The sequence below is a fragment of the Trichocoleus sp. FACHB-46 genome, assembly GCF_014695385.1.
In the GTDB taxonomy this organism is placed as follows: domain Bacteria; phylum Cyanobacteriota; class Cyanobacteriia; order FACHB-46; family FACHB-46; genus Trichocoleus.
Genome location: NZ_JACJOD010000030.1, coordinates 57,672 through 173,014, shown reverse-complemented (window position 1 = coordinate 173,014; position 115,343 = coordinate 57,672). Strand labels below are relative to the sequence as shown.

Below are 115,343 nucleotides of genomic sequence, written 5' to 3'. Positions count from 1 at the left end.
TGGACCCGCTTTCAGTCGATACCAGCATAATCATTAGGTTTTTCCGGCGATCGCTACCCCTAAATAGAATCTTTTGAATATGTAATATTCATCACAACCCATCGACTGTAGGCCCTTTATTGTTGAACTCATAGGTGGACGTCAAACTCCTAAACTTAGGGTTTGCTCCTAATTCCTTAAGCCGGGTATGACTGGGACATGGCTTTGCTGTGTCCTTCAATTATTGTTTTTAGTTTTCGCTTCGGTAGCAACTCGCAGGCGATCGCTCTCTAGGAACCTCGCCTCTTCTAAGGCAGGCTCTGATTTTAGAAGGTCAACGCACAGCCACCTGTTCTACTGCGGTGCTCAGCATTTAGAGCTAACAATTTCCTCTAAAATACCTCTCGTGTTTCGCTCCACTCAAGCGCTGGGTCTTGCTCGTGTCCAGCTACCTTTATGGCTCGTTGGTAGGCAGCACGCTGACTGATTCTCGCAAGCCACGCTTGAATGTTGGGGCGATTGTCAAGGCCTACGTTATAAAAGGCTTTCATGGTGCCGAAGGGGAAGTGCATCATGATGTCGGCGGCGGTAAATTCGTCACCCGCAAAGTAGGGTACTTGTGATAGGCGAGTTTCAACCCATTGTAGGTGGCGATCGCGCCGTTCCTGGAGCATGCGTAACAGTGGAGAGCCACTATCTGCACCCGCAGCCATTGTCGCGATCCAGTGCAGGCTCATCTGATTCATGAGACTGGCGTTGGCATAGTGGAACCAGTACAGATAATCGGGGTATTGAGGTGCTGTGACAGGTACTATGAGCCGTCCGTCTCCGTAGCGAGCCAATACATACTCAAGGATGGCTCCAGACTCAGCCAGCACGACTTCACCATCACAAAGCACAGGCGCACTACCGATCGGATGAATCGATCGCAGTTCTTCTGGCGCAAATTGAGTAGATGGATCGCGTTGGTATACTTTTAGCTCGTACGGTAACTCTAGTTCTTCGAGCAGCCAGACAACCCGCTCAGACTGAGAGACGTTGAGATGGTGAACGGTGAGCATGTAGCATCGATATGGCGGTACTTCGCTTTGAGTATAGCAACGTCGATATTCATTCACGCTCTGTTTAAGCCCTTGGGATACTTGGCAGAACGGTTATAGATTAAAAATTTCTAAGGAATCTGACTCCAGCCTGAATCAGGGATTGCTTCTGCCCCAGTGCTAGGTGTAAGGGGATTTGGCTTACGAGGAGAGTGGGCTTCAGAATTTGGCGGTTTATCTTCATGAGGCGGTTGCAATATGCCTGTATAGTACCGGGCACTCACGCCAGCACCAAAAACAATCTCATCCTGATTTTGCAAGTCATGAGCTTGAAGCGATCGCCCATTAATAAGGAGTCCGTTCGCACTAGGTTTGCCCTTGAGGTTGCCGTCTACGATGCGATAGTAAACTGTGCCGTGTTTGTGAGGTAACTGCACGAGGGTGGCACGGCAGCGTGCAGCAAACTGGGTATGCAAGTGAATATCACACTTCACATTCGTACCAATTGAGTAGATTGGGCTATCAAGTATCACCTCACGTTGCCCTTGATTGTCTTCAACAATCAGCAAATGATAAGACTGTGCTTCCATACGTACACTCATCATCTTAAAAATCAATTACCTGATTCGGATTAAAGGTAAGTGTGGGGCAGGTATCTTTTTGACGTGCGGAAAAACGTTTGCACCATACTCTCTTTAAGCCCTAAGCGAGTGCTATAAGACAAATGGTATGAAATTTTTAGGAATTGATCTGGGTTGGCGATCGCCTTCCGCAAGCCGTGCCTCTTCTGTGGCTACATGATTGTATTGGGGCAGGTGAGCACTTATTTAGCTATTGCCATGAAGTTAGAGAAAAACTTTTGAAACAACTGAAATTCCTGAAGCAGTCCCAACCCAATCAGAAACAGGAAGCGGCCTCAACTACAAGCGCTACGAGTGCTTAACTTAGTTCCTAAACCGATTTAGCGCATTACAGTTTAGACCCTTCTCAAGTGTTATGACAGAAAGAGGTCTAACGATCGCTGGTTTAGAGAGGGCTGAGTGCCATGAAACTTCCTGATGGTCCTAAAGGTCCGAAGCTATTTCTGACGCTGCAAGGTGTGTTGTGGCCATTGGAGTTTTTAGAAGATTGTGCACGGCGCTATGGTGATCCGTTCACTTCCCGCTTCGCTAGCTTTCCGCCGTTTGTAGTTTTCAGCAACCCCCAAGCCATCCAAGAGATCTTTACCGCCGACCCCAAGCTATTTGACTCTGGTCGCTCTAATACCGTATTTCGTCCCTCACTAGGGGACAACTCGCTTATTTTGCTAGACGGCGATCGCCACGCTCGACAACGGCGCTTACTCACGCCTCCGTTTCATGGCGATCGCATGCGGGCTTACGGTCAGTTGATCTGTGATGCGGCAGAAAAAGTGATCAGTGACTACTCCATTGGTGAAACAGTGGTAGCTCGGACGGCAATGCAAGAAATTTCCTTACGGGTGATTTTACGAGCGGTGTTTGGTTTGGATGAAGGGCCAAGACTGGAGCAACTGCGGCAACTTTTGAGTGCTTTACTCGAAGGCTTTAACTCTCCGCTCAAATCTCTCATTGTGTTTGTGCCAGCCCTACAGCAAGACTTAGGGGCTTGGAGTCCTTGGGGTCAATTTCTTCGCCGTCGGCAAAAGATTGATCAACTCATCTATGCCGAAATTGAGCAACGCCGAGCTGAACCAGATGCAGCCAGAGAAGACATCCTCAGTTTGATGATGGCTGCACGAGATGAAGCAGGCCAACCGATGACAGATGTGGAACTGCGAGATGAGTTGATGACTTTGCTGATTGCGGGGCATGAAACTACCGCTTCGTCACTGTCTTGGGCACTTTACTGGGTGCATGCTATGCCTGAAGTGCACGATCGCCTCTTACAAGAACTAGAAACGGTAGGGCCAGAAGCAGATCCCAGCGCGATCGCTCGTCTACCTTACCTAAATGCAGTTTGCCAAGAAACGCTACGACTTTACCCGGTGGTGCTGTTCACGTTTCTCCGCATAGCCAAGGCTCCAGTCAAAATTATGGGGCACGAGTTTGAGCCAGGAACTTACCTCTCACCCTGCATTTATTTGACTCATCACCGTCCAGATCTCTACCCAGAACCCAATCAGTTCCGCCCAGAACGCTTTTTAGAACGGCAGTTTTCGCCCTACGAGTATTTACCCTTCGGTGGTGGCAATCGTCGCTGCATTGGGATGGCGTTCGCTCAATACGAAATGAAGCTGGTTCTAGCTACTTTGCTCTCCCGCTGGCAATTCAGCCTGGTTGATCACCGCCCCGTTCGTCCCCTTCGTCGTGGAGCTACTTTCACGCCTCAAGGTGGTATCCCTCTGGTACTTCAAAGCGATCGCCCATTAAACAGTTTGACAGTAGTTTGATGATGAAGTTTTTGGGAATTGATTTGGGGTGGCGATCGCAACCTACCGGACTTTGCTGTCTCGAATGGCGAGAGGACAAATTACATTTGTTGAATTTGGAGCGGTTAGAAGCGATCGCTGATGTTTTGCTTTGGGTAGACTATTCAGCTCCAGCTGAAGCGTCGGCAGTGATCGCGGTAGATGCGCCAACCTTAATTCCCAACGCAACGGGGATGCGATTGCCCGATCGCCTCACTCACAAGCATTTCGGGCGGTATCATGCAGGCTGCTACCCTGCCAACTTAGGTTTGCCGTTCGCTGAACGGACTGTAGCTTTTGGTCTAAGTTTGGAAGCGCGAGGGTTTGCTCATGCGCCAGTATTAGCAGCGCAACAATCAGGACGCTACCAAATTGAGGTGTTTCCCCATCCAGCGATGATTCATCTGTTTGGGTTGCCGCAGATTTTGAAATATAAAAAAGGCAAGCTGAGCGATCGCCGATTGGAACTGTTGAAGCTACGTCAACATATTCTGCAAGACTTGACGCAGTTGGAGCCAAGCTTGTTTGTTCCAGACGCAACCTTAGTTCCGGAAATCCCCACCAAAGGGACAGAGATGAAAGCCGTTGAAGATCAACTGGATGCTTTAATCTGTGCCTATGTCGCTGCTCACTGGTGGTACTGGGGATTAGAGCGCAACTTGGTTTTAGGCGATCGCGAGACAGGCTACATTGTCATCCCTACGCTTCTGCCCAAAGGATCAACCCAGGCTCATATGGACTGCTGAGGTACTCATTTTTGGGTAACACGCGCAAGGATAGCCCTTGGAGACCGCTACTGGTGTAACTAATGTCGATTGTGTAGATACTATGCTGGTTTGGGTCTTGACCTTGATATTCCATCTCCACGGACACACCATCGGCAATCTCACCTTCGGCATTGACTGAACCTTGATACAGTTCTACCTGCACATCAGCAGGAGTTAAAGCTCCTAGCTTGAGGCGGGCTTTAACACTAATGGTTTCGTTGACTTGAATATCCGCAGGTTGAGAGATATCAATATCCTGAATCTTCATGTCGTACCAATGCTCAAACAGATGCGCTTTCCAATGGGATAACTCCTTGGCAGCCGCGTACTGGTTGTTGACCATCGCCTGATAGCGATCGCTAGCGGGGAAGTAAGCCTGCATGGCATAATCTCGCACCATTCGAGCCGTGTTAAACCGAGGACAGTTGAGGTGGATCGCATGTTTCATCTTGGCAATCCAACCACGCGGCAATCCCTCGGCATCGCGATCGTAAAATAGTGGCACAATTTGTTGCTCTAGCAGGTCGTACAGCGCATTGGCCTCTACCTCATCTTGGTAGTTGGGGTCTTCGTAGTCTTCCCCATGCCCAATCGGCCAACCTGTTTTCACGTAGTCAGCTTCATCCCACCAACCATCAAGGATGCTTAAGTTAGGCAAGCCATTCATTGCTGCTTTCATGCCGCTAGTGCCAGAAGCTTCGCGGGGTCGGCGGGGAGTATTCAGCCACACATCACAACCAGCCACCATCAACCGCGCTACATGGATGTCGTAGTCTGGGATGAACACGACATAGCGGCTCAAGCCTTCTGCACGAATAAAGTGGACAATTTGCCGAATCAGTTCTTTGCCCGGAATATCTCTGGGATGAGCTTTACCTGCAATCACAAATTGTACGGCTCGATGCCTGGAGCCACCTTGCAGGATTTCTTTGATTCGCTCCAGATTACGCAGGAATAAACTGGCACGCTTGTAGGTGGCAAAGCGACGCGCAAAGCCAATGGTTAAGACAGTCGGATCAAGCACCTCTTGGGCCTGCGCCAACTCGCTCAGGGAGCCACCGCGATCGCGCACATTCTTTTGCAGGCGATCGCGCACAAACACCACCAGTGCCGAGCGGCAGCGTTCATGATTGCGCCAAAGTTCTTCATCAGGAATCGATTCCACCCGTTCCCACAACGGATGATCCGGTGCTGCATCCGACCAATTAGGTCCAAGGTAGCGATCGTACAGCTCCTGAGTTGACTTGGCGACACAACTACGGGCATGCACCCCATTGGTAATGGCGGTAATGGGCACTTCATTTAACGGGAAATTGGACCACAAGCTTTGGAACATGTGGCGAGAAACTTCCCCATGCAATTGACTGACGCCATTGATAAAGGTCGCCATCTTAATGGCCAAAATCGCCATGCTAAAGGGTGAGGAGAAATCGCCTGTATTCTCCCGACCAAGCGCTAAAAATTCTTCTCTAGGGAAGCCAAAAGTTCCAGCGTAGTGCCCCAGGTAATGCATGATTTTGTCTGGGGGAAATAGGTCAATTCCTGCGGCAACCGGCGTGTGTGTCGTAAACACCTGGGTAGACTGAGCCACCTGGCTCGCTTCGGTGAAGGTCAAGCCATCTTCTTGGATCATCTTGCGAATCCGCTCTAGAGCTAGAAACGCTGAGTGTCCCTCGTTCATGTGATAAACGGTCGGCTTCAGCCCCAAGGCTTCTAGCATGCGGACGCCACCAATTCCCAGCATCATTTCCTGGTGAATCCGCATATCAATGTCACCACCATACAACTCGTCGGTGATGTCATGGTCGTAGGGGCTGTTGGGTTCAATGTTGGTGTCGAGCAGATACAACGGCACGGTACCTACCTGCACACGCCAAACTCTGGCATAGACCGTCCGACCCGGATATTCTACAGAAATTCGGATCTCTGAACCATCTGGATGCCGTTCTGGCTCCAGCGGCATGTTGTAAAAGTCGTTGATGGGATAGCGCTCTTGTTGCCAGCCATCTGCATTGAGGTATTGGGCAAAGTAGCCTTCTTGATAAAGCAGCCCCACGGCAACCAGTGGCAAACCCAGATCACTCGCGGATTTGAGGTGATCGCCTGCGAGAACACCCAAACCGCCTGAATAAATGGGTAGGCTATCGGTAAGGCCAAACTCTGCTGAGAAGTAAGCGTAGCAGGCTTGTTGATCTTTGGCTTTTTGCTTGCGATACCAAGTCCGCTCTGTCAAGTAGCCATCAAGTTGCCGCGCGGCCCGCTCCATGTGAGCCAGAAAACCTTCGTCTTCGGCTACTTCTCGCAAGCGCTCTTGGCTAATGGTGCCCAACATGAGCACGGGGTTGTGACGGCTCGATTCCCAGAGGTCTCGGTCTAAGCGGTGGAATAAATCTTTCGTTTCAAAGTTCCAATCCCAATGGAGGTTGTAGGCCAACTTCCGGAGGGGTTCCAAGCGGGGGGGCAAGGAGGGAGAGACGTTGAAAGTACGAATTGGCCGCATGATCGAGCAAACTCCAAGTCCAGCTAGGGCTATTGTCTCCCCAGTTTCCCTAAAAGTCTGGCACTCTTAACACTCTCTTGAGATAGGTGACAATCTGTTGCGATCGCTCCTTGTCCTGAATTTGAGCTTTGGGATTCGGCTGAGAAGTTTGTCTGGACATTTAGAACCGCAACGACTCAAAGATAATCGCACTAGCCATAAAGCATAGAGCGATCGCGGCCACACGCAAAAACCACTGACCTACGACAGCCAACAAAACTGTAACGAGCGAGCTAGCCCCCAACCCTGCCAAGACAATGCAAAGAATAGAGAAGCCGAACAAGCTGATAAAGAAGTATTTGACGGTTTCGCAGGCCAATTTGAACATCAGGCTGTAGCGCTCTGTTGTCTTCATGATTTCTATTCCTGTTGATCTAAAAGTTGCTTAATTTAGCGTTCTACGTGAAATGACGGAACTCGCTATATTTTGTTCATGAAGTGCGAGGAGCGATCGCAACTAAGCGAATCGGTGGATCAGCCGGAAAATCAGCGGTCGCACTTCCCTTCCTGACTCCGAACCCTACTTCCATGAATCCGGATTTTTACTGAGGAAGTTTTGAGTTGAATAAAGGGCACCTCAAAGGATGCCCGCCAATCTCATTCCAGATAATGTCTTTAGCTTTTAATAGGACCGATTGCGACCTGATCCGGTAGATTGCAATTGCTGTTGGGGTTGGCCATCGGTGGCAATAAAAGCTGGATCAGCTAAGTCATGGGAGCTTCTAAACCACAGGGCTTGCTGTGGCGAACCGAGTTCAATCTTGGCTTCGTCCAGGGCGTATTTAAGGCGACGGCGAAACTCTCTAGCGACCTTCCACTGTTGCAGCGGTTCGGTTTTAATCCAAACTCGAATCAAAATCCCGGTATGGTCTAGCTCATCAATGCCTAACACTTCAGGCGGTTCAGGCAGCTTTCCTCGCCAGTCGCGATCGTGATACATTTCCTGACCCACTTCGCCAATCACCTCTAGGGCGCGATCGGGGTCAGTCCCGTAAGCGACATCAATGGCAATATCTACCCGCGACCAATCCTTCGAGAGGTTCTGCACAACGGCGATCGCACTGTTGGGGATGGTAATCAAGCGGCCCTCGTTGTTGCGTAACTGAGTGATCCGCAGATTCATGTTCTCTACAAAGCCTGAGACTTCCCCGACGGTAATCACGTCCCCTACGGCGTACTGATCTTCTAGCAAAATCAAGAAGCCGTTGATCATGTCTTTAATAATGCTTTGGGAAGCAAAGGAGATAGCTAAACCGATGATCCCTGCTCCAGCCAAGAGGGGGACCAAATCAACCCCAACCACTGAGAGCGCAACCAGCCCACCCGCAAACGTAAAAACAATGGTGGCAACGCTCTTGAGCACGCGGGAGAAAGTGGAAACTCGTAAAGCTAAACGCTGTGAGGCTTCGGGAGCCAGTAATTCACCCTCGGCGATCGCATCAAAAAACTGATCGATCAAGACTTCACTCGTGCGGATCACGACGTAGGTCAGTAGCCCAACCCCCAGGACTTGCAGGGGAGCCGAGAATAGCAACGGTTGCAACCAGCGGCTATAAGGAAATAAGCCCAAAATAATATAGGTACTGCCACCCCACAAACCGACTTGAGTTGCATCTACCAGTCGGTGCTTAATGTCATAGACATTGCGTTGTTGGCGAGTCGCAAATTGGTGCTGAACTGCGGCAACTGTTTCGATCTGCTCGCCTTCCGATGAGGTGGGATCAGCCGCACTCACTGCCTCTGGCAACACCTCTGATTGGGTGGGAATTTGCGCTTGCAACCGAATTTGCTTCGCTCTGAAGCGGCGTTGCAGACGACTTAGCCCGTAGCTGCTGATAATTACCGCAAACCCAATGCCATCAGCGATGAGAGCTTGCCGCAGGAGAAATTGGGGTTGCCGTTCTTGCTGTGCCTGAATCAGGGCATTGCGAATAATGGCAGTCAGTCGATTGGCCCAGCGTTCTGGGTCACGGCCTTGGAACTGAGCATCTAAAGTGGTGACCGTCATCAACCATTGATCGTTGACATAGATGACAGGCAAACCGCTCTGTTCGTCGATCGCGCTGGTGACTTGTAACTTATTTGGATCAAACCGACTATTGGCGATCCGTTGCAGAATCGTTTCGATGTCTTGCTCACGTCGCTTGATCGGAATAGGTTGTCCTGGCTTCTGACCTACAACAGGTAGTGCAATCGAGAAGAGAGTTCTGCCATCTAAGCGCACCTCACTTGTCGCCACCTCAGCACTGTTACCCTGAGTCCCTAGCTGAGTGAGGAGACTATCCAGCTTTTGGACATTGGGACTGAGGGTTTGGGTAAGTGGAGTAGTCGTAGGTTGAGTGGTAACAGGCTGAGCAGTAGCAGGCTGAGCGCTGGCAGGTAATAGAGAGAGCGGCAACACACTCAGCGCGATCGCTCCCGCCATAACTCCCCTGAAGTGACTAGATCGGGAGCAGCCCCATACTTTGGTATCTATGTTCCATTGAAAAAAGCTCATATGGAAACCGACTGAAATAGGACACAACAGAATTTAGGGTTTGCGAATTTGTAACGACTGGTTACAATACGACTCTCCCAGTCTAACGATGCGATCGCTCCAGAACTTTATCCCTAGAGGTAGTAAGGACAATGTCAAACTAAGGGAAGATTTTTCCCTGAGTACTGAACGCGCTTCGGAGGCAGCTTTGGATTCTGGACGTTTCGACTCGATTGACTCAACTGGCCAGCAGGATCAGGTGTCTGCCTCGGTTACGGCCATAGACGACCATGCCACCATCGGGACTGTCTTCGATCGCGCCATGATGCAGCGATGTCTAGAGTTAGCTCGACGCGCGTTAGGTCGTACTGCCCCCAATCCTCTAGTAGGAGCTGTCATTGTTAAAGATGGTGCAATTATTGGCGAGGGTTTTCACCCCCAAGCAGGGCAGCCTCATGCCGAAGTATTTGCCTTGCGTGAGGCAGGCGATCGCGCGCGCGGCGCTACCCTTTATGTCAACTTAGAGCCTTGCAATCATCACGGACGTACGCCGCCCTGCTCCGAAGCAGTGGTAGCAGCGGGTCTCGCTAAAGTCGTCGTAGGGATGGTAGACCCTAACCCCAAAGTCGCGGGAGGTGGCATTGCCCGCTTGCAAGCCGCAGGCATCGAAGTGGTGACAGGGGTAGAAGCAGCAGCCTGTCAGGAGCTAAACGAAGCTTTTGTGCATCGGATTCTTTACCATCGGCCTTTTGGCATTTTGAAATACGCCATGACCCTAGATGGCAAAATCGCTACCAATAGTGGGCATAGTGCCTGGATCACAGGACAGGCAGCGCGGGCAGAAGTGTTTCAACTACGAGCGACTTGCGATGCTGTGATTGTGGGCGGCAATACTGTACGGCTGGACAACCCACTGCTCACTAGCCGCCAAGTTGATGGCCCTCATCCATTGCGAGTTGTGATGAGCCGCACCCTAAATCTGCCAGAAGAAGCTCATCTGTGGCAAACCGCCGCCGCGCCCACTTTGGTGATCACAGAGCCAGGAGTCAAGCCTGAGTTTCAAGCATTGCTCAGACACTTGGGGGTAGAGGTGGTGGAGCTGTCTCCACTCACACCTGCTCAAGTCATGACTTACCTTTACGATCGTGGCTTTTTGTCAGTGCTATGGGAATGCGGCGGTACCTTGGCAGCGCAGGCGATCGCGGATGGTGCAGTACAAAAAGTCTTAGCCTTTATTGCGCCCAAAATTGTCGGCGGCAGCACAGCTCCCTCTCCCGTCGGCGACTTAGGCTTTCTCACCATGCCTCAGGCTTTGCCGCTAGAAAAACTACGCTGGCGACCGGTAGGGGCAGATTTGTTAGTAGAAGGATATTTGCCGCAAACCCAGGTTAGTTCCCTAGAGTAGCGATGAAGTAGGCGATCGCTCTAGGTTCCATCTGTATTACAAATGTCAGAAAACTCTGACGCTCTCTAGCAATCTAAAACAGGTTTAAACTTCAGCAATATCTGCTATATTCGCGCTAACTCAGTTCAGCAATAACGCTTTCAAACAGGCTCAAATTCCGGATTTACCAATGAATCCAGGTAGGAAATAAAGATATGTTGGAAATCACGATTTTGAGCTTATTTGTTGGCAGTTTGGGAGCGCAAGCAACCCTCTTAGGAAATTGGTTGCGCTGGCAGCAAGTGGTTGTGGGACTGCAAAGTGAGGAGGAGGAAGAAATTTTGACCCGCTACGAGACGAAAGAAGATATTGCCAAAACAGGCCACGGGAACACCACTGCTCCACGCCAAACCGCCAATGGTCAAACTGCTAATGGTCAAACCGCTAATGGAGCTACCAAGGAAGCTCAGCGTGACCCTCGCTTAATGGGATGGGAATTCAAAATTGTCCGAGCCAATCGTGACCTGTTTCGTGATCCAGCCGTCTTTCAACGGATGTGCCAAGAAGAATCGGAATCAGGCTGGATCATGCTAGAAAAACTAGACGATCGCCGAGTCCGCTTCAAGCGCCCGATCGCCATGCGAGACATCGTCAAAGCAGAATTCCTCAACTATGACCCCTACCGCTGTCACTATGGCCCAACCCATAACTCAGTCACTTGGCTTGGCGCGATCGCAGCCCTGACTGCAATTTTGCTACCTGCCTACTTGGGCTATGCCTTGGTGTCCATGCGGTTTACTAAAACACCCGTCAAGCCTGCTGCCACTGCTGTTCCAGGAATACAGGCGTTGCCTTCGGATTTGTTGTCCCAGCCCTAATACAGGGACAGTTAAGCGCTACAAAATTTGAGCCAGAAATTGACGAGTGCGCTCCTCACGGGGATTTTGGAAAAACTCAGTGGGAGTGCCCGACTCGATCAAAGTGCCGCCGTCCATCAAGATAATTCGGTCAGCGACTTCCCGTGCAAACCCCACTTCATGACTGACCACTACCATCGTCATCCCAGACTCGGCTAGCGATCGCATTACATCCAGCACTTCGCGCACCATTTCGGGGTCGAGGGCGGAAGTGGGTTCATCAAACAGCATAATTTTAGGTTGCATCGCTAAGGCACGGGCGATCGCGACTCGTTGCTGTTGCCCTCCCGAAAGCTGGCCCGGATACTTATGGGCTTGCTCCAAAATGCCGACTCGCTCTAGTAGTTGCATCGCCACATCTTCGGCTTTGGCTTTAGGCCACTTACGGACCCATTTCGGAGCTAGCGTAATATTCTGCACCACAGTCAAGTGTGGAAACAGATTGAATTGCTGAAACACCATCCCCACTTCCTGCCGAATCGTTTCAATATTCCGCAGGTCATGGGACAGTTCAATCCCATCAATTTCAATCCGCCCTTTCTGATAGTCTTCTAGCGCATTGAAGGTGCGGATAAAGGTGGATTTTCCAGAGCCAGAAGGCCCCATAATCACGACAACTTCTCCCCGCTCTACAGTCAGGCTAGCGCCCCGCAGCACATGAAACTTGCCGTACCACTTATGTACCCCTTCCGCCACAATCATGCTCATTACTTCTGAATCAGCTCCTTGTGTGTCTTAGAACTTCCTAACTTTTTCATTGTTAGCCAGGTTATCTCTAACTTCGACTGCCGCACTAGAAGCAAAATAGCATTTCCTAAGCTAATTCGAGGGACGCGATCGCAATTGTCCTTTTAGTCCTATTTCTTAACTATCTGTCCTCTCCTGCTGGAGAGCGATCGCCTCTGAAAGGCTAATTTATAAAACACTAGACTTTCGAGAAGCACAAACACTCGTTGGTATTTAGTTGTTCTCATGCTGAAGGAGCGATCGCTCATGAAATGACAAGGTTAACCATTATTAGACAGTTTTACATACTCAGAAAGTTTGATTTACCCGATACTATAATCTATTGAATTTCATTATTAATAGGATTAATTTGCTTGAGTGAAAGGGCTAATTCATACTCGAACAACTTAACATTCTGCATCAGAGAACAAGCAAGCATCAAATCTTCACTAATCTTTCTGGCTATAATGACACCCCGAATTTTCTGTTCTGAATCTGCTTGATTTTTTTGTATCCATGCCATGTAACGGAGTAGTTGACCGATCACACGATCATATCCGCGTGACACTTTAAGCTCGATAACTACAAAATCATTTTTGGAGTCAACTGCGAGAATATCAATAAAACGACCGCCTACAGGGAACTCAACACCTGTGATTCCTTCTTCTTCATAAAGCCTCAAGCCTGGTTCAATAATCTGAAGATTTTTGGCGAGATAGTCACGCAAGTCAGATTCATAAGCAAATTCGGTTGATATTCCAAGCTCTACCCCTTCTTCCACAACTTCTGCGTTCTGCAACATTGTTCCATTCGCCACACTATAAATTGGAGATGGATCTTGCTTGGAGTCATATAGGCGGAAATGGTTGCTATCAATTTGAAAGAACAGGTCATCTTCTCCAAGTTTTGGTGTGTAGTGCAACCTACTCGGAGCATTCACCGACAGGCGAATTAAATGGGCCGTAACCGTTCCTTTTTTAATTTTTGGATAATGCTGCGAAAACCAATCAATTGCTTGTTGTCTTACAAAACTTTGACCATCTTGCAAACCGAAGTCATAGACCATATCCCTCATTAGACGACGTACCGATTTCTCATATATTGCCATATGTGTAGATTAGCGAAATTTACACGTGTCTTAAAGCTCGATTATCTCTTGATTCAGTTGACGGATACTGAATAGAGATGTGACGATTTCTAATTACGTTTTTAACTGATGTATGAATGCTTTTCTAAATGGTGATTAGCGATCGCCTTTAACACTTCAAGCCACACTATCCAACTAACTGAAATTCAGAGAGATTTTGTAGAGCGATCGCTTCTGATCGCACTTAAACCAGATCAAACATTAAACACAGCTTGTATTAGCTAGTACAGCAAAACCAGTTCTGCTCTGCTCAGGACTACCTTTTAGCGTAGTTCAATGGATTGATGCAGGCTTTGCAGGAGCACGCGAACATGGGTAGTAGTTTAGTCTTAACAATTCTCAACAATTTACCAAAACAAACTTAGCCCTATGAGTACTCAAGCCAAGCAACGCAATAGCAGCCGCATCGATAAGACCAAACCCTACGATGGAGCAGATGGTCCCAAGGTTACCAGACCTGCTGACAACGTGATGACCAAAGAAACCGAGCCTTCTTGGGCCTTTGGCTTAGCACTGGGAACCGTCTTTTTAGCGATCAACTTTTTTGTCGCAGCCATTTACTTCGGCATCATCAATCCTTAAGTTCTTTTGTGGCCGACGCCGAGATGCTGCTCTAGGCGTCGGCTAGCGATCGACATGGAATAGCAAACTATCCAGTAGAGGAGACCGACAAAAAGGTAAACCTCAGCGTAGCGGCCCAAAAATTGCGGTTGAGCTAAGATCGATCGCGCAATTCCGGTGAGTTCTACTAGGGCAAAGATTGAGAGCAAAGAGGTGTCCTTAAACAGGGAGATAAACTGCCCAACGATCGCGGGAATCACCACCCGTAAGGCTTGCGGTAGCACAATCAGCCATAACACCCACAAGGGGTTGAGCCCCAAAGCACGAGCCGCTTCACTCTGTCCTCTGGGCACTGCTTGAAGACCAGCCCGGACATTTTCTGCTAGGTAAGCCGCATTAAAGAGCACGAGTCCGGCGATCGCTCGTAACAATCGGTCTAGCCGTAACTCGACAGGCAAGATTAGGGGCAACATCACCTGGGCTAGAAACAAGATGCCGATTAAAGGCAGGCCGCGCACGATTTCTACAAACAGGGTGCAAAACCACCGCACCACAGGTAAATTACTCTGTCGCCCTAGCGCCAGCAACACACTAAAGGGGAAAGCCAGCACAATACTGGTAGTTGCCAGCAACATCGTCAGCAACAGACCATTCCAGAAATTTGTGCTGACAGATCTGAGTCCTAGCCCGCCGCCAATTAGCCACAGCAATATCGGAAAAGCGCCTAGCCAAGCCCAAGCTAGCTGAGGTTTCAGCAGAGTTGCGAAACGTTTTCCTAACCAAAAACTGCCAAATAGAAGTAGCGCGATCGCGCCTAACCAGAGGCGAGGTGGTAGTGGCAAGGGCAACAGTATAGTCACGCCTAGGGCGATCGCTGTAACGATGCTGACTCCTCGCTTGGACCAAAGCGATCGCGCAGGTGCCAAACTGCCCCAAGAAAGCCCTGCTAAACCAACGACAATCCCCAACACCAGCCATAACCGCCAAGCCAAGTTGGGTGGATAGCGGCCAATGAAGAAGAGGCGTAAGTTGGTTTGCACCACCGTCCACTGAGCTTGCGTAAACACCCATCCCAGAACCGCTTGCAACACTTGGAAGAGCAGCCACAGACAAATCAGCGTCAGCAGGCTGTTGTACCAAGTGTTGAATAAATTACGGCGTAGCCATTGCCACGGGGTGATGGATAAAACGGGTGGTGGAGCATCATCTAGCGTCATAGTTTTGTTTAGCGCTCCACCAGTTGCACTGTGCGGTTATACCAATTGATCAAGCCAGAAATGACCAGGCTGATAGAAAGATAAGTCACTGAGATCAACACCATCACTTCCACGGCGCGACCCGTTTGGTTGTAGGTAGTCGAAGCCACCGCATACAGGTCTGAATAGCCAATCGCGATCGCCAAGCTAGAGTTTTTAGCAAGGTTGAGGTATTGGTTGCCCAAAGACGGCACGATCGATCGCAGCGCTTGCGGAAAAATCACGAGACGCAGAATATAGCTAGGTCTCAGACCTAAGGCACGAGCTGCTTCCCATTGTCCTTGGGACACCGACTGCACCCCACCTCGGACAATCTCAGCGATAAAGGTGGCGGTGTATAAACTCAGGCCCACCAACAAAGCGGCAAATTCAGGTGAGAGTTGCAGGCCACCTTCAATGCTGTCGGCAACAATGCGCGGCGCATCCCAACCCAGAATTTCGGTTTCAAAGATAATCAGGGCGATCGCGACAGTCACAGCCAGGGTGCCTAACAGCTTCAGCAATAAAGGGACTGTAGGGGCGGCGGCTCTACTACCCCACCAATGCCAAGCCCATACCAGCAGCAAATTAGCTGACAACAGTAAGAGCCAGACATCCGTATCGCGGGTGACGTGAAACCACGGCAACGCCACAGTCTGCTGAGTTAAATAGATTGGTCCTGGCAACTGAATATGAGCTGGTAGACGCGGAAAACCCAGAAAAACCGCAAAGTACCAGAAAAACAGTTGCAAAAGTAAAGGCGTATTGCGTAGCGTTTCTACATACACCAAAGCGAGCTGCCGCACTAGCCAGTTGTCCGAGAGACGCGCAATGCCAGCAGTCACTCCTACAACTGTTGCCAAGACGATGCCAAAAACGGTAACTCGCAAAGAATTCGCCAGCCCAACTTGTAACGCTCGTGCGTAGTTATCTGAAGGGCGATAAGAAATCGGGGTTTCGCCAATATCAAAGGCGGCTTGCGAGTTTAGAAAACCGAAGCCAAATTGAATCCCCAACTGTTGTAAGTTGCGGCTGAGATTGCTCCAGAAAATGGCGATCGCGATCGCGGTCAGGAGCACGACTAGCACTTGCCCAACGACCCACCAAAATCGCACATCTCGCCAGAGCGGAACGGAGCGTTGCGTTTTCATGCGATCGCCTTACCGGAAAGGTGGAGCATAGAGCAGCCCCCCCTGATTCCACAATTGATTTTGGCCACGTGGCAAATTTAGTTTCGTTTTTGGCCCTAGGTTGCGATCGTAAATCTCGCCATAGTTGCCCACATGCTTAATAATTCGCACCGTAAAGTCATTGGGCAAGCCTGCACCTTCACCTAAGTTGCCTTCTGCCCCTAAAAAGCGACGCACTCCCGGATCTTTGCTGCTACTAGCGAGTTGCGTGACGTTTTTGGAGTTGATCCCCATTTCTTCGGCATTAATCAAGGTGTAAATGGTCCAGCGCACCGCATCGTTCCACTTGGCATCTCCCGCAGCCACGGCAGGAGCAAGGGGTTCCTTGGAAACTACGTCAGTCAAAATTACATGCTCTTCAGGCTTGGGTAAAGCGCTACGTCGGGAGAGTAATTGCGAGCGATCGGACGTCACCGCATCGCAACGGCCTTCTTGGTAAGTGGCAAACACGATATTGACATCTTCAAACACCACCGGAGTGTAGTTGATGTTGCGCTTCCGCATTTCATCAGCCAAGTTTTGCTCGTTGGTGGTTCCGGTTTGGGTGCAAATAGAGCGGCCTTTCAGGTCAGTCAAGGATTTGATGCCGCCATTTTGTTTCACCATCACCCCTTGCCCGTCATAAAACACTGTGGGGGCAAATTCTAGGCCGACGGAAGTATCCCGGCTCATTGTCCAGGTAGTGTTGCGGCTGAGCACATCTACTTCGCCCGTCTGGACGGCGGTAAAGCGTTCCTTAGCGTTGAGGTTACGGAATTCTACAGCCTCTGGGTTATCAAACAGAGCAGCGGCGATCGCTCGACACACATCTACATCGAGTCCGGAATACTTACCGTCTTGCCCTACAAAACTAAATCCTGGTAGTTCGCCACTGACACCACAGACGACATTACCCCGACTGATGATGGTGTCTAGTTGGCTTTGCCGCTGTTGTTGGCTACACCCTGCTAGGGAAAGACCCATCAACACGGTTGTCACGATGAAAGAATGCCATTGACGCATAAATGCAGCTTTACTCTCTTTGAATAGGCTCCAAGGAGACAAGAGGTGCCACCAGAAATGCAAGGTACTACGTCTGGCTCTGGCCTCAAGCCTTCGATCGAGTTTTATCTTACAGGCTTCAAAGAGTCTATGGCTGACACTACGATACTAAGTTCCGCAATTATTACAGAGAGTTTCGAGAAGTTCAGCCATTAAGAATGAGGCACCAAGCGCTCTTCGGCTAAGTCACGGATAAGAGGCATTTTGGTGTGAATATAGGCATTCAACATGTTAGTTTCATCAGAATCAAGCGATTGCTGAGCTTTTAATTGCCGTAGCAGCCACTGGGCTAAGCTAGAATCGTCCAAATTTAGCAATATTTGGGCTTGAGCTGACTCAACCACCGCCCATAGCTGGCGTAGCATCAAAGGAGTCATACGTTCTCTTCCTTAATTGTCTTTTCACTTTTCAACCATATCTTGATCTGTAAATACCAAACTTCGGCCCACACAAGAAGACACAAGAGTTACAAAACACTTAATAAAGCGATTTATAAGTTGATTTGCTTTTCACAATTGCTTATTCGGTTTTTCGACCACTTGATACAAAAAGCTGAGCGTGGCCCAATGATTAACATCTAGCGCCCACATGTCAGTGGAAATGCTCAACGTTTGCGTCGGCACTGCACTGGCTTGATGCAGATCTTGCCAAATAGCTTGAGCAATTTCTAAAGGATTAGAAGGGGCACCCAATCGCTGCACTTCCCCCATGGGCCGCATTGCAGCTTCTAGAGCCGCCAAAGTTTGGGTAAAAGGTGCATCACTAAAAATCAGATGAGTTTCGGCAAAACCCGCTGGCCCTCTCACAATCCATTGCAGGGAGTTTTTCACTTGCGGCACGCTCAAGCTTTCCCCAGGCGCGATCGCTTCCTGCTTCAGACTAGATTTGGTTTCGCTCCCTTCTGTAGGAGTGGTGGCTTGGCTAGAGTAAAGCGCAATTAAGCTGCCGCTGCTGTCTAAACTTAGGGCGACGAAATAAATGGGGCGATCGCTATAGTTAGAAACTTGGTAACGAATCTGGCTACCCATTGGTAAAGCAGGAACGCCTAACTCAGTAGGCGGGGTGGGCGTCACCCGGCTGCCTGAGGGGGTACCATTCGCCCGCAGCGTGGATCGGGTGAGGAGAATCGCAGGTTTAGGAGTGACGAGTTCTAAAGCGACTTTCACGCCCAAGTGCGAAGATGCTTCGTTGGCTGTTAGTCGCAAAAGTTTGGCAGCTAAGCGCGTTTTCAGGTGAGGCAGGAGCCGCTGAATTGCTGACTTGACCGCTTCTCCACCTTCTCCCAAGCTGTTCGGAATTAACTCTCGACTGGCTGAAAACAAGCCATAGCTGCGCGGGGTGACACTGGATTCACTGCTGCGACTGCTGCTAACGTCAGCGATGGCGACCTCAGTCGTTGCTGTAGCTACAGTGGTGGGACGGACGGCTTCACTGACTCGCCCCAACAACGTGTCAGCAGGTTGCTCCCCCACCGTAACTACGGTGATATAAGGTGTGGCAGAAAATGCACTGGTCGCATCCACTCGTTCGATCCGCTCTAGCGTCGGGTCCAGAGCGATCGCTAAGTTAAGATGGCGCGGGATCACGCGGACGGTTTCTTGTAGCAGTTGCCCCACCTGAAGTTTGAGGTCGGCCGCCGCCTCACCCACTGTAGAAATGCGAGCTTTCGCAGTCAGGCCATTGCGAGCGTAAATCTGCACTTGTAGGGGTTGAGTGGTAACAGTCTCCAAGGCGTTAGCGGTTTCAGAGATACCCGAGGCGATCGCGCTGGGCTCAGTGTTTGAAGGGGCAGCTGCTAAATCTGTAGAACTGGATGGTGAGACTAGAGTTAGTACAGAATTCAAACCATAGGCTTCTAGACCAGGGCTAAACAATCCGCCGAGCCAAAGCTGACCTGATCTACCATCCTCATCCACGCTGATCACAATCCCTTCAGCTCCGAGGCGATCGCTGGGTGCTGTGTAGTAAGTGAGTAAAGCTTGCGATCGGCTTTGCAACCCCATCAAAGTGGGCTGTTCCTGGCCCACCCACTGAGCCACACTGGCGGTAGCGCGATTGAAGCTGACTTGAATAGTAGGAGCAGGAGCCGCCGACCAAAGATACTGGGTCAAGGCGTAGGTCAGTAAGCCAGCACTAAAACCGCCCCACTGTGTTTCAAAGGCTTGCTCTTGAGCAGAACCAGGAATTGTCGAACTAGCTAATTCGTCTAAGCTGGCTGCGGCTAAAACCACCCCAGGAATCTGCCTAGAGCGTCGTTGCACGCCCACCTGCTCTCGCGATGCCTGGATGCGGCTTAGGAGTTGGTCTTGAAATGCCAATTCCTCTGGACTGGGTTTGCCCAACTTAGGTTTGGGTCTAGCCCGCAGCCGCAAGTTTCCCTGTAAGGAACTGCCGGGGTAAAGATAGCTCGTATCTAAAATTGTGGTCACTCGGTCGGTTGGCAGCGATCGCAGCAGCAGCAGCAGCGTTTCCTCTAGCAAGTCGTTGACAACACCCTCAGCATCATCGCTTGATAAAACACCATCGACTGGAACCAGGCTGCTTTGTAGGGCTTCACCGGCACCCCCTAGCTGCACTCGACTACCATAGCCGCTGAAATGGAACACCACTACATCTCCTGGCCGTGCTTGCTCGGTTAGATGCTCTAGAAAGGCAGACTCAATGGCTTGGCGAGTGGCTTGGCGATCGCTCAGCGTCAGGATGTCGCGATCGCTAAACCCAAACCGATGAATGAGTAATTCGCGCTGCAACTCCACATCAGTTACACATCCCGCCAAGGCGGAGCTGCGAGTGGCAGTTCGGTGAAACATGCTGTCGGGATATTGGTTAATGCCCACCAGCAAAGCTAGTTTTCGGGTGGTGGGTGCAGCCAAGACTTGAGAGTAGCGATCGCTCAGGCGCAACAACCCTGCTTCACTCATGCCTAAGGCTGCCAAGGTCAAGCTAGCTTGTTGCAAAAAAGCTCGCCGCTTCAGTCCCATGCCTTTGCTTTCCCCTACGGCTATCTAGATCTGAGATTTCTAGGCACTCAACTCCACAGCCTCGCGGTTAACGTTGGCTGTAGCTGAGAAAATCCAGCCTTAACGACTGCCAGTATAGACGAAAAATAGGGACGCACCGTTGTCCGCCCCTACACAGGATGTATAAATCGCTCTAAAAAACTTACGCTTCGACCAGAACTCGCATCGCTCGTGCTAGCTCAGCCGCTACTTCGGGACGAGAGAACTCTGGAGGTGGCAATTCACCGCGACGCAGCATTTCTCGAACTTTGGTGCCAGAGAGGTGAATTCGCTCGGCGGGGCTGCTGGGGCTGGTTTTAGTCGTAGCCATGCCCTGTGTGCGAGTGCAGTAGAAAGCATGCTCAAACTTCATGGGAGTGATACCCAATTCACCGGGTTCAAACTCATCGAAGATATGCTGAGCGTCGTAGGTGCCGTAGTAGTCACCAACTCCAGCATGATCGCGACCCACAATAAAATGGGTGCAACCATAGTTTTTCCGCAGTAGAGCGTGGAAAATTGCCTCGCGGGGGCCAGCATAACGCATAGCGGCTGGGTTGATTGCTAGAATCACCCGATCTTGAGGGTAGTAATGCTCCAAAATAATTTCGTAGCAGCGCATCCGCACATCTGCCGCGATGTCGTCTTCTTTGGTTGCGCCGACGAGGGGATGCAAGAACAGACCATCCACGGTTTCCATCGCGCACTTTTGAATGTACTCGTGAGCGCGGTGGATGGGATTACGGGTTTGGAACCCAACAATGGTTTTCCAGCCCTTTTCCTTAAACATGGCCCGTGATGCCGCAGGGTCAATTTGGTATTGAGGGAAAAGCGGATGAGACTGTCGTTGCAGCAACCAAACTGGACCTGCCAAATTAACTGGCCCTTGGTTGTAAACCACTTTCACGCCAGGATGCTTCTCGTCGTCCGTGCGGTAGACATTGATCGCTTCGTGGGCTTTGTCGTATTGATACTTCTGCGTCAGCTCCAACACGCCAATAAATTGGCCTTGGGGGTTGTCTAGGCGTACCAAACTGCCTTCTTTCAGAGGCTCTGCGACTGCTTCTGTGACAGATAGAGTTACTGGAATGGACCAAGGCAGCCCATTCGCAAGGCGCATGTTCTCGACCACATTGATGTAGTCTGCCTGTTCCATGAAACCAGTCAGAGGGCTAAAGCCACCAATGGCAATCAATTCCAGATCAGAGGTGGCTCGCTCATCAAGCTGAACGCGAGGCAGAAGTTCCGCTTTGTCTAGAAAGGTTTGTTTTTGCTCTGGCGTAACGATGCGATTGATCAGTTGGCCGCCGTGGGGTGCAATGCCGTCTGAATGGTGACTCAAGGTAACTCCCTCTTCCTGATAGCGTGAACAGAAGATTGTTAATTTTTTCTAATTTTTATCCTACCTTTCCCCGGTACCTCTGTGGAAATTTAGGCAATTGTTATTCCGGCGATCGCGCTTTCATTCAACTCAACTTGGAGATGCAAGTTTAAAGCATTTCCATCAGATTCTCATCCCAAGCTATTTTTTGGCTTCGCTGGGTTCACGCACTTCACTCAACTCAGTACTTGCTTTTACTCCTAGCTCCGCTCGCTCTGAAAATCCCCACAGGAACAGCAAGCCGATCAAAGAAACCATCAGCCACTCTGGCGGCACCAAACCATCATTAATTACCCGCAGCAGCAATCGCAGACCTACTAAAGCCACGGTGACGTAGCCTGCATCTTCCAGATGCGTAAATTCATCTAGCCAGCGAATAAACAAGCCAGCCATAAACCGTAGGGCAATTACCCCAATCAACCCGCCAGTAATTACCAGCCAGGTTTCTTTAGAGATGGCGATCGCCGTAGTCACACTATCCAAAGAGAAAGCCAAATCGGTGAAGGCAATCACCGGGATCGCTTGCCAGAGCGTGGCAAAGCGGGGGCCATGATGAGGATTGTCAGCATCTTCTTGAGCGCTGAAGTACTGGAACACCAGCCACAACAGATAAGCCGCACCCGCCAGCTCAAATTGCCAGTACTTGGTTACCCAGGTTGCGGTCAGAATCAAAACGACTCGCAATACAAAGGCACAGACCAAACCCAGGTTAAGCGCTCGACGTTGCAGGGTACTCCCCTCTAGTCCTTGGGCGATCGCAGCTAGGGCGATCGCGTTATCTGCCGAGAGGACTGCTTCTAGCGCCACCAAGACTGGCAGGAGCAAGAGGGTATCGTACCCAAAGTTCATCGGAGTGTCTAACAAGTGGTCTAGCATTAACAGATTTTTGCAAAAGTGTGCAGTTAAGGATACTTGCGGCCAAAGCCAAGCTATTAAAACAGGTTATTAAGAATTATTGCTTATTCTTTTAGCTTAGCGCTTAACTCGATCTGCTGTCGTAATCCAGTTGGGTTAAAGATTTGGTTCCATCCACCACCCTCTATTCAGCCATCCCTCTGGCAGGTTACACTAAACCACCCAGACAGATCGGTGAATGGGTGCGATTGAAATCGCAAGTCAAAAGTTTTCTCAGAAAACCCCTGACTTAATCAACCCACTCACTTAGTTTACCCAGATAAAGTTAAGGTGCAATTGAGGCAAACCACGCATAAAATGGACGTGTTTGGGGTTAATTTAGCCCTGCGATATCAGACTCCCGGTGCTGCAATGCATGACCCCAGGGATAAAAATGGAAGCGGTTCGGCAAATTCCCCACGCTTTGAACTTAGCCATGTTAATCAACCTAATGGTGCACCGCTAGCTGAGCAGTGTGGTCAGCCATTAGCCTTGGCGCAGTTTCAAGCTCGTTACCCGATGGGAAGTTTGACGGCTGACTTACTAGACATTCGCGGAGACAACTACATCGTCAAAGCCTCAGTTCAGGTGGGAGGCAATGTTTTAGCCACAGGAATGGCGGTAGCTACCAGCATTGAGGCGGCAGAAGACCGCGCCCGACTCCGTGCTTTAGAAGTGTTGGGCATCCAAGCGCCGCAGCCTCCACAACCAACTGCTTCTTCGGCTTATGAAGTGCAGGTTCAATTAATGACGAACCACCAAAGTGAAGCAGAGTTTTCGCCCCAAACTCGTTTAGCTAATGTAGGCAACCATCAAGAGGTTAAACAGCTTTCCGCCCAGCAACCAAGACCTTTATCTGTGGCAAGCACAGCACTGGAAATGCCGGCGATCGTTCCGGAACCTGCTTCCACCTTCTCAAGTGACTTTTCCGGTGAGCTATTCAATCACACCTACACTGACTCTTATACGGATATTGATATAGATACGGCGGCGATCGCTGAACCTGTAATTCCCAGCCATCCAGAAGTCCAGCCTACAAGCCTGAATAATGGTCGCAATGGCAAGAGTGCGGTCAAAGCTCGTGAGGTGGTGCCAGAACCAGCACCCCGCGAACCTAGCCGAGAACCGATGGATTTATCGGAAGCGATCGCCCAAACCAGTGTGGAGATCAAGCGCTTGGGCTGGACTGACGTGCAAGGTCGCACCCATCTGCAACGTACCTATGGCAAGCGATCGCGCCAGCATTTGACCGATGAAGAGTTGTTGGAATTTCTGGAATACTTGCGATCGCAACCTTCCCCCAACGAATCTCCGTTTTGATTCCTAGTTGGCAGAAGCTTTGTAGGGGCGGATAGCCATCCGCTCAATGCAGCATTTAAGCCACAGCCAAAAGGCGTTGCGCCCCTACAGAGTCACTGTTAGTTCACCGCAGCGATCGGGTTTTGAGCCGAGGGGCGACGCTCGATTACTTGGTCAATCAAGCCGTACTCTTTGGACTCTTGCGCTGACATGAAGAAGTCGCGCTCGGTGTCTTCCATGATCTTTTCTAGGGGTTGTCCGGTGTGCTCGGCTAGCATTTCGTTCAGGCGTTGCTTGTGGTAAAGGATTTCCTTAGCCTGAATTTCGATGTCTGTGGCTTGACCTTGAGCGCCACCTAGTGGTTGGTGAATCATGATCCGGGAGTGGGGTAGGCTAACCCGCTTGCCTTTGGTGCCCGCACTGAGGAGGAACGCGCCCATGCTAGCAGCCAAGCCCAGACAGATGGTAGAAACATCGGCCCGGATGTGCTTGATGGTGTCGTAAATGCCCATACCAGCAGTAACGGAACCACCGGGGGAGTTGACGTAGAGGTAAATGTCTTTTTCTGGGTCTTCTGCGTCCAACAGGAGCAACTGAGCCACGATCAGATTGGCAACATCAGAGTCGATGGCGGTGCCCAAGAAGATGATCCGATCCCGTAGTAGCCGAGAGTAGATGTCAAAGGCGCGATCGCCACGTCCAGAGGGTTCAATAACGGTAGGAATCATGCAGTTTGCCTGTCCACGCATTTTTCCCCATTCTACCGATTCAACTGATTTTGGTGGGGTTACGGTCGGTTTAAGCGTGCGATCGCCCGCAGGGTACAGCCCGTCTCAGCTTGGGCGCGATAAACTGTCGAAGGTATGCCCCTACTGAGTTCTAGAAGCAGCCCCTATGACCAATCGTCTGGCTCAAGCCCAAAGTCTCTACTTACGGAAACATGCTGAGAACCCGATTGATTGGTGGCCTTGGTGTGAGGAAGCCTTGGAAACAGCCCGGCGAGACAACAAACCCATCTTTTTGTCGGTGGGTTACTCCAGTTGCCACTGGTGCACCGTCATGGAAGGAGAAGCTTTTTCAGATCAGGCGATCGCGGACTACATGAACGCCAACTTTTTGCCGATCAAGGTCGATCGCGAGGAACGCCCAGACCTCGACAGCATCTATATGCAAACGGTGCAGATGATGACTGGGCAAGGCGGCTGGCCCCTAAATGTGTTTCTGGCTCCCGACGACCTCATCCCCTTTTATGGTGGCACCTACTTCCCCCTCGAAGCGCGCTATGGACGACCGGGATTTATGCAAGTGTTGCAAGCGATCCGCCGTTACTACGACCACGAACCGGAGAAGGTGCGATCGCTCAAAGAAGAACTGCTGGGGCATCTGCAAAGTTCTGCCTTGTTGAATCCAGGGCAAGAGCTGAGTGACGAGTTGTTGCGGCAAGGGTTGGAGTACAACACAGGTGTCCTCACCTCGGAGGGACACGGCCCCAGCTTCCCGATGATTCCTTATGCAGACATGGCTTTGCATGCGGTACGGTTTCAGGACCACTTGAAGTACGACGCCACCGAAAGTTGCACCAAGCGCGGTTTGAATTTGGCTCTAGGTGGGATTTATGACCATGTCGGGGGTGGATTCCATCGCTACACTGTAGACCCCACATGGACTGTACCTCACTTCGAGAAGATGCTCTACGACAACGGGCAAATCGTGGAGTATCTAGCGAACTTATGGAGTGCGGGGATGCATGAACCTGCCTTTGAACGGGCGATCGGGGGTACGGTGCAATGGCTGAAGCGAGAAATGACCGCGCCTCAAGGTTACTTCTACGCCGCTCAAGATGCCGATAGTTTTTCCACCCGCGATGAAGTGGAGCCAGAAGAAGGCGCTTTCTATGTGTGGGACTACAACGAACTTGAACAACTCCTCACGGCTGAAGAACTCACCGAACTGACCCAGCAGTTTACAGTGACGCGCAACGGTAACTTCGAGGGGCAAAACGTCTTGCAGCGTCGGCAGCAGGGAGCACTGAGCGAAACCGTAGAAGCTGCTTTAGATAAACTGTTTCAAGTACGCTACGGAGCCGATCCGCGATCGCTCACTACCTTTCCCCCTGCTCGCAACAACCAGGAAGCCAAAACCCAAGACTGGCCTGGTCGGATTCCTGCCGTGACAGATACCAAAATGATCGCCGCTTGGAACAGCTTGATGATTTCGGGCTTGGCGCGTGCGGCCACGGTGTTTAGTCAACCTGAATATTTGCAACTAGCGATTCAGGCAGCTAATTTTATTCGCCAACAGCAGTGGGCCGAGGGACGCTTCCACCGCCTTAACTATGACGGCCAACCTCACGTCCCTGCACAATCAGAGGATTATGCTCTCTTTATCAAGGCATTGCTGGATCTGCATCAAGCTTGGTTAAGTGGAGAAGTTTCCGTAGAATCTCAGGCTTGGTTAGAGGTGGCCGTAAGGGTACAACAGGAATTTGACGATCGCCTCTGGAGTAGCGAACTAGGTGGCTATTACAACACAGCCAGCGATGCCAGCCAAGACCTGCTAGTGCGGGAGCGTAGTTATGCCGACAATGCCACCCCTGCGGCCAACGGTGTGGCGATCGCTAACCTGATTCGCCTCGCGCTATTAACTGAAAACTTGGCGTATTTAGATCGGGCTGAGCAAGGATTACAAGCTTTTAGCAGCATTATGGAAAGTGCGCCTCAAGCTTGCCCCAGTTTGTTTGTTGCCCTCGACTGGTACCGCAACCAAACCTTAGTGCGAACCACAAGCGATCGGCTGGATCAGCTTGCCCTCCAGTATCTACCCACAGCCGTTTATCTACCGGAAGCCAATTTACCCGCAGCGACCATTGGCTTGGTGTGTCAGGGGTTGAGTTGCAAAGAGCCTGCAACCAGCTTCGAGCAACTTTGGGAACAACTCCAGCAAAGCCAAATGCGAACCACCGTTTAATCCGTGAAAGGTAACTCAGATCAGGGGCGATCGCTGTGTGGAGAGCTTACAAACTCCCGCTTACAGAAAGAGCAAGCACTCCCACAGCGCCCTTCCCAACGAAGAAAACACTATGCCCTGAAGTGCCAAGATAGGGCTACAAAACCTCTAACTATGGAGTTGGTTGCGGCGGGATAGATGGGCTGGGAGGAGTAGGCGTGTTCCAGGCGGGAGGAGTTGCTGGCGATGTTAGCGCGCTCGGTGTATTCCAAGGCTGATTCGCCACAGGCTGACTGGGCGGAATTCGTTCAATGGTAATCAAGGCTTCCATCACCGCTTTCACGATGGGCGCTGCCACTGTCGAGCCAAAAGCATCATCCCCCTGCGGTTCATCGATTACAGCTACAACCACATAGCGTGGGGCTTCGACGGGAAAAATGCCCACAAAGCTAGTGATTTTAGCGTACTCATGATAGCCACCGTTTGGATTCGCTTTTTGCGCGGTTCCTGTCTTACCTGCAATGCGATAACCAGGAATCTGAGCAGATTTACCCGTGCCCTGAGCCACTACCGACTCCATCATGGCTAGTACCGATCGCGTCGTTTGGGGCGAGAAGATTTGCTGCGGTGGAGGTAAAGAGGGTTGCCAATAAGGTTGTCCATCCGTGTTGAATAAGCCACGCACTAGGTGAGGAGTGACTAATTTGCCACCGTTAGCCAAGGCTCCGTGTAGCTGTACTAACTGGATGGGAGTGAGAGAAAATCCTTGACCAAAAGAAGTCGTGGCTGGCTCAATCGGTGAGCTAACAAACTGCGATCGCTTCTTCAGAGATCCCGCAATTTCAAACGGTAAATCAATGCCAACGGTTTGTCCCAAACCTAAGCGCTGCAACCAGCTATAGTAAACATCCGGTGGCATCTGCTGCACAATATGCACCATGCCCACGTTGCTAGAGTGTTGCAGAATTTGCGCGATCGACAGTGGCCCTCTTGCTCCCACATAGTCGAAGTCATAGTCCGCGATCGGCCAACCATCCACATAAATTTGGCCTTCGTCGTTAAACACACTGTTGGGTTGAATCGCTCCCGATTCCAAGGCGATCGCCACATTTAACGGTTTGAAGGTAGAACCAGGTTCATACAGGTCGGTCAGCGCCCAGTTCTTAAACAGCTCTACATTGAACTTGAAGTACTGGTTGGGGTCATAGGAAGGCTCAGAGACAAACGAGAGTAAAGAGCCATCCCGCGCATCCATGACAATGACGCTGCCCCGCTTGCCATTAAACTGCTTGATTTGCTGCTGAAGCGCAAACCGAGCAGCACGCTGCAAACGACTATCCAGAGTAAGTTGCAACCGCAGATCATCAACATGGAGAAAACCGCCAGGGACTTGGTCGGGAATTAAAGCTCCGCTCCCAGTGCGGCTAAGGCGAACAGCTTGGACAGAGCGCTCCAATAATTTTTGCTGACTATATTCTACCCCCGCTTGACCCTTGCGATCGAGATTGACATAGCCAACCACATCAGCAAATAAGTTCTGTTGCGGATAGAGCCGCTGCTGGTGACGAATCATCTCAACGCCATCAACCTGCAAATCTTTAATCTGATCGGCGATATCTTCAGTCAGGGAGTACTCTACCTGGATGCCGCTATCAGCTCGATTGAATTGTTGAATTAATTTAGCCGTCGATCGCTTGAGTAAAGGAGACAACTTGGCAGCGATCGCCTCTTTGGTCTCACTAAATAAGCGGGGATGGGCGTAGAGCGTGTAAACCGGTTGGTCGATCGCTAAGACATTACCACCGCGATCCACAATGGGACGACGGGGCACAAAGGGCCGCAAATAAATCATTTGTTGATCTTGCGCCCGAACCTTCAGCTTCTCAGCCTCAACCACCTGGAGGCGAAATAGATTTGCGACTAACCCCAAGCCACCCGTCATCAACACAATCCACACCAGCACCAAACGCCAGGGAGACGGCTGGGCATGAACAGGGGGAAGAGGACCCAAAGCACCTACTTCATTTTGCCAAGACTCATCTACCGCTTTCAAAGGGCGAGCTTGAGGAGAGTTGGGAGTGGAAGGAGGAACAGAAGAGGCCATAAATCCAACACATTAGCAGGACAGCACAGTCAGGGAAGAGGCTACAAATCGCTGCTAATAGCCCAGCGGCGAAAATGTTGTAGGCTTTGCATCCGCTGGCGCGATCGGCGTAGGGGCAGGGGCAGGCCGCTGAGGCGCAGGTTGCAAGAAGATAGTATTCGCTGGGTTAGAAGGTACTAGTCCTGCTCTAGTGGTTTCTGCCTGTTGGGCAATTTGATTTTTCAGTACTTCGCTAGCTGCTGTCAACTGGCGCTCATTACGCTGCAAGTTTTCTAGGTTACGGTACTCCTGACTCCAAAGTTGCTGCGAGTATACCGTTTGGCCATACACAGAGAGCACAGCAATCGAGAGGGTCCCAGTTAAAATTGACAAACTGCGCTGGGCTCCAATCAGCGATCGCAACCACAGAGGTAGCTGGCGATTGTTAGGTAGGCGCTTAACATTAGTAGACTGAACCCGACGAGGAGCAACGGTTGGCTGTAGTTTCGTAATCGGGGTAACTTTCGTCCCACTTGGATAAATCGCGGTTTGACTAGTTTGACTGGTTTGACTGGGGGGCAAACGCCGAGGGGGAATTCTAGATTTTAGACCAACAGCCATAGACCTCACTCCTAAAGCAGCAACGCGGCAAAATTTGAGCAGTTTCGTACCGCCAAATTAAATTCATACACTCACACTCATCAGCCATCAGAACTCTACTGACCTCTTAGAACCTGTCCGCCACCGCTATCCAGGTTTAGCAATCTAAAACCAGAGGTTTTCGGATAGATTCTTAGTAGAGTTCTGAACTAGGGCTTAGCAACAGAATTGCTGTTATCTTAGCCTCATTACTTCCCATCAATTCACTAGAACGGTTTTAGTTTTCCCACTTTTCAGTTTGGCTTCTAAAGTCAACAAAATTACGAAGTATAAATATGCAATTGCTCAGTCTACTCTTTAATTGGAATTTCAAATAAATCTCAAGGAAGATTTTCAGAGTATCCGTTAAAGCTCTTCGCAATCCACTTCACAACTTTATGGCGTCAACCTCAGAAAACAAAGACCAGCAACACCCCCTATGGGGTCGCGATCGCCAACTGATCAACAGCCTCCTAGGAGCAGAAGCCAACGACTATAACTTGGTAGAGCTAGCACGGCTGCGCATCCGTTACAAAGGCTTCCCTGGTGCCCGAGATATCCAAGCAGACCTCGACAAAGCCTTGGCCCAGTGGCAATTGAGCGAGAGTGAGTTGTTTGCCAAAACTAGAGATATTCATGCCATCGCTCAGGTTTATAAGGGACGTGGCTCCCAACGCGATGATTGGAGTTAATTGCTGAGTTTCGACATCAATCAACCGCTGATTCACAACTTAGAGATTGGGCAAAAATAAGTTGAAGGTGCCACTTTCAAACATGACAAAAATGCCCAAACCAATCAAGACAATTGGAACAAATGTATTACCATAACGGGTGATTAATCTCGTAATTGTTGGGTGACGAGTTAACTGTTGTGCGATTAAACACCAAAGCCCTATTAGGCCAAAAAAGATTAAAAGTGTGATCCCCAAACGGTTGCGATCGCTACTGGCAAATAAGGGCACGTAGATGCCAATGTTGTCACCCCCGTTCGCGATCGTCGTCATTGCTACAGCATAAATTTGTGGGTTAAACAAACTCCGCCAAATTCCTGGAACCGCTATCTCGGGTGAAGCAGCAGTAGGACTATCACTTGGGCTAAGCACTCCCTCGTTAACCGCTTGCACATCACTAGCTGTAGATTCACGATGACAAAGCTGGTTGATCCCCAAGCCAATCGGCACTAGGCCCAATAACCCAATCCAAGCTGGGGAGATTACCAATCCACCTAAGAAACCAGGCAAGCTCGCTAAAATCAGCACCGTAAAACCTAGGTACTGCCCCAAAACCACATGCCGCTTGCGAAATGTTGCGTTAACCTGCGAGAAAAATATAGTCAGCAGCAGTAGGTCATCTATATTCGTGGCAATAAACGCCATCACCCCCGAAGTGGCTACAGCCCAAATTCCATGTTGAGTCACGGTGCTTTCGGCTTAGTTTGAGGAGTAGTGACTAGGGGAAGGGCAACTTGATCTAAAGCCTTGGCTGTCTCTTGCGCCGTGGCGGGACTTTGAGTCAGCCGCCTTAAATCTTCTTCAAGTTCATTAGAAACAGTCGCCATAGATTCTGGATGGCGTTGGCTAGGCGCATCTGCCTTAGTGGAAAGAGGCGCTAAAACCTGAGCCAGCTGGGCTTGCTGCTGAAGTTGCTCGGTAGAAGACACCAAACCGCTCAACCCATTGACTAAATTTCGCAGATTGTTGCGGAAGGTGGGGTCCCCCGTCAACTCATCCAAATCGGAGGTGATTTTTTGGGCGTTCTGAAAGGTGGCTCGCGCCGAATCTAAGGTTTGTTGTAGGACTAGTGTATTGGTGGGATTGTTGAGAGATTGAGAGACATCGCGCAAATTTACCGAAGCTTGGGCCGCGTTCGCGGAGAGTGCCTCTAGATTGTTTAACAAAGTGCTTTGTTCGACTCGGCTCAATACTGGCGTAAAGCCTTGCACCGCCACCTGGAGTTGCTCACTGGTCTGCCGAATCGTACCTAAAGTTTCAGCTAACGTATTGCGATTGGTCGTGACTAGGCCACTGACCTGATTTGCCGTCAAGCCTACTTGAGTGGCGGCTTGGCTTAAGGCATCAGCAGTAACTACGGCCGAGGAAGAAACTGTATTTAGGTTTTGCTGGGTAGATTGGCTTAAAGTAGCAATTTCTTTGGACAACTGCGAAACCGCTACCGCAGCTTCAGCGGTATTTTTCGCAGCAGCATTGACGTTTCTAAAGAACGTGGGGTCACTGTACAAAGCAGCAAAGCGGATGCTGGCCCGAATCAGTTCGTCAACGCTAATGCCAATCTGACCTTTGAGCCGAGAGCCATCACAGACGATCACCGCTGGATCGCAGTTAGCGGCTAATGGTTTGGCAGCGATCGCGCCTTGGGGTAGAACTTTGCGCGGCGATAAATCAATTGACGTTTCACTAATTAAGCCAGATTGATTCGCTTCCACAATTACGTCGCTAGGAATCACCAAGTCAGATGAAGAAATCTCTAGAAAGACATCCACGCCATTAGGTCCTGGCCGCACTGACTCAATTTTGCCAATTACCACACCTCGATAGCGCACCGGAGCCCCTTCTTGCAAACCTGCTACATTGGCAAACTCGACAATTACTTGATAGGTGCGATTGCCCACACTGAGACCTCGGAGCCAAAGAATCAACGCTCCAAATAGACCCAGTCCTAACAAAATTAATAAGCCGACTGAGCCTTCTCGAACGGTTCTGGTACGCATGCCTCATGCCTCGTTGGTACTGCGATCAAATCGGTGTAGACCTGAGCAATTTTCACTTCGGAACGCTTAACCAATCACTTGGATTGGTCCTTCTACACTGCCACTAAAAAATTGTCGAACTAAAGGGTGATCTGTAGTATCAATATCATTGACGGTGCCTTGCCACTGCACTTTACCTTGGTAGAGAAACACAATCCGATCAGCGGTACGGCGAATGGTGCTGTCTTGGTGAGTCACCATGACATAAGAGCTACAACCTCCTTGGACTGACTGTAGTTGACGCACCAAATCTTCAATCACGGTGGAGGCGATCGGGTCCAGTCCCGCTGTGGGTTCGTCGTAGAGCAACACTTCTGGCGACCCATCCGGGTTCTCAGGATTTGCCATAATGGCACGGGCAAAACTCACCCGCTTGCGCATGCCTCCAGAAAGCTCAGCAGGCAGGCGACTGCCAATTCCGGCCAATCCCACCATTTCCAGTTTTTGATTGACCAATTCCCGAATGCGGCGTCGCGGCAAATTGGAATGCTCATACAGCAAGAACCCGACATTCTCCTCCACGGTGAGGGAGTCAAACAAAGCTGCTTGTTGAAATACCATGCCAATCCCAATTGGGTCAGCGCTGTCTTCAATCAAACCTTTTCGCCGTTGCCCCTGCACATAAATTTCCCCTGCATCCGGTGCCAACAACCCAGCAATAATCCGGAGGATTGTAGACTTACCAGTTCCAGAAGGCCCAATCACTGCTAGGGCTTCTCCGCGATGAATGGTTAGATCTGCATTATCCAACACCGCATTTTTGCCAAATGTTTTAGACACTCCTTTCAGTTCAATCAATGGCTCAGCCATAGGGTGCGAGTTAGAGATGTCTTGGAGTTCTGTCAGAGGCTCAGCCATAGGATGCACATGGAAGTTCTGTCAGTAAAATTAGTCGCGTTGCTCAAGTCCGTGTTGCCGTTCGTACCTTTAACTTCAACCCCAATCTCAGTAATCCAGATTTCTACTTTAGCCAACTCCTGCCCTTTGATTCCAGGCTAGGTCAAGTTGCGATCGCCCTAAACTGGCATTTTAGATTGGTTTCACGACGATTCATTGACGAGGCCTTAGGGTTTTAAGTTCAGCCTCTACTATGGGCATTAACGGTATGAGTTTTCAAGTTAATGCAGGCTTACGGTCTCCACTACCTAGAGCGAGTCATTTTTTAATTTTGTTCCACCCAGGGCTGCCAGATTTTGCAGCAGCCATTCTTATAAGACAAAGTAGCAACTTTCGGGACCTACCTACAGTCAAATCGCTTCTAGAAGTGTAGTTGTGCTGTTAGAGTCAGAAGCGGTTGCTGCATATTTACCTATCCAGATGTTTTACCTCCTCGCTCAGTAATGACAATTGGTTTATTAAAACAAGCCCTAAATGCCCTCACGCAGGAATCGCGCCAGCGCACGCCTTTGCGAGTTAGCCGTTGGTTTAAGTGGTTGGCACCTGGATTACTCGTGAAACGCTGGTTACTGCTGAGTGCCGGAGGTGTCTTACTAACCAGCTTGGGCTTAGCAATTTGGATTAAGCTGACCCCAATTTTTACCTTGATTCAGCTAGTCCAGAGCTTTCTGGAATTTATTACAGAAATTATTCCGAGCTACATTAGCGGGCCGCTGGTAATCATCTTTGGTCTATTGCTGATTTTGTGGGGCCAAACCCGTACCCTTGGTTCCATCACCGAGGTATTGATGCCAGATGGCGATGAAGAGTTAGTCGATGTCCTGCTCAATCACCGTCGTCTTAATCGCGGTCCAAAAATTGTCACAGTAGGGGGTGGTACAGGTCTCTCAACGCTTTTGCGAGGCTTGAAAACTTACAGCGCCAATATTACTGCGATCGTGACTGTGGCTGATGATGGCGGTTCCTCCGGACGGTTGCGCCGGGAAATTGGGGTATTGCCTCCTGGCGATATTCGCAATTGCCTCGCGGCTTTAGCCGATGAAGAACGATTGGTGACGGAGCTATTTCAGTATCGGTTTCGGGCTGGCGATGGGCTAACCGGACACAGCTTTGGCAACCTGTTCTTAACGGCGATGAACGACATCACGGGGAACTTAGAGCAAGCGATCGCTGCTAGTTCCGAAGTTTTGGCGGTGCGGGGCCGAGTGTTGCCTGCCACTCTGAGCGATGTGCGCCTATGGGCCGAGTTAGCCGATGGTCGCCGCATTGAGGGCGAGTCCAGCATTACCGCCGCCCAAGGCAGCATCGTCAAAATTGGCTGTACCCCCGAGAATCCCCCCGCTTTGCCCCGCGTATTGCAAGCCATTCGGGAAGCAGACTACATCATTATTGGACCGGGTAGTCTCTACACCAGCGTCATTCCCAATTTGTTAGTTCCTGAAATTGCTGAGGCGATCGCTCAACGCAAAGTCCCTCGGATTTATGTCTGCAACATCATGACGCAACCAGGAGAAACGCAAGGTTACAGCGTATCCGATCACATTCAGGCGATCGATGCGGCTTGCGGACAACGGCTGTTTGATGCGGTGCTGGTGCAAAGCAAAATTCCTTCGGCTAAAGCCCTGATTCGCTACGCTCAAGAAGACTCGAATCCGGTTGAACTCGATCGCCAAACTGTCAAGCTGTTGGGCTGTCGCATTGTCCTTGCCAATGTCATGGATGAAGATGAACGCACCGGACTCGTGCGGCATAACTCGCAACGGTTGGCTCAAATCCTGTTTCGTTGGTACACTCGCACTCACAGTTTGTAGCGCTTTTGGAGTGAGTGGGTTCTCATGGCAGTTGAGTCTCTGACGTTAATCCTTCCAGATGCCGCAGCCACGCGATCGCTCGGTCTGATGCTAGGGCAAACTTTACCTGCTGGTAGCACTCTCCTCTTAGAAGGTGATCTGGGCAGCGGCAAGACGACTTTGGTCCAAGGTTTAGGAGCAGGGTTAGGGATTTCAGAAGCCATTGATAGTCCCACCTTTACGCTGATTAACGAGTACATGGAAGGTCGGTTGCCACTCTACCACCTGGATTTGTACCGCTTGCAGCCGCCCGAGGTTACCGAGCTCAATTTGGAGAGTTACTGGGAGGGAGCCGATTACCCCCTGGGCATCATGGCGATCGAGTGGGCCGAGCGGTTGCCTTATCTGCCAGAGCGTTATTTACAGGTGCATTTGCGCTATCCAGGTGAGGCTGGGGGTGATGAGGCGATCGCTAATCAACCCGAGTTGGCTGGTCGTTACGTTGAATTAGTGGGAGTGGGCGGGTTTAGCCTAGATTTCTTGCAAGATGTACCAGCCAAGCAATAAAGAAGGGCAGGTCCAAGACCCGCCCCTACAAATGAAAAATTGAATATTTCCTGCTGTCAGGATTTACTCTTCGATTTCTTCGTCCGTGCCTTCAGCCGAAGGTGGTACTAAAGCCACTGCGGCGATCGCGTCATCTTCATCTAGTCGCTGCACTCGCACTCCTGTGGCTGCCCGTGACTGCGAAGAAATAGCCTTGATTGCTTGGCGAATGATGATGCCACGGCTGGTAATAATCATCAATTCGTCTTCTTCGTTGACGACCCGTAGGGCCACCAGTTTGTCACCCGCACGACGAGACTTAAACTTCGTCGCGATCGTGCCTTTGCCGGCTCGATTTTGCAATCGGAACTGAGACACAGGCACCCGCTTGCCGTAGCCTGAGCTAGTCACGACTAGGACCCAAGGCCCTTGGGTTTCTGCGAGGACTGCCTCTTCTGCTTCTAGTTCCTCTTCTTCCTCCACGTCAGGGCCAGAAGCAATATTGGCAACGACACTAGCAGGCAAGATGTCCATGCTGATCAGCTGATCACCAGAGCGTAGATTCATGGATTTGACTCCACGGGTAGCTCGGCCCAACGGACGCAGTTGGTCATTGTCAGCTCGGAAGTGAATCGCCATGCCTTGGCTAGAGCCGATAATGATGCTGTCTTCCACGCGGGCACGGCGTACCCAACGCAGTTGATCGCCTTCTTCTAGGGAAATAGCAATTAAGCCATTGGTGCGAATGTTGCTGAAGGCAGAGAGTGCTGTCTTCTTGACGAAGCCGCCACAAGTTAGCATCACCAAGTATTCATCGCTGCTAAATTCCGAAACTGGGACGATAGAGGTGATCTTCTCGTTTCTAGGAATGGGCAGCATTTGAACCACGGGCATCCCGCGAGAAGTTCGCGACCCAATCGGAATTTGGTAAGCCTTGAGGCAATAAACCACGCCGCGATCGCTAAAGAACAAGACGCTATCGTGGTCGCAGCAGGTGATGAAGTGTTCAACCCCGTCGTCTTCCTTCATCCGGGTGCCTGCTTTGCCTCTGGTGGCTCGGCTTTGAGCTTCAAAAGTGTTGATGGGCATGCGTTTGATGTAGCCCTGTTCAGTGAGCAGAATCAGAGCTTTTTCGTTGGCAATCAGGTCTATATCCCCAATTTCACCTTCTGCCTGCTCAATCACAGTGCGGCGAGGTGTTGCATGAGTCGCTTTAAGCTGAGTGACTTCAGTGCAGATAATCTCTAAAATTCGTTCTCGCCGAGCCAGAATATCTTGCAAGTTGGCAATTTGGGCTTGCAAATCATCATGCTCTTGCTGAATTTTTTCTGCTTCTAGCGCCGTTAAGCGACGCAGTTGCATTTGCAAGATGGCATCCGATTGCGCTTCGGAGAGACCGTAGATGTTGATCAACTCTTGCTTTGCGGTGGGCGCATCTGCCGCATGCCGAATCAAGTTAATAATGGCATCTAGATTGGTCAGCGCAATCAAGAGACCTTGCAACAAATGATCACGCTCTTCTGCCTTCCGCAACTCATAGCGAGTGCGCCGAATAATCGTCTCAATCCGGAAGTCGAGGAAGACTTGGAGACACTGCTTCAGTGATAGGGTTTGGGGTTCGCCATTCACCAGCGCCAGCGTGTTCACCCCAAAGTTCGCCTGAATCGGCGTTTGCTTGTAGAGGTTGTTCAGCACGACACGAGGATAAGCATCGCGCTTGAGTTCGATCACGATTCGCATGCCATCGCGATCGCTCTCATCCCGAATGTCAGAAATGCCTTCCAAGCGCTTCTCGTTGACCATTTCCGCGATCTTTTCGATCAGCGCTGCCTTGTTGGTTTGGTAGGGCAGTTCGGTAATGATGATGGCTTCGCGATCGGGACGACCTCGATGCTCAATCGTTTCAATGCTAGCTACACCCCGCATGGTGATGGAGCCACGACCTGTCATGTAAGCTTCGCGAATCCCCGTTGTTCCTAGGACTTGTCCCCCCGTGGGGAAATCGGGGCCAGGAATCAGGCGAATGAGTTCGGCATCGCTCAACTCGGGATTTTGAATTAAGGCGGTTAAGCCATCAATTAGCTCTCCGAGATTGTGGGGAGGAATGTTAGTTGCCATTCCCACCGCGATGCCAGAAGAGCCATTCAGCAGCAGTTGGGGAATCTGCGCTGGCAAGACCAAGGGTTCTTGCTGGGAGCCATCGAAGTTATCACCAAAGTCAACGGTGTCCGACTCAATGTCCCGCAGGAGGGCATTCATCGTCAGCGATTGCAAGCGACACTCGGTGTATCGCATGGCTGCGGGGGGGTCGTTGTCGATAGAGCCAAAGTTGCCGTGCCCGTTAATCAGGGGAGCGCGCATGGAAAAGTCTTGGGCCATGCGAACTAGAGCATCGTAAACGGCTGTATCGCCGTGAGGGTGGTACTTACCTAGCACTTCCCCAACCACACGAGCACATTTACGGAAGGGGCGGTCTGCGGTTAGCCCCAGCTCATGCATGGCATAGAGAATTCGACGATGAACGGGTTTCAGACCATCCCTCGCATCTGGCAGTGCCCGACCTACAATCACGCTCATTGCGTATTCCAGGTAGGACCGGGACATTTCGTTCCGCAGATCCGTTGGAACAATCCGCTCTGGGGAGGTGCTCATACAGTGAAAAAAACTCCAAAAATGCAGAATTTTGGCAATTAAAGAGAAAAAAAGCCCAAAAAATGCCGATAGACTGCTCAATAACTGCCAAATACTCTCTAAATTTTAACACATCTTGATGTTTCCTGGTTTCTGTGATATGTGAGCATGACCCCAGTTAGGCTTGCGATCGCCCTCTCCCTAGCCCTCTCCTGCTGGGAGAGGGGACACAGATTAAGCAGGCAGTCAACTGAGGCTAGGGCCACGATCGCCTAGATTTTGATTCAGTAAAATCGGGAAGTAGCGTGCGGTGGGGTGAAGATGCTGGCGGTAATCTACTCAGATGAGTTTTTGGAACACAAAACAGGGCGTTTCCATCCAGAGCGACCGGAACGATTAACGAGTATAGTGGCTGCGCTCAAGGCGGCGGCCTGGGCTGACCAGTTGCAGTGGCGATCGCCCACCCCCATCGACCAGCGCCCGATTATGACTGATTTGGGTCGAGTGCATCCGCCTACTTACATTGAACAAATTCAGCAATTAGCCCAACGAGGTGGGGGGTATTTAGACCCCGACACTCCCGTTTCCCCACGCAGCTATGATGTGGCTTTACTTGCCGTCAGCGCTTGGTTGGATGGCGTGGATCAAGTGCTGCAAACAGGCAATCCCGCATTTGTGCTAGCTCGTCCACCAGGACATCACGCCTTGAGTGATTGTGGGATGGGTTTTTGTTTGTTTTCCAATGCGGCGATCGCGGCTTATTACGCCCTAGAGCAACCAGGTATCAATCGCGTGGCGATTTTGGATTGGGATGTGCATCACGGCAACGGCACTCAGGCGATCGTGGAAAAGCATCCTCAGATTGCTTATTGTTCGCTGCACGAGTCTCCCAATTACCCTGGTACAGGCTTGGCGACGGAACGCGGTTTGCATAATAATGTGTTGAATTTGCCGATGCCGATGGGTAGCACAATGGCAAGCTACCAACCGTTGTTCGAGGAAAAAGTTCTGCCGTTTCTCGGCAGTTTTCAGCCTGATTTGCTAATTGTCAGTGCTGGTTACGATGCCAATCATGCTGATCCCTTATCTGGCATTTCACTTAAGCCAGAAGACTACGGCATCTTCACACAATACTGTTTAGAAGTAACTTCAAAAATTGTTTTTGGGTTAGAAGGTGGATATGATTTGCCTACCCTTTCACAGTCTGTCGTAGAAACCATCAAGAGTTGCCTATTTAGACCGTAGGGACGAAGCATTCGGCAGATAATACTTGCTTGATTGGTCAGAATCATGACCAAATGCTTCGCTCCTACAAGGATGTCTCTTTAGCGGCTTAGTTCTCTTAGTCTTTTAGAAATTCGTATAAAGCTTGATAAGTTGCTTCTGGGGCTTCTTCAGGTAGAAAATGACCTGAAGCGATCGCTTCACCTATTACATTCTCGGCTCTGGTTCGCCAGGTTTCAAGAACATTGTATTTGCGCCCAATAATGCCTTGGTCACCCCACAAAACGAGGAGAGGGCACATAATTTTTTGGTCTAAATCGGCTTGATCATGAACTAAATCAATCGAAGCCGCAGCGCGATAGTCTTCACAGGTTGCGTGAATTGTTTCAGGCTGACTAAAGCAACGAATATATTCGGCTAAAGCTTCAGGTGTAAACGCCGAAAAATTCTTGCTCCAGCTTTCCAAACAAGTGCGGAGAAAATATTCAGGATTGGCACCGATTAAAGTTTCTGGTAGGGCATAGGGTTGAATGAGAAAAAACCAGTGATAGTAGGCTGTAGCAAATTCTTGATCGGTCGTAGTGTACAGTTCGTAAGTTGGGACAATATCTAATACTGCCAACTTCTTAATGCGCTGAGGATAGTCTAAGGCCATGCGGTGTGCCACTCTAGCTCCGCGATCATGCCCTATGACGTAAAACTCCTCATAGCCTAACTGGTGCATCACCTCAACTTGGTCTTGAGCCATGATCCGCTTGGCATAGTTAGCATGACCAGCCCCTGCATCCGGTTTAGCACTGTCTCCATAGCCTCTTAAATCAGTTAAAACCACTGTAAAATTTTTGGCCAACTGAGGAGCAATTCTATGCCACATCACATGGGTTTGTGGGTAGCCATGTAGTAGCAAAATGGGATAGCCGTTGCCACTTTTCAGCAAGTTGATAGTCGCGCTACTAGTCTGCATTTGTAGCCGCTGAAATTGAGCAAACATGTGCATTCCCTCAACTGCTCATTTTGCTGTAGTGAATTGTTGCTGGAGTTGATTAATCCGCCTTCTCCAGTCTTTCTAAACTTGAGTCTAAGTGATAAACCTGTAATTTCGTTTACAAAGATTATTGCTTGTTCTCTAGCTCGATAGCCTAGCAACAACTGTTAAACCAGCAACAAAGCAAGAGCGATCGCGAAGTTTTGATTTCTGGGCCTTAGCGATCGCTTTTAGAAACGAGCTTTTAGACTTGCCAGGAGCGAGCACTATCTAGGCAATGACGACATTCTGAGCTGTGAGAGGCGCATCATGAAACACAGTGACCGTATTGCCAGGACTCAGCGCAATAATCGAGAACAATTCACCCGTGGCGGTGTTACCACTGCTGCTAATAGCACGTAGGACATCACTACCTGTAGTAAACTCTAAGCCCACGGCTATTTGTAGCGTGTCAGCAGCAGCCACAAAATCTCCGATCACATCAGCTCCATTGGCCGCTCCAAACCTAAAGATATCTCTGCCTGCTCCTCCAAACAGAGTGTCATTCCCCAAGTCACCTAGGAGAAAATCGTCACCTGCTCCACCTACTAACTGATCATTGCCAGTTTGACCGACTAAAGTGTCATGATCTGCTTGGCCAAAAAGAATATCATCCCCAGATCCACCGCTCAGGAAGTCACTACCAGCATCACCTTGAATTCGATCATTGCCTTCTAAGCCGTCAAGAGTATCAGCTAAAACGGTGCCGAAGACGAGATCTGCTCCCGGAGTTGCGATCGCAGGCGTGAAGCCTTGAGTCTGGAATCCAGCAACTTGATAGCCAATATCCGCCAACATCGCTGCGTCTAAGCGGGTGATAGTTTGGCGTACTCCCGGATTTGTCGCTCCCATCAGTACAGGCTGGCCTCCGCTCAAAAAGCCATCCTGGATATGGCCTAAATCCGGATCAAGAGGGATCGGCAATCCTCCATTCACATCTCTAGCATTAGGACCACTAAAAGCAGCACCCTGACCTGTGGCTTTAAACACTGGAGCAGTACCAATCCCCAGCACATGGCCAATCTCATGCAAGGCCGTACTCAGAAAGTCTGTTTGGTTCCAAGGAATATCGTTAGCTGTATTGGGCGTTTGGTCAAAAAACCAAGGGGCAGGTGCTCCATTAGAAAAAGTTGGAGCTGAACTGAAGGAGATGCTGCCAACCCAAGGCTCAAAATTGGAGCCAGTATAGCGGTTGCTAAAAATACTGCCAGCAACATCTAAGCCGTCAGGTCCGCCTGCGGCCAGCGCGCCCTCAGCACTACCAAAAGGCAGGGTTTGCGCTCCGACAAAAATTAGTAGATCGTCACTTTCAGTGTCCAGAACTACTGTTTCTAACTGACCTGTTTGGGGGTTTTGCACCCGAAATTTTACCCCAGATGGCAGATTGGCAAACTCATCTTGAATCACTGCCTCCCAATGGTCAGCAGCAGCTTCTAGAGTCGCTCGACGTTCTGGATTGGCAAAAAAACCGTTGGTATCAAACCGATAATCAAATTGAATTTGGAAGCTTGGTGGGGCACCCATTCGCTTCTCCTCCTGTCCGAACGCAAGGAAATGCTCGAAGCCGTCTCGAAACATACCTGCCGCAACAGCCTGAGCAACGTCAGGATACCTCAATAAGTAGTAGTTGTTATCAAATTGGGAGCTTGGAGATCGGCCTTCACTATGCCCATATCTGAAGAAGTGCTCAAAGCCACTGGCAAACATGCCTGCTTTCACCGCCTGAGCGATATCGGCATATTTCGATAAATAGTGTTGAGTGTTAAACAATGCAATCGGCGATCGCCCTTCAAACTGACCGTGGCTAAGAAAGTGCGCTAAACCGCTGCCCACGCTTCCTTTGGCGATCGCACCCGCTACATCGGGATATTGAGTCAGGTAATTGCTATTGCTAAACCAAGCGCTGGGATCACGTCCCTCACGGTCACCAAAGCGCTTAAAGTGATCAAATCCGCTGGTTAACTCTCTTCTAGCAACTGCTGTAGCAACATCTGGGTTATGAGCGAGGTAAAACGATTCATCAAACAGGTCAAAAATCGACAGGGTCATGGAAGCCACCTGCACAGTGAAGCTTAGATGGAGTGATCCAGCTACATCGACAGACACTTCAATAGCTACATTTGGATCAGCATCAGGCCAGTAGTATGACGGAGTAGTTTTCAGTCACATCCTACACAGTTAGTAATTTAACGCTTCTGATCTAATTTCTTGTCTTTCCTACTGGCAATCTTCGCTGAATCTTTAAACTAGGGCTAATTTAGTCTCAGTAACTACGTACAAATACGAGCATTAATAACTAAGTTTTTGCTGATTTTAAATTAAAGTCATCCTATAAACTCTCAGCAGTTTCAATTTTCTTTGTGATAAGTCATACTCTCGCTAACTCAAGACTTCTGAGTTACCACCCAGTCGCTAACGGCGGTACCAGCTATACAGAGTCAAGACAATTGCCAACATGACTATGAGTGGGGTCAGCCAATCTCCCCAACGCACAAAAAGGGTTTGAGTCTGGCGACGGTAGATGGTGTCGCTATGAAGCTGGTAGATGCTTAGTCCTGATAGCCACTGGGTTCTACCGTGGGGATCAATGATGCCAGAGTACCCTGTGTTAGTAGCACGAGCAACCCAACGATCGGTTTCAATCGCTCGCATCACATCCTGAGCATGATGTTGTGCCGTCATAGACGGGCTGTAGTGAGCATCGTTGGAGGAACTCAGAATGAATTGCCCGCCTTGAGCTGCCTGTACCCGGAAGTGCTCAGCGAAAGCAGATTCATAACAAATGCCAGCGATCGCCCTACCAAAAGGAGTTTCAAAGATCTGGCCTACCTGCCCAGGAATCATATGAGCATCTAAGGGTGATAGGCGATCGATCAAGCGCCCTAAAACATCCTCAAACGGGATGTATTCGCCTAAAGGCACCAATCTGATTTTGTCGTACTGACTAAAAATCTCCCCGTTGCCTAGAACTGTAAATAGACTATTCGTAATGCTGCCACCTTTTTGCCCAAAAGCTCCGACCCAAGCCACAACTCCGCGATCGCGCACCGCTTGATAAAAAGAGCTTTGCGTCAAGTTGGCTCCAGTCCACAGAAACGGCAACGCCCCTTCGGGTGTGAGTACTGCTGCTACACCCTGATCGGCAAGCTGATTGTACCCAGTGGTATAGCCAGCCAAAGCCTGTCGCCAGCCTTGCACGTCCAGCTTAATTTCGTTGGGAATATTGCCTTGAATAATGCCTATTTTTAAGGCTGTGTCTGGCGACGACACTAAAACCCGATTAGACAAATTCCAGCCTAGGAGATGCAGTCCTACGAATAGAACGCTTGCTGTGACCAATGGAGCGATCGCCAGCTTTCGGACTCGGTTCTCCGTCGGCTGACCTTGGCGCGATCGTTGATAACTAATCCAAGCTTCGGCGAGTAAACCGTTGACAGCTACAATGGCAGCCGTAATCATCATGGGACCAGACAATTGCCCTAAGTGCAAAATGGCTAAGTTGTGAGGGCTTTGGGTATAGGACACCGAAGTCCACCACAAAGGCCCCCAACTCCAAAAGGATTCCAAACCACACCAAAGCGCTACTCCAGCCAATAACCGAATGCCAGTCGGCAGCTTAGCTCTTTGAACCAGCCATCCCCAGCAGCCAGCCCAAACCGCAACCAGAACAGCTCCCCACAAAGTAAGGAATATCCAACAAAATAGGGCGATCGCTAAGCTTGCTAGCCAAGGCACACCCATCCAAGTCATCGGGTGGACACCTGTAATCCAACTCACTGCTAGGCCGTGATAACCGATGCCCCAAGCCAAACCCAAGAGCGATCGTTCCCGATGGTTGCCTCTAGCAACTTGTAAAGTCATAGCCCACAAAGGGATCAATGCAATCCAGGCTAGCGGCCAAACATTCAGCGGGGCAGGCGTTAAACCCATCAGAAGGCCTCCCCCCAGGGCTATGCTCAACCGCCGCAGTTGGGGGGGCTTGAGTTCGATATTGAAAAATTTAGGCATGGCAAATTTGGTACGAACTAGTCCTTACCATTGAGTCAGAGGGGAGATTAACTTTATTTTTTGAACTTAAGAAGCAATTGGGCTAGGGCTAGTTTCGAGCAGAGTTTGAGCCTGATTGATACTATCGCGTACCGAGCGAGCAGAGGCTTGTAAAGCGGTTCGCTCCGCATCGGTGAGACTGAGTTGTAAGACCTCTTCCACTCCAGTGCAACCCAAGCGACAGGGCACACCAATAAAAATATCTTCTAAGCCGTATTCTCCCTGCAAGTGAGCGGCAACCGGAAGCAGCCGCGATTGATTCAATAACACAGCTTCTACCATCAAGCAGGCCGCCGAAGCAGGTGCAAAGTAGGCACTACCCGTTTTCATCAGTTCAACAATTTCGGCTCCACCATTCCTAGTCCGTTCGATCAGGCGATCGATCGTCGGCGCGTCCATGAGTTCTGTAATCGGCACACCATTGACTGTGGAGTAACGCGGCAGTGGCACCATCAAATCTCCATGACTACCCAGAACTGTCGCTTTGACATCAGCAGTAGAAAGACCCGATTCCATCGCAATAAAGGTTTGAAACCGTGCTGAGTCCAAAATTCCTGCCATTCCCATGACTTGAGCCGGTGGTAAACCACTGGCCTGCCAAGCTAAGTAGGTCATCACATCTAACGGGTTCGTCACCACAATCATCACCGTACCCGGTGAATAGATAACCACTTGACGAGTGACATCCAACACAATTTTGGCGTTAATTTTGAGTAAGTCTTCTCGGCTCATTCCAGGCTTGCGGGGAATGCCAGCCGTGATTACAACCACATCCGAATTAACAGTGTCGGCATAATTATTGGTACCCACAATCTCGCGATCGTGCTGCTCGATACCTCGCGCTTCCATCAAGTCAAGCGCAATGCCTTGAGGACGACCTTCCAAAACATCTAACAGCACCACGTCAGCTAGATTTTTTTCGGCAATCCGCTGTGCCAAGGTACTACCGACGTTACCAGCCCCAATGATGGATACGCGAGTTGGACGACAAACAGTCATAGGAAAGCCCCCAAAGACAAGCGCTATGCTGCCAGCCTAGCTTACTGCATACCCTGACTGGGGTGATTTGATGCGGTTACTTAACAGTCTCCAGTTGATCAGCCCGTAACCAAATATTGGGGGTTGGAACTTGGCCAAATTTTACCAGGGCATAATCACCTCGCATATCCACAACCTCTCCTTTCGTCTCAAACAGATAGGGGGGAAAGCGAGTATCGCTAGCTTGAGCTTCTAAACTGTTTTCCAATTTTTCTCGAATGGCACGGACCAGATCACCTTTTTTCACTGCCATAGCTTACCCTACCGCATCTCTAGACTCCTCTTCAGCATTCATTGTAGAGCTTAAGTGCGATCGCCTACAGCAACTCTAGCCTCAGTAAGACAAATGCTCTCTAATTTATTCTGGCTTGGTATAGGGTTGGCATTGCGAACAAAAGTGAGCAGAGCGACCTGCCAACTTTAATCGCTCGATCGGATTGTCACAAACTCGACAAGCCGTGCCCGTCCGGTTATAAACCCAAGCCGCTCGGCCATAGTTGCCATTCACGCCTTGGACGTTGAGGAAGTTGCTGAAGGTTGTCCCTCCAGCATCAATGCTTGTCTCTAGGACTTGGATTACGAACTTGCGGACTTGGCCAATTTGCACTGGCGTTAAGTCTGTACAGAGCGTTTGCGGATGAATATTGCTGAGAAATAAAGCTTCGTCTGCATAAATGTTGCCAACCCCTGCCACTAGGGTTTGGTCTAGCAAAGCATTTTTGATGGGACGTCGCCGATTACGCAACTGCTGCGCTAGGTATTCTACCGAAAACTCGTCTGAGAAGGGTTCAGGGCCGAGTGTTTGTAATCCTGTCATCACGCTTTCAGGCTGCTGTCCGGGTGGCACCCACCACATATGGCCGAAGGTCCGCTGGTCTACAAATCTGAGTTCGCGATCGCCCGCAAAAAATAGTCGCACTCGTGTGTGCTTTTGCAACGGCTCGCTCGGATCAAACCAAAGTAACTGCCCAGTCATCCGCAAATGAACGCCTAGCCAACCTCCAGATTGTGGGGATTGCCCTTCTGTAGAGGTAAAGCATTCGGTAGAGCGTTCAAGTTTTGCCAACAAGTACTTCCCTCGGCGCTGCCAAGCCGTGATCGCACTTCCCTTTAAGCCCGCCAAAAAATCAATATTAGAAACTGGGTGGGCAATGGCGCGATCCAGCAACACATCACCACCCAGAATAGTTCTGTTCAGGGTCACCTGTTGGAGACCCCGACGAACTGTTTCAACTTCAGGCAGTTCAGGCACAATCTAACCTTAGAATTCGGTTTACCCTAACGGGAATCCGTTCCCTGATTAGCTCCGCCTTCCACAGTCGCATTCGCTTCACCAGCTTCCGGCTTAGCAGTTTGCTTCGCGTTAGTCTTGGTGTCTTGTCCAGTTCTACGCTTAGCAGCGTCGAGAGTCGTGTTTCCACCACCAGGCGCAGCAGGTACTCCTTGCTTCGCCTTAGCTTTTGGAGCTTCGATCTCTACGACTTCCTCGGTCGCAAAGTTGTTGGTATTGACACCAGCGTAGTTAACCTTATCAAAGCGAACAATAACTGGATACTTAATACCACTCTGGTCAATCGAGGCAACAGTGCCTACATCTTGGAACCAGAAAGATTCTTTACGGAGGATACGGACTTTAGAACCACGTTGAACCATGAGTGTTTTTTCCTTAACTAATTTTCAACACATATGGCTAATCGATCCTCAGAGTACTACTCCAGAAGGCCTCTCGGTTCGTTCTGCTCTTTAAGTTTTATTTCTACTCAATCCAGCGAACCCGCACAAAGTGGGCTGGCCGGCCCCAATCATCCCGAATTGCGGTTACCCCTGCGATCGCTAAATTGAAGGGAATCGCGGTCGTAACATACTGCTGGGCCACGCTCCCTAAGTCGGGTGCCAAGTGAGCTGCTGTGGTAGCAGCTAATCCCAGGCCTAGTAGCTGTTCAATTGGGCCTTTAGGCAGAAGCAAGTGGATACCAAGGGCTAATCCTGCCGTGAGTAGCATATTGACCGATAAATTAGTGCCGCAACGAGGATGAACCGCTAAGTTCCACTCCCCCTCCGTAATTCGCTGCAAAGCCTGATGCACTGACCACCGTAGATATACTGTATCCACTTGACCATAAAGATAAAACCCCCGATCCGTAGACATCCCTCCCAACAATTCATTGTCTGCGGATAGGGATCTAGAAACTGTCCCAGCATTAACGCTATGAGAAGACTCACTTAAAACCCAAACCGTTGCATGCTCCAAGGCATGAACTTGTCGCAACATCAAAAGCTCTTTGAGAGCAGGAATGAAGCTAAGTTGTTTTAGGAGATCAGTATCTTGAGTCTGGCTTGGATGCAGCAGTTCAGGGTTCCAAAAGCTCAGAGATTCGCTATTCTTTTCAGAAGCAAAGGCGGCCATAACACCCCAACTTAACTGATCAATTTAGCAATAGCAGTCTCCTTTAACTCTAACGTTCCTACCTAGAAAGAGTTAAAAATTTTGTTGTTACCTAGTTAGAAACCATGAGCCTAGAAAGCAATTCGTGATCAGCGCTATCCAGTCAAGCAAAGCTGAAGAGCACACTCTAGCTATACAAAACAAATAGAGAAGCAGAGCGATCGCCTAGCTTCTCCACTGAAGATTTTCAACGTGTTGGGGTAGATTCTTTCCGATCTGAGTGATAGGGCTACGAGATAGCAGCGCTCCCGCCATTACTGAGCCAAGGAGCATTGAAAATAGCTGCTGTTGGCGTGCCGGTTGCGGGTTGCACTCTCTCTCCAACTCTCTTAGCAACTTCAATTCCGTACTGCTCAAAAATCACAATTGGATCAGAGCCTTCATTCATTTCAATCCGCTTCACTAATACTTGACCGTTAGCAAGTCGCTGTCCCACGCTGACATAGCGACTAGTATTTTCGTTAGGTGCCTTAATAATTGCCTGAGCTTGTTCGCCAACTTGAACCACTCCTGAAACCTCAACTGCCTGAGCTAGAGCTGGCTGCGGTAATGGTGGCAAAGCTGCAATTGCAGGAGGTATCGACCGAGGCAACGTTCCTGGCCGAATGGGTGTTGCTCCTGGCACTGTAGGTCTGCCGACTGGCCGAGCTCCTGCCGTGTTTGTTCTTCCAGGACTTCCTGCACCAGCAGTCGTTCCTGGAGACCTGCGAGTAGCACCAGGAGATCTATTAGTTGTATTAGTTGTATTGGGCCTTGAGGCTACTGGAGAGGCTCCTGGGAGGGTTCGGACCTGAGGAACGGCGCGTGGAGCAGCAGTCGGTATAGTTGCATTTGGAGAAATAACAGGAACTGGAGGGAGCGGCAACAAAGCAAACGGATCTTGACGACCCTGCTGTACCTGACGAGCCCGTTCATCAGGATTGGTTGACTGGATCAAAGCGGGGGCAGCAGCGCCAGTTCTGGGCTTTTGAGCAACTAGCGGTGGTTTCTTAGCTGAGAAAGGTTGTGCTTTGGGGGAAGGTTTGGCAGGAGCTTGTGTCACCGCTGTAGGGGCAACAGAAGGGGCCGGCGAAGCAGCTTGCTCGTCACCTCCCTCTCCGGCACACCCACTCATTAAAAGAGCCAGCATCCCTGTAAATGCAATCACTTTAACTTGACGCATCGCCAATTCCCCAAAACTTTCTTACAGAATAGCCTTACTTGCACTGTTTTGTGCTAAGGATTCGACTGAAATCATACTAGAAATAATGTTACTTTTGCTAAGTTCTTTGAACACTACCTACTGTTGATTACTTCCCGCCTAGTAGCCAAGCAACTTGTCCGTTTTTAACGTAAAGTTTCAAGAAGAGAGTAAGATTCAGCGAGAAAATGGGTAAGCTCGGCAACAGCACTAAATAACTTGCTATTTGAAAGTTTCTTCAACCCTAAAGCTCTCGTTCGACAGATGCTTTTTGTAGTACAAGCTCAAATTTCATTATTTGAGAATGCGTATGGTTTGGTTAATGAAACTACTCTGCGATCGCCAATTTAATCTTTTTGATTAACTACCGCTTACTAACACGATTTATGAGTCAACCCATCAAAGGCAAGCTCTGAAAATCAGCGATTGGCCTACAGTTTCATATTCCTAAACCAACCCAGAGCAAAGAAACAATTAATAGATTGAAGCCAACTTACTCTTCCACAGTAGCCATTGATTCCTTAAGTAAATGCAGTCCTTTCTTAACTCGCCGAGAAACCGTAACGGCACTGATTCCTAAACGTTCAGCAGTTTCTTTTTGAGTCAAGTCATACAAGAAAACAAACTCTAAAATCTCACGAGTTCTACTCTCTAATTGGAACAAAGCTTGGTGTAGGCGAATTTGATCTTCCTGAGCCAGTTGGAAGCTGCGGTAGCGATTATCAGGAACTAGTTCTCCTAGAGAGGCGGACCCTTCATCTTCGTCCCGCACAGGTGCATCAAGACTTAGAGGTGCACGGTTTTTTAGAGCTAATTTAATTTCCTGCCATTCTGATACTGAAATCTCTAACTCTGTAGCCACCTCTGCATCGCTTGGTTGGCGGTTAAGTTGAGTTTGCAGATTCTGAATTGCCCAAGCCGCTTGTTTTTGTAGTGCTTGCCAACGACGAGGAATTCTCACCGAAGAACCCCGATCTCTGAGGTAATGTTGAATCTCACCTCGAATGTAAGGAATAGCAAAGGAACTAAACGCATGCCCCTTTGACATATCAAATCGCTCGATCGCCCGAATTAAACCGATAGAGCCAACTTGAAGTAAGTCCTCATAGTTTTCTGTACATTGGTTAATCCAATGATGTGCTTCTCTCCTAACAAGTCCTAAATTGAGTTGAACTAGTTGGTTCCGAAGTTTCGCGGAGGGGTTTTTCTGGTACTCTCGCAACAGTTGTAAGCTTTCACTCTTGAGTTCATTGGTGGCGGTAGTTTGCATGACGAGATTCAGGTGGTAGAGCAGTGAACTTGATAAGCACCAGATAAAGTCTTCTTCAGTCTTACCAGCCCCTCGCAGCTAGGGCTGTGATATGTAGAATATTTAACTGCGACCCTTGCGATAGTTTTCCATCATTGAGGTAAAAAACTAAAAGCTTGTACAGGGCAGAGAAACTAGATTTAGCTCAAAACAAATTATTCTATTCGTGAGTCAATCTATATAACTTTCGTCTTTTGGTGGGCTATACAGTCGCACATTAAAGTTATTCTTTATCCCGAATCCCCAACAACTGCATTTCTACGGAACCTGATTTTGGGTCACCAGACATGCTCATAAGAATTATCTTGATGCACTACAAACTTAGCAGGCATCAGAACATTTCATAAAATCTTTTTATGATTTCACCTAAAACTATAGGCTGTAATTATATAATGAATGTCCCTCTTGCCAGTAGAATAGCTTGGCGATGCTACTTGGGAAATACAGGGAAATAAAAATGGCTCAGGCAAAGATCGGCATCATTGGTGGAAGCGGCCTCTACAAGATGGAAGCTTTGAAGGATGTAGAAGAGTTACATATAGAAACACCATTTGGCCCGCCTTCAGACGCACTCATTTTAGGAAGCTTAGAAGGAACTCGCGTTGCATTCCTGGCGCGTCATGGCCGAAACCATCATCTTCTACCATCGGAACTCCCATTTCGAGCCAACATCTACGCCATGAAAAGCTTGGGCGTAGAGTATTTAATCTCAGCTTCCGCTGTTGGTTCCTTAAAGGCAGAAGTCAAACCGCTAGATATGGTGGTGCCCGACCAGTTTATTGATCGCACTAAAAACCGTATTTCTACCTTTTTTGGCGATGGCATCGTGGCTCATATTGCCTTTGGCGACCCAGTTTGTCTGCGCCTTGCTCAAGTTTTAGCAGATGGTGTCAATAGCTTGAATTTGCCGGATGTAACCCTACACCAAGGCGGCACCTACGTCTGTATGGAAGGGCCCGCATTCTCTACCAAAGCTGAATCGCATTTGTACCGCAGCTGGGATGCTACTGTCATTGGGATGACCAACTTGCCAGAAGCAAAGTTGGCGAGAGAAGCAGAGATTGCTTACGCGACCCTAGCGCTGGTTACAGATTATGATTGTTGGCACTCAGATCACGACAGTGTGACGGTAGATATGGTCATTGCTAACTTGCAACGCAATGCAGTTAACGCTCAGCGAGTGATTCAGGAAACGGTACGTCGTCTTAGTGAAAATCCACCAACTTCTGACGCCCACTCAGCCTTGAAGTATGCCATTCTCACACCTCTAGATAAAATTTCAGAAGCTGCTAAAAGTAAGCTTGATTTATTGCTCTGCAAGTACTTAGCTAAATAACTCTTCTACTCGCTGACGAATAGCTAAGAGATTTAACCCTCTAGATAAAATTTCAGAAGCTGCTAAAAGTAAGCTTGATTTATTGCTCTGCAAGTACTTAGCTAAATAACTCTTCTACTCGCTGACGAATAGCTAAGAGATTTAACGGCAAATCGTGCTGTAAGCAGCGCTCTAAAAAGACAATCGGCATTGTCCGTTTAGGCCAGACTAATACGGTATAGCTAAGGCTGGTACCTGACCCATCTTCTTTCGTTTCAGGTTCCAGCCGCCAACAGCCTGAATATGCGTTAAAGTCTCCTTCAACCATATTGAAGTGAATTGCTTGCAGAAATACTTCTTCAATATCTAAGACAACCCGAGCTGAGAAGTTAACCCGTAGCAGACGTTGAGTACCGATCTGCTCTAAGCGAATTCCGCCTTGAGGATGCTTTAAGCGCTCACTTTTACCTAGATTAGGAATGAATTCAGCCAAGGCTTCATAGTCAGTCAGAACTTGCCAAACTTGTTCCACTTGACGAGGAATGGATATTTTGGCAGAGATTCTTCGCTTTCTTCCTTCAACTTGCTCAGTCTTAACTTCTACGGCTTGAAGCAGTGCTAGGTCAACAAGTTCGGTGGTCAGGTTCAGCATTGCTGCTTGAACTTCAGCATTTGCTGGTAAGTCAGGATCTAAGTTGGAAGTGAATTCATTAATCACAAGTTTTTCCGATCAAAACTACAAGTTTGAGAAGATTAGGGATTAGCACTATTGAAAGTGTGCGGCAAAGTTAATGTAAAGCAAGTTTCGAAACTGTCTGTTGCGGGCAGAGGATGACTGGCGACCGCGATCGCCCCATTCAAATGTTGGACTAGACATTTCACCAAAGCAAGCCCCAAGCCGGTTCCCTGCACTGCCCGTTGGGTTACGCCTTGGCCTCGACGGAACTTATCAAAAATGTACGGCAGTTCTTCCTCTGCAATTCCAGGGCCTGTGTTGCACAAGGTTAAAACTATTTGGTTATCTGACGACTCAGATGGATGGGCGACAACCAGTCGAATGATGCTGTTAGGCTCTGCGTACTTGCCAGCGTTGGTTAGCAATTCTACTAAAATACGGTTTAAGCTGTCGTAATCGGTTTGTAAGATTAGCGATCGCTTTGGTAAGTCAGTAGTGAGGGTTAAGCCTTTACTTGCCAACCTTTCTTCAAAGGATTCTACTAGTTCACCAATCAAACTTTTGAAGTCAACTTTTTGCAGATAAACAGAAGCTTGATTAGACTCTAGCTTTTGCAAGGCTAGCAGGTCATTGATCAAGTTTGTTTCTTGATTACATTGCTGCTCCAGAATATCAAGGTATTTATTTTGGCGCTCCGGCGACAGCTCTGCTTGCCGCAACATCCGAATTGCTAAAGTCATGCTGGTTAAAGGAGTGAGCAACTCATGGCTCATGGTGCTCAAAAATTCATCCTTAAGCTGATTGAGCTGGCGCAGTTGGTCGATCTGTTTGCGAGTTCGCTCATAAAGTTTTGCTTGAACCTCTAGACTCCGCTTTAGTTGCGCAGTGCGCTCTTCTACTAAAGCTTGTACTTGTCGCAGAGTCTGAGATTGAATAATGGCAGTGCTCACTTGCGCCCCGACCAACTCCAGAAATTTTAATTCTTCGGGTTCCCAACTCCGAGGTTGGCTATGCTGTAAAATCAAAAATCCCAAAATCGTTCCCTGGCTTTCCAAAGGCACCATCACGAGAGCAGGAAAAGTCTCTGGGGCAAAAACTGAAGCCACGGCCTCTGGAGGAGCTGTGAGGTAAGATTCGTATCCGTTGGTTACTACTACTAGCTTGCTGGGATCGGAAAATGCTTGCTGGCTCAGGGCACATTCCGGAATCCAGAATCCTTCATTCAGTACTGGAGCCAAAACAGGCGACTGATTATGACTGTTTGGAGTAGGGTTCAGCCACTCACACACAACTGAAGCTTTAACTCTGAGCGATCGCTCTAGGGAGCGGCTTTTGGCCATTGGGTCAGAGTATTTGAGCATTAATAGCAAGCTGCGGTCTACCTGTAGAGCTTGGGCAGCTCCCTCAGTAGCTAACTTTAGAATTTGATTTAGTTCTAGAGCATTGCGAACGGCTACAGTCAACTGCTCAATCAAGGCTTGTCGACAGTTTTGCTGCTGAATTTGACGTTGAGTATGAAATTGGGAAATGGCGATCGCGACTTGGGGTAGCACACCATTCAAATTCGCCATTTCTGTAGCTGTCCAATGGTGAGCTTGCGATCGAACTAAACCAACCACTCCATTTTGCTGACCCTGAAATTGAGTTGTACTACCTAAAAGAGCCCGGACCGGTGGGCCATCCCATTGATTTTTAGCACCCGTCTCACCTGGAATGGCTGCTAAATCAGAAATATTACATAACTCAGTGGAGCTACTGCTAAGAATCGCTTTTAGTGCTGGATGTTTAGCCAGCTGAGCTTGAGGCTGGTGGACAACTATATCCTCTGCTGCCTGCCACCAGTAAATGGAGTGAGGCAAGAATTGGCTATTGGGACAAACAGCCAGATAACAATCTGCCTCAAATGCTTGACCTAAAGTTTGGGTAATTTTCTGTAAAATCACTTCTGGTTCAGCGGCAGTCACCAAAATATGACTTAGCTTTTGCAGAAGGGGAACGTAGCTTACAACATGGGGCATGGATAGAGACAGGGTGTCCTGCGCCAAAACCAGGTTCGTTGAATCAGGCGATCGCAAAGCACCTGTTCTAGTAACAGGAACTTGCGATTCTACAGGTAGCAACGTTTCTAAAGGTGGAGCATGCCGGAGTTGGCTTTGAGTTCCATGATGCTTGAAAACACTTGCTGAGTGCTGCGCGGCGAATTCTCTTGTTTCCTGGGAGTCCATCATGAACTACAAATTTTCAGCTAGCTTTACCTACGTAGCCACCCCGCTTAAGGTTAAAGTTCCCATCTGCACTTAGTCTCTAGCAGGTTGGCTTGATTAATTTAGAGCAAGTCAAGAGTTGTTTTTCGGGCTTATTCTTTGCTTGTTCTTAATATTCCGCTCGCTCAGATTACCCTGGCCTCAGTGGTAAAAGTAACCGTGATTTCGCGGCGATTTTTGATTAGAGGCAAATATTGCCAGCTTTACCGTTATGTTGATACATAAGAACTGCTCTTGCTGTAGAGACTCCGTATGAACTCACAACAACTTTCTTCGGCTATGCAGCCTATCCCCAACGTGATTGGAACAGTAAAAGGGCCAGGGGAGAATGGGAATCAGTACGTGTTTATCACTACGGACAATCAGCAGGTCAAGATTGGTGAGTTTGTCTACTATGAGACCGCCCTTAAAGCAGCCGGAGATAAGGCACAAATCACGCTTCAAATTTTGGGCAAAATTGCTGCTCTGCGGTTGATTGATCACCTACCAGATCGCATTTTTGCCGATACAGAAATTAGTCCAGACGCGATCGCAGCTTTGGTGGGTTTTGCCTATCCCAATCCCGAGATTTACGAGGTAACTGTCGAAGTCATTGGTTATTTCGATCGTAATCTGGGGTTCATGAATCCTCGTAAAAGCCCTGATCCAGGGGCCAAAGTTCATTTAGCCAGCGACGCACTTCTTCAAAGCATTCTCAACAAAAAGCAGCCTGATGACATTGGAGCAGCCCAGATCGGTTCAATTTTGCTGCGCGAAGGTGAAGCGGTGCCGATTGTGCTAGATGTGAAAGAGTTGGTGAGCACACACATGGCGATTCTAGCGGGTACAGGATCTGGTAAGTCCTACACTGCTGGGGTGCTCGTTGAGGAATTGTTGCGGCCCTATAATCGAGCAGCGGTACTAATTTTCGATCCTCACGGTGAATACAGCACACTGGAGCAAATGCGCGGCCATCCTGCCTTTGCTGCCGATGGCTACTCGCCTGAAGTGAAGATTTTACGGCCCGATAGTATCCGAATTCGCATTTCTTCTTTGGACTATTACGACATTTTGATGTTGTTGCCAGAGATGAGCGATCGCCAGCAGTCGATTTTGAACAAAGCTTTCAACTTAGTCAAACGGCATAAACGTGGCGAGTACCGCTGGGACGTACAAGACTTAATTGCTGCGGTCTATGAAGCAGATAAGCAAACCGATGAAGAAGGGAATGAGAAAGCAGGTTCTTCAGCCCCTGCTCTGGAATGGAAGTTAGAGCGACTGGAGCGATCGCCTTATTTTCATGCCTTCGAGCACCTGACTCCTAAAGACTTGTTTGCCCCCGGACAAGTCACTGTGTTGCAAATGAACGAGATTAGCCAAGAAGAACAACAGGTGATCTGTGCGGCTGTCTTGCGTCAAGCCAATCATGCTCGCATGAACACGCAGAAGGAACTGCTGACACCTGAAGATGAAAACTATTTGCCCTACCCTGTGTTTATTTTGATTGAAGAGGCTCATCGCTTTGCTCCAGCTCACGAGCCTTCTCGTTGTAAAGCTGTCTTGCGGACAATCTTGAGCGAGGGTCGCAAATTTGGCTTAGGGGTAGGGCTGATCACGCAGCGTCCTGGCAAGTTGGATGCTGACGTTCTGTCCCAATGTATGAGTCAGTTTCTGATGCGGATTGTTAACCCAGTAGATCAGGAAAGTTTGAAGTACGGCGTTGAAGCAGCAGGTCGAGACTTACTGAAGGAGTTACCTGCCCTGACTAAGGGACAAGTGATTATTTCAGGAGCTTGCATCAATACGCCAGTGCTCTGTAAAGTGCGGCAACGTCTCACATCTCACGGTGGTGAAACTTTGAATGCTCCCGATATGTGGCAAAAGTACTTCCAGCCCCATCGAGTTCAAGAGCGTGAAGTTGAGGTCGCGCCTGTGGTAGGACGCAAACGTCCAACAACCTTTAGAGGCGTCAGTATCGACTGATTCAGGTAACTCAGTTGGCAGCCAAAATTTTCTGCTCGGTCACTAGGGTGAGGCTGCTCCAACCTCCCTGGGCATCGTAGCGGCGGACCATGCGTTGACGCAAATCAGGCTCAATTAACCAGCCAACCTCTAGGACAAACGGCTGCCCTACTTTCAGATGCTGAGGACAATTAGAAGAAGCCCCATTGGGTAACAACAAAACCCGTACTGCCTGAGCACTTTGGTCAAAATGAAGGATAGACCCATCAATCCTTGCTGTTGAAGTGATGGTCCGAGCTGCATTCCCTATTCCAAAAGTTAATTGCTGTACTAGTCGCTCAGGACTCTCTTGATGCAGCTTTAAGCGAGTGGGATAGGTATCAGGCGATCGCCAATCCGGATAAATGGTTACAGCCTCTCCCTGCCATTCCCCCAACAAGTCAGGCAACCGTAGCAGAGGCCGCTCAAACACTTCCGTTCCAGTTCGGGTTTCTCGAATCAGGGTCAACTGGTGGAAATTTCCATCTCGGTTAAATAACTGCACCAAACGTAATCGTCGGTCTCCAGCAATTAGACCTAACTCGGCACCAAAGTCAGCAAACGGCCCGAACTGCATGGAGCCTTGCGAGAAAGCACCATTTTCAAAGAAGAGAGTCCCACGGTTAAGAGAGCTGTATTCTAAAATCTTGTCCTGGATTTCTGGCTTTCCAGAAGCGTCTTGACTTGGCAGAAAGCGGCGCACCAATTGCCGCATCGTTTGATTATCATTAATCCCTTCAAAGGCAACCAGGGTAGGCGTATTCGCTAAGACTTCTCCGTCAGACCCAAGCTGGATAAATGATCCCTGCCACTCCCCTAGATTTTCTAGCAAGCACTCCCACTGAGACTTCATCTTCACCCTTAGCGAACGGCAAAGCGACGCACCGCAAATAAACTACCCATGAGACCGACTAACCCGCCGAAGCTGAGGAGGACTAACGGCAATAAGAGCAGCTTAATAGGGCTGAGTTGTACGCCATCTGTTAGAAACTGGATCAGGTCGGGTTGTTGTGCTAACAGGTTTCCGAGGAAATGCTGGACAGCGCTAATCAAACCCCAAGCCACAACTGCACCAGCAATGCCAAAAGTAATCCCTTGCAAGATAAAGGGTAGATAAATCCAGGCTGTAGTGGCTCCCACCAACTGCATGATTTCGATCTCCCGGCGCCTTGCCATCACAATTAGGCGGATCGTGGTTGTAATTACGGCGATCGCAGTCAGTGTTAATACGCTTGTAATCGTGAAGCTAATCCAATTCAATCCCTGATTGAGTTGAGCAATACGCTTAACGGCTTCATCCACGTATCGAACTTCTTCAACACCTTGCAATTTTCTCAATTGCTCGGCTAAAGTTGGTACGCCCTCAGAGGTGCGGGCTTTCACCTTGAGTTCATCTACAAGGGGATTGCCGTTTAACTGCTGCGTTGCGCCCGCAATGTCTGAGATTCCCATTTCTTTGACTAACGCGGCCCAAGCCTCCTCTTTAGTAATTGCTTTTACAGCAATTACTTCTGGCAGTGCTTCCACAATAGGTTCCAGTGTTGTTGCCTCCACCCCTGTATTCAGGTAAACCGACACCTCTAACTGGCTACCAAACTGACCCAACAGGCCTTCCAGTTGCCAAGAAGCTTGTAAGCTAATGCCAAACAGGAAGAGCAACACAGTTACAGTGCTGACCGCAGCCCAGTTCATCCACCCTCCCCGACGAAGGCCAAGCAGTGTCTCTCGCAATAAATAGTCCAACTTCGTTAGAAATCGAAACACATTTCCCTACGCCTTTGGAGTTACTGACAATTCGAAATAATTTTTAGATCGTCACAGTGTTAATTCTGACACCAATTCTGTCCATCCTGATTCATATTGGTGCCTCTTTAAAAATTTTCAGTTTTGTTTGTATTTCAGCTCTTCATCTTAACTTCGCGCTTCAGTAGTAGGTAAATTGCATGACCCTGAGTATCAGCGACCTGTTCGAGGAGAGTTATTACCTCTTCAACAATCCAGATGTCGCAGAAGCCGTTCGCCAAGGATTTTTTAGCAGTGGTTTTGAGCACTTCATTCAGTTTGGCCAGTTTGAGTTAAGTAGCAGCCCTAGTCGTGCTCCTAGTCCTCTCTATGACGAACGTCATTATCTGACCAACAATCCAGATATTGCAGCAGCTGTCCAAGCAGGAGTGTTTAGGAGTGGGTTTCAGCACTTCATTCAGTTTGGGCAATCTGAGTTGGGCCAAAATCCTGGATCAGTAGAAGCTCCCTCCTCGCGCTCTCCCAGCCCTATATTTAATGAGGCTTTCTACCAAGCCAATAACACAGATGTCACCTCAGGGGTTCAAGGCGGGCAATTCAGTAGTGGATACGAACATTTTGTTCGCTTCGGTCAGTTCGAGACTGATACAGTTGGAACCCGCGATCCTAGTCTTCTCTACAACGAGCAGTTCTATTTAGCCCACAACACAGATGTAGCCAATGCGGTTACAAGTGGATTTTTTGAGAGTGGTTTCCGGCATTACATCCTATTTGGTCGGCGAGAAGGTCGCGCTGCTATTAATACGCCGCCAGTTGCTAATGGGGATAGTTTTACTGCAAACGAAGATAGTGTCACGATCACGCCTATCCTGGTAGCAAACGATGGCGATCGCGATGGAGACGCACTTGCGATCGCAGGTTTCACGCTCCCTGCTAATGGGACATTGGTTGACAACCGAGATGGCACATTTACCTACACTCCTAGCCCCAACTTCAGCGGCACTGATTTCTTTACCTACACGGTTAGTGATGGTTTTGGTGGAGTAGCGAGCAGTACAGTCACCCTCACAGTCAATCCAGTCAATGATGTTCCTACTGCTGGAAACGATACTGCCACAGGGAATGAAGATACACCTCTTATTCTTAGCTTTGCTAACTTACTCATCAATGACAGTGATGGGGATGGGGATACTCTCTTAGTAACAGGGGTCGGTCGTCAGCCTACTAACGGCACGATCACTAGTAACAATGGTGCTTTTACTTACAACCCTACAGCAAGATTTTTTGGTACTGATAGCTTTACCTATCTCGTTAGTGATGGGAAAGGAGGAACCGCCACTGCCACCGTTAACTTAACCGTTAACTTAGTTAACCTAGACCCAGTCGCGAACAATGATGCGCTGACGATCAACGAAGATACGCCGGGCACAGTCAATCCCTTGGCCAATGACAGTGACCCAGATGGTAATCCACTGACCCTGGTTAGTTTTGGTCAACCTAGCAAAGGTAGTGTTACCAACAGCAACGGCACCTTAACTTACACACCAAACGCTAATACTAGCGGTAATGATAGCTTTACTTATGTCGTTAGCGATGGGCGCACAGGCACAGCGACTGCAACAGTCAACATTACTGTCAACTCAATTCAAGACGCACCGATCGCTGGTGACGACGCGTTTACCACGAATGAAGACACACCATTCCCATTCAGGTTTACTGACTTAACCAGGAATGATACTGATCCAGATGGCGATCAAATCTTCCTAAACGGCTTTACTCAACCTAGCCGAGGCAGCGTCGTTGGCAATGGGGATGGAACCTTCACTTACAACCCTGGACCTAACTTTAACGGCACCGATAGCTTTACTTACAGGATTCAGGATAGTGCAGGTGGCAGTGCAACCGCCACCGTTAGGCTAATCGTTAATTCCATTAACGACGTCCCTGTAGCAACCAATGATGCTGTTAGTGCGACTGAAGATACGGCATTCGCCATTAGCACTGCTAATTTATTAGCGAATGATTCCGATGCCGATGGAGATCCCAAGATCATTACTGGATTTTCGCAAGCAGGGAATGGTCGAGTTGTTGACAACGGCAATGGATTCCTGACCTATACGCCTAGCCCCAATTACAGTGGTACAGATAGCTTTAGTTACACCATCACCGACGGCAAAGGTGGTAATACTTCTGCCACAGTCAACCTTACAGTTGCTCCAGTTAATGATGGACCTCCCGTACCTGTTAGTGACGCCTTTACCACGAACGAAGACACAGCAGTTCTGATCAGCGGTGCGGCTCTTTTAAATAATGACAGCGATCCAGATCCAGGTGATCTTCTTTCCATTACGAGCGTAGGTTTGCCCTCTAGGGGTTCGTTAACCAACAATAACGGCACCTTTACCTACACACCGAACGCCAATGTCAACGGCACGGATAGCTTTACCTACGTTGTCAGCGACGGCAACGGTGGTACTGCCTTGGGAGTCGTTAATCTGACCATTAATTCAGTTAACGATGGACCTCCGGTTGCTAATGCTGATAGTGTCACGACGGATGAAGATACGGCTAGCGCTAGCTTCAACGTACTTGCCAATGACACTGATACTGAGGGTGACCTGATTACGCTGCTTAGCAACACGCAGCCAACCAACGGATCACTGACTAGTACAGGTGATGGCACGTTTGTTTATACGCCCAGGGCTAACTTCAATGGCTCCGATAGCTTCAGCTACACCATCAGTGATGGCAATGGTGGCGTAGCTTCAACGACTGTTCGCATCATCGTCAACTCTGTTCAAGATCCTCTGGTTGCTAATAACGATGCGATCACAACTAATGAGGATGCACAACTCAGTTTTGGCAGTAATCTTCTTACGGCGAATGACAATGATGGTGACGGCGATCCGTTTAGCATCAATACGTTTAGCCAACCTACCCAAGGCAGTCTAAGCCGTAATGGCGCTGGCACCTTCACATACACGCCTAATGCCAACTTTAACGGTAGTGATAGCTTTACCTACACAATTAGAGATAACGCTAACGGCGGCACAGCTAGCGCAACGGTTAACATTGTTGTCAATTCGACTAATGATGCTCCCATTGCGGGCAACGATGCGATCGCTGTCAATGAAGACACTCAAACTCTGATCACGATTGATCCGACGTTGCTCGGTAATGATTCTGATCCAGACGGGGACATCCCGTTTATTACCAGCTTTGCTCAACCAGGCCGGGGCTCACTGGTAGATCAAGGAGATGGCACCTATCTCTACACACCAAACACCAACATCAGTGGAACAGATAGCTTTACCTACACGATTAGTGATGGTCGAGGTGGTACTGCAAACGGCGTTGTCAATCTTACGATCGGGCCCGTTAACGATGCTCCTACAGCGCGGGATGACGCCTACACCGTTAATGAAGACACTCGGCTCTCGATCACTGCTACGAATGGGGTACTAAGAAACGACACTGATATTGATGGCGATCGCCTGATTGTTAGCGTTTCTGACACTAACAGCGCCCAAGGTGGAACTGTCGTTGTCAATAACAATGGCAGCTTCACTTACCAGGCTCCCACTGACTTTAGTGGGACAGATAGCTTTACCTATACCGTTGCTGATCCAAGCGGTGCCATCAGTTCAGCTACGGTCATCATGACGGTCAACCCAATTAATGATCGGCCTACAGCAACGCCTGATGCAGTTACCACGAATGAGGAAGAAGCAATCACAATTGACCTCACTGATAATGCCAGTGATGTTGATGGGGATGTTCTCACGTTTGCTACTGCAACCAATCCTAGAAATGGAGCGGTTACCAACAACGGTGATGGAACTTTTAACTACACACCAAATGTTAACTTCTCTGGCAGTGATAGCTTCGCCTACACAGTTAACGACGGTAGGGGAGGAACGGCCACTTCTACAGTTTCAATTACTGTTGCTAACGTCAATGACATACCAGTAGGCCGCAACGATAGCTTTACAACTACCGAAGACCCAGGCAGCGTCACGATTCCAAATGTATTAGCCAACGACACTGACGTTGATCGTGACCCCCTCTCCGTGTCAAGCAACACTGACCCAACTAACGGCACTGTTGTTAATAACGGTAATGGCACGTTCTCGTACACACCAACTACTAACTTTAGCGGCACTGACAGCTTCACTTATGTAGTTGATGATCTTAAAGGGGGTACAGCTGAAGCGACGGTTCTGCTAACAGTCACACCTGTTAATGATCGGCCTGTCGCAACGAATGAAGATGTCAGCACCGGTGAAGAAACCGCGATCGCCATTAACCTGCTAGATAATGCCAGCGATGTCGATGGTGACTCACTAGCATTCTCTGTAGGGACTAATCCTAGAAATGGTAGCGTTGTCAACAACAACAACGGCGTCTTTACTTACACACCAAGGCTCAACTTCTTCGGCAGCGATAGCTTTACCTACCGAGTCAATGACGGCAGAGGCGGCACCGCTCTAGCCACCGTTAACATTACCGTAGAGGACGTCAACGACGCACCAGTTGCTAGAAATGACAGGTTCACAGGTAATGAAGACACAGCGTTCACCTTTAATGTGATAGCTAACGACACTGACCTTGAACGTGATCCGCTCAATGTAGCTGAGTTTACTGAAGTTGCCAATGGTACCCTGACACCCAATGCTGATGGCACCTTCACTTATCAAGCCAATGAAAACTTCAATGGCTCTGATAGCTTCACCTATGTCATTGATGATGGTCGCGGAGGCACAGCCACAGCAACTGTCAATCTCACCATTCGGCCTGGCAATGACGCTCCAACAGCCATTAGTGATGACCTAGTTACCAACGAAGACACCCTAGGCACCATCAACGTCCTAGCTAATGATAGCGACGTTGATAACGATACATTTGGTGTTCTCACCTTTACTCAAGCGGGCCGTGGCACGGTGAGAAACCTCGGCAATGGTAACTTCTCCTACCAACCACTGACTAACTTCAACGGCTCTGACAGCTTCACCTACACCATTCGTGATAGCAGAGGCGCTACTGCCACAAGCACAGTGAATGTCACTGTCGACTCGGTTAACGATGCTCCCATTGCCCGCAATGACACCCTGACGATTAACGAAGACGCTGCGGCTACTCCTATCAACATCCTGGTCAATGACACCGATGCTGATGGGGACGCGCTGACTGTGATTAATTTCACAGAGACCACCAAGGGGACGCTACTCGTCGACAATGGTACCTTCAGCTACCAGCCGAATCCCAATGCTAACGGCTCTGACAGCTTTACCTACGTCATCGATGATGGGCAAGGTGGCTCTGCGAGTGCCACGGTCAACATCGTCATTCGTTCCCTCAATGACGCTCCTCTGGCCGTCAATGATGAGCTAACCCTAGACGAAGACACCCTAGGCAGAATCAACGTCATTGCCAATGACACGGATGCTGACAGCACCTTTAGCGTCCTCAGCTTCACTCAAGCGGGTCGCGGTACGGTGAGGAACCTCGGCAACGGTAACTTCTCCTACCAACCGCTGACCAACTTCAACGGTTCTGACAGCTTCACCTACACCGTTCGTGATGCTGCTGGTGCCACTGCCACGGCCACGGTCAGTGTCGGAGTCAACTCGATTAACGATGCTCCCATTGCTCGCAATGACAGTCAGACGATCAACGAGGACAACGCAGCGATTCTCATCAACGTCATTGCCAATGACACCGATGTAGACCGCGACCCCCTCACCATCGTCAGCTTCACAGATGCCACCCGAGGAACGCTCACCGACAACGCCAACGGCACCTTCACCTATCAGCCGAGTCCGAATGCCAACGGCAGCGACAGCTTCACCTACATCGTTGATGATGGTCAAGGCGGCTCTGCTTCTGCCACGGTCAACATCGTCATTCGCTCCCTCAATGACGCTCCGCTCGCGGTGAACGACAGCTTGACGCTGGACGAGGATACGACGGGTAGCATCAACGTCATTGCCAATGACACGGATGCTGACAGCACCTTTAGCGTCCTCAGCTTCACTCAAGCGGGTCGCGGTACGGTGAGGAACCTCGGCAACGGTAACTTCTCCTACCAACCGCTGACCAACTTCAACGGTTCTGACAGCTTCACCTACACCGTTCGTGATGCTGCTGGTGCCACTGCCACGGCCACGGTCAGTGTCGGAGTCAACTCGATTAACGATGCTCCCATTGCTCGCAATGACAGTCAGACGATCAACGAGGACAACGCAGCGATTCTCATCAACGTCATTGCCAATGACACCGATGTAGACCGCGACCCCCTCACCATCGTCAGCTTCACAGATGCCACCCGAGGAACGCTCACCGACAACGCCAACGGCACCTTCACCTATCAGCCGAGTCCGAATGCCAACGGCAGCGACAGCTTCACCTACATCGTTGATGATGGTCAAGGCGGCTCTGCTTCTGCCACGGTCAACATCGTCATTCGCTCCCTCAATGATGCTCCGCTCGCGGTGAACGACAGCTTGACGCTGGACGAAGATACGACGGGTAGCATCAACGTCATTGCCAATGACACGGATGCCGACAGCACCTTTAGCGTCCTCAGCTTCACTCAAGCGGGTCGCGGTACGGTGAGAAACCTCGGCAACGGCAACTTCTCCTACCAACCGCTGACCAACTTCAACGGCTCTGACAGCTTCACCTACACTGTTCGTGATGCTGCTGGTGCCACTGCCACTGCCACGGTCAGTGTTGGGGTTAACTCGATTAACGATGCTCCCATTGCTCGCAATGACACCCTCAGCCTCAATGAAGATGCTGCGGCTACTCCTATCAATATCCTGGCCAATGACACGGATGCTGATGGGGATACACTAACGGTGATTAGCTTCACGGAGACCACCAAGGGAGCATTGACGTTCAACAACGGCGCCTTCAGCTATCAGCCGAGCCCGAATGCTAACGGCAGCGACAGCTTCACCTACGTCGTTGATGATGGCAATGGTGGCTCTGCCAGTGCAACGGTCACGATCAACATCGCCTCTGTCAACGATTTACCAGTGGCTGTCAACGATGTCTTGACCGTCAATGAGGATGCTTCTGGCACGATCAATGTCATTACCAATGACACGGATGCTGACGGTGACCCAATCACGCTGTTCAATTTTGGTCCAGCTAGTCGGGGTGTGGTGCGCAATAACAACGGCACCATTACATACACACCAAATCCCAATGCTAACGGTACAGATAGCTTTACCTACAGCATTACAGATGGCAGAGGTGGCACATCAACCGGTACTGTGAATGTCACGATTAATCCTGTGAATGACGCTCCGCTCGCGGGCAACGACAGTGTGACCACTAATGAGGACACCCCGGCGACATTTAATGTGTTTACTAATGACACTGATGCCGATGGTGATTCGCTCATTGTGATTAACTTCACTGACCCTGGTAAGGGGAGTATCACAAGTGCAGGGAATGGCAGTTTCACTTACACTCCGAATGCCAATGCCAACGGCTCTGATAGCTTCACTTATGTGGTGAATGATGCCAACGGTGGTACTGCGGCGGCTACGGTCAACATCACTATTAGCCCAGTTAACGATCTACCGATCGCGGTGAACGATGCTGTTACGACTAATGAGGATGCGGCTGTCACCGTTAACGTATTGGCAAACGACACGGATGTAGACGGTGATTTCCTCACGATCGCTGGTTCTACACAGGGCAGCAACGGCGCTGTTACTGACAACGGCGATGGCACCTTTAACTACAATCCCAATCCCAACTTCAGTGGCACAGATAGCTTCACCTACACGGTCTCGGATGGTCGTGGTGGCTCGGCGACTGCTACAGTCAATGTCGCGATCGCGCCTGTGAATGACTTGCCGATTACGAGTACTGACTACTTTGTAGTGGGAGAAGGTGCGTCGCGTACGCTCAGCGATACGAATCTCCTAGCTAATGACTTTGATGATGATGATCTACAAAGCAGCTTGAGGATTGTTGGTCTCGCTAGCTCACCTGTGAACGGCACTATCACTCGTGGGAATGGTGGGTTCAATTACACACCAAGGTCAGGCTTCAATGGCAACGATAGCTTTAGCTACATCGTTCGCGATCCTCAGGGTGGTACTGCTACGGGTACTGTCAATCTTGTGGTAGCTCGCAATCTAGATAGCCCGTTCATCTTCTCGAAGAGTTCCGATAACAATATCGAGAATTCGACGACGATTCCTCACGCAACTGTCTCTGCTACAGGAGATGGGACATTTGATTACTACTCATTTACAGCAGGAGGTCCGACCGCGATTCTGGACATTGACTTTGGTGTGAAAGCAACAGGGTCAATCGATACGCAACTCTTCCTCTTTGATCAGACAGGAGCTTTAGTAGTACAGAATGACAATGCGTCAACCAGTAATGGTGGCCTTGGTAGTGCCTCTGGAGCCGATGCTTACATCAAAGCAACTAACCTGACTGCGAACCAAGTCTACATTGTGGGGGTTAGCCAATCTGGAGCTGGCTTCTCTGGTGGTCAGTTATTTGGTAATCCACCAAATCCTGGGCAAACTTATACCCTGCAAGTTTCTGTTGAAGGTCATCCGTTTGTCTAATAATCTGGAGGCTATCACTCTATAGCTGTAACACTGCCTCAACTGCGATCGCGGAAGGGGCAGTGTTTCCTAGCTAGTTACGTAATTCATCAGGATCGCGAACTAGCATTTCTGGCGCTCCATCGCAAATTCCAACTATCGCTAGAGTTTGATGGAGCGCTTCGTCTTCACTTCACGCTTCAGTAGGTAAATTGCATGAGTTTGAGTATTAGCGACCTATTTGATGAGAGCTTCTATCTCGTGAATAATCCGGACGTAGCAGAGGCTGTCCGGCAAGGTTTTTTTATCAGTGGTTTTGAACACTTTATTCAATTTGGTCAGTTTGAAGTTGTCAACAGCCCTAGCCGCAACCCTAGCCCCTTATTTGATGAGGCGTTTTATCTAACCAATAACCCGGATGTAGCGGAAGCTGTTCGGCAAGGCTTCTTTCCTAACGGGTTTCAGCACTTCATTCAGTTTGGTCAGTTTGAGCTTGGGAACAGTCCAACTCGTTCTCCCAGTTTTCTGTTTGATGAGGCATATTATCTGGCCAATAACCCAGATGTCCTCTCAGCAGTTAAGGCAAGCGTCTTTAACAGTGGCTTCGAGCACTTTATTCGTTTTGGTCAGTTTGAGGCTGATACTACTCAGACTCGCAATCCAAGTATTTTTTATAACGAGCGATTCTATCTAGAACACAACTCAGACGTCGCGGCAGCTGTTGCGAGTGGCTCTTTTGCCAGTGGCTTCCGACATTTCGTCTTTTTCGGAATTAAGGAGGGACGAACTGCGATAAATACGCCTCCGGTTGCTGGTAGTGAGAGCTTTACTGTTGATGAAGATACTCTTACACTCCTCCCCAGTCTCTTGGCCAATGACAGCGATCGCGATGGTGATCCACTGGTCATTGCAGGTTTCACTAGTCCTGCTCATGGGTCGCTGACGACTAATACCGATGGGACATTCTCCTACACCCCAGAGCTTAACTATGAGGGAACTGATAGCTTCACCTACACAGTGAGTGATGGTTATGGTGGTGTAGCGAGTAGTACTGTCACCATTACCATTAACCCCAGCCCAGATACTCCGGTTGCAGGTAATGACGCGTTTACTACCAACGAAGACACTGCGCTTAGCTTCACTAGCACCGAGCTACTGAGGAACGATTTCGATCCTGAGGGAGACACCTTCTTCTTCGATAACTTCGTGCAACCTGCCAATGGCACGGTCGAGGGCTTGGGCAATGGCACCTTTATCTACAATCCCAAGTCCAACTTCAACGGCACAGATAGCTTCACTTACACCATTACAGACGGCAATGGTACTACAGTCGCTAGTACCGTCAACCTCACTGTTCGTTCCGTCAATGATGTACCCATAGCGGGCAACGATACTTTCAGTACCAACGAAGATACGGAAGTCAGTTTCAGTCGAGCTACGCTGTTAAGCAATGACACGGATGCTGATGGCAATCCTATCTTAATTACAGGCTTTACTCAGCCACTAAACGGTAGGCTCGTTGATCTTGGCGGCTCCTATATCTATACCCCCAAGTCCAACTTCAACGGCACAGATACCTTCACTTACACCATTACAGATGGTCGCGGTGGTAATACAACTGCTGTTGTGACTCTGAACGTTAACGCGATCAACGACGCACCGATCGCGGGTAACGATATTATTACGACAAACGAAGATACATCGGTTACCTTTACTCAGGCCAATCTGTTACTTAATGACAGCGATGCTGACCAAGATACCCCTTTAATTACTAGCTTCTCCCAACCGGGACGGGGAGTGCTAGCGAGTAGTAATGGGAGTCTTACATACACACCTACTGCCAACTTTAGTGGCAGTGATAGCTTTACTTATGTCGTTACTGATGGCAAAGGTAGTTCTACGACTGCTACTGTCACCCTAGTTGTCAACTCAGTTCAAGATATTCCTGTTGCCAACAATGATGCATTCACGACCAGTGAAGACACAGAGTTACTCATTACTCCTAATGAGCTCCTGAGAAACGATAGTGATGCAGACCAACAGCAACTGCTAATCAATAGCTTTGGTCCAGCATTAAATGGTGCTATCAGAGATAACGGCAATCAAACCTTTACTTACACTCCAAGCCCTAACTTTAACGGTTCTGATAGCTTCACCTACACCATTACAGATGGTAGTGGTGGAACCGCGACTGCTACGGTCAACGTCAATGTTACGTCAGTCAACGATATTCCGGTTGCGAGTAGTGACGCAGTAACCACGAATGAAGATTCGTTGGTTTTAATTACTAATGTACTCACCAACGATAGAGATGCAGACCAAGACGCGATCGCAATTATTAGCTTCACTCAGCCTAGTAGCGGTACAGTAGACAGTCGCAACAACGGCTCGTTTAATTACATACCCAATCCTGACTTCAACGGGTCTGATAGCTTCACCTACACCATTAGTGATGGCAGGGGAGGCAGTACTACTGGCGTCGTCAACATCACTGTTAACGCGGTGAACGACCTGCCCATTGCCAATAGCGATACGGCAAGCACTAATGAAGATACACAAGCCACAATTGTCAATGTCTTAGCCAACGACAGTGACATTGAGGGTGATACCTTTTTCCTCAGTAGCAGTACCTCAGCTACGAATGGTCAGCTAATTGATCAGGGAAATGGCACCTTCCGCTACACCCCAAACACCAATTTCAACGGCACAGATAGCTTTACCTACACCATTACTGATAGCAACGGTGGCTCTGCTTCTGCCACAGTCAACATCACGGTTAACGCGGTCAATGATGCTCCGATTGCCATCAGCGATACAGCAAGCACCACTGAAGACACACAGGTCAACATCCCTGTCCTGACCAATGACACGGATGCTGAAGGCGATGTTCTGAGTGTTAGTAATTTCTCCCTTGCGACCAAAGGTAGCCTGAGCCAAAACAACGGCGTCTTCACTTACACGCCCAATGCGAATGCGAATGGCACAGACAGCTTCACCTACACCATCAGTGATGGCAATGGCGGCTCTGCTTCTGCCACAGTTAATGTCACCATCACCCCAGTCAATGATGCTCCGATTGCCATCAGCGATACGGCAAGCACCCCTGAAGACACCCAGGTCAACATCCCTGTCCTGACCAATGACACCGATGTAGAAGGCAATCCCCTTTCGATTACAGGGGTCTCTGTCAATCCCACTCGGGGCTCTGTGGTCAACAACAACGGCGTCTTCACTTACACGCCCAATGCGAATGTGAATGGCACAGACAGCTTCACCTACACCATCAGTGATGGCAATGGCGGCTCTGCCTCGGCCACAGTCAACATCACGGTTAACGCGGTCAATGATGCTCCGATCGCCATCAGCGATACAGCAAGCACCCCTGAAGACACAGTGGTCACGATTAATGCTTTTGCTAATGACACCGATGCTGAAAACGATGTTCTGAGTGTTAGTAATTTCTCTCTGGCGACCAAGGGTAGCCTGAGCCAAAACAACGGCGTCTTCACTTACACGCCCAATGCGAATGCGAATGGCACAGACAGCTTCACCTACACCATCAGTGATGGCAATGGCGGCTCTGCCTCGGCAACGGTCAACATCACGGTTAACGCGGTCAATGATGCTCCGATTGCCATCAGCGATACGGCAAGCACCCCTGAAGACACCCAGGTCAACATCCCTGTCCTGACCAATGACACGGATGTAGAAGGCAATCCCCTTTCGATTACAGGGGTCTCTGTCAATCCCACCCGGGGCTCTGTGGTCAACAACAACGGCGTCTTCACTTACACGCCCAATGCGAATGCGAATGGCTCAGACAGCTTCACCTACACCATCAGTGATGGCAATGGCGGCTCTGCTTCTGCCACAGTTAATGTCACCATCACTCCAGTCAACGATGCTCCGATTGCCATCAGCGATACAGCAAGCACCACTGAAGACACACAGGTCAACATCCCTGTCCTGACCAATGACACGGATGTAGAAGGCAATCCCCTTTCGATTACAGGGGTCTCTGTCAATCCCACTCGGGGCTCTGTGGTCAGCAACAACGGCGTCTTCACTTACACGCCCAATGCGAATGCGAATGGCACAGACAGCTTCACCTATACCATCGGTGATGGCAATGGTGGCTCTGCTTCTGCCACAGTTAATGTCACCATCACCCCGGTCAATGATGCTCCGATTGCCAACAGTGATACGGTCACAACTAACGAAGATACAGTAGTCACGATCGCAGCCCTAGCGAATGACACTGATGTTGAGGGCAACACTCTGTCAATTACCGGAAATACCAATCCTGCGAATGGCTCCGTTATCAGCAACAACGGTACCTTCCGCTATACCCCGACGACCAACTTCAACGGCTCTGATAGCTTCACCTACACCATCAGTGATGGCAATGGGGGAACGGCTTCTGCCACAGTCAATATCACGGTTGCTGCTGTCAACGACTTACCCAAAGCTTCGGCTGACCTATTAGTAGTAGATGCTACGACTTCAACCACCATCATTCCTGGTACCTTGTTAGCCAATGATACGGATGTTGAGGGAACCCTAACGATCGCCAGTACCACCCAGCCAACCCGTGGTAGCTTGGAGGCTAGACCTGATGGTACCTATGTCTACAACGCTACTAGTGGCGCTAATGGCAGTGATAGCTTCACTTACACAGTGAGTGATGGCGCAGGCGGCAATGCGACAGCGACAGTAAATTTGATCGTGGCTCAGAGCATTGATTCTAATTTCTCCTTAGCCGCCAACGAAAACATCACTGCTGCTACAACCATTCCGCACACCTCTGTCTCAGTTAGGGGAGATGGCTCCTTTGACTACTACTCGTTTATTATCGGTAGTGCCTCAGGGCAAGGTTCTGTCCAAGGTATCTTTGATATTGACTTTGCCGATCAGGGTGGTACTGCGGCTTTGGATACCGAGATATTCCTCTTTGACAACAGAGGTACTCTCTTAGCAACAAATGATGATGCTGGTAGCCCTGATGCTGGTAGTTCGTCCTTGAATGATTCATATCTGACCTATAACTTTAATGCCCCAGGGCGTTACGTTATTGGAGTTGCCAAGGTTGAGTCAACCAACACCATTGGCAGCGGAATCACGGGTACACCGCTCACGGCGAATGATAGTTACACGCTCAATGTTTCCATCGAAAACCATTTCACAGTTTAGAGTGAGGCCACTGGAAACCAAGCTGATTTCAACTTGCTCTTGAGTAAAGGTTGAATCGACAACTAGTGTTAATTGAGAAGAGGTGTGGTAAACCACACCTCTTTTGTCTTTAAAGCAATCCCAGTTCAGCCGGGTGCGATCGCAAATTAGGCATTTTCTACCCAGGCAATCCAGAGCAAGGGTTGATAAGATGAATGTAAAGCGGAATCATTCCGGAATTTAGCCCTAATTGCGAGCATACGTTCATGACTTCTGAGGTTCTTGTCGAAAAGAAAAAGTTAGATAATCCGCCTCTGGAAATTCACCATCTTGGCGATCGCGTCTTACGCCAGCCAGCAAAGCGAATTAATAAAGTGGATGCAGAAATCCGCGATTTAGTACGTGAAATGCTCCAAACCATGTACAGCGCTGATGGTATTGGGTTGGCTGCTCCCCAAGTAGCTGTGCAGAAACAACTGATTGTCATAGATTGCGAACCAGATGACCCCACTAATCAACCGCTGATCTTGATCAATCCCAGCGTCAAGCACATGGGCCGCGATATTTGTGTAGCTCAAGAAGGCTGCCTCAGCATTCCAGGGGTTTATCTAGATGTCAAACGACCTGCGGCAGTCGAGGTGTCTTATAAAGACGAGTATGGACGGCCACAGAAACTAACTGCAACTGGACTACTCTCTCGGGCGATTCAGCATGAAATGGATCACTTAAACGGTGTGTTATTTGTAGACCGAGTCGAGAATGGCCTAGCACTCAATCAAGAGCTGGCTAAGTATGGGTTTTCGGCTCAGGCTGTGAAGCCTGTTGCTTAGGGCGATTGTCTAAATTCGGAAATGACGCTGTAGCCTCTATGAGATTTTTCTACGTGAGCTTGTACGCGAACCTGCAAATCTCTCATAGAGGTTAATCGTAATCACAGAATCAAGCCCAGAGTGTTGCTGAGTTAGTGATTGACCGAAGGGCTATTTGAAGGGCTATTTATAGATCCGCCCTACATTCTTTAAGCATTAGTGACTGATTGCATCTATTCTTTACTATTGTTGCTTGATTAAAGGTTGAATAGCATTGACCCCGAAAAGTGGTGTATTCTTGGGCGGTTCTTGCGTAGCCGCGATCGCTGCGGTTGGCTCTGTATTTGAGCTATCTTCTGGAAAACCAGATCTAGGTGGACTAGTCACCGGAATTATTCTGGCCATTAGCATCCCGTTGACTGTAGTCTTTTTCTTGGCAGCGGTTCGAGATGCCAGGGCAAACCAGTGAAAGTGTGGCAAGATAAGCCTAGCTTTTAAAACCCAGCCTTCGTGACGATGACGGATCAAGATCCTTACGTCGCCTTCCTCTGGCAAGTTCCTTCTGCAACTTCTATAGAACGGAATTCTCCTTGCTACCCGTTGTCGCGCACCCAATCAGTAACGGTTGGACGAGATACTTATTGCCAGATTGTTTTAGACTCAAGTTTGTTTGGGATGGTGTCACGACGACATGCTCAAATCCGTCCCATCCTCAACTTCAAAACTCAAGTTCAAGAACCGCTCTGGGAAATTTGCGACCTTAATAGCGCCAATGGCACTTACTTAAATGGACAGCGCTTACAGGGGTGCCAAGTTTTGCAGGTCGGCGATCGCATTGGGCTCGGTGGTAACGGCCCAGAATTTATTTTTGAGTGTCATTTAGTCGAGCCTTCAGCTGCTTCCCATTTAGCGGTCGTGCCACAGCCTAGCCATACTGTGCCCTTCCAGTCTGCTGCCACCGCACCGCCCTTAAGAAGCCCTCGGTTAGTAGCGACAGACTCGGTCACTTTAACGCAACTATTTCCTATTCTTTCGACTGGAAGAGAGCTAGCGCACAAAGCCTACTTAGTTCCTGGTATCGTCACAGTCGGCTTTGTCGTGCTTATGTTTGCCGCTGTGGGTCAGCCAGTCGCCTTTAATCTGCTGCTTGCTACCTACCTAGTCGGGGCAGCTTATTATCTCGTTTATCAGCTCTGCGGTAAAAGAAAGCCGTGGTGGGTGCTACTAGGGGCTCTAGGCGTCATGGTGCTCATTTTGCGGAGTCCCATTCTATCGACTTTCATTGTGCTGTTTCGCCAAGTGCTTCCCGGTCGTTTACCAATTCCAGATGAGTCTACTAGTTTTCTCAGGCTCATCACTAGCATGTTCTTTGGGGCTGGCTTGATGGAGGAGTTGCTAAAAGCTCTGCCCGTCCTGCTAGCTTACTGGCTCGGTCGCTGTCTGCGATCGCCCTGGCGAGAACAAATTGGCGTTTGGGAACCTCTAGATGGCATTTTGTTGGGCACCGCTGCCGCCGCTGGATTTACGCTAGTAGAAACTTTGGGCCAATACGTTCCAGACATTGAGCAGCAGTCTAGTTCCCTAGAAGGTCTCCAACTCTTAATTCCACGAGTTCTGGGCTCTGTGGCTGGTCATATTGCTTACAGTGGCTACCTAGGTTATTTTGTAGGTCTCACTGTGCTCAAACCTAGAAAACGTTGGTTCATTCTCAGCATCGGCTATCTTACCGCAGCGATCCTGCATGCTTTATGGAATGCAGCTGGTACCATTAACGCTCTACTGCTGATGATCGTTGGAGTTGTCTCTTATGCTTTTTTGGCAGCAGCAATCCTCAAGGCTCGACAACTGTCACCGACACGCTCTCAAAACTTTGCTACTCGGCTTTCCAAGTCTCCTTAGCCTTTGAACTTTTAGCTCAGTTCGCCCAGTTGGGCGATGATGCAGTTCTCAGAGGATGCTTGAATAGAATCATTGAAAGCAATCTTTTATACCTAAAACTCAACGGAGACTATCAATGCCTAGCTCATCATTCACAACTCTCATCAGTTTGAGCGCTGTCAGTTTGATGCAGCTGAGCCAAAGCACAACGAGCGATCGACAGGCTCAGACGGGCCTGCTCCAGTTCTGATAGCTCTTCCCAACTTACGGGTCGCACTGCCTTAAGCGTAGACTCCACAACTTCAGTGGTTTCTGCTTCTACACCCCGCATCGCATAAGCCAGCGGACGTGCTAAGACTTGCAGGTCATCAGCATCCCAATTAGGTAAGCTTTGCTGCACGCACTGAACTAGCTGCTCAGCGAGAGACAAATTGCTAGCAACCAGCTTTTGAGCTTGCTGCACAATCGCGTTTAAAACACTTTGAGGAGCCCAGGTAGCAAAACGCTGCGATAGAGAATTTTGTGCCCAAATTCCATCTAGACGAGCGAAGAAGTCCTGCGATCGCGCTGCTACTTCATCCTCAGGCCAGTTATCTAGAGAAAATCCTTGCTCTAGCTTTTCCAGATAGGACGCTGCTTCCGGGTCTGCGATGTTCCAAGGGTAAGGAGTATCGATGCTCAGAGTAGCCTCTAGTAAATCATCTAGTTCAACTTGGAATTGAGAGTGCTCGAAATAGTCTGAGTGCATAGTTCCGTTTCTCATCGTGCTACTCCTGATTGCATTTGACGTGGGTAGCTACACGCCGATTTTTGGAAGTTCCGCAAGCAATTGAAATTTAGGCCAATTGGCTTAGATGTGGTTTTCCTCAGAAGTTGGGCGCTCGATCAAAAACTCTAACGCTTGCCCATTAGGATTGCCAAATTTTAGCTGAACTCCAGAGCGCAAAGAGACTTCCTGTTGGTGGATTCTTCGCCAGCCATTTGACCCTAAAATGAAAGTTCCATATCGAGACACATCTTGCAGGATGTAGGCTGGCTGGTTATCTGGCTGATCTGAAGCATCTCTATAGAAAATTTTGGCATGGTATCGAGAAACTCCAGCTTCTGGTAAAACCAAATCATTATCTCCTTGGCTGCCTACCCGAATTACTCCGTCTCGAATTGGCCAAGCTTTAGGTGGAAGTCCGCTTAAGCGTAGAGAAGCCATTGGAATCCGAGGTCTGATGTCGCTAGGAAATCCTTCTGGCGGCAGCATGGTGTTGTTGCCTTTATCTTCCTTAATGTCCTGCCCGAACTGGATACCACCCTCCGTGTGGATCAATCGACCATCAAATTGTGGATGCATGTACAGAACTGGCAAGGTCCAAGCAGGCTGATTAAATTTGTACAGCATTAAAAGATGCTGTCTTGCCAAAGCTACTGCCCGATCGATCGGTTCACTTTTTCTCAGGGCTTGGGCGAAGGAACGGATAAAACTCAACGCTTCTTGGTCTGTAATAGAATCGCGCATGCCCAGAACCGCAGGGACTCCATGATGAATCAGGACTTCTGCCAGACTGCTGCGTGGAATTGGTTGGTCATTGGTGTGATCTGGCTGGGCACCCCAGCAAGCATTAAATACTGCGAGAGTAACGCGGCAACGAGTCAAAACTTGAGCTAATTCGGTGCCATTAAGAGCGTTTCCAGGACCCAACAAGAGCAAGCCGCCGTCAGGTGCAGGTACACCATGCCCTGCGTAAAAGAAAATGTTGTATTTTCCTGTTTCTAGGTGCTCAATTAGCTGTGCTGGAGTGGGCTGGATCAGAGTGTCTACCTGGGAGCGCACTGCTACTGTTTGCTGGCCGCCTGTGTCTGAAACCTCATGATTGGTCAGGATTTCTTCTAATGCAGCGGCTTCTTGTTCTAGATTCAGCGTTGCTGGTTGCGGGGATGCAGCCCCAGCCCCAACATTTTCAGAATGATTAGAGGCTGTATCTATGCCTTGCCCTAGGACCAAAAGCACCTTGAGGGATTGCTCCATCCGTAAAGCTGGCAGCGATTCTACCTCACTAGTCGTACGGCTAAACAAAATCTGATCACTAGCGATCGAAATCACTGAGCGGCCCATTTGGGATTGCATGATTTCCCAAGGCAAGGCAATCAATTCAGGGTCGCGAATCTCTAAGCGCAATCGCAGCGGTGTACCTAGCCCAAAAGCCATGCCTTGGCTACGATTGATGCTAGCTTCTACGGGGCCGTCAAATAGCCATTGCCACAAGTTGACCCCTAAGTTCTGCATCAAGCGAGCCCCATACGGTAGGGCGTTGGGTTCTGGTGTAGAGGCTGGAGGCGATGTCGCTGGTGGCACCGAAGAGACATGAGGCACTTGCGGCAGACCGCGCAGAGAAAACATTTCCTGCCAAGCTTGCCAAGCTTGCGTTAGCGTGTCAGGCCAAACGCAATCGTGTAAGACGTACCCACTCGGGTAGGGGGCATTGATAACCCAGATTACATATCGATTTGTTCCTGAAGCTGCCAAACGCTGAATGGACAGGCTAAGGCAAGGAGTTTCTGACACAGGCATTCAAAAACCGTAAGTTGTAAGAATCTGAGCGATCGCTAGTTTTCCTATCAGTCTATCTGGTCTTGGAAGAGTTGAGTTCCGACAGCAGAGTCCATTTATTCTGGAGCTGGTGATTGGCTGGGTGCAGTGGTAGGCGTGGGTGTCGAGGTTAATGGGGGATTGCTACAAGCTCCTAATTGATTTGGTGAGGGCGAATTAGGCTCAATCAAGGGCATTAAAACTGCTTCTTCAATCCAGCCACTGGCTCCAGGTTGCAGAAAGCGATCGCTGGGTGACGGGGTTGTCGCGCGGTTGGCAGGCGAGGCGGTAGGAATGGGAGTTGCGGTTTTTGGAGACGCGGGTTCCTGAGCGTTCGTGCCACTAGGAATGGAGCAAACTTTTAATTTGACCCAACTGCCTTGAGCAGGAATGACTTGCTTGCTCAAGACTTGCAGTAGTCCCCCTGCGGGAACTAACTGAGCCGTTGCAGCATTAGGAGTGCGATCGCCTGATGCAGTGCCTGATTCGGGATCAGGTGCAGTTGTAGAACTGCCCGGCTGAGGTTGCAATTGAATTGATCCGGTTTCGCGATCGCTAGCAAGCCCTGAAGTGGGTTGACGAATTTGAATCAAAGTCCCTGGGGCCAAGGTGAGCGACGAGACAAGGGGCGAGGAATTTGGTGAGGGCAGGGTAGGAATAGGCGTACCAGGGTTTACTTGCGCTCCATCTGGTTGGGGAGCCCGACCCAGTAGTGGATCGATGCGACGACTAACCCCAGGCAAAAGCAGATAAGCGAGAACGCCGCCTAGACCAACCAACAACAGAATGCCTAGCAGCAGTAGAGCTCCATTCGGAGAACGCCGTGGCGGTAAGATTTGAGTTTTTAGGGTGGATGGAGCTGCATTCACCACCTGAGTGGGTGTGTCAGTTACGATCGCCGTGGGCTGCCTAGTTGGGGGGAGGTCTAGATCCGGTGACTCCGTCAACAGAGACGCTGGCAATTCTGCGATCGCTTCGGTATGCGTCACTTGGTAGTAGAGCAGGCCGACAGTAACGTTGTCATGCCCATTCCGCATGTTGCCAATTTCGACCAGGCGTTGGCAAGCAGTGGCTACATCCACCTTACCGTCCAAAATTGGCAGAATTTCGGTTTCCCAGCACTCCTCAACGCGATCGTTCTCAGTCAAGCCGTCCGAACAAAGTAAGAAGACACCCGCTTCATCCAGAATCAAACGCTGCACAGTCGGATGCAGCGTAGCTGAACTACTCATGCCTAGAGCTTGCACCAGCGAACCTGCAACTGGTTGCTGTACCGCATCTCGGTATAAGGCATAGCCCAAGCGCACTTCCCGCGAAGCGACATCGTCATCTACTGTGAGTTGGTAACAACCAGTTCGGGTAATCCAATAGACGCGGCTATCGCCAATATGAGTGATATAAGCTTCATGACCACGGGCCAATGCCATGACTAAAGTGGTGCCCATGCGTTGGCGGTCTAGCCGTTGCTCTTGGTCATTGCGCTGACAAATTAAATCATTGGCAAGACACACAGCCTGCTCCAGTTCTGCCATTAAGCTATCTGGGTGTTGCAGAGCTACGTCCAGTTCTAGATCTTGAATTCGTTCCTGAACGGCAGCGATCGCGAGATTAGAAGCAACATCCCCTCCTTCATGACCACCAATGCCATCACAAACCAAGGTCAGGGTTTTGGGCGTTTCCCCAGGATGCAATGGCACTGAAAAAGCAGTACCACTCGCCGGGTAGCAGGCATCCTCATTGCGTTGGCGACTGGGGCCTTGGTCAGTGCGCGTAGCAATCTGGGCCAAACGAGCTTGCGATCGCCCACAAACAACCAAGCCTCGGTCTAGTTGAGCAGTCAGTTGTTCGGGCGTACGAATCTGCCCTTGAATCATTTGATGACACAAGGCTGCTAGAAAACGCGCAATTTCAGGCTGGGCCGTCGGTGCCCACTGCAACCATAACTGTCCGAGTTCCCTCAAAGTAGGAGCGGATTTGCGATCGCTCTGTAGTTCCAGTAGGCGCACCAGTGGCCCTTCCACTCGCAACAGTTGGGGCTCGACTAGGCTAGAAGCTACCCTTTCACTACTAAACGGCTGCCATAACTGCGAGATTTGCCACAACCAATTCAGTTGTCGGATTGCTGGGGCCTCTGTCCAGACATCAGCCAAGGCAGGGAACAGTGGATGCGATAGTTCGGCTGCACTCTGGCTCCAACGCCTCGTCTCTAGCGGAACTTGCTCCAGCAGCACCACTGGAGCGCCCTTTTCCGTTTGCACTTGCCCATATACCTGGGGAATATGCAGTTGATACGGAAACAACCTGAGATAAGGGGCGATCGCGTCGGAAATATCACTGGGTAGATCGGGGAGCAGCCCTGGTTTAGTGTCGAACAAAACTCGGCGGCTTTTTAAGACATAGCGATCGCCTAAGACATCTCCGATTTGATAGGCATCAACCCCTGTCCCTACAGCCCAGAGATATCGTTTGGGCAGAGAGGATCGGCATTGTTGGCAAAAGTTGTACGCCTCCGTATTGAGCGTCTGACAAATGGGGCAATAAATGGGTGCCGTAGCATGATTCATGAATGGTCCTACCAGAGCCACCAAAGGGGCGCAGCCATAGTTTGCGAGCCTAACTGTTGCTATGTAACTGTTGCTATGGATTGTAACGTTTGCTGTTCACTACATTAGCTGGTTCAGGTGTGCGAACAGCGTCGTCATCTCACCATCTTGCCCCGATCCAGGGGGAGGGAGCTTAAATGAGCTTAACTCTTGAGGCGTTAGTGCTAAACAATCAGGGTAGAAACCCTGACTACGTATGAACTAGCGGATGAGAGGTAAGTTCCATAGGACTTCACTAAAGACAGAAGACAAGGCCCGCCTCAGTTTATACCTTGTTACTTAGATATTAAAAACATGATGAATAACTCATTAATTAAAGACAATGAACCACCAACTGACTGACTGGCTTAACTGGTAGCAACGAATTTACTTCCATCGCTGACAACTCTATAGCCAATCTAGTTAGCGCCCTGAGCTATTTCTATTCAATCCTGAGCTGACTCCGCCTTAAAGGTTGGATTGGGAGAGTTTGAGAGATGAGCTCTAACTCTAATTGGCTTGTCTTATAGAGCAACGGTCAACCTTTTATGACTTTTGTGCCCTCACAAATCGTCTATACCTTTGAAGGTGCTTCTGGAATGATTCAACTTCCCCTGCTACCGCCTGTACAGAACCATGCTGCCAGTCTACCGTTCACTATTCCTGCGCTATGGGATTGCTGTCCTAGGAGTAGCATTGGCTCTACTTCTGCAATCTCCACTAGCTGATTTATTAGAATCACAAGTTCCATTCTTATTGCTATTTAGCGCTGTCATAGCCAGCGCTTGGTATGGTGGCTTCGGTCCTGGGATGGTCGCCACTCTGCTAGCCACCTTGGGCTGCGCTTATTTTTACGTTGCCCCGTTTGATTCCTTGACATCGCCGTCTTCAGAGCAGGCTTTTGCCCTGGGGCTCTTTGCGGTGGAGGGAGTTTTAATTAGCCTACTGAGCGCCGCTCTCCACCGAGCCCAGAAGGGGACAGAAGTTTTTTGGCTGAGATCAAAGCAGCACCAGGAAACCCTGCGCCGTAGCGAGGAACGGTATCGGCTGCTAATCGAAAATGTCAAAGATTATGCCATTTTCATGCTGGATACGCGGGGCCGAGTTACGAGTTGGAATCCAGGAGCCGAGCGGATCTTAGGCTACAAAGAAGCTGAAATTCTAGAGCAGCATTTTTCTTGCTTTTTTACGGCTGAGGATGTGCAGCAGGGCAAGCCAGACCAAGAGATTAAGCAAGCGATCGCCGAAGACCGAGCCGAAGACGAACGCTGGCATGTGCGAAAAGATGGGAGCCGTTTCTATGCTAGTGGCATCACCACGGCCTTACGCGATCGCTTTGGGCGCTTACGGGGCTTCTCAAAACTGATGCGCGACATGACCGAGCGTAAACGCACCGAGGAAGCCCTTCAGGCAGCCCACGACCAGTTAGAAGCCGAAGTAATTAAACGAACGGCTGAACTTTCTACTGCGAACTCAGCCCTAAAAGAGCAGATTTCAGAGCGCTTACGCACAGAAGCTTGGTTGCGCGATGACGCTGAGCGGCTGACAGCCATTATTGATACCCAACATGACATCGCCACCGCAGAGCTAGATTTACTGCGCGTCATGAACTTAATTGCCGAGCGAACGCAAAAGATTACTTCGGCTACAGGCGCGGTCATTTTGCTACCCAACGGCGAAGACATGGTCTATCGAGTTGCCAGTGGAACGGCAGCGCCTTACGTGGGCTTGCGCGTTAAAGCTGATACCTGCTTTTCTGGGCAATGTTTTCACACCGGAGAAATTCTACGATGTGATGACGCTGAAACTGATCCCCGGATCAGTCCAGAGGTTTATCGACGGGTAGGAGCTCGCTCGATGATTGCAGTCCCTTTGCGCTACGAACGCCGAATTGCCGGGGTACTGAAGGTTCTGTCTCCTAACGTCAATGCTTTTAGTGAGCAAGACACGCACACGCTCCGCCTCATGGCAGGCTTTATTGCAGCAGCAGTAATGCATGCCGCTGAGTTTGAAGCCCGCCAAGCGATGGTGGTAGAACACACAACGGCGCTAGCTGCCCTGCGTGAAAGTGAGGAGCGTTTTAAGGGAGCCTTCCACGATTCAGCGGTAGGAATGGCCCTGATCGCCACAGATGGCCGCTTCTTGCAAGTGAATCGTTCCCTTTGCCAAATGCTGGGCTATTCAGATTCAGAATTGCTCAATACCAACTTTCAAGCGGTCACCCACCCAGACGACTTAGACAGAACCTTAATCTTTGTCTGTCAAATGCTGACTGGAGAGATTCAGGCTTATGAGATGGAAAAGCGCTATCTCCACAAGCAGGGACACGTTGTTTGGGTATTACTGAACGTTTCGCTGGTGCATAATTCCCAAGGCGAACCTGTACATTTTATTGCTCAGATTCAGGATGTTACGGAACGCAAGCAAGCCGAGGAGGAACGAGCCCAACTAATTTGTGAGCAAGCAGCCCGCGCCGTAGCCGAAGCCTCAGAACAACGCTCGACATTTTTAGCCGAAGCCAGCGCGGTCCTATCTGCCTCCTTGGATTACGAGGCCACGCTGATCAGCCTAGCTCGGTTGGCAGTGCCATATCTAGCCGATTTGTGTGTCATCGACATGGTGGAGGATGGGGAGTCGCTGCGGCCTCTGACTGTGGCTCACATTGACCCTGCCAAAGAAGATTTAGCTCGCCAACTCCAGCAATATTATCCGCTGCGCCTCAGCCACTTGCGTCCTGTGCTCCAAGCTCTACAGACGGGAGAATCTCAACTACTGGCTGAGGTGTCGGAAGCGGCGATCGCTGATTCCACCACCGATGCTGACTACCTACGGCTGATCCGCTCCTTGCACCCCAAGTCGGTCATGATTGTGCCCCTGATTGCGGCTGGGCGCACCATTGGGGTCATTTCTTTCACCATTTCCGAATCTCAGCGACACTATAACTCGGTTGACCTCACCCTGGCGGAAGACTTAGCTCGGCGGGCAGCCTTAGCCGTGGACAACGCCAGACTTTACCAAGAAGCTCAAGATGCGAACCGGATGAAAGACGAGTTTCTCGCCACGCTTTCTCACGAGTTACGCACTCCGTTGAACTCGATTTTGGGTTGGTCCCGGTTACTGGGAAGCCGCAAATTTGATGAAGTTACTACAGCGAAAGCCTTAGAAACCATTGAACGCAATGCCAAATCTCAAGCTCAACTGATTGAAGATATTCTAGACGTTTCGCGGATTGTGCAAGGCAAGCTACAACTGCAAGTGCGCCCTGTAGAGTTAATCACAGTCATTACGGCGGCAACTGATGCAGTGCGCCCCGCAGCAGAGGCTAAAGGCATCAGCTTGGAGCCAAAGCTAAACGAGGCGGCAACTCAAGTGTTAGGAGACCCCGATCGCCTGCAACAAATTGTCTGGAATCTGTTGGCCAATGCAATTAAGTTCACGCCCAGGGGTGGTCAGGTAGAGATTAGTCTGGAGCTGATAGACTCCTGCATTCAAATTCGGGTCCAAGATACAGGCCAAGGTATTCCGGCAGAATTTTTGCCCCACGTCTTCGATCGCTTTCGACAAGCAGACAGTACCAGTACGCGATCGCATGGCGGTTTAGGCTTGGGTCTGGCGATCGTGCGGCACCTGGTCGAGTTGCAAGGAGGAACAGTCAGCGCTGCAAGCCCTGGAGAAGGACAAGGCGCAACCTTTACGGTCAAGCTGCCGCCTCTGGTTCTATCAGCCTCCGACCCAGAACTTCCGCCTTCCACGCACTGCTTGCTGGAGGGCATCGCTAATGCCTTGGAGTCCTCCATTTTAAAGGGCGTGAGTGTCTTAGTCGTTGATGATGAGAATGATGCCAGAGAACTGCTACAAACGATCTTGGAGCAATCTGGAGCCAACGTGACTGCTGTTGCTTCTGTCGCCGAAGCGATCGCCGCTTACGAAAATCTCCAACCGGACATTCTGATTAGTGACATTGCCATGCCAGGGGAAGATGGCTATGCCCTGATTCATAGAGTCAAGACCCTGGAACATCACCCAGTCAAACCGATGCCTGCGATCGCCTTAACCGCTTATGCAAGAGAAGAAGACCAGGCTCAGGCATTGAGTGCGGGATTTCAAATGCATTTTGCTAAGCCTGTAGAGCCAACTTCTCTCGTTAGCGCTCTCGCGAATCTACTCGGTCGAACTGTCACGTCTTGAGTCAATTTGCTAAGTCTCTGAAACCAGGCTGAAGCCACCCCAGAATTGATAGAAATCTTGATAGGTACTTAAGGCAGCGATCGCAGTAAAATATCTAAATTATTAGGTAGATTGTGCTACGGCAATTCCTCTTTGAGAAATCAAAATCCCTGTATTTCTTTGTAACTTTAATAACAAGCTAAACTGCGAATCAACTTTTTGAGCTTTAGTTGCGACAAGTAGCTTTTATACACATACAAGATAGCTTCCCAAGAGATTTCCACAACCTAAAAGGAACCAAAAAATTCTGAGCCACCTGAATAAAACGGCACCTAGTAACACAAATCAATCAATTCTGACAAAATTTCTTTAGCTTAGGCTGCGATTTGATCTGAAACGGATTCAGCAACCTCGGCTCTTAAAAAGTACCGATTAAATTATTAAATTGACCCTAAAATGAAGCCGATTAACCACTCGATCCGCTAACGTTGGAAATTAAGCCCAAGGAGCAAAGTTCCAGCCTGGATAAAAACAGTGTTAGCCCCTCCTTATTGGTCCTGCAAGACTAGAAACGCGAGATTAAAAAATGACACAAGCAAAAATTGGTGATACCGTAACTGTTCACTACACAGGTCGTCTAGATGATGGCACTGTATTTGATTCCTCGACTAATCGTGATCCACTACAATTCACCCTTGGTCAGGGCGATCTAATTCCTGGTTTTGAGAAAGCCGTTGTCGGCATGGCTCCCGGAGAATCTAAAACCGAAAAAATTCCAGTCGAGCAAGCTTATGGCCCTTACCGCGAAGAAATGGTCGTAGAGATCGATCGGCAGCAGATGCCGGAAGATTTAGAGCCTGAGGTGGGTCAACAGTTGCAAGTTCGCGAAGAAACCGGGGGTGTGATCCCGGTGGTGATTACGGATGTCAACGATGGCACCGTGACTCTAGATGCCAATCACCCTCTGGCGGGCGAGGAGTTAACTTTCGATATTCAACTGGTAAATATTGCCTAAGCTCGTCATCCTAATGGTTTAGACAGACTTCCCTCGCCCTTCCTGCTCTTTAGATCAAGAGACCTAACCCCCAACCCCTTCCCTAGAGGGAAGGGGAGCTAGACTCAAAGTCCCTTGATCTAGGACAAAAGCTCTGGCAAAACGCCGAGTGAGGCGCTGCGGGGCTACAATAGAGCCAAATTGTTGCATCGCTGCAATCTGTATCCCATGACGACTGCTGCTCCGGTTAAAACTCAGTACGAAGCGATTATTGGCCTTGAAACCCACTGTCAGCTCAAAACTGACACGAAGATCTTTTGCAACTGCTCCACCGAATTTGGCGGTGACCCCAACAGCCAAATTTGTCCAATTTGCATGGGTATGCCAGGGGTGCTACCAGTACTGAACCAGAAAGTGCTGGAGTACGCGGTTAAGACAGGCACGGCGCTCAACTGCCAAATTGCTCCCTTTAGCAAATTCGATCGCAAGCAGTATTTCTATCCTGACTTGCCCAAAAACTACCAAATCTCTCAGTTCGATTTACCAATCGCTGAGCATGGTTGGCTAGAAATTGAGCTGGTAGACTCAGACGGCAACCCAGCCCGTAAGCGCATCGGCATTACCCGACTGCACATGGAAGAAGATGCGGGTAAACTGGTCCACGGCGGCAGCGATCGCCTGGCGGGTTCTAGTTTCTCCTTGGTTGACTACAACCGCACCGGAGTTCCTCTCCTAGAAATTGTTTCTGAGCCAGATTTACGCACAGGCCAAGAAGCGGCTGAGTATGCTCAAGAACTCCGCCGCATTATTCGTTATCTCGGCGTGGGTGACGGCAATATGCAGGAAGGCTCCCTGCGTTGCGATGTCAACGTTTCCATCCGTCCAGTAGGGCAGGAAGCGTTCGGCACCAAGGTCGAAATCAAAAATATGAACTCTTTCAGTGCCATTCAAAAAGCAATTGAGTACGAAATTGAACGGCAAACTCAAGCGCTAGCTACTGGAGAGCGAATTGTTCAAGAAACGCGTCTCTGGGAAGAAGGCTCTCAGCGCACCATTAGTATGCGCGTCAAAGAAGGCTCCAGCGACTACCGCTATTTCCCCGAACCCGATCTGACTGGGATCCAAGTCACCACGGAACAGCTAGAGCAATGGCGCTCAGAACTGCCAGAACTGCCTGCTCAAAAGCGGCATCGCTACGAAACCGAGTTGGGCTTGTCCGCCTACGACGCGCGAGTTCTGACCGACGATCGCAGCGTGGCTGAATATTTTGAAACCGCGATCGCCGCCCAAGCTAGCCCCAAACCAACGGCCAACTGGATCATGGGTGATATTGCCGCCTACCTCAATGCCAACAAGCTCAGCATTACCGAAATTGGCTTTAAGCCAGAGGCACTGGCAGAACTCGTCAAGCTGATTGAAGACAACACCATCAGTAACAACGCTGGGAAGGAAATTCTGCCCGACCTACTGGCTAACGGGGGTTCTCCCGCCAAAATTGTCGAGGAGCGCGGCTTAGCTCAACTCTCTGACCCTGATGCGATCGCGGCCATTATTGATGAAGTGATTGCTTCCAACCCCAAAGAACTAGAGCAATACCGGGGTGGTAAAACCAAGCTGTTAGGCTTCTTCGTGGGTCAGGTGCTCAAGAAGACGAGTGGACGGGCCAACCCTAAACTAACTAATCAGTTGCTCGCTCAAAAGCTGAACCCATAACCCTCTGTTCAACGGAACTCACCAGGGATCGTCCGCGTCGGATTAGACCCTGGTGTTTTTTTTGGATGAAATTTTGATGAGGGGTGTCACCCCACACCCCCTTGATGGCATAATGTGATAAGTAGATGCACCCTGATGGCGGGGAGAGTCGCTACAGACTCTCCCTTTTTCTTTGGCAATTTGCCATTGTTAACCATCTAGTGACGATCGCACAGAATTTTGCACCCTAGCAGACAAGTTCTGCACCTGCCGAATGTAGTGAAGTAATAGCGGCCAGTTGATATAATCCCCTTTCAAGCGTCTCAGTGGTGGGAGGAGGAACAATGTCAGATTGGCGAAACATTCCCGGTGGAATCACAGCGCCGCGAGGCTATCGGGCTGCGGGAATAGCTGCTGGATTGAAACCTTCTGGCTTGCCCGACCTGGCTTTGATTTTGTCGGAGGCGGAGGCGATCGCGGCAGGTGTTTTCACTACAACTCAAGTCCGAGCCGCCTGTGTGGACTACTGCCGAGAGCGCTTACAAGTGAAGGGAAGTGCCCAAGCCATTCTCTGTAATGCAGGTCAAGCAAATGCCGCTACTGGCTCCCAAGGTTGGATTGACGCGATCGAGAGTGCCCAAAGTTTAGCCCAAGCCCTGAACATTTCTTCAGACTCGATCTTGCTAGCCTCGACTGGCGTGATTGGTCAGCGTATCCCCATGTCAGCCTTGAAAGCCGCGATTCCGCATCTGATCGCTGCTGCTTCTGACCAAGGCTCGGACCATGCGGCTCAAGCGATCGCTACGACCGATCTTGTGACTAAATCGATCGCCCTAGAAACGACCCTGCACGGTCGTCCGGTACGGATCGGGGGAATTGCTAAAGGGTCTGGCATGATTCACCCCAACATGGCGACGATGTTGGCATTCGTTACCTGTGATGCCGCTGTTTCCCCACCCCTTTGGCAAGACATGCTGAGTCGCGCCGCCGATCGCAGCTTCAACCAAATCACAGTAGATGGCGACACCAGTACCAACGATACGCTCTTAGCGCTGGCCAACGGTCAGTCGCGCACACCTGCCATTACCGAACCTGGCCCCGATGCGGACAAGCTAGAAGCCATGTTGACCGAGGTTTGTGTCTATTTGGCTAAGGCGATCGCCCGCGACGGGGAAGGAGCGACTTGCTTAATGGAGGTGCAAGTCTCCGGTGCGCCTGACGACAGCTCGGCTCGGCAAATCGCTCGCACGATCGCGGGTTCTTCCTTAGTGAAATCAGCTATTTTCGGCCATGACCCGAACTGGGGGCGTATTGCTGCTGCAGCAGGTCGTGCAGGAGTTTCTTTTGGTCAAGAAAATCTGCAAATCAAGTTAGGTGACTTTTTGCTGATGGAGCAAGGCCAGCCGCTGAAATTCGATCGCGCTGCGGCGAGTGCCTACCTGAAACAAGCAACAGCCAAAGAGATGCTACCGCCCGATGTGGTCAGCACCGAGGTAAGTAATGACTTGATGGTGATGAAAAATGGCGAGCTAGTTCCTTTCCCCCGCATGACTACCAGCGAAAGCCAAGCTCAAAACGTCGTCACAATCGCAGTCAGCATCGGCAATGAATCTGGCTCTGGCACCGCTTGGGGGTGCGACCTCAGCTACGACTACGTCAAAATCAACGCCGAGTACACCACCTAACTATTGAGTGGGGGAATTAACGTAGTGGCGCTTTGAGCTGAGTACGGTTCAGAGCTGCTTCTACCGCTTGCTGTTGGTCACGTCGCGTCAGCCACTGATGGTAGGTGCGGGTGTGTACCGTGACGGAGTGCCCCATCATCCGAGCCGCGACAGTATCTGGCAGACCAAAGTGAATCGTTCTGACCGCCCAGGCATGGCGCAAATCGTAGGGTGAGAAGGGCACTTGATAGCGGCGAAATTGGGTCGTCACTTGTTGCCCAACTCGTTGCAGTGTCGTGCGGTTGAGATCAGTGTCCACGGGAGGCAAGCAAATGCTGCGGAGATCAAATTGCTCGATCCATTCAGGGAAGAAAGGCCAGACTTCATGACTTCCAGTCTTAGTTGTAGACAAGACTTGAATCGTGCTCGCCGCATCGCCTTGGCTTAAACCGGAATAATCAGAAAAAAATACTTCGTGGTTTCGTAACCCATAGGTCGCCATAATGCCATAAACAAATCGCCACGCTGGGTTGGGAATTTGCTCAAACGTTTTGACGATCAGCTCATCGGACGGGAGTTCTCGCGCTTGAGTTTGATTCGGGCTATAGCTGCCCCAGAGAGATTTTAGGTCAATGGGCAACTCTAAATTGAGAAACTCTGCTAAGGCACTTAGTGCAGTACAGCAAGCTTGACGACTGCGAGACTGGTCATCAGTTGAGCGCACCGTGGCGTAAATCGCTTCAGCTAAACTAAATTTGGGATGCTCTTGGGCGATCGCAACTAATTTTCGCAGGTACGGCGCATAAGTGAAGCGCCAGGTAGTCTTGGCGGAGGCTGAGTTTTTTATTCGCTGCGGCTGCATCAAGAAATGTTCTTCAAAGACCTGAATTTGTTCTGGCAAATCTAGGTCATACAATCGGCCTCCACCGGAGACAGCTAAATAGTGCCGCCAATCAAACGTCTTTTGAATGAGTTGAGCCGCGATCACCTTAACTTCCTGTTCTGCCTGCTTCAACCCGCTTGGGGTAGCGGATAGTCCCAAAACCAGTCGTTGTTGGTGAGGACGCAGACGTGAACTATCCGGTCGAGGTGGTAGAGTACCCCGCAAATTTAACTTCTGTCCCCGCCGCTCAATTTGCAGTCCCAACTTTGCCGCTTTGAGGCGTTGATTTACTTGAAGAATTTTCGCATCAAGCGCTTGATTGGCATCAGTCATGGCAAACTTAATAGTTAACAGGAGTTTTAAATCTTTTAAGAACTTGAAATATATAGCAGTCCTAAAAAATTTATGAAACTGGCGGCTTGTGAGAGGTGCATCTTTCACAACCCATTTGGGATCGCCATACATAACTTTAGTAATTAAAGTTGGGTATTTAGCACCGTGATGTCAAACGGATTTAGGAAATTAATTGTTAAAATCAGTAACAAACATGAGAGGGTAGGGGGATCGTGACCACAATGGGTCGTACTGGCGTTCTATTGCTCAATTTAGGTGGGCCTGATCAACTGGAGGACGTCCGTCCCTTCCTGTTTAACCTATTCTCTGATCCAGAAATCATTCGTCTACCATTTCCTTGGTTGCAGAAGCCGCTAGCCTGGATTATCGCCACGAGCCGAGCCAAGAAATCTCAGGAAAACTATCGTCAGATTGGTGGTGGCTCCCCTCTACGACGGATTACAGAAGCTCAGGCCCAAGCAATTCAAGCTTCCTTGCGGCAAAAAGGCCATGATGCCTCGGTCTACATTGGCATGCGCTACTGGCATCCTTTCACTGAGGAAGCGATCGCCCGGATTAAGCGGGACCAAATTGAAAAGCTAGTAATCCTGCCCCTATATCCTCAGTTTTCCATTAGCACCAGTGGCTCTAGCTTCCGTTTACTCGAGAAGCTTTGGCAAGAAGACCCTGCTCTCAACCAGGTTGAATATACAACGGTAGCGTCCTGGTACAACCGCCCTGGTTACCTCCAGGCAATGGCTCAGCTAATTGCTCAGGAACTAGATAAATTTCCTAACCCTGACCAGGTGCATATCTTCTTCAGCGCTCATGGCGTTCCTGTAAGCTATGTCGAAGAAGCGGGCGATCCGTACCAGAAAGAGATTGAGGAATGCACGGCGCTAATCATGCAAACCCTCAATCGGCCCAATGCTCATACACTGGCATACCAAAGCCGAGTGGGTCCAGTAGAGTGGCTAAAGCCCTATACAGAGGATGCGCTCGCAGAATTAGGATCTCAAGGTGTTCAAGATTTAGCCATCGTTCCGATCAGCTTCGTTTCAGAACATATTGAAACCTTGCAAGAAATTGATATTGAGTACCGCGAGTTAGCAGAAGAATCCGGAATTCATCATTTTCAGCGGGTTCCTGCTCTCGATACCCATCCTGGTTTTATTGAGGACTTAGCCGATCTCGTCGTTGAGGCATTAGAAGCTCCCCCGATCGCCCTGTCTCAAGTCACCCAAATGAAGAAGATGGTGAAGATGTACCCCCAAGAGCGGTGGGAGTGGGGTATGACGACTGCGGCGGAAGTTTGGAATGGCCGAATCGCCATGCTGGGCTTTATTGCGCTGATGATCGAACTGCTCAGCGGTCGTGGGCCGCTGCACTTTGTGGGATTGCTATAAGTTGGCTTTAAGCGAGTATAGAAGCGCGGGATAACCTGATTTATTAGGCTCTCGCGCTTTTACCCGGTGAGTTTTGTCAATCTGGTTCTTGCTTGTGTCGCCGGGGCCGTTGGCGATCGCGAGGATGAGCTTGCTCGGCATACCAGCGTCGCCATTCTTTAGAACTCCGGATGGCTAGCCACAGCAGCAGTAAGGCGATGAGCCCACCTTGGCGAGGCGCATCAAAAGCAAAAAAGACCAAGATGATGCACAAACTATCTTGGGCAAAAATCATCCAAAGCGGCAGTTTGCGGAGGCGGTAAAACCAGCCGATTTGCACTAACTGTAAAACTAACGCTAACAGACCACCCACGACACCAATCAGCCCTACCAGCCAAGGCGACATTGCGGCCACGCGAGCGATCGCCATCCCCATCAAGGCTCCAACAATGGGGCTAAAAATCACTTGAATAATTTGTAAAGCCCGCTGCCCTAACCGTCGCTTCGAAATCGAGACTTCTAATAGCGACCAGCTCACCAACACGCCAATCACGACAGGCGGCGGCACCTGAGACAAGATTGGTACACGAGACCACAAGTCTTCGCCTTGCAGCAACCCAATAATCAATAGCGGCAAAGCAATTCTTAAACCTGCCGCCGAAGAAGCGGAGAGCGCGGCTAGAATCTCAATCATAATGACAATTTAGCCTGCACTGAAACCTAACAGACCTCAAGGTTCGTTTTTTAGTTTAGGAGATTTGTAGCCAGAGGCTTGTAATCAGATTGACATGTTTTTGACTCTGTCTCTAAATAATTTTCCTTGAGAGTTTTTCTCGAACCAGAAGTTTTGCGGCAATTGAGTTTCCCCAACACTTAGAAAAACCAGTTTAGCGAACTGAGCCTTGCTACTACCTTAAACGACGAGCTAAAGCCGTGTAACGTTGTTGGTCTTTGACTTGATTCACCGCGATCGCGATCGCTTTTTTCGGTCCGACTAGAAAGGCAAGTTGCTTGGCCCGAGTCAGTCCGGTATAAAGCAAGTTGCGGCTGAGCATCATGTAGTGCTGCAAATATAAGGGCAAGATCACCACCGGATACTCACTGCCTTGGGCTTTATGAATTGTGACAGCCCACGCCAGCGTAATTTCATTTAAGTCAGCGCGATCGTAGTTGACGAGGCGATCGCCGAATCGCACCGTTACTTCTTGCTCTTCTGGGTCGATCGCGGCAATGACTCCTAAGTCCCCGTTAAACACTTCCCGGTCGTAGTCATTGACTTGTTGAATCACGCGATCGCCAACTCGTAAAGTCATGCCGCCTCTGGCAATCTCAGTTTTGCCGCTATAGGGAGGGTTGATCAACTGTTGCAACACGGTGTTGAGATTCCGAGTTCCTACTTCGCCGCGCGTCATCGGACATAGGACTTGCACATCCTGGGCAGGGGCAAAACCCAACTGTGGAATCAAGTCGTTAATCAGGTCATGAATTGCCTGAACACCGTCTTCTGGTTGCGGTGCTCCTAACCAGAGACAATCGGTTTGAGGCACAGCAGAAACGGGTTCGAGTTGTGGCACCTGTCCTTGATTAATCCGGTGAGCATTTTGCACAATGTAACTCGCCTGAGCTTGCCGAAACACCTCAGTCAGCCGAATTACCGGGACTTGTCCAGATCGAATCAAGTCCCGCAGCACATTGCCTGGACCGACACTGGGTAGCTGATCGATATCGCCGACTAGCAACATCTGGGCCTCCAGTGGCACAGCTTTGATCAAGGAATTGGCAAGAAACAAATCCAACATTGAGGATTCGTCTACGATCACAGCCTGGGTTTCTAGAGGATTGTCGTAGCCGCGCTTAAAGCCAAAAGTTTTTGGGTCGAACTCCAACAAACGATGTAGCGTTTTGGCTTCCTGTCCAGTCATCTCACTCAGTCGTTGTGCGGCCCGTCCGGTGGGAGCAGCCAGCGCGATCACCTTTCCCATAGCTTTCCAGAGCGCCACAATCGTGCGAGTCGTAAAGGTTTTGCCGCAACCTGGGCCTCCGGTGAGAATCAATACCCGCTGAGTGGCTGCCATCTCTACGGCTTGGCGTTGTTGCTCGGAAAGTGCCAATCTAGTTTTGGCTGTAAAGCGATCGATCCAAGCTTGGACTCTGGGCAAATCCACTGTGACTGGACGCTGCAACCATTGGCGCAACCGATCTGCCATATTGGTCTCTGCCTGGAAAAAGGCAGGTTTATAGCAAATGAATTGGCCTTGTAACTCGCCAGAGCCACCTTGCATCACCAATTGATCTTCTAAACCCATTTGGGTCACGATCGCCGAAATTTGCTCTGGATCTGGCTCATGATCGCTCAAGGCTAAGCGCTGCACCGTTCGCTCTACCAACTCTGGCTGGGGTAAAAAGCAATGGCCTTCCTCGCTCGCCTCGGATAAAACATGCAACAAGCCGCTACGGTAGCGAAATTCTGAATCTGGAGCAATGCCGAGATTTCGGGCGATCGCATCTGCCGTCACGAAACCAATGCCATACACATCGGTTGCCAGTTGGTAAGGGTTGTTGGTGACTGTGGCGATCGCTTCTGCGCCATACTGCTTATAGATTTTGACGGCATAAGTGGTAGAAACGCCGTGACTTTGCAGAAACAGCATCACCTCTTTGATCGCCTTCTGAGTTTCCCAAGCCGCCTGGATCATTTTGACCCGCTTCTTGGCAATTCCGGGCACTTCTCCTAGGCGATCGCACTGGTTCTCAATCACATCTAAGGTTTCCAGGCCAAAGTGCGCCACAATCCGCTTGGCAGTTACAGGGCCAATCCCCTTAATTAGTCCACTCCCTAGATATTTTTCAATGCCTGTCAGGGTTGCAGGTTTGGTTTCTCGGTAATAAGTCACCTCAAACTGCGGCCCAAACTTGGGATGATCTCGCCAGATCCCTTGCATTTGCAGCGTTTGGCCCGCTTGAATACTGGGGAAGTTACCGACAATGGTGACTAGGTCTCTGGCTCGCGGTGCTTTGAGTCGAGCGATCGTGTAACCTGATTCTTCAGAATGAAAGGTCAGGCGCTCTACCACTCCTTGCAGTTGCTCGGTCTGAGCCGCTGGGACGGCATTCGCTTGGCCATAGGATGGTGAAGGAGTGGACATAGTAACCCGATAACCTTGTCAACAGCTACCAAATCAAAATTTCAAACACTTAAAACGATGAACCCGGTTGCTTCAAGAACTCCGCTTCTTCAGGAGTTGTCGTACGGCCCAAAATTTGATTGCGATGGGGAAAGCGCCCAAATCGTTCAATAATTTCTTTATGGCGAACCGCATAGGGAAACATATCACCAGCATCTGGATCGTCACTCAACTCCCGAAACAGTTCTACTGATAAGCGCTGATGTTCTAAATTCTCACTGTGCTCAAAAGGTAAGTAAATAAACATCCGCTGCACAGGCAACAAAGCTTGGTCAAAGTCCTGCGCGATCACTTGCTGAGCCGTGATTAAAGCTTGAGCATCCGTAGCATAAGCTCGGCGATCGCCCCGAAAGATATGGCGCGGAAACTGATCGAACAACAAAATCAACGCCAAGCAACCATCAGGGGAAGCTGTCCAACCATTGTAGTGACCAGCCACGGCTGCTTCGTAGTTGGATAGAAAGCGATCGCTGATGTCTCGATCAAAATTTGGGTCTTTTACGAACCAAATCTTGCGACTCTTGCCATAACTACTTGATTCTGGAATGCCAAACCAGAAATTTAGGATTTGCTCAATGCGTAACATGCTGCCTATTTTTGTGGCTTTCCCAAACTTGTCCTAATCAAAATTCTAGCGATCGCTACCACCTATGTTTTGGTAGCCACCACTTATCACTTTTGCTCCAGGGAAAATGTAACGAATTTTACCAAAATCCAGAGTGATCCTCATTCAGAAGGCTAGGCTACGGATAGATACCCAGTTCGCAGAGAGACTGCGATTGTGAGAGTAATGTTATGGGTTCACCATCACTCCTGCCTCTAGAACCTGCTTCACCTGCCCACATTTGTCCCTTAGATCAAACCTGTAGCTATTTGGACGAAGCCGCTAGAGAACTTCAACTAGATGCTGGTTTACAAGCTATCTTGAGCCATCCTCGTAAAGTCGTCACCGTCTCGATCCCCATCAAACTGGATAACGGTACTGTACAAGTTTTGGCAGGGCACCGAGTTCAGCACTGTGATGTCCTCGGTCCCTATAAAGGCGGTACACGCTATCATCCCGCCGTGACTTTACGGGAAGTTTCGGCTCTAGCCATGCTGATGACCTGGAAGTGTGCCCTCTTGGGCATTCCTTATGGAGGTGCGAAAGGGGGAATTGCCATTAATCCTAACGATTACAGTGTGAGTGAGCTAGAACGAATTACTCGCCGCTACACCAACGAGTTAATCAAAGATATTGGGCCCTCTGTAGATATTCCTGCGCCCGATGTTGGCACCTCCGCACGAGAAATGGCCTGGATGATGGACACCTACTCCATGAACGTGGGCCACGCTGTACCTGGAGTAGTGACAGGCAAACCGATCTCAATTGGCGGTTCTCGCGGACGAGAAATGGCTACAGGTCGAGGCGTAATGATCACAGTCCGGGAGGCGCTAGCAGCTCAGGGCAAGTCTTTGGCAGGTGCCCGGATTGTCATCCAAGGATTTGGTAATGTTGGCCGATCCGCCGCCCAGTTGCTATACGAAGCTGGCGCTAGAATTTTGGCTGTCTCCACCAGTACCAACGGTCTGTTTGCTGACGCTGGCCTGGATATTCCAGCCTTGCTAGCCTATGCTGCCGAAAACCATAAGAGCTTAGTTGGATTTCCCGGTTCCATGCCGATTAGCAATGACGATCTCTTGCTCCTTCCCTGCGATGTCTTGATTCCAGCCGCTTTAGAAAACCAAATTACTGAAGCTAATGTCGCTCAAGTCAAGGCTCAGATCATCGTAGAAGCAGCCAATGGCCCAGTGACATTAGCCGCAGATCAAGCCCTGGAAGCGAGAGGTGTTACGGTATTTCCTGATATTCTCGCTAACGCAGGTGGAGTCGTCGTGAGTTACCTGGAATGGGTGCAGGGGCTTTCCTATGTCTTCTGGGACGAAGAACGAGTAAACCGCGAAATGGAAAGCTTGATGGTGTATGCCTTCCAGCGTGTCTTGCAGCAATCCCAAAACCGCCAAGTTCCACTTCGCTTAGCAGCCTATACTCTGGCTGTGGGTCGTGTGGCCCAAGCTGTCAGCGATCGCGGTCTCTATCCCTAATTCTCTATCCCCACTAGTTAAAGGATTGAGGTTTTAGCGATCGCCATTACCTGATTTGAGGGGAAGATGGCGATCGCTTTCTGTCTCTCATTGTTTATATGAGTCGCAATGAACGTAGGGGTGGGTTTAGCAGCAGTGTTCGCATTATCGCGATACCTGAACTACAAAACCCACCCCTACAGATGATGTCTAGACTGTGGCTTAGCTAGCGTGCTGTTTGTACCACTCAATCGTGTTTTTCAGCCCTTGCCTAAATTCCATTTGAGCCGTAAAGCCAAACTGCTTGGCTCGTTCGGTATCCAAGCAGCGACGAGGCTGACCATTAGGTTTGTCGGTTTCCCAAACAATCTCGCCTTCAAAGCCCATCAGCTCACAAATCAGAGTTACCAGATCGTGAATTGTGATTTCGTAGCCAGTCCCCAGATTCACAGGCTCAGAATCGTTGTAGGACTGGGTGCCCATCACAATGCCACGAGCTGCATCCTCAGAATAGAGAAACTCACGAGTCGGACTGCCATCACCCCAGACAGGGAGTTGCCGGTCTCCCCGTTGCTGAGCTTCGTAAACCTTACGAATCAACGCTGGGATGACGTGGGAACTGCGAGGATCAAAGTTATCCTCAGGCCCATACAAGTTCACTGGCAATAAGTAGATGCCATTGAAGCCATATTGCTGGCGATAGGATTGCAGCTGGACCAACAGAGCTTTCTTAGCCACGCCATAAGGGGCATTAGTCTCCTCAGGGTAGCCATCCCAAAGATTTTCTTCCTTGAACGGCACCGGGGTGAACTTAGGGTAAGCACAAATGGTACCCACACAGACAAACTTCTGGACCCCCGCTTGATAGGCCGCATGAATCAACTGCGTACCCATCATTAAGTTGTCGTAGAACAGTTCGGCTGGTTTTTCTCGGTTCAGCCCGATCCCACCCACATGGGCCGCTAAATGAATCACCACATCCTGCTGATCAACCGCGCGTTGGCAGTGATCGAGGAAACGTAGGTCATAATCCCGCGAGCGCACCACCGTAATCTTTTGGGAATCAGCACCTGCCCGTTGGAGCTGGTCGATCACTTGACGCCCCAGGAAGCCAGCACCTCCCGTCACCAAAATCCGTTTATCTCTGAGATCCAGCGTTGTCATGGCTTTTTTATCTCTGTTGAAATAAATCAGAAATGCTCAGAGATTAGCTCATTACATTGCTGACTTCGTGGCGAATGGTAGCGTGTTCCAAAGACGCACCTCTACCATTTTCCATAGTAAGTCCCAAGGCTTGCAAATCAGCTTCCACCATGATGGCGACAAGCTGCTCAAAAGTCACAGAGGGTTCCCAACCCAGCTTCTGCTTGGCTTTAGCAGGATCTCCAATCAGCAGATCAACTTCTGCGGGACGTAGGTAACGCTCGTCAAACTCAACGTAGTCGTTCCAATCCAGGTTGACACACTTAAAGGACAAATCTAAAAACTCACTGATTGAGTGCGTTTCACCTGTTGCCACTACATAGTCATCGGGTTGATCTTGTTGCAGCATCAACCACATTGCCCGCACATAATCTTTGGCGTATCCCCAGTCTCGCTTGGAATCTAAGTTGCCCAAGTAGATCTTCTTCTGCTTGCCCGCCACAATTCGCGCGATCGCCCGGGTAATTTTGCGAGTGACGAAGGTTTCACCCCGACGCGGAGACTCATGGTTGAACAAAATCCCGTTGGACGCAAACATGCCGTAAGATTCCCGGTAGTTTACAGTCTGCCAATGAGCATAGACCTTAGCGCAGGCGTAGGGACTACGAGGATAGAAGGGTGTGGTTTCGGTTTGAGGTACTTCCTGCACCTTGCCAAACATCTCTGAGGAACCTGCCTGGTAAAACCGCACTTCTAAGCCAGTTCGATGTTGGTAGTCACGGATAGCTTCCAGCAGTCTGAGTGTGCCCATCCCTACTGCATCTGCGGTGTACTCAGGTGAGTCAAAACTGACTCGCACATGCGACTGAGCCCCCAAGTTATAAATTTCTTGCGGCTGCACTTCTTCTAGGATGCGGCGCAACGTTGTCCCATCCGTTAAGTCGCCGTAGTGCAGAAACAAACGCGCTCCCTCTTTATGAGGGTCTTCGTATACGTGGTCAATGCGGTCTGTATTAAAAGTTGAAGTTCGTCGGATAATGCCATGAACTTCATAACCCTTTTCTAACAGCAATTCGCTGAGGTAAGAGCCATCTTGACCTGTAATACCTGTGATTAGCGCTCGCTTCCGTTGGGTCATTTGAAAAGTTCCTTCTGTGGCTGACATGGGGGCTGGGGAAACATAAGTTTTAGCGGTTTAAGCTAGTCACAACTCCAAGCAATTCCCCTGAGAGTCTGGAGCAGACAGATGCAATTTCAAGCTTGTGCCTAGCCGCTACACCTCTATACATCCCATTTTTGTTAAGAGTCAATCCATACGTTAGCCTGAAACTCTCAACAAAACATCAAAAAACTATGTAGTGTCTGCAAAGAATTTGTAGCCTCTGTATATTTTTGTCAAAGATTACAGCTATCGCTTCCAGAAGACGCTAATCAGTCAATACCGTATAATTGGACACAAAAACAAATGAAGTTTCCCTCTCCAAGTGAGAGATGAGCTTCAATAAGCACCATTTTTACTGGGAAAGACCACAACGCCAATTGTTTTAACAATCAACCATAGGTCCATCGAAAAACTGCGGCAGTTAACGTAATAAAGGTCCATCAAGACCCGTCGATGGTAAGGAATATCATTGCGTCCAGAAACTTGCCACAAGCCTGTGATTCCAGGTTGAATCGTCAAAATCCGGTCCATATATCTGCCGTACCTTGGCAATTCTTCCTCGACAAGAGGCCGAGGACCTACGACGCTCATGTCACCTTTAAGCACATTCCAAAATTGGGGGAACTCATCCAAGCTGGTGACTCGCAAGAACCGACCAATCCAGGTAATCCGAGGATCGTATTTCAGTTTGAAGTTTTCTTCAAATTCTTGCCGAGCATCAGGAGAGGTTTCCAACAACTTAAGTAGTACTTCGTCAGCGTTTTCGACCATCGTTCTGAATTTGATGCAACCAAAAGGTTGACGATTTTTGCCAATCCGTTCTTGCACATAAAAAATCGGCCCTGGAGAGCTAAAGGCAATCAACAGGACCAGGAGCAAATAAACCGGAGAGAACAAAATCAAAACCGCAAGCGAAAATCCAATATCAAACAACCGCTTGGAAAACTCTCCGTCTAGATTAACTAACGTGACTGGCGGCAAGCCCCGCTTGAAAATAGCCCGAATTGTCTTGCCGGAGATAAGTTGACTTTCGGCAGTCATTGTACTCCTTCAACTCACAAACTCACACCACACACAGTCCTGATCATAAAGCCAGAAACAGCTTCTACGGCAATTTAGGCCTAAAAGCCAGTACTTCACTGGGATTGCTAGACCTAAATTCTTGGCAGCAGTGTTCCACAAAACTGAGATATTGTCGCGCAAACGCTTTAGCGTCAAAGGTTAGGGCATGCGATCGCACCACCTCAGGATTAAACGCTTGGGCATGAGTTTCAAAATACTCCACTGCTTCAATTAAAGCCACCTCCGATTGAGTTGAGAACAAAACTCCTGTAGCAGTATCCGAGTACTGACGCACATCTCGCACCGTTTCCAAAGCTCCTCCTGCTCCATAAGCAATCACAGGAGTACCACAGGCTTGAGCTTCTACGGGAGCGATACCAAAATCTTCATGGGCCGCGTAAACAAACGCCTTCGCTTCAGCCATATATTTTGCTACTACGGCATCTGGTTGCCATCCTAGTATTTGGATATTTGGTTTAGCGATTTTGCGTAGCTCTTGCAGTTCTGGACCGCTGCCAATCACCACCAGCGATCGCCCTGACTGATTAAAAGCACGCACAATCAGCGAAGTTTTTTTGTAGCTCACCAAGCGAGAAACTGTGAGGTAAAAATCTTGCTTCTGAGCTTGAAAAGGAAATCGCTCCGTATGCACAGGCGGATAAATTACCGTGGCGGGTCGCCGATAGTAGCGCCAAATGCGACGGGCTGTATTTTGCGAATTGGCAATGAAATAATCTACCCGATTCGCAGATAAGACATCCCATTGCCGCAGATAGTGCAGCAGCCAACGTGTTACCCAGCCTAAGACCCCACGCCCCAAGGCACTGCTGCGCAAATAGTCAAAGGTTAAATCCCAGGCATAGCGCATGGGAGTATGGCAGTAACAAATGTGCAACTGATGTGGCCCCGTCAAGACTCCTTTCGCCACCGCGTGGGAAGAAGAAAGAATCACGTCATACGGACGCAAATCTATTTGCTCGATCGCCAAAGGCAACAAGGGCAAATATTTCTGCACACCCCCGCGAGCCCCCGGAAAATACTGCAAAAAAGTCGTGCCAATCTGACGCTTAAACAAATAGCTCTCTGGATTTGTGGATTCGAAATCAATTAGGGCGTAGGGATCTGCATCGATATGCTGCAAAATCTCCTGCACGACTAGTTCCGAGCCACCTGTTGCTTTTGGCGTCAACCATTCATGAACCAGCGCGTACTTTAATTGCACAGTCAGTTTAGAGATTAGGGAGATTGAAGCTGCTTAAGGACGTTATCGCCGAGTTTGCCACACTCCGGGATAAAAAGTTGACGAAAATATGAATTATTTTCCAACTCAACCCCTCTTTAGTCAAAATGCAGGGAGAAGTAAGACATGCGCCCCGCTTACCAAGCCTTGGAGGCTGAAAGAAATTCGATCTCGCTAAATCTCAAACACTTTTAGATCTTTACGATTCCTCAAGTCACAATCAGGAAATTGCTGCATAATCCCTAGGCTAGAAAATGCTATGACTCATGTTGGCAATGCTTTCAGCTTGGTCAAGCTGAGTACAAGCAGAAAGAGGACAAACTGAACTAACACAATACTAGGGCCAGAAGCAAAATTCAGTGCTCCAGACACCAACATGCCCAAAATGCTGCTCAGTGCTCCGATCGCTACCGATAGCAGCAAGAACCGAGTGAACCTTTGACTCAGCAGTTTGGCAGTTGAGGCTGGAATGACCAGAAAGGCATTCACTAGCAAAATTCCGATCGCTTTGATGGAAACGGCAACTGCCAAAGACAGCAAGACTACAAACAAATAGCGATGCAGTTGGACTGGAATCCCTTGCACTTGCGCCACTGCTTGATTCAGAGTTAGCAAAATTTGTTGTCGTAGCGTCGATAGTAAAAAAACAGCACTGACAATCAACAACAACAGCGTCAGCAGTAGGTCAGTACGGTTGATGGCTAGGATGTCACCAAACAACACCCCCATTAAGTTGCCTCGGTAGCCTTGAATAAAGCTAGTCAAAATCACCCCGATCGCTAAAGCGCCTGAGAGCACAATGCTGAGGATGTTGTCACTCCACAAATCGGTTTGGTCAATCAGGTAGAGCACTGCTAGACCAAACAACAGGGTAAAAGGGAGCAACATCCAGGTGGGATTGAGCTGGAGCAAAACGCCTAAAGCCACCCCTACTAAAGCCGCATGGCCGACTGCATGACTAAAGAATGACAACTGCCGCAGTGTGACAAAGCAACCCAGTAGCCCACCCAACACACCCATGAGAATCCCACCTGCGATCGCCCGTTGCATGAAAGGAAATTGTAGGAGATCAAGAAGTTGTTGGGGTTGCGTGACCGCAAACTGGTCAACCTGAAGCCAAGGTAGACAGTCTAGGAGCATGATGAGCAGGTGAAAAGCATGAATGAATAGACTGTACAACCTGCTGCTACTGTTCTCTACTGTGCTTATTGGGGAGGTCGTGGGAAAGAGACAGGCAAGCCTTGACTTGGTCCACCGGATTCTGATCAGACTGCGCCATAATTGGGAAGGACTGAAGAGTCTTAGAGATAGATAACTTTGATAATTTCAGAACCCAGGCTTTGTAATCATCTTTGATTTTACATAAAGAAAAGTTAATCTTTGCATCGTAAAGCTTTACTCTGGTTTTAGACTGTCCCTGCTTTTGACATAGACAACTGTGACTAACAGCAGCAATTGGGCCTTGCTTGCGCTCTAGGACAGCTTTGGCATGTGATCATTTGAAAATTATGGCTAAGCAGCGGGTTCTTTCTGGCATTCAACCAACGGGCAATCTCCACTTAGGTAACTACTTGGGAGCCATTCGCAATTGGGTGGAAGGCCAAAGCCAATACGAAAATTTTTTCTGTGTCGTCGATCTCCATGCCATTACTGCACCCCACAATCCAGCCACGCTAGCGGCTGACACCTACGCGATCGCAGCTATCTATTTGGCTTGTGGCATCGACTTGCAGCACGCCCACATCTTCGTGCAGTCCCACGTTCCCGCTCACAGTGAGTTAACTTGGCTACTGAACTGCATCACACCCCTGAACTGGCTCGAAGACATGATTCAGTTCAAGGAAAAAGCGGTGCGGCAAGGCGAGAATGTCAATGTAGGTTTGCTTGACTATCCGGTGCTGATGGCTGCCGATATTTTGCTCTACCAAGCTGACAAGGTTCCAGTGGGAGAAGACCAAAAGCAGCACTTAGAGCTAACTCGCGATATTGCTGCACGGTTTAACCATCAGTTTTGTAAAGACAAATCTCCGACCTTTAAGCTACCAGAGCCATTGATTCGGGCGGCAGGTGCACGAGTCATGAGCTTGACCGACGGCACTCGCAAAATGTCTAAATCTGATCCTTCAGACTTGAGTCGGATCAATGTTTTAGATGCGCCTGAGCAGATCCAAAGCAAGATTAAGCGCTGCAAAACTGACCCGGTCAGAGGGTTGGAGTTTGACAACCCAGAGCGACCTGAGTGTAACAACTTGCTGACGCTTTATATGCTCATGTCAGGCAAAACTAAAGCTGAGGTAACAACGGAGTGTCAAGATATGGGTTGGGGCCAGTTCAAGCCTTTATTGACTGAAACTACGATTAGCGCTCTTCAGCCCATCCAAGACAAATACAACGACATCATGGCGGACAAGGGCTATTTGGAATCGGTGCTGCGCCAAGGCCAGGAAGCCGCCGCCGCGATCGCCAACCAAACCCTGAACCAGGCAAAATCAGCCTTGGGGTATGCTTTGCCCTTATAACCGGGATACTCAACAGCTCATTAGCTTAGCAGGAGTACGGAATGCAAGATGAAGTGATGATGGTGAGGTTAATTAGGTGATGGATAACGGTCAAAACAATCTCGCGATGCTTAATTCATCTCTATTTCCATCTCCTTCTTGCTTCCGCAATGCGCTTCAGTCAGGTGAATTTTTAGTGACCGCTGAAGTGGCCCCGCCCAAAGGTGGCAATGCGGCTCACATGCTGCAAATGGCCCTACTGCTCAAAGATCGAGTCCATGCCGTCAACATTACCGATGGCAGTCGAGCTGTGCTTCGTATGAGTTCCTTGGCAGCGTCCATTATTCTGCTTCAGCACGGCATTGAGCCAATTTGTCAGGTGGCTTGCCGCGATCGCAACCGCATTGGCTTACAAGCTGATTTGATGGGAGCCCATGCCTTAGGCGTTCGTAATATTTTGGCTTTAACCGGAGACCCCGTCAAAGCGGGCGATCACCCGGATGCCCGTGCCGTATTTGATTTAGAGTCGGTACGGCTGCTGCAACTCATCTTCAAGTTGAATCAAGGCTTCGACTGCAACGATAAATTGATGCCTGATGGTCCCACCGATCTGCTGGTGGGTGCGGCGGTTGATCCGCAACTCAATAGCTGGTCAGGTTTGCAGCGTCGCTTTGATCGTAAGTTAGCGGCTGGGGCGCAATTTTTTCAAAGTCAGTTAATCTGCGACTTTGAGCGGCTAGAAAAGTTCATGACCCAGATTGCAGTAGGCAGCAATAAGCCCGTTTTAGCAGGAATTTTTCTGCTTAAGTCAGCTAAAAACGCTCAATTCATTAACCGCAATGTACCAGGCGTTTCCATCCCAGATGAGATCATTCAGCGTCTAGAGCGAGCCGCTGATCCCCTACAAGAAGGCATTACGATCGCGGCTGAGCAAGTCAAGTTAGCAAAAGAACTTTGCCAAGGCGTACATATGATGGCTGTGCGCCGAGAAGACTTAATTCCCCAAATTCTCGATTTAGCTGGGATTCCGCCCATCACGCAAGCCGCTCCTGCCTTTCAAGCTGCGGGAAGCTAAGGGCGATCGCTCAACTTAGCTCACCAAGGCTTATGCCAACAAGCCTACTCAGGCTTCGTACCCTGATTGAGTGACTCTAGCATCCGCGGCGGGCCAAGCTGCGTGAGCTGATAACCGTTGGGATAGCTCCGGTGATCAGCATCGGTGTAGAACTTTGGTTGTTTCCGGGGTGGCAACCAGCCGAGAACTCGGCCTCTCAATCTCAAGCTGTAGGCGATCGCTTGTCGCAGGAAAGCAGGTGGAGCGGTGAATCCATAAGCTTCTAGCATCCGGTCATCTAGGAAGCTGTGGACGCTTGGCCTAACTAAAGGGCGCAACCAGCATGGAAACCAACTCAGCATCAAGTTTTGCGTGGAGTCACCCACCAAACGATTCGTTTGGGCGTAACGGAAGTGCTGTTGCTCATATTCCACGTTGTAGCGCTCAAAGGCTTCGTAGGTGTCAGGAATATTTTGAATCTGCATTCGCTGACCCACGGCCTGCCAGAAATAGAAGGAAGCCAAGCGTTCGTTCTCAGACATAGGTCGCCAGCCGAAACGGTCGAGCCAACGTACAGGCTCATAGATGAATGTGGAAAGCACATACAAGAAATCGGCGTTGCTGATCTGAAAGTGCCCATGCATGTGATTCATGCGGCGAATGACTTCTTGCCCGCGATCGCTGTCATACCCCCACTTCAAAATTTCAGCCACAGTTAGAGCTGTATCGTCATAACGTTTTTGCGGGCGCTGATGAAACTCTCCAGTTTTGTCGAGCAGGGCTGAAATACTTGGCACACAAAACGTCCGAAACAGCGCAATTTCTAGAGCTCGATTAATATCCCACGGAAATTCGTAGCCTGCCATGAGGCGGCAAATTTCCTGATGATCTTGTATAGGGTCTAGTTGGTGAATTTGATGTAGATTTTGGTAGCGCTTCATACATCCCTGCTGTAACTTAAGTTCTACAGAAACTATTAACCTGTACGGCACCAAATCCGCCAACATTAGGCACAAAAAAAGCCAGCTCCCATAGCTGGCTACTATTAATTTTTAATGACGTTGTCTTCTCACTTTGGAGGAACCCAAGCTGCGCGTTCCCACACTTGCAGCGGGTATAGGGTTATTGTTCCCTACTCCGAAAGTATTGTAACAAGATACACAAACTTTTCGTCATGAATGTTTACAGCAGTTTTTGAGCATCTGCATCATTCGTGCGCTAAAGCAGGATGATATATTACCATTCATTGCCTACTTAATTCATTCGACGCAGATAAATAGAGACAGGCTCGCTGAGGCTGCCCCCAAATTACTTGCTCTTGCTTATAAATCGCCATTCCTGGCTTTGCCCCCTTGGGCTTATAGACATGTTTTGGCTCGGTGTAAACCACAGGAACTTGCTCACTCTGACGGGCACGACTGTAATAGGCAGCTAAGTCAGCCGTAAATTCCAGGTCTGATTTTTCTGGCACTTTTCCTGGATCTAGACGCAAGAGGACATGGCTGCCGGGAATTTCTTGGGTGTGAAACCACAGGTCATAATCGCCCGCGAGTCGGAAGGTTAACTGATCGTTTTGGCGATTGTTGCGACCGATCAGCAGCTCAAACCCGCTCGGCGTTTGAAAGCGGTAAAATTCTGTACTAGCTTTGCTCTCCGGGCGGCTGCGATACTCCAGCGACTCCAAATATTGCTGCTGAATCAACTCATCGCGAATTTCTTCTAAAGTGATTAGGTCTGCGGGCGCTTGGTAGCTAGCCATTTGCACTAAGGCCGCTTCTACTTGCTCCAGATAATCCACTTCCACTTGCACCTCGGCCAGCAATGGCTCTACTGCCAGACGGGCTCGCTTGAGTTTCTGGTGTTTTTTGTAGAGAGACTGAGCATTCTGTACCGCATTTTTTTCTGGATCAAGGGCGATCGCTACAGGTTGCTCAGTATGGAAATCTGCCAGGGTCATGACTTTCATTCCGGGTTGCCACTCTTGCAAATGGGCCATCAACAAGTCTGCTTGCTCCCGGTATTGATCGGCCTGGTCCGATTGGGCTAAGCGCTGCCGAAACAAGTCAGCCTTGAGGCGCACTTTCGCCAAAACATTATTGACTTTTTGGGTCAATTGATGGTGGAGTTGCACAAACTCTTGGCGATTCAGTTGTGCGGTGTAGTATTGGTTGAGCAAGATTTGTACGCTCTCTACCGCTTGCGTTTTGCCCCAGCCCAAAACGGTATATCCCTGCTGAGTCCAGCCTGGATTCAGTTCACAACGTTCTAGCGATCGCAACCAAGTTTGCCAAGTTGCAAACAACCGCTGCCACTCTGACTCGCTTAGCTCCTCTGTTGATTGCTCTGGGTCAAGTTCGATGGCCTGCAACATTGACAACACTAAGGCTGAGCTTAAGCCACGATAATTCTTGATTAAGGTACGGCGTAAAGCCCCAGGCACTAAGCTAATCCGTTCTCGCCAGCGCTCATAAGACTCACTTAAACTGGGAGCGGGATCGGTAAGAGCAGGCGGTAACTCATAAGGTTGTCCGGTCAGAATCGGGCGAACGCTAGATTGCTGGGCACTAACCTGATGAGCCGCTGTGACAATCAAGTTCTCCTGGTTCGCCAAAATCACATTGCTGTACTTGCCCATGATTTCGACATACAAGTGCCACAACGGAGGGTCTCCAGGTCGTCGAGCAAACTGCAAATCCAAAGCCCGCTCCCAAGGGGCGATCGCCTCAATGGCAACTAGGGCCAAGCCGCCCAGTTGATGTTGGAGTTGCTGGCTAAAGGTAAAGGTGTCAGGAGTGCGAGGGGGTGGATCGCCAATACAAAGCCGAGCGGCTTGCGGGTGCCAGGAAATAGTTAGCCAACTCCGGTGCTTCAGAGTTCGCAAGGCAATGGCAAGGGTAAAGCGATCGCGCTGATAGACCTGCTCCAGTCGGGATGGCAGCCAATCAGCTCGAAGTTCACAGCAGGCAGCAGTTAGCGTAGTAAAGTCAACAGGTTGCAAAGTGAGAAATCGTACAAGTCACAGGATCGCTGCCCAGTCTAACGCTAATTGCACCGGATCGATCACCGAGCTAAGGGATTAGTGAGTCAGATCTATACCCAAAGATAGAAAGCTTCATAGCAAGCTAAAAAACTCTGTTATGCTGCGAATTTTAGCCTTGTTAGTCCAAATTTTTGTGGATACCATTGAAATTAAATACTTATGAACCCCTCACGCGGTCAAGCCGCCGTTCAGTATGGATATTAAGCTGATCAATATCGGTTTTGGCAATATTGTGTCTGCCAACCGAGTGGTTGCCATTGTCAGCCCAGAGTCCGCACCCATCAAACGAATCATTACGGATGCTAGAGACCGGGGGCAACTGATTGACGCAACCTATGGCCGGCGCACCAGAGCGGTCATCATCACCGATTCAGGCCATATTATCCTTTCTGCCATTCAGCCTGAGACTGTTGCCAACCGCTTCATTGTCAGTAAAGACGGAGCGGGCAACGACGAATAGCAAGCATGTCAAGCTCCCGCTACAATCCTAATCCCTGCGGCTCAAACCGTTGAATCGATCGCCTATAGATAGTGCTACCCTAAGAGGTTTAAGCAACGTAAGTCGAACGGGTAGTAGGAGCATGCAAGCAGGCAAGTTGGTTGTATTGACTGGGCCGAGTGGAGTTGGAAAAGGCACCTTACTGCGATCTCTTCTACAACGCCATCCAGATCTTTATGTTTCTATTTCAGTCACGACTCGTGCTCCCCGTCCTGGTGAAGTGGATGGGCAGCATTACTACTTTGTGAATCGCACCGAATTTGAGCGCATGGTCGCTGGTGGTGAACTCTTAGAGTGGGCAGAGTTTGCGGGAAATTATTATGGCACGCCCCGCCTAGCTGTAGAGCAACAAGTTCAGCAAGGCAAGTGCGTGATTTTAGAAATCGAGCTGGAAGGAGCTAGACAAGTTCGGCAAACCTTTCCGACTGCCTTTCGCATCTTTATCCTGCCACCTTCTTTGAATGAACTAGAGTTTCGCATTCGTAATCGCGGGCAAGACTCGGAAGACGCGATCGCTCGACGGTTGCAGAGGGCACGAGCCGAAATCGACGCCGCCAGCGAGTTCGATATTCAAATCATCAACGACGATTTTGAAAAAGCTTTAACTGAGATTGAGGCGGCTTTGCTTGCCCCCGTTCACTGCTATAGCGCCTAGCTTGCAGTTAAAGCCATAAATTAAGGCAGTCAATCACACTTCCATTCCTACTAAAGGTACCAGTGAAGTAAATTATCAAGCTGGCAACTTTAGAGACTAAAAGTGAACGATTGACTGCCTCAGAAATAATTCTAGATTCTGGTCAAGAATTACTAGAACAGATTTTGTAGCAGCTGGATATTGGCGAGTAAGGCGTAAGCAAAAGCTGCTCCGCCAATTCCACCAATTAGGAAGCCACTAGCATACTCATTCCATCCTTCTGCGGTAGTCAAAGCCGCTGGAGGATTTGGAGTAGTAATGGTTTTGGTTGGATCAGGAGGGCAGCTGTTTGCGTACAAGGATAGGGCAATAGTTGAGATAACAACTAAGCCAACTGTGGACAGCAAACCAGCTAAGTTTGCCACATCTGTATCTCTCAAGGGGCCTAGCTTGGCAAAGGGGCCAATGAGCCAGTAACCATGAGCCATCCCCACTTCTAGACCACGCCGTAATGGAGAAAGACCACGGCGATAAGCAGGTAGGTTATTAATGAAAGCTTCTGTGAAACCTGAGGCGTTAATTGGGGTTTCCAAATTACCAGTTTGAGGGTCGCCGCCTGCTGGACGAACGACTTCCCGGTTTCTCGGATCGCCTAAGCGATCTTTTGATCTATCTATCGCGTCTACGGGTACCATATTGCTCTTTTAGTTAATAACGTTGTAGCCCTATTTTAGGTGAGAAATTTATTCTCACTCCTGGGACCAAAGTGCACTTAAAAAAAATTAATTTTACACTTCGGTCACCATTGGTTCGGCTAGGAAACTCGCGATTTCAAAAGGGCGATCGCGAGTTTCTCAAGTTAAAAACCTTGATCTTTCTAGAACCAAGGCTGGCTAACTTTAGCAAAGTAAGAATTCTAGGAAAAAGAAATTCTTAGTGTAGCCTAAGGAGACAGAAAAAGACCGTCTGGAAACGTTTTATTGATCAGAATAAACGCTGTCAGGGCACCACTCACAAACAACACTGCTAACACAGGAGCATTAGACAGATACTTGACAAAATCGTTCATACCAAACTCCTAAGAACAAGCTAAAGGAGAAATTACGAAAATGAAAACGAAGAGAGAATCACCTAAACTCTTGCAATGGAGTTTAGAGGACTGTTTTAACGAGGAGAAACAGGGATGTTTTCCTCTTTTTCAACTAGCTCTCCGCTGATCAATTCTTTTATTGCTGCCAAAGGCCACAGCAACCCACCAATAAAGCATTGAATCGCCAGAGGTACATTGATTTGAATTTCGCTGTATTCTGGATATTCGCTCTTTTTCACAGTCCTGATATAGCTACGGCCAGACCAACCTAACCAGCCAGCTAGATACAAGAAAAGCAGCCCAGGATATTGGAAATCACCCCAGTGGCTAGGGCGACCATCGGTGATTAAACGGGGCAGACCTTCAGGGCCGCAAAGCATCCCTTCATAGCGTGCAAACCGTTCCCGAGCCCGATCAATTCTGCCTTTGATAATTGCAGCAGAATCGCTGTTGGGATCATATTTTTGTAAGCGAGCCTCTTGGCTTCTCACAGTGTTATTTAGACGTTGCTGAAAAGCAGGAGTCTCACCGCAGGGAACTAACCCAGCTACATCTGCTGAGGCAGGGGGGGCCATGCCTAGCCAGAGGCAAACAATGAGAACTAAAGCAAACAGTCGTTGCATGGAATCATTTCCTTTTGTTACAAAACTCAAAGTTTGTTGTACAAAAAGATTACGCTATTTGTACAGGAAAGTTTGCTGAACTTGGAAGCAATCATACTCTTCCGAGTAGACCCAGTAAAGTTTTAAGTTACTAGAAGTAGCTCATTCATTCAAAAAATTACCAGCGAATGGCAACGGTTTTAGCACTTGAAACAAGTTGTGATGAAACAGCGGTCGCGATTGTTAAAAATCGTCAAGTTTTAAGTAGTATTGTTTCTTCTCAGATTGATATTCATCAACAATATGGCGGCGTTGTACCAGAAGTTGCCTCCCGTCATCATGTAGAGATGATTAATCTAGCGATCGCTCAAGCGTTTCAGGAAGCGTCGCTCGATTGGTCTGCGATTGATGGCATTGCCGCTACTTGTGCCCCTGGGTTAGTGGGTGCTCTACTCGTCGGCCTTACAGCCGCTAAAACCTTGGCCCTAGTGCATCAAAAGCCCTTTATTGGCATTCATCACTTAGAGGGCCATATTTACGCTTCTTACCTCACCGAGCCAGCGCTAGAGCCACCTTTTCTCTGTTTGCTGGTTTCGGGTGGGCATACCAGTCTGATTTACGTCAAAGCTTGTGGCCACTACGAAACTTTAGGCCAAACTCGCGATGATGCCGCAGGAGAAGCCTTTGACAAAGTGGCTCGTTTGCTCGACTTGGGTTATCCCGGTGGTCCAGCAATCGATCGCCTTGCCACTCAAGGCAATCCTCAAGCCTTTCCCTTGCCCGAAGGCAATGTTTCGCGGCCCGAAGGTGGTCATCATCCTTACGACTCCAGCTTCAGCGGCCTAAAAACTGCCGTGCTGCGCTTAACCCAAAAGCTTCAACAGGAAAGCAATCAACCTTTACCCGTTGCCGACCTCGCTGCCAGCTTTCAAGAAACGGTGGCGCGATCGCTGACTCGACGAGCGATCGCCTGTGCCCGCGATTATGGTCTCACCACGATCGCGATTGGGGGAGGAGTTGCCGCCAACAGCAGCCTACGCCGTCACTTACAAACCGCTGCCCAAACTCATAATTTTCGGGTGCTTTTTCCACCCCTCAAATTTTGCACCGATAATGCAGCCATGATTGGGTGTGCTGCCGCTGACCACCTGAATCACGGTCATACTTCGTCCCTCACGCTAGGGGCACAGTCTCGGTTAGCGATCGCCAACGTCATGCAGCTCTATCAATACCCTGCCGCAATTCTCTAATACCTAACCACTCAGCGTGGCGTTACTTGCTCTTGAACTTCGTGCCGAGCCACGATCGCCCGTAGTTGAGTTACTACCGTATCAGGCTGCTCCACCATCGCCATATGCCCACAATTGGAAATCTCAATCACATTATCGCCACAGGCTCGAAAAGTGGGGTGAAAACTGGCTAGGTGCCGCACATACTTGGGTTCCATCACCGTATCTTCCGCCCCAGCCATAAAATAAACAGGCTGTGGCAAACGGGACACCACATGAGGGAGATGATGCACCTCCTCTTCGGTAGTGGAATCCAGCAATGCTCCCAAGGCGGCTTGAGGATTAGCCATGACAAAATCAATCACCCGCTGCCGTCCCCAAACCCGCTCAATCGGACGAGCGACAGTGGCACGACTAAACAGCAAATCAATCAATGGCAGTTGTGCAAACCAGCGAGGCCGAAATCTTAAAATCTTGGCTCCTGCCGAGCGAAACCGTTCAAATTCCTCTTTGAGGTAAATGCCACCCCCTGCATTGAGGCAAATCACACCTTTCACAGCTTCAGGCAACTGCTGCCCTGCCCAGAGCGCAATACTCCCGCCCAAGGAGTGACCGACTAACCAAGCATTCGTGATGTTGAGCTGCTTCAATAAAACGGCTAGATCTTGAGCGTAAGCAGCGGGGGTATATCTTGAAGCTTTAGGTGGGGCGATCGCGCTATCCATCAACTCCGCAGTCGCACTAGACAAACCGCGCTGGTGATAGGAGCTAGAACATTGCGACTCGCCAAACCCACGCAAATCATAGGACAAGCACTGATAATCTGGCGACAACCGCTCAATTAACGGTTGCCAATATCGACGGCTCAGGAGCCAACCGTGAATAAAAACAAGGACAGAGGGAGATGCAGTAGCCGCCGTCAAATCGTAGGCGTGCGGAACTCCTAGGACGTTAATGCTGGTCATACTTTTATCCTAGCCCGAAGTTCAACCGAAACACCCTAGGGGCCTCAGCCACATTGCAGCCGACCTTACAGCAACAGGTCTTGGGCATCGAGCCGCTTTCTAAGCTGAGTTTAGTGTCGTCGTCCTAACAACCGCTGTCGGACTCCCTCAGCAATTTTTTGCCCCAAATACTCTGGAATCAAATTCTCGTTAGGGCCGAGCAAGTACAAAATTAACCGGGTTCGGCCTCGCCACACCAAAAGATTGGCATTGACCACTAGCAAATCTTCTTGCCAAATAGCGTACATGACTTTGTAAAACAAGCCAGGTTGGTTGTCGGCCTCAATTAGCAAGGCTGGGAGGTGGAACACCGGGTCTACATAAAACTCCGTCTCTACCTGCTCTAAGCCAGCGTCTAGATTAAACTCTACTGCCAGCATTTCTTCCACTTCAAATCGTCCTGCCAATGCCTCTCGCACTGCCCGACAGACATTCTCCGCAGTTTTCTCGGTTAAAGTCTTGCCGCCTCGGGATACAACCAGCTTGATGAAAACCAGCATGGGTGGATAAATCTGCCCATACAAGCTGAGGCTATGAATAGTTAGCCCGTAAGCTGCCAAAACCCCAAAAATATCGCTGAGCAAAAAAGACTGATTACGGTAGGCAAAATGTAGCGCGCTCTTACTACCTTCCGGTTTCAGTTCAATCACCGCTTGCTTGGTTTTATAAAGCTGGTAAGCCAGTCTCAGGTTTTGTAACTGAATCTCGCTACTGACAAATTGCTCATAGAACTGGGGAAACGCTCGGTTGAAGCGCTTCAGCAGTTCTAGTGTGGACGATTTCAAACCCGAGGCCATAACGGGGAGTACAACTCACTTGCTACAACGGAAGCCTGGACGAGAGAGCGATCGCCAAGGTGCAAAACTCAACCTTAGGTCAATTTCTCACAAATTTTCATTGTTCAACTTTTATTTCCTCAGATGATTTTCTCAATAACTCGATCAATCTGATGAATAAGTGCAACGATGAGAATCAAGTTCGGAAGATATACTAGCTAGTACTGTCTTCTAACTCCTACTTACCTTAACCACGCCTACATGGGTTTCTGGAAAAGTTTATTTAGTGGTTCTGACACTACCCCCAGCTCTAAGCCCACTGCTGTTGAGGGATATATTGCTGAGGATGAAAACAGCCTACCCACTGAGGCACCACGCGATCCTAGCTTAAGTAGCTCAGCGGCACGAAGCCGCAGTAGTTCTCGCATTTTCTTCAGTACCGATCGAGACATTGACCTCTACGAACTAGAGGAACTGTGCGATGCGGTGGGTTGGTCGCGGCGACCTCTACGCAAGGTCAAGAAAGCAATCCAGCACAGCTTTCTCGTCGTTACTATGTGGGAGCAGCGAGGCGTACAGCGACGCTTGATTGGCTTTGCCCGAGCCACCTCTGATCATGCCTTTAACGCCACGCTTTGGGACGTTGTGGTTCATCCAGACTTCCAGGGTAAAGGATTCGGGAAGGCGCTGATGAAACACGTGATTAAGAAATTGCGGAGTGAGGATATCAGCAACATTACCCTATTCGCTGATCCCCAAGTCGTGAACTTTTATCAGAACTTGGGCTTTATGGCTGACCCCGAAGGCATCAAGGGCATGTTCTGGTATCCCGACTAACCGAAGTTAGCACCTCGCACTTTCCCTAACAGTATTCCCCAACTCTAAAGCAGTCCTTACCTGGCTTCTAGGTTTGTTGACGCAAAGCTAAATTTTTTACTCACGGATGCTTGAGAGTAGGGTATACTAGCTAAGTGACATTAACGGGATGTAGCGCAGCTTGGTAGCGCGCCTGCTTTGGGAGCAGGATGTCGCAGGTTCGAATCCTGTCATCCCGATTCAAACAAGTTTTTACTTAAGCTCAGAACTTTCAGGCTCTGAGCTTTTGGCATTTTATGAGCCGCCAACGCTGAGCTGACCTTTAACTGCTAACTCGCCGTTTTCTTGAATAGTCCAGATATCGTAGCTACCGACAACATCGCCTTGGGCATCAAGTTCTAGTGTGCCACTAGCACCTTGGTAGTTCACATCTTTCCCTTGGCGGACGAGTTCTAAGGCTTGGCAAATATCGGTAACTTCTTGCCCCGGTGCACTTGCCACTTCCCGAATCTTATCTTTAAGGGCAGAACCTGTGGCAGCCTTAGCGGATTCGGCGGCTAAAACCATTAAAGCTGTAGCATCCCAGGTGTTGGGATCATACACACTAGGCTGGCGCTTGTACTCAGCGTTGTAGAGCTGACGAAACGCCACGATCGCCGGTCCTCCGGCGCTGGCAGCCGTCCCAATCAATCCATTGGCAATAAATTTACCTGCCTGATTTTTGCCGACTAGATTAGCGATCGCGGCATCTTTCAGGCCATCGGTCGCCAGCACTTTCGTCTTCTTGTTCAACAACCCCTGCTGATAAGCGGATTTCAAGATGAGGCTGCCTGTCTCTGGATAAGCAATCAACAAGACTGCATCTGGATTACTACTAAATGCAGCGCCCACTTCCGACTCAAATGTAGCGGCATCAGGCGGATAGCGCGTGGGTTGGCCTGACACTACTTTGCCGCCTAACGCCTCAAAAGCTGGAATGAA

General features: G+C 49.5%; 87 protein-coding genes and 1 tRNA gene (2 of these 88 cut by a window edge). 33 read left to right on the top strand and 55 right to left on the bottom strand.

Features of this window, described 5'->3' with window-relative positions:
* A protein-coding gene (locus tag H6F72_RS17240; RefSeq protein ID WP_190438174.1) for a metal ABC transporter ATP-binding protein crosses the window boundary here: on the top strand, nucleotides 1-37 show its final stretch. 845 nt of this gene lie to the left of the window's left edge; 37 of the gene's 882 nt are visible here — the last part of the coding sequence; its start codon lies beyond the left edge, outside the window; it ends in the stop codon at nucleotides 35-37.
* Nucleotides 38-371: 334 nt separating this feature from the next.
* Here the strand turns inward: H6F72_RS17240 and H6F72_RS17235 are convergent, their stop codons facing one another.
* Together H6F72_RS17235 and H6F72_RS17230 are read right to left on the bottom strand one after the other, a co-directional pair.
* Nucleotides 372-1,097 (bottom strand): glutathione S-transferase, encoded by a 726-nt coding sequence (locus H6F72_RS17235; protein ID WP_206755444.1) that lies wholly within the window; start codon nucleotides 1,095-1,097, stop codon nucleotides 372-374.
* Between the two features lie 53 nt (nucleotides 1,098-1,150).
* On the bottom strand, nucleotides 1,151-1,624 hold the full coding sequence (locus tag H6F72_RS17230; protein WP_242016990.1) for an FHA domain-containing protein: 474 nt from the start codon (nucleotides 1,622-1,624) through the stop codon (nucleotides 1,151-1,153).
* Nucleotides 1,625-2,064: 440 nt separating this feature from the next.
* On the opposite strand from H6F72_RS17230, the gene H6F72_RS17225 reads away from it, so the two are divergent.
* Nucleotides 2,065-3,429: a cytochrome P450 gene (locus tag H6F72_RS17225; RefSeq protein ID WP_190438172.1), complete on the top strand. Its 1,365-nt coding sequence runs from the start codon at nucleotides 2,065-2,067 to the stop codon at nucleotides 3,427-3,429.
* Nucleotides 3,429-4,193, top strand: coding sequence for a DUF429 domain-containing protein (locus H6F72_RS17220; protein ID WP_242016989.1), 765 nt, complete (start codon nucleotides 3,429-3,431; stop codon nucleotides 4,191-4,193). Before H6F72_RS17225 ends, H6F72_RS17220 begins: the two co-directional genes overlap by 1 nt.
* On the opposite strand, the gene glgP is transcribed toward H6F72_RS17220, so the two are convergent.
* From glgP to H6F72_RS17205, 3 genes are all read right to left on the bottom strand, one after another.
* Nucleotides 4,147-6,714, bottom strand: coding sequence for an alpha-glucan family phosphorylase (glgP, locus tag H6F72_RS17215; RefSeq protein ID WP_190438170.1), 2,568 nt, complete (start codon nucleotides 6,712-6,714; stop codon nucleotides 4,147-4,149). The genes H6F72_RS17220 and glgP overlap by 47 nt on opposite strands.
* Nucleotides 6,715-6,874: 160 nt before the next feature.
* On the bottom strand, nucleotides 6,875-7,108 hold the full coding sequence (locus tag H6F72_RS17210; protein WP_190438167.1) for a hypothetical protein: 234 nt from the start codon (nucleotides 7,106-7,108) through the stop codon (nucleotides 6,875-6,877).
* Nucleotides 7,109-7,375: 267 nt separating this feature from the next.
* Nucleotides 7,376-9,178 carry a mechanosensitive ion channel family protein gene (locus H6F72_RS17205; protein ID WP_190438164.1) on the bottom strand — a complete coding sequence of 601 codons (1,803 nt, stop codon included), beginning with the start codon at nucleotides 9,176-9,178 and terminating at the stop codon, nucleotides 7,376-7,378.
* Between the two features lie 112 nt (nucleotides 9,179-9,290).
* Between H6F72_RS17205 and ribD the strand changes: the two genes are divergently transcribed.
* Nucleotides 9,291-10,634, top strand: coding sequence for a bifunctional diaminohydroxyphosphoribosylaminopyrimidine deaminase/5-amino-6-(5-phosphoribosylamino)uracil reductase RibD (ribD, locus tag H6F72_RS17200; protein ID WP_348252041.1), 1,344 nt, complete (start codon nucleotides 9,291-9,293; stop codon nucleotides 10,632-10,634).
* Nucleotides 10,635-10,828: 194 nt separating this feature from the next.
* Complete coding sequence (locus H6F72_RS17195; RefSeq protein ID WP_190438160.1) at nucleotides 10,829-11,491, top strand: hypothetical protein; 663 nt, start codon at nucleotides 10,829-10,831, stop codon at nucleotides 11,489-11,491.
* Nucleotides 11,492-11,509: 18 nt separating this feature from the next.
* Here H6F72_RS17195 and H6F72_RS17190 read toward each other — a convergent pair whose 3' ends face one another.
* Entirely contained in the window at nucleotides 11,510-12,232 is a 723-nt protein-coding gene (locus tag H6F72_RS17190; protein WP_190438622.1) for an amino acid ABC transporter ATP-binding protein, read from the bottom strand.
* A 364-nt stretch (nucleotides 12,233-12,596) separates the two neighbouring features.
* Nucleotides 12,597-13,322 carry an endonuclease NucS domain-containing protein gene (locus tag H6F72_RS17185; protein ID WP_242016988.1) on the bottom strand — a complete coding sequence of 242 codons (726 nt, stop codon included), beginning with the start codon at nucleotides 13,320-13,322 and terminating at the stop codon, nucleotides 12,597-12,599.
* Nucleotides 13,323-13,772: 450 nt separating this feature from the next.
* On the opposite strand from H6F72_RS17185, the gene psaX reads away from it, so the two are divergent.
* Entirely contained in the window at nucleotides 13,773-13,985 is a 213-nt protein-coding gene (gene psaX, locus H6F72_RS17180; protein ID WP_190438157.1) for a photosystem I protein PsaX, read from the top strand.
* On the opposite strand, the gene H6F72_RS17175 is transcribed toward psaX, so the two are convergent.
* The 7 genes from H6F72_RS17175 to H6F72_RS17145 all read right to left on the bottom strand — a co-directional run bounded on the left by H6F72_RS17175 (nucleotide 13,982) and on the right by H6F72_RS17145 (nucleotide 22,686).
* Complete coding sequence (locus H6F72_RS17175) at nucleotides 13,982-15,181, bottom strand: amino acid ABC transporter permease (protein WP_190438155.1); 1,200 nt, start codon at nucleotides 15,179-15,181, stop codon at nucleotides 13,982-13,984. The genes psaX and H6F72_RS17175 overlap by 4 nt on opposite strands.
* A gap of 8 nt (nucleotides 15,182-15,189) precedes the next feature.
* Nucleotides 15,190-16,350 (bottom strand): amino acid ABC transporter permease, encoded by a 1,161-nt coding sequence (locus H6F72_RS17170; protein ID WP_190438146.1) that lies wholly within the window; start codon nucleotides 16,348-16,350, stop codon nucleotides 15,190-15,192.
* 9 nt (nucleotides 16,351-16,359) lie between these two features.
* Nucleotides 16,360-17,391, bottom strand: a complete 1,032-nt coding sequence (locus tag H6F72_RS17165) for an amino acid ABC transporter substrate-binding protein (protein ID WP_190438143.1) — start codon at nucleotides 17,389-17,391, stop codon at nucleotides 16,360-16,362.
* Nucleotides 17,392-17,582: 191 nt separating this feature from the next.
* Nucleotides 17,583-17,807: a hypothetical protein gene (locus H6F72_RS17160; RefSeq protein ID WP_190438140.1), complete on the bottom strand. Its 225-nt coding sequence runs from the start codon at nucleotides 17,805-17,807 to the stop codon at nucleotides 17,583-17,585.
* Nucleotides 17,808-17,939: 132 nt separating this feature from the next.
* Nucleotides 17,940-20,411 (bottom strand): caspase family protein, encoded by a 2,472-nt coding sequence (locus H6F72_RS17155; protein WP_190438136.1) that lies wholly within the window; start codon nucleotides 20,409-20,411, stop codon nucleotides 17,940-17,942.
* A gap of 181 nt (nucleotides 20,412-20,592) precedes the next feature.
* Complete coding sequence (gene sat, locus H6F72_RS17150) at nucleotides 20,593-21,771, bottom strand: sulfate adenylyltransferase (protein ID WP_190438134.1); 1,179 nt, start codon at nucleotides 21,769-21,771, stop codon at nucleotides 20,593-20,595.
* A 180-nt stretch (nucleotides 21,772-21,951) separates the two neighbouring features.
* On the bottom strand, nucleotides 21,952-22,686 hold the full coding sequence (locus H6F72_RS17145) for a TerC family protein (RefSeq protein WP_190438130.1): 735 nt from the start codon (nucleotides 22,684-22,686) through the stop codon (nucleotides 21,952-21,954).
* 309 nt (nucleotides 22,687-22,995) lie between these two features.
* Between H6F72_RS17145 and H6F72_RS17140 the strand changes: the two genes are divergently transcribed.
* Nucleotides 22,996-24,024, top strand: a complete 1,029-nt coding sequence (locus H6F72_RS17140) for a hypothetical protein (RefSeq protein WP_190438128.1) — start codon at nucleotides 22,996-22,998, stop codon at nucleotides 24,022-24,024.
* Between the two features lie 98 nt (nucleotides 24,025-24,122).
* Here H6F72_RS17140 and clpP read toward each other — a convergent pair whose 3' ends face one another.
* Nucleotides 24,123-24,731 carry an ATP-dependent Clp endopeptidase proteolytic subunit ClpP gene (clpP, locus tag H6F72_RS17135; protein WP_242016987.1) on the bottom strand — a complete coding sequence of 203 codons (609 nt, stop codon included), beginning with the start codon at nucleotides 24,729-24,731 and terminating at the stop codon, nucleotides 24,123-24,125.
* Between clpP and H6F72_RS29970 the strand changes: the two genes are divergently transcribed.
* Together H6F72_RS29970 and H6F72_RS17130 are read left to right on the top strand one after the other, a co-directional pair.
* Nucleotides 24,730-24,879, top strand: a complete 150-nt coding sequence (locus H6F72_RS29970; protein ID WP_206755447.1) for a hypothetical protein — start codon at nucleotides 24,730-24,732, stop codon at nucleotides 24,877-24,879. The genes clpP and H6F72_RS29970 overlap by 2 nt on opposite strands.
* An 18-nt stretch (nucleotides 24,880-24,897) precedes the next feature.
* Complete coding sequence (locus H6F72_RS17130; protein WP_190438122.1) at nucleotides 24,898-26,970, top strand: thioredoxin domain-containing protein; 2,073 nt, start codon at nucleotides 24,898-24,900, stop codon at nucleotides 26,968-26,970.
* A gap of 151 nt (nucleotides 26,971-27,121) precedes the next feature.
* Here H6F72_RS17130 and H6F72_RS17125 read toward each other — a convergent pair whose 3' ends face one another.
* Both H6F72_RS17125 and H6F72_RS17120 read right to left on the bottom strand, forming a co-directional pair.
* Nucleotides 27,122-29,053 carry a penicillin-binding protein 2 gene (locus H6F72_RS17125; protein ID WP_190438119.1) on the bottom strand — a complete coding sequence of 644 codons (1,932 nt, stop codon included), beginning with the start codon at nucleotides 29,051-29,053 and terminating at the stop codon, nucleotides 27,122-27,124.
* Nucleotides 29,054-29,107: 54 nt separating this feature from the next.
* Entirely contained in the window at nucleotides 29,108-29,653 is a 546-nt protein-coding gene (locus tag H6F72_RS17120) for a hypothetical protein (protein ID WP_190438116.1), read from the bottom strand.
* 416 nt (nucleotides 29,654-30,069) lie between these two features.
* Between H6F72_RS17120 and H6F72_RS17115 the strand changes: the two genes are divergently transcribed.
* Entirely contained in the window at nucleotides 30,070-30,363 is a 294-nt protein-coding gene (locus H6F72_RS17115) for a DUF3288 family protein (RefSeq protein WP_190438112.1), read from the top strand.
* Nucleotides 30,364-30,402: 39 nt separating this feature from the next.
* On the opposite strand, the gene H6F72_RS17110 is transcribed toward H6F72_RS17115, so the two are convergent.
* The 3 genes from H6F72_RS17110 to H6F72_RS17100 all read right to left on the bottom strand — a co-directional run bounded on the left by H6F72_RS17110 (nucleotide 30,403) and on the right by H6F72_RS17100 (nucleotide 33,296).
* Nucleotides 30,403-31,089, bottom strand: a complete 687-nt coding sequence (locus tag H6F72_RS17110) for a cadmium resistance transporter (protein WP_348252040.1) — start codon at nucleotides 31,087-31,089, stop codon at nucleotides 30,403-30,405.
* Nucleotides 31,086-32,399: an MlaD family protein gene (locus tag H6F72_RS17105; protein WP_190438108.1), complete on the bottom strand. Its 1,314-nt coding sequence runs from the start codon at nucleotides 32,397-32,399 to the stop codon at nucleotides 31,086-31,088. Before H6F72_RS17105 ends, H6F72_RS17110 begins: the two co-directional genes overlap by 4 nt.
* Before the next feature lie 66 nt (nucleotides 32,400-32,465).
* Nucleotides 32,466-33,296 carry an ABC transporter ATP-binding protein gene (locus H6F72_RS17100; protein ID WP_370527518.1) on the bottom strand — a complete coding sequence of 277 codons (831 nt, stop codon included), beginning with the start codon at nucleotides 33,294-33,296 and terminating at the stop codon, nucleotides 32,466-32,468.
* Between the two features lie 482 nt (nucleotides 33,297-33,778).
* On the opposite strand from H6F72_RS17100, the gene yvcK reads away from it, so the two are divergent.
* Together yvcK and tsaE are read left to right on the top strand one after the other, a co-directional pair.
* On the top strand, nucleotides 33,779-35,146 hold the full coding sequence (gene yvcK / locus H6F72_RS17095; RefSeq protein WP_190438105.1) for a gluconeogenesis factor YvcK family protein: 1,368 nt from the start codon (nucleotides 33,779-33,781) through the stop codon (nucleotides 35,144-35,146).
* Between the two features lie 24 nt (nucleotides 35,147-35,170).
* Nucleotides 35,171-35,692, top strand: a complete 522-nt coding sequence (gene tsaE, locus H6F72_RS17090) for a tRNA (adenosine(37)-N6)-threonylcarbamoyltransferase complex ATPase subunit type 1 TsaE (protein WP_190438102.1) — start codon at nucleotides 35,171-35,173, stop codon at nucleotides 35,690-35,692.
* 63 nt (nucleotides 35,693-35,755) lie between these two features.
* On the opposite strand, the gene gyrA is transcribed toward tsaE, so the two are convergent.
* On the bottom strand, nucleotides 35,756-38,323 hold the full coding sequence (gyrA, locus tag H6F72_RS17085) for a DNA topoisomerase (ATP-hydrolyzing) subunit A (protein ID WP_190438088.1): 2,568 nt from the start codon (nucleotides 38,321-38,323) through the stop codon (nucleotides 35,756-35,758).
* Between the two features lie 300 nt (nucleotides 38,324-38,623).
* Here gyrA and H6F72_RS17080 point away from each other — a divergent pair, with 300 nt between their 5' ends.
* Nucleotides 38,624-39,547, top strand: coding sequence for a histone deacetylase (locus tag H6F72_RS17080; RefSeq protein WP_190438085.1), 924 nt, complete (start codon nucleotides 38,624-38,626; stop codon nucleotides 39,545-39,547).
* A 97-nt stretch (nucleotides 39,548-39,644) separates the two neighbouring features.
* On the opposite strand, the gene H6F72_RS17075 is transcribed toward H6F72_RS17080, so the two are convergent.
* The 10 genes from H6F72_RS17075 to H6F72_RS17030 all read right to left on the bottom strand — a co-directional run bounded on the left by H6F72_RS17075 (nucleotide 39,645) and on the right by H6F72_RS17030 (nucleotide 50,531).
* A complete protein-coding gene (locus H6F72_RS17075) occupies nucleotides 39,645-40,517 on the bottom strand; it encodes an alpha/beta fold hydrolase (RefSeq protein WP_190438082.1) in 873 nt (290 codons plus the stop codon).
* Nucleotides 40,518-40,781: 264 nt separating this feature from the next.
* Complete coding sequence (locus H6F72_RS17070; RefSeq protein ID WP_190438080.1) at nucleotides 40,782-42,599, bottom strand: hypothetical protein; 1,818 nt, start codon at nucleotides 42,597-42,599, stop codon at nucleotides 40,782-40,784.
* 363 nt (nucleotides 42,600-42,962) lie between these two features.
* Nucleotides 42,963-44,558, bottom strand: a complete 1,596-nt coding sequence (gene lnt / locus H6F72_RS17065) for an apolipoprotein N-acyltransferase (protein WP_190438077.1) — start codon at nucleotides 44,556-44,558, stop codon at nucleotides 42,963-42,965.
* Nucleotides 44,559-44,624: 66 nt separating this feature from the next.
* Entirely contained in the window at nucleotides 44,625-45,596 is a 972-nt protein-coding gene (gene mdh, locus H6F72_RS17060; protein ID WP_190438074.1) for a malate dehydrogenase, read from the bottom strand.
* Between the two features lie 76 nt (nucleotides 45,597-45,672).
* On the bottom strand, nucleotides 45,673-45,888 hold the full coding sequence (locus H6F72_RS17055) for an NAD(P)H-quinone oxidoreductase subunit O (protein ID WP_190438071.1): 216 nt from the start codon (nucleotides 45,886-45,888) through the stop codon (nucleotides 45,673-45,675).
* Between the two features lie 105 nt (nucleotides 45,889-45,993).
* Nucleotides 45,994-46,887 carry a DNA-formamidopyrimidine glycosylase gene (locus tag H6F72_RS17050; RefSeq protein ID WP_190438069.1) on the bottom strand — a complete coding sequence of 298 codons (894 nt, stop codon included), beginning with the start codon at nucleotides 46,885-46,887 and terminating at the stop codon, nucleotides 45,994-45,996.
* A gap of 26 nt (nucleotides 46,888-46,913) precedes the next feature.
* Entirely contained in the window at nucleotides 46,914-47,288 is a 375-nt protein-coding gene (locus tag H6F72_RS17045) for a photosystem I reaction center subunit IV (RefSeq protein ID WP_190438065.1), read from the bottom strand.
* A 103-nt stretch (nucleotides 47,289-47,391) separates the two neighbouring features.
* Nucleotides 47,392-48,042 (bottom strand): DUF6391 domain-containing protein, encoded by a 651-nt coding sequence (locus tag H6F72_RS17040; RefSeq protein WP_190438063.1) that lies wholly within the window; start codon nucleotides 48,040-48,042, stop codon nucleotides 47,392-47,394.
* 268 nt (nucleotides 48,043-48,310) lie between these two features.
* On the bottom strand, nucleotides 48,311-49,243 hold the full coding sequence (locus H6F72_RS17035; RefSeq protein ID WP_190438060.1) for a hypothetical protein: 933 nt from the start codon (nucleotides 49,241-49,243) through the stop codon (nucleotides 48,311-48,313).
* A 511-nt stretch (nucleotides 49,244-49,754) separates the two neighbouring features.
* On the bottom strand, nucleotides 49,755-50,531 hold the full coding sequence (locus H6F72_RS17030; RefSeq protein ID WP_190438057.1) for an RNA polymerase sigma factor SigF: 777 nt from the start codon (nucleotides 50,529-50,531) through the stop codon (nucleotides 49,755-49,757).
* Nucleotides 50,532-51,027: 496 nt separating this feature from the next.
* Here H6F72_RS17030 and H6F72_RS17025 point away from each other — a divergent pair, with 496 nt between their 5' ends.
* Nucleotides 51,028-51,906: an S-methyl-5'-thioadenosine phosphorylase gene (locus H6F72_RS17025; protein ID WP_190438054.1), complete on the top strand. Its 879-nt coding sequence runs from the start codon at nucleotides 51,028-51,030 to the stop codon at nucleotides 51,904-51,906.
* 97 nt (nucleotides 51,907-52,003) lie between these two features.
* On the opposite strand, the gene H6F72_RS17020 is transcribed toward H6F72_RS17025, so the two are convergent.
* Nucleotides 52,004-52,603, bottom strand: a complete 600-nt coding sequence (locus H6F72_RS17020) for an SRPBCC family protein (RefSeq protein WP_370527517.1) — start codon at nucleotides 52,601-52,603, stop codon at nucleotides 52,004-52,006.
* Between the two features lie 35 nt (nucleotides 52,604-52,638).
* Nucleotides 52,639-54,789 carry a GAF domain-containing sensor histidine kinase gene (locus H6F72_RS17015; protein WP_190438052.1) on the bottom strand — a complete coding sequence of 717 codons (2,151 nt, stop codon included), beginning with the start codon at nucleotides 54,787-54,789 and terminating at the stop codon, nucleotides 52,639-52,641.
* A gap of 288 nt (nucleotides 54,790-55,077) precedes the next feature.
* Between H6F72_RS17015 and H6F72_RS17010 the strand changes: the two genes are divergently transcribed.
* Nucleotides 55,078-56,787 carry an ATP-binding protein gene (locus H6F72_RS17010; RefSeq protein WP_190438047.1) on the top strand — a complete coding sequence of 570 codons (1,710 nt, stop codon included), beginning with the start codon at nucleotides 55,078-55,080 and terminating at the stop codon, nucleotides 56,785-56,787.
* Nucleotides 56,788-56,797: 10 nt separating this feature from the next.
* Here the strand turns inward: H6F72_RS17010 and H6F72_RS17005 are convergent, their stop codons facing one another.
* Both H6F72_RS17005 and H6F72_RS17000 read right to left on the bottom strand, forming a co-directional pair.
* A complete protein-coding gene (locus H6F72_RS17005) occupies nucleotides 56,798-57,658 on the bottom strand; it encodes a DUF3598 family protein (RefSeq protein WP_190438044.1) in 861 nt (286 codons plus the stop codon).
* Nucleotides 57,659-57,666: 8 nt separating this feature from the next.
* The gene (locus H6F72_RS17000; RefSeq protein ID WP_190438041.1) at nucleotides 57,667-58,569 is read right to left on the bottom strand and encodes a permease-like cell division protein FtsX; all 903 of its coding nucleotides are present in this window, start codon (nucleotides 58,567-58,569) and stop codon (nucleotides 57,667-57,669) included.
* Between the two features lie 179 nt (nucleotides 58,570-58,748).
* Here H6F72_RS17000 and H6F72_RS16995 point away from each other — a divergent pair, with 179 nt between their 5' ends.
* The 5 genes from H6F72_RS16995 (at nucleotide 58,749) to H6F72_RS16975 (ending at nucleotide 75,004) form a co-directional block, all read left to right on the top strand.
* Nucleotides 58,749-67,148, top strand: a complete 8,400-nt coding sequence (locus H6F72_RS16995; RefSeq protein WP_190438038.1) for a tandem-95 repeat protein — start codon at nucleotides 58,749-58,751, stop codon at nucleotides 67,146-67,148.
* 195 nt (nucleotides 67,149-67,343) lie between these two features.
* Nucleotides 67,344-72,317 carry an S-layer family protein gene (locus H6F72_RS16990; protein ID WP_190438036.1) on the top strand — a complete coding sequence of 1,658 codons (4,974 nt, stop codon included), beginning with the start codon at nucleotides 67,344-67,346 and terminating at the stop codon, nucleotides 72,315-72,317.
* Nucleotides 72,318-72,562: 245 nt separating this feature from the next.
* Nucleotides 72,563-73,126: a peptide deformylase gene (gene def, locus H6F72_RS16985; protein ID WP_190438033.1), complete on the top strand. Its 564-nt coding sequence runs from the start codon at nucleotides 72,563-72,565 to the stop codon at nucleotides 73,124-73,126.
* 253 nt (nucleotides 73,127-73,379) lie between these two features.
* The gene (locus tag H6F72_RS16980) at nucleotides 73,380-73,574 is read left to right on the top strand and encodes a hypothetical protein (RefSeq protein WP_199299137.1); all 195 of its coding nucleotides are present in this window, start codon (nucleotides 73,380-73,382) and stop codon (nucleotides 73,572-73,574) included.
* Between the two features lie 47 nt (nucleotides 73,575-73,621).
* A complete protein-coding gene (locus H6F72_RS16975) occupies nucleotides 73,622-75,004 on the top strand; it encodes a PrsW family glutamic-type intramembrane protease (RefSeq protein WP_190438030.1) in 1,383 nt (460 codons plus the stop codon).
* A gap of 127 nt (nucleotides 75,005-75,131) precedes the next feature.
* Here H6F72_RS16975 and H6F72_RS16970 read toward each other — a convergent pair whose 3' ends face one another.
* From H6F72_RS16970 to H6F72_RS16960, 3 genes are all read right to left on the bottom strand, one after another.
* Nucleotides 75,132-75,746 (bottom strand): hypothetical protein, encoded by a 615-nt coding sequence (locus tag H6F72_RS16970; protein ID WP_190438027.1) that lies wholly within the window; start codon nucleotides 75,744-75,746, stop codon nucleotides 75,132-75,134.
* 87 nt (nucleotides 75,747-75,833) lie between these two features.
* Nucleotides 75,834-77,546 (bottom strand): CHAT domain-containing protein, encoded by a 1,713-nt coding sequence (locus tag H6F72_RS16965; RefSeq protein ID WP_190438024.1) that lies wholly within the window; start codon nucleotides 77,544-77,546, stop codon nucleotides 75,834-75,836.
* A gap of 95 nt (nucleotides 77,547-77,641) precedes the next feature.
* Entirely contained in the window at nucleotides 77,642-80,128 is a 2,487-nt protein-coding gene (locus H6F72_RS16960) for a protein phosphatase 2C domain-containing protein (RefSeq protein ID WP_190438022.1), read from the bottom strand.
* 654 nt (nucleotides 80,129-80,782) lie between these two features.
* Here H6F72_RS16960 and H6F72_RS16955 point away from each other — a divergent pair.
* From H6F72_RS16955 to argJ, 4 genes are all read left to right on the top strand, one after another.
* Complete coding sequence (locus tag H6F72_RS16955) at nucleotides 80,783-84,334, top strand: PAS domain S-box protein (protein ID WP_190438019.1); 3,552 nt, start codon at nucleotides 80,783-80,785, stop codon at nucleotides 84,332-84,334.
* A 565-nt stretch (nucleotides 84,335-84,899) separates the two neighbouring features.
* Nucleotides 84,900-85,328 (top strand): peptidylprolyl isomerase, encoded by a 429-nt coding sequence (locus H6F72_RS16950; RefSeq protein WP_190438017.1) that lies wholly within the window; start codon nucleotides 84,900-84,902, stop codon nucleotides 85,326-85,328.
* A gap of 207 nt (nucleotides 85,329-85,535) precedes the next feature.
* Nucleotides 85,536-87,020 (top strand): Asp-tRNA(Asn)/Glu-tRNA(Gln) amidotransferase subunit GatB, encoded by a 1,485-nt coding sequence (gene gatB, locus H6F72_RS16945; protein ID WP_190438014.1) that lies wholly within the window; start codon nucleotides 85,536-85,538, stop codon nucleotides 87,018-87,020.
* Nucleotides 87,021-87,343: 323 nt separating this feature from the next.
* Complete coding sequence (argJ, locus tag H6F72_RS16940) at nucleotides 87,344-88,684, top strand: bifunctional ornithine acetyltransferase/N-acetylglutamate synthase (protein ID WP_190438012.1); 1,341 nt, start codon at nucleotides 87,344-87,346, stop codon at nucleotides 88,682-88,684.
* A gap of 16 nt (nucleotides 88,685-88,700) precedes the next feature.
* Here argJ and H6F72_RS16935 read toward each other — a convergent pair whose 3' ends face one another.
* Nucleotides 88,701-89,879 carry a site-specific integrase gene (locus H6F72_RS16935; RefSeq protein ID WP_190438009.1) on the bottom strand — a complete coding sequence of 393 codons (1,179 nt, stop codon included), beginning with the start codon at nucleotides 89,877-89,879 and terminating at the stop codon, nucleotides 88,701-88,703.
* A 242-nt stretch (nucleotides 89,880-90,121) separates the two neighbouring features.
* Here H6F72_RS16935 and hemH point away from each other — a divergent pair, with 242 nt between their 5' ends.
* Nucleotides 90,122-91,285, top strand: a complete 1,164-nt coding sequence (gene hemH, locus H6F72_RS16930) for a ferrochelatase (protein WP_190438006.1) — start codon at nucleotides 90,122-90,124, stop codon at nucleotides 91,283-91,285.
* Nucleotides 91,286-91,361: 76 nt separating this feature from the next.
* On the opposite strand, the gene H6F72_RS16925 is transcribed toward hemH, so the two are convergent.
* The 3 genes from H6F72_RS16925 to H6F72_RS16915 form a co-directional block, all read right to left on the bottom strand.
* On the bottom strand, nucleotides 91,362-91,958 hold the full coding sequence (locus H6F72_RS16925) for a DUF4126 domain-containing protein (RefSeq protein WP_190438004.1): 597 nt from the start codon (nucleotides 91,956-91,958) through the stop codon (nucleotides 91,362-91,364).
* Between the two features lie 214 nt (nucleotides 91,959-92,172).
* Nucleotides 92,173-94,410 (bottom strand): ATP-dependent RecD-like DNA helicase, encoded by a 2,238-nt coding sequence (locus H6F72_RS16920; RefSeq protein WP_190438002.1) that lies wholly within the window; start codon nucleotides 94,408-94,410, stop codon nucleotides 92,173-92,175.
* A 49-nt stretch (nucleotides 94,411-94,459) separates the two neighbouring features.
* Nucleotides 94,460-95,035, bottom strand: coding sequence for a DUF924 family protein (locus H6F72_RS16915; protein WP_190438000.1), 576 nt, complete (start codon nucleotides 95,033-95,035; stop codon nucleotides 94,460-94,462).
* 209 nt (nucleotides 95,036-95,244) lie between these two features.
* Here H6F72_RS16915 and H6F72_RS16910 point away from each other — a divergent pair, with 209 nt between their 5' ends.
* Nucleotides 95,245-96,534 (top strand): Glu/Leu/Phe/Val dehydrogenase, encoded by a 1,290-nt coding sequence (locus H6F72_RS16910; protein WP_190437999.1) that lies wholly within the window; start codon nucleotides 95,245-95,247, stop codon nucleotides 96,532-96,534.
* Nucleotides 96,535-96,735: 201 nt separating this feature from the next.
* Here the strand turns inward: H6F72_RS16910 and H6F72_RS16905 are convergent, their stop codons facing one another.
* From H6F72_RS16905 to H6F72_RS16885, 5 genes are all read right to left on the bottom strand, one after another.
* Nucleotides 96,736-97,677 (bottom strand): GDP-L-fucose synthase, encoded by a 942-nt coding sequence (locus tag H6F72_RS16905; protein ID WP_190437998.1) that lies wholly within the window; start codon nucleotides 97,675-97,677, stop codon nucleotides 96,736-96,738.
* A 43-nt stretch (nucleotides 97,678-97,720) separates the two neighbouring features.
* Nucleotides 97,721-98,794 carry a GDP-mannose 4,6-dehydratase gene (gene gmd, locus H6F72_RS16900; protein WP_190437997.1) on the bottom strand — a complete coding sequence of 358 codons (1,074 nt, stop codon included), beginning with the start codon at nucleotides 98,792-98,794 and terminating at the stop codon, nucleotides 97,721-97,723.
* Nucleotides 98,795-99,154: 360 nt separating this feature from the next.
* The gene (locus H6F72_RS16895) at nucleotides 99,155-99,859 is read right to left on the bottom strand and encodes a sugar transferase (protein WP_190437996.1); all 705 of its coding nucleotides are present in this window, start codon (nucleotides 99,857-99,859) and stop codon (nucleotides 99,155-99,157) included.
* Between the two features lie 64 nt (nucleotides 99,860-99,923).
* A complete protein-coding gene (locus H6F72_RS16890) occupies nucleotides 99,924-101,102 on the bottom strand; it encodes a glycosyltransferase (protein WP_190437995.1) in 1,179 nt (392 codons plus the stop codon).
* Between the two features lie 282 nt (nucleotides 101,103-101,384).
* Nucleotides 101,385-102,260 carry a metal ABC transporter permease gene (locus H6F72_RS16885; protein ID WP_190437994.1) on the bottom strand — a complete coding sequence of 292 codons (876 nt, stop codon included), beginning with the start codon at nucleotides 102,258-102,260 and terminating at the stop codon, nucleotides 101,385-101,387.
* 368 nt (nucleotides 102,261-102,628) lie between these two features.
* On the opposite strand from H6F72_RS16885, the gene trpS reads away from it, so the two are divergent.
* Nucleotides 102,629-103,639, top strand: a complete 1,011-nt coding sequence (trpS, locus tag H6F72_RS16880; protein WP_190437992.1) for a tryptophan--tRNA ligase — start codon at nucleotides 102,629-102,631, stop codon at nucleotides 103,637-103,639.
* Between the two features lie 79 nt (nucleotides 103,640-103,718).
* A complete protein-coding gene (locus H6F72_RS16875; RefSeq protein ID WP_370527516.1) occupies nucleotides 103,719-104,693 on the top strand; it encodes a methylenetetrahydrofolate reductase in 975 nt (324 codons plus the stop codon).
* Between the two features lie 44 nt (nucleotides 104,694-104,737).
* On the opposite strand, the gene H6F72_RS16870 is transcribed toward H6F72_RS16875, so the two are convergent.
* Entirely contained in the window at nucleotides 104,738-105,613 is an 876-nt protein-coding gene (locus tag H6F72_RS16870; RefSeq protein WP_190437991.1) for an oxygenase MpaB family protein, read from the bottom strand.
* Nucleotides 105,614-105,915: 302 nt separating this feature from the next.
* Nucleotides 105,916-107,670 (bottom strand): NFACT family protein, encoded by a 1,755-nt coding sequence (locus tag H6F72_RS16865; RefSeq protein ID WP_190437989.1) that lies wholly within the window; start codon nucleotides 107,668-107,670, stop codon nucleotides 105,916-105,918.
* A gap of 235 nt (nucleotides 107,671-107,905) precedes the next feature.
* On the opposite strand from H6F72_RS16865, the gene remA reads away from it, so the two are divergent.
* Together remA and gmk are read left to right on the top strand one after the other, a co-directional pair.
* Nucleotides 107,906-108,172: an extracellular matrix/biofilm regulator RemA gene (gene remA / locus H6F72_RS16860; protein ID WP_190437987.1), complete on the top strand. Its 267-nt coding sequence runs from the start codon at nucleotides 107,906-107,908 to the stop codon at nucleotides 108,170-108,172.
* Between the two features lie 121 nt (nucleotides 108,173-108,293).
* A complete protein-coding gene (gmk, locus tag H6F72_RS16855) occupies nucleotides 108,294-108,866 on the top strand; it encodes a guanylate kinase (protein ID WP_190437985.1) in 573 nt (190 codons plus the stop codon).
* Between the two features lie 152 nt (nucleotides 108,867-109,018).
* Here the strand turns inward: gmk and H6F72_RS16850 are convergent, their stop codons facing one another.
* The 3 genes from H6F72_RS16850 to H6F72_RS16840 form a co-directional block, all read right to left on the bottom strand.
* On the bottom strand, nucleotides 109,019-109,540 hold the full coding sequence (locus tag H6F72_RS16850) for a photosystem I reaction center subunit XI (RefSeq protein WP_190437983.1): 522 nt from the start codon (nucleotides 109,538-109,540) through the stop codon (nucleotides 109,019-109,021).
* Nucleotides 109,541-109,788: 248 nt separating this feature from the next.
* The gene (locus tag H6F72_RS16845) at nucleotides 109,789-109,914 is read right to left on the bottom strand and encodes a Photosystem I reaction center subunit IX (protein WP_190437982.1); all 126 of its coding nucleotides are present in this window, start codon (nucleotides 109,912-109,914) and stop codon (nucleotides 109,789-109,791) included.
* A 95-nt stretch (nucleotides 109,915-110,009) separates the two neighbouring features.
* Nucleotides 110,010-110,558, bottom strand: coding sequence for a Photosystem I reaction center subunit III (locus H6F72_RS16840; protein WP_190437980.1), 549 nt, complete (start codon nucleotides 110,556-110,558; stop codon nucleotides 110,010-110,012).
* A 167-nt stretch (nucleotides 110,559-110,725) separates the two neighbouring features.
* On the opposite strand from H6F72_RS16840, the gene tsaD reads away from it, so the two are divergent.
* A complete protein-coding gene (tsaD, locus tag H6F72_RS16835; protein ID WP_190437978.1) occupies nucleotides 110,726-111,787 on the top strand; it encodes a tRNA (adenosine(37)-N6)-threonylcarbamoyltransferase complex transferase subunit TsaD in 1,062 nt (353 codons plus the stop codon).
* A gap of 11 nt (nucleotides 111,788-111,798) precedes the next feature.
* On the opposite strand, the gene H6F72_RS16830 is transcribed toward tsaD, so the two are convergent.
* Together H6F72_RS16830 and H6F72_RS16825 are read right to left on the bottom strand one after the other, a co-directional pair.
* Entirely contained in the window at nucleotides 111,799-112,731 is a 933-nt protein-coding gene (locus H6F72_RS16830) for an alpha/beta fold hydrolase (protein WP_190437976.1), read from the bottom strand.
* Between the two features lie 110 nt (nucleotides 112,732-112,841).
* The gene (locus H6F72_RS16825) at nucleotides 112,842-113,555 is read right to left on the bottom strand and encodes a hypothetical protein (RefSeq protein ID WP_242016986.1); all 714 of its coding nucleotides are present in this window, start codon (nucleotides 113,553-113,555) and stop codon (nucleotides 112,842-112,844) included.
* A gap of 252 nt (nucleotides 113,556-113,807) precedes the next feature.
* On the opposite strand from H6F72_RS16825, the gene H6F72_RS16820 reads away from it, so the two are divergent.
* The gene (locus tag H6F72_RS16820) at nucleotides 113,808-114,383 is read left to right on the top strand and encodes a GNAT family N-acetyltransferase (protein WP_190437971.1); all 576 of its coding nucleotides are present in this window, start codon (nucleotides 113,808-113,810) and stop codon (nucleotides 114,381-114,383) included.
* A 144-nt stretch (nucleotides 114,384-114,527) separates the two neighbouring features.
* A tRNA-Pro gene (locus H6F72_RS16815) sits at nucleotides 114,528-114,601 on the top strand.
* Nucleotides 114,602-114,656: 55 nt separating this feature from the next.
* Here H6F72_RS16815 and H6F72_RS16810 read toward each other — a convergent pair.
* Nucleotides 114,657-115,343: the 3' portion of an ABC transporter substrate-binding protein gene (locus H6F72_RS16810; protein WP_190437969.1), read on the bottom strand. The gene runs 654 nt beyond the window's last position; the window shows 687 of its 1,341 coding nt (coding positions 655-1,341); its start codon lies beyond the right edge, outside the window; the stop codon is at nucleotides 114,657-114,659.

What these genes read in the sequence shown, in the direction of transcription:
- H6F72_RS17030 (WP_190438057.1), bottom strand. Translation starts at nt 50,531, where the DNA reads ATGCAAACTACCGCCACCAATGAACTCAAGAGTGAAAGCTTACAACTG.
- H6F72_RS17075 (WP_190438082.1), bottom strand. Translation starts at nt 40,517, where the DNA reads ATGTTTGCTCAATTTCAGCGGCTACAAATGCAGACTAGTAGCGCGACT.
- H6F72_RS17115 (WP_190438112.1), top strand. Translation starts at nt 30,070, where the DNA reads ATGGCGTCAACCTCAGAAAACAAAGACCAGCAACACCCCCTATGGGGT.
- H6F72_RS16935 (WP_190438009.1), bottom strand. Translation starts at nt 89,879, where the DNA reads ATGACTGATGCCAATCAAGCGCTTGATGCGAAAATTCTTCAAGTAAAT.
- H6F72_RS16990 (WP_190438036.1), top strand. Translation starts at nt 67,344, where the DNA reads ATGAGTTTGAGTATTAGCGACCTATTTGATGAGAGCTTCTATCTCGTG.
- H6F72_RS16820 (WP_190437971.1), top strand. Translation starts at nt 113,808, where the DNA reads ATGGGTTTCTGGAAAAGTTTATTTAGTGGTTCTGACACTACCCCCAGC.
- hemH (WP_190438006.1), top strand. Translation starts at nt 90,122, where the DNA reads ATGGGTCGTACTGGCGTTCTATTGCTCAATTTAGGTGGGCCTGATCAA.
- H6F72_RS16960 (WP_190438022.1), bottom strand. Translation starts at nt 80,128, where the DNA reads ATGAATCATGCTACGGCACCCATTTATTGCCCCATTTGTCAGACGCTC.
- H6F72_RS17045 (WP_190438065.1), bottom strand. Translation starts at nt 47,288, where the DNA reads ATGGTTCAACGTGGTTCTAAAGTCCGTATCCTCCGTAAAGAATCTTTC.
- H6F72_RS16970 (WP_190438027.1), bottom strand. Translation starts at nt 75,746, where the DNA reads ATGAGAAACGGAACTATGCACTCAGACTATTTCGAGCACTCTCAATTC.
- gatB (WP_190438014.1), top strand. Translation starts at nt 85,536, where the DNA reads ATGACGACTGCTGCTCCGGTTAAAACTCAGTACGAAGCGATTATTGGC.
- H6F72_RS17035 (WP_190438060.1), bottom strand. Translation starts at nt 49,243, where the DNA reads ATGCGTCAAGTTAAAGTGATTGCATTTACAGGGATGCTGGCTCTTTTA.
- H6F72_RS17225 (WP_190438172.1), top strand. Translation starts at nt 2,065, where the DNA reads ATGAAACTTCCTGATGGTCCTAAAGGTCCGAAGCTATTTCTGACGCTG.
- H6F72_RS17125 (WP_190438119.1), bottom strand. Translation starts at nt 29,053, where the DNA reads ATGGCCTCTTCTGTTCCTCCTTCCACTCCCAACTCTCCTCAAGCTCGC.
- argJ (WP_190438012.1), top strand. Translation starts at nt 87,344, where the DNA reads ATGTCAGATTGGCGAAACATTCCCGGTGGAATCACAGCGCCGCGAGGC.
- remA (WP_190437987.1), top strand. Translation starts at nt 107,906, where the DNA reads ATGGATATTAAGCTGATCAATATCGGTTTTGGCAATATTGTGTCTGCC.
- H6F72_RS16875 (WP_370527516.1), top strand. Translation starts at nt 103,719, where the DNA reads ATGGATAACGGTCAAAACAATCTCGCGATGCTTAATTCATCTCTATTT.
- trpS (WP_190437992.1), top strand. Translation starts at nt 102,629, where the DNA reads ATGGCTAAGCAGCGGGTTCTTTCTGGCATTCAACCAACGGGCAATCTC.
- clpP (WP_242016987.1), bottom strand. Translation starts at nt 24,731, where the DNA reads ATGATTCCTACCGTTATTGAACCCTCTGGACGTGGCGATCGCGCCTTT.
- gmd (WP_190437997.1), bottom strand. Translation starts at nt 98,794, where the DNA reads ATGACCCAACGGAAGCGAGCGCTAATCACAGGTATTACAGGTCAAGAT.
- H6F72_RS16845 (WP_190437982.1), bottom strand. Translation starts at nt 109,914, where the DNA reads ATGAACGATTTTGTCAAGTATCTGTCTAATGCTCCTGTGTTAGCAGTG.
- H6F72_RS16925 (WP_190438004.1), bottom strand. Translation starts at nt 91,958, where the DNA reads ATGATTGAGATTCTAGCCGCGCTCTCCGCTTCTTCGGCGGCAGGTTTA.
- H6F72_RS16885 (WP_190437994.1), bottom strand. Translation starts at nt 102,260, where the DNA reads ATGCTCCTAGACTGTCTACCTTGGCTTCAGGTTGACCAGTTTGCGGTC.
- mdh (WP_190438074.1), bottom strand. Translation starts at nt 45,596, where the DNA reads ATGACTGTTTGTCGTCCAACTCGCGTATCCATCATTGGGGCTGGTAAC.
- H6F72_RS17220 (WP_242016989.1), top strand. Translation starts at nt 3,429, where the DNA reads ATGATGAAGTTTTTGGGAATTGATTTGGGGTGGCGATCGCAACCTACC.
- H6F72_RS16920 (WP_190438002.1), bottom strand. Translation starts at nt 94,410, where the DNA reads ATGTCCACTCCTTCACCATCCTATGGCCAAGCGAATGCCGTCCCAGCG.
- H6F72_RS17130 (WP_190438122.1), top strand. Translation starts at nt 24,898, where the DNA reads ATGACCAATCGTCTGGCTCAAGCCCAAAGTCTCTACTTACGGAAACAT.
- H6F72_RS17145 (WP_190438130.1), bottom strand. Translation starts at nt 22,686, where the DNA reads ATGCTAGACCACTTGTTAGACACTCCGATGAACTTTGGGTACGATACC.
- H6F72_RS17100 (WP_370527518.1), bottom strand. Translation starts at nt 33,296, where the DNA reads ATGGCTGAGCCTCTGACAGAACTCCAAGACATCTCTAACTCGCACCCT.
- H6F72_RS17155 (WP_190438136.1), bottom strand. Translation starts at nt 20,411, where the DNA reads ATGGGACTGAAGCGGCGAGCTTTTTTGCAACAAGCTAGCTTGACCTTG.
- H6F72_RS17175 (WP_190438155.1), bottom strand. Translation starts at nt 15,181, where the DNA reads ATGACGCTAGATGATGCTCCACCACCCGTTTTATCCATCACCCCGTGG.
- H6F72_RS16965 (WP_190438024.1), bottom strand. Translation starts at nt 77,546, where the DNA reads ATGCCTGTGTCAGAAACTCCTTGCCTTAGCCTGTCCATTCAGCGTTTG.
- H6F72_RS16870 (WP_190437991.1), bottom strand. Translation starts at nt 105,613, where the DNA reads ATGAAGCGCTACCAAAATCTACATCAAATTCACCAACTAGACCCTATA.
- H6F72_RS16840 (WP_190437980.1), bottom strand. Translation starts at nt 110,558, where the DNA reads ATGCAACGACTGTTTGCTTTAGTTCTCATTGTTTGCCTCTGGCTAGGC.
- H6F72_RS17170 (WP_190438146.1), bottom strand. Translation starts at nt 16,350, where the DNA reads ATGAAAACGCAACGCTCCGTTCCGCTCTGGCGAGATGTGCGATTTTGG.
- lnt (WP_190438077.1), bottom strand. Translation starts at nt 44,558, where the DNA reads ATGCCTAAATTTTTCAATATCGAACTCAAGCCCCCCCAACTGCGGCGG.
- H6F72_RS17005 (WP_190438044.1), bottom strand. Translation starts at nt 57,658, where the DNA reads ATGAAGTCTCAGTGGGAGTGCTTGCTAGAAAATCTAGGGGAGTGGCAG.
- H6F72_RS17165 (WP_190438143.1), bottom strand. Translation starts at nt 17,391, where the DNA reads ATGCGTCAATGGCATTCTTTCATCGTGACAACCGTGTTGATGGGTCTT.
- psaX (WP_190438157.1), top strand. Translation starts at nt 13,773, where the DNA reads ATGAGTACTCAAGCCAAGCAACGCAATAGCAGCCGCATCGATAAGACC.
- H6F72_RS17230 (WP_242016990.1), bottom strand. Translation starts at nt 1,624, where the DNA reads ATGATGAGTGTACGTATGGAAGCACAGTCTTATCATTTGCTGATTGTT.
- def (WP_190438033.1), top strand. Translation starts at nt 72,563, where the DNA reads ATGACTTCTGAGGTTCTTGTCGAAAAGAAAAAGTTAGATAATCCGCCT.
- H6F72_RS17040 (WP_190438063.1), bottom strand. Translation starts at nt 48,042, where the DNA reads ATGGCCGCCTTTGCTTCTGAAAAGAATAGCGAATCTCTGAGCTTTTGG.
- glgP (WP_190438170.1), bottom strand. Translation starts at nt 6,714, where the DNA reads ATGCGGCCAATTCGTACTTTCAACGTCTCTCCCTCCTTGCCCCCCCGC.
- H6F72_RS17015 (WP_190438052.1), bottom strand. Translation starts at nt 54,789, where the DNA reads ATGATGGACTCCCAGGAAACAAGAGAATTCGCCGCGCAGCACTCAGCA.
- H6F72_RS17205 (WP_190438164.1), bottom strand. Translation starts at nt 9,178, where the DNA reads ATGGCGGGAGCGATCGCGCTGAGTGTGTTGCCGCTCTCTCTATTACCT.
- H6F72_RS17160 (WP_190438140.1), bottom strand. Translation starts at nt 17,807, where the DNA reads ATGACTCCTTTGATGCTACGCCAGCTATGGGCGGTGGTTGAGTCAGCT.
- H6F72_RS17055 (WP_190438071.1), bottom strand. Translation starts at nt 45,888, where the DNA reads ATGGCAGTGAAAAAAGGTGATCTGGTCCGTGCCATTCGAGAAAAATTG.
- H6F72_RS16915 (WP_190438000.1), bottom strand. Translation starts at nt 95,035, where the DNA reads ATGTTACGCATTGAGCAAATCCTAAATTTCTGGTTTGGCATTCCAGAA.
- H6F72_RS16895 (WP_190437996.1), bottom strand. Translation starts at nt 99,859, where the DNA reads ATGACTGCCGAAAGTCAACTTATCTCCGGCAAGACAATTCGGGCTATT.
- H6F72_RS17105 (WP_190438108.1), bottom strand. Translation starts at nt 32,399, where the DNA reads ATGCGTACCAGAACCGTTCGAGAAGGCTCAGTCGGCTTATTAATTTTG.
- H6F72_RS17010 (WP_190438047.1), top strand. Translation starts at nt 55,078, where the DNA reads ATGAACTCACAACAACTTTCTTCGGCTATGCAGCCTATCCCCAACGTG.
- gmk (WP_190437985.1), top strand. Translation starts at nt 108,294, where the DNA reads ATGCAAGCAGGCAAGTTGGTTGTATTGACTGGGCCGAGTGGAGTTGGA.
- H6F72_RS17080 (WP_190438085.1), top strand. Translation starts at nt 38,624, where the DNA reads ATGCTGGCGGTAATCTACTCAGATGAGTTTTTGGAACACAAAACAGGG.
- tsaD (WP_190437978.1), top strand. Translation starts at nt 110,726, where the DNA reads ATGGCAACGGTTTTAGCACTTGAAACAAGTTGTGATGAAACAGCGGTC.
- H6F72_RS17190 (WP_190438622.1), bottom strand. Translation starts at nt 12,232, where the DNA reads ATGATTGTGGCGGAAGGGGTACATAAGTGGTACGGCAAGTTTCATGTG.
- H6F72_RS16975 (WP_190438030.1), top strand. Translation starts at nt 73,622, where the DNA reads ATGACGGATCAAGATCCTTACGTCGCCTTCCTCTGGCAAGTTCCTTCT.
- H6F72_RS16955 (WP_190438019.1), top strand. Translation starts at nt 80,783, where the DNA reads ATGCTGCCAGTCTACCGTTCACTATTCCTGCGCTATGGGATTGCTGTC.
- H6F72_RS17120 (WP_190438116.1), bottom strand. Translation starts at nt 29,653, where the DNA reads ATGGCTGTTGGTCTAAAATCTAGAATTCCCCCTCGGCGTTTGCCCCCC.
- H6F72_RS16995 (WP_190438038.1), top strand. Translation starts at nt 58,749, where the DNA reads ATGACCCTGAGTATCAGCGACCTGTTCGAGGAGAGTTATTACCTCTTC.
- H6F72_RS16950 (WP_190438017.1), top strand. Translation starts at nt 84,900, where the DNA reads ATGACACAAGCAAAAATTGGTGATACCGTAACTGTTCACTACACAGGT.
- H6F72_RS16830 (WP_190437976.1), bottom strand. Translation starts at nt 112,731, where the DNA reads ATGACCAGCATTAACGTCCTAGGAGTTCCGCACGCCTACGATTTGACG.
- H6F72_RS16905 (WP_190437998.1), bottom strand. Translation starts at nt 97,677, where the DNA reads ATGACAACGCTGGATCTCAGAGATAAACGGATTTTGGTGACGGGAGGT.
- H6F72_RS17210 (WP_190438167.1), bottom strand. Translation starts at nt 7,108, where the DNA reads ATGAAGACAACAGAGCGCTACAGCCTGATGTTCAAATTGGCCTGCGAA.
- H6F72_RS17025 (WP_190438054.1), top strand. Translation starts at nt 51,028, where the DNA reads ATGGCTCAGGCAAAGATCGGCATCATTGGTGGAAGCGGCCTCTACAAG.
- H6F72_RS29970 (WP_206755447.1), top strand. Translation starts at nt 24,730, where the DNA reads ATGCAGTTTGCCTGTCCACGCATTTTTCCCCATTCTACCGATTCAACT.
- tsaE (WP_190438102.1), top strand. Translation starts at nt 35,171, where the DNA reads ATGGCAGTTGAGTCTCTGACGTTAATCCTTCCAGATGCCGCAGCCACG.
- gyrA (WP_190438088.1), bottom strand. Translation starts at nt 38,323, where the DNA reads ATGAGCACCTCCCCAGAGCGGATTGTTCCAACGGATCTGCGGAACGAA.
- H6F72_RS16850 (WP_190437983.1), bottom strand. Translation starts at nt 109,540, where the DNA reads ATGGTACCCGTAGACGCGATAGATAGATCAAAAGATCGCTTAGGCGAT.
- yvcK (WP_190438105.1), top strand. Translation starts at nt 33,779, where the DNA reads ATGACAATTGGTTTATTAAAACAAGCCCTAAATGCCCTCACGCAGGAA.
- H6F72_RS17070 (WP_190438080.1), bottom strand. Translation starts at nt 42,599, where the DNA reads ATGACCCTGTCGATTTTTGACCTGTTTGATGAATCGTTTTACCTCGCT.
- H6F72_RS16910 (WP_190437999.1), top strand. Translation starts at nt 95,245, where the DNA reads ATGGGTTCACCATCACTCCTGCCTCTAGAACCTGCTTCACCTGCCCAC.
- H6F72_RS17185 (WP_242016988.1), bottom strand. Translation starts at nt 13,322, where the DNA reads ATGGTCTATGACTTCGGTTTGCAAGATGGTCAAAGTTTTGTAAGACAA.
- H6F72_RS17195 (WP_190438160.1), top strand. Translation starts at nt 10,829, where the DNA reads ATGTTGGAAATCACGATTTTGAGCTTATTTGTTGGCAGTTTGGGAGCG.